Source organism: Spongiimicrobium salis (genome assembly GCF_043678055.1).
Classification (GTDB): Bacteria; Bacteroidota; Bacteroidia; order Flavobacteriales; family Flavobacteriaceae; genus Spongiimicrobium; species Spongiimicrobium salis.
This window is the reverse complement of sequence record NZ_JBHEQA010000001.1, coordinates 1,701,970-1,817,312: the sequence shown is the minus strand read 5'-3', so window position 1 is coordinate 1,817,312 and position 115,343 is coordinate 1,701,970. Positions and strand designations below refer to the sequence as shown.

Here is a 115,343-nt window from a genome sequence, read left to right as displayed (position 1 = left end):
TTCCCAATCTGATGCCCTTGATCACCAAGGCGAAAAGTGTGGAAGCACAAACGCAACTCAAGTTTATTTACAATGCGCAGACCACCCATCGCTATATGTATAGCAAATTCAGTCCAAATATCAATGAGTTGGATTTTGAAGCCCCTAAAACAGTCAAAGAAAATGGATCGGCCAATTATCGATATCAAATCATCAGTGCGGACAATGCAACGTTTAAAGCACGTGCCGAGGCTGTTACAGATTTTAACGGGAATGGGGTTTTTAATGTTTGGGAAATCGATGAGACCGGAAACCCTAAACAAATTGTAAAAGATTGATTTTAACCGTAAAACTATTGATTATAATGTGCTGTATATCTATTGGTTTCCAAGATTTTAAGGAAAGAGCCGTTTATTGGTTTCTTTTTCCAATTTTGGGGATCTTTTTAGGTTTTCTTCACTATAAGCATGTACTTCAAGTGCTTTTTTTCAGCCATATTCTCGTTAACCTGGTCTTAATTACCGCAATTCTTCTCATCTTGTTGGTGTACAGCAAATTCATTGTCAAGAAGAAGTTTCTCAATCATAGCTTTGGACTGGGAGATGTATTGCTTTTTTATGCTTTTGCCCTAGGTTTTCCTTCGGTGACCTTTATTGTATTGTTTTCTTGTAGTATCCTATTCTCGGCCATCGTATTTTTCGCCCTCAGAAAAAGCCTACATTTAAAGACCGTTCCCCTGGCAGGGCTTATGGCATTGTTTTTAGTTTTTATTTTTTCCTATAGCCTTATTCGTCATACCCCATCCTTATATCTTCTCTAATCATGGACAATGGGAACTTTCATATCACAACGGCTCTCAGGCAACGCATCAGTGCGGAGCAAGCCTTTCATTATAGGATTATTCCCGTTTCAGATCAGGATGGCACTTTAATCTTCAAAACGGATACCAGCAAGGTTTCCGATTTGTTGTCCGAGTTAAAGATCATATTGGATATTCCACTTTCCTTGGAACAGTGTGGAAGTGACGAACTACAAAACTATCTAACGGCCAATTATAGGCAAACTCAAGGCGTTTCCACCAGTAATCTGAACTACAGCCCGGATTTCCTGGAAAAAATACTACATACGGCCAAAGAAATCGGCAGTAGCGATATTCACTTTGAGCCCTACGAAACACGATGTCGTATCCGTTTTCGTCTAGACGGAAAACTTGTGGAACAATACAGCATTCCCATCAACGAATATCCCACTATTATCAATAAAATTAAAATCAGGGCCGATCTGGATATTGCGGAGAAGCGCCTGCCTCAAGATGGACGGATCACCGTAAAATCTTCTGGAACGGAGTTCGATATCCGGGTGTCTTCCTTACCTACTTTGTTTGGGGAAAAAATAGTATTACGAATCTTAAGTAGGGATACAGAAGCCATTAACATCACAGATCTTGGCTTTAGCGAAAGGGAGCTACGCACCTACCGTGAAGGGATAAAAAAACCCAATGGCATGGTCTTAATTTCCGGACCCACAGGTTCTGGAAAGACCACTACGCTATATGCCACCTTAAAACTCCTAAACGATAGCAAAACCAATATTCTCACCATAGAAGATCCCATTGAATATACTTTGGAAGGGGTTAACCAGGTGCAGTTACGGGAAAACATAGGAATGGACTTTGCCAGTGCCCTACGCACTTTTCTGCGACAGGATCCAGATATTATTATGGTCGGAGAAATACGAGATGTAAAAACAGCCAATATGGCCATTAGAGCTGCACTCACAGGGCATCTTGTACTTTCTACCATACATACCAATTCTGCCTGGGCCACGATTTCCCGCCTCATCGATATGGGGGTCCCCCCTTTTTTGATTGCAAGTACTTTAAATCTCAGTGTTGCCCAACGCCTAGTGCGCAAACTGTGTGAATATTGCAAGCATAAGGATATAATAACACAAGGGCTTTTTCCAGAGAATTTTGTGATTCCCAAGGATTTTTCCCATCACTATAAAGCTGTGGGCTGTACCAAATGCCACCATACCGGATATCGGGGGCGAAAAGCTATTTATGAAATTATTCCCATTACCACGGAATTGTTGACCCATATTAAGAACAATGCTCTGGAAATCGATGATTACTTAGAAAAAAACAATACCATAACCTTACATCAAAATGCCATACAAATGATCAAAGCTGGAGTTACTTCCGTCGACGAGGTGTATGCGCTGCTAACTCAATAACGCATGAAAAAAAGTCTCTTACTTCTATTTTGTTTTATCACCATATGCTCCCATGCACAGGAACAAGATGGAAGATTGCAGAACATTAAAAATAATCTGGAACTACTGGCCGTAGACAATCCTGGCCTCACAGAAAACTTAAAGGTAGATATTAATATTACCAACGTCACCTTGCCCAATTTTATTCTGGCCGTATCTAAACTCCATCGCCTAAATATTACCGTAGATCCCAGTTTACAAAATATCAATTTTGTAAAAAACTTCTCTAATGTTACGGTGGCAGATCTTCTGATTTTTATTTGTAAAACCTATGATCTTGATATTGATTTTACCGGCAATATTATGTCGATACGAAAATATAATGCTCCTCCTCCCCCCATTATAGAAAAGGAACTTCTCGTCAATTTTGATGCGATAAACAATTATTTGTCCCTTGATCTCAATAATGATCCTCTGGATAAGGTATTTCGTAAAATCATTGATGTATCGGGGCAAAACCTACTCTACAATAATGGGATGGAAAATTTGCCCTTAAATCTTTATGTAAATAACGTGCCTTTTGAGATCGCCATAGAAAAACTGGCCGAACTCAATGGGTTGATTTTTTCGAAATCGCGTGATGGTTTCTACCTTTTTAGCACGAACAATCCCGATGGAAATGCATCTTCTCCGGGTGGTGGTTCTGGCTTTTCCAGGGGAGGAAACTATAATTATCAGGTAGTGGATACGATCAATAGGGTATTGAACGTTGATTTTGAAAATGTCCCTGTAGTGGATATCATTAACGAAATAAGTCATGATCTCAATTTAAATATCTATGTGGCCACGCCTTTGGAAGAGGCGGGCAATGTCACCTTTAAGGCAAAACAAATCTATTATGATACCCTCTTGGAACGCATTTTTGAAAATGCCACTCCTGTTGGCATTGGTTTTTCAGATGCAAACAATACTGCTAGTGGCACGCGGATCGGTCGTACACAAGGGCAAAACGCAGCGCAAAACCCTCCAATAGCGGCACAGGCCATTACCAGTTTCACTTTTAAAAAAGAAAATGACATTTATTTTTTTGGTACTGGAGATCAGCTCAGTGTTCGCAAGGTTGAAGTGATTCAAATGATGCATCGATCTATAGAATTACTCAGCGATCCAACGCCCTATTCAGGAGGAGCACGATCCGCCGGTAGAACTTCCAATAGCAATATTAATTTTGTAGGAGGTGGGGGTCTTAACAATCAAGGGTTCAATAATAACCAAGGATTGAACAATGGAGGTTTAAGAAACAATAATGGTTCTAGACGGATCGATACACGTTCTACATCCTTTCAATCTTTTGATACCAACGTGGATGCTTTGGTCAATATTCTGCCGGATGATGTTAAAACTGATCTCGATATTAAAATAGACCTGGAGTTGAACAGTTTTTTGGTTTCTGGCCCTACTGCAAATATCAATCGTTTTAAAACCTTCATTAAAGAAATTGATAAGCCTGTTCCCATGGTGCTTATTGAAGTAATGATTTTGGAAGTCCGCAAATCTTCCACGGTAGAAACTGGAATCAGCTGGGGAATAGGAGATGCTCCTGTAGAGACTAGAGGAGGTATTTTTCCTGAAACCAATATCACCCTTGGCGCCAATACCGTAAACAAAATTATTGGCGGTTTCGATGGTTTTGGTTCTTTTAATATTGGAAGGGTAGTCCCTAACTTTTTTGCTACGATCCAGGCCATGGAAACCAATGGGAATTTAAAAATCCGGTCTTCTCCCAAATTGTCTACTATGAATGGGCATCGCGCCAACCTTTCTATTGGAGAAACGCAGTATTATGTAGTCACCAGTCAAAACTTTTTTGGTTCTCAAATCCCCACAACTTCAGAGATTCGGAATTTTCAGCCTATTGATGCCGAATTGGGCATTAGCATAAAACCATTGGTCTCCGGTAATGGACAGGTGACCTTGGATATCAATGTGGTGCAATCTGATTTTAATGGGGAACGTATTGAAGAGGATGCGCCCCCGGGACTTACTTCCCGCGAATTTAGCTCCATTATCCGTATGCAAAATCAGGATATTGCTATCTTAGGAGGTTTAGAGGAAAAAGTAAAAAACGATGCAGGAAGTGGTGTTCCCTTTCTTGCGAGAATACCGGTAATCAAATGGCTTTTCAGCAAGAAAAGACGAGAGGATCGCAAACAAAAATTAACGATTCTTATTAAACCTACGGTGATCTACCAATGATCGAAAAAATACGTACATATTTTAACGAAGGTGCTATTTACTATGGTATAGAAGCCTGTGAGCAAGAGGGGAATCTTATTTTTCATTTGCTTGAATTACAGCGGAAAAAGGGCACATTTTTTATCACCAATACGCAATCCTTAAGTGCATTGGAAGAAATCAGCACCCATATTAAGAAGAACACTCCCTTGTTTCTTGCCATTAACACTTCTCATGTTCTTACTAAAATAAGTACGCAATCAGGAACTCCGAACGAAGCCCTGGTACATCAAACATTTCCGAATCTGGATTTTGAAAATTTCTATTATGAAGTAGCTCCCATGGGAGGAAAAACGATGGTTTCCATTGCGAAAAAAACCCAAGTACAAAAGATTCTCGACCAATTCAAAGCGCAAAAGCTATCCTTGATCGATTTTTCATTGGGCATTTCTGCAGTAAAAACCCTTAACAGTTATTTGGCCAATAACACCCTTTATCTCTCCAATACTAAAATTGTGATACAAGAGGGAACCATTGAAAATACCCTTTCTTTTTCAGATCAAGAACAGCACAGTTCTTTTTCCAATGACATTAATGGACTTCAGGTTCCTCAAAATGGGGTTCTGGGCTTCGCCAATATCCTTAAACACCTATCCAAGGATCAACGCAACTTTATTAATTTTCAGGATGAGGTCAGCACACAGGAAAGAGAATTTAAAGACAAACGGCATTTTGAAATTTTGCTAAAAGCCTCCCTTGCTGCCATTCTGGGCCTATTACTGATCAATTTTTTGTTTTTCAATCATTATTATGGGAAAGTAGAGACGCTAAAAACATCTTCCGAGGTAAACAGTACCAATAAAGCACGCTTAAATGAACTTAAAACCATTGTAGAACAAAAAGAGGAGCGTGTAAACACCATACTGGCAACATCGAATTCCAAAGTTTCCTTTTATCTGGATGCCTTGGCACAAAGTATTCCCCATACCATTCTTTTAAATGTTATACAGTACCAACCTTTAAAAAAACCTCCGCGTCCTTCCAAACCAATTGAATATGATGAAAATACCATTACGGTTTCCGGTTCCACTACAGATGGTGCCGTATTCTCTTCTTGGCTGGAAACTTTGGAAGCATTGGACTGGATACATAGTGCGGAAACCACAGATTACGATTACGGTACTAACAATAGCTCTAATTTCTCGATCAAAATAGTAATGAATGACCAGTAAAACCAAAAAAAATAGCCTGATATTCGTCATTGTACTCGTGTTTTTTGCGTGCTACCAATTTGCGATATCCAATACGTTGGATTTGCGAAAAGAGTATATTGCCTTAAGCAAAGAAGAAACGCGTTTTAAGGATATTCCCAAGCAACTTTCTATTTTATCCGGAAAACAACAGCATTACGATTCCTTATTAACGAAAATGAATCTTGGGAATACGTCTATGGAAAATAACTTGATCAAAGCGATCAATACTACAGCACAAACCAATTCATTAAAAGTAATAGATTTCAATAGGCCTCATATTTATGAGGATAAAGGTGGAGCTTTACATACCTTTGATTTTACATTGGAAGGAAGCTTTACCCAAATTTTAAAGGGGGTTTATCATTTGGAGCAAGAAGGTAATTTTGGCGAAATCGTGCATCTTAATTTTGAGAAAAAAAGGAATTACAATACCCGAAAAGATTTCTTGAACGCCACCTTTTTTTTACAACACATAAAATAGCTTCTCCAAGGCAACAGATTTTTACTCATCGATTTCAATGATCATTGGAGTCATAGCTTTTAAGGTTATTTTTCCATCGATCTCCAGCCTTTTCCCGGACAAGACTTCCTCTCCAGAAAACCTTTCAGCTATAATTTCATTGAAACGAGTCACATCCAAGGTATAGGGTTTTCTATTTTTATTCAGGATAACCATGACTTTCTTTTCTTCGGTATACCTAAAAAACACATAAACCTCATCCTGATTGCCCGGTGCAAAATGCATTAACTTTCCATGATGGATAGCAGTATTGGATTTCCTCCAATTCAATAGTTTTTTCACAAATTGTTGAGCTTCCCTTTGTTCTGCTCCCAATCCTTTCCCTGTGAATGCATTGCTACGATCTCCTTCCCAACCCCCAGGAAAATCCGAGCGTATAATACCATGATCTTCTGTTCCGGGATTCTTCATGAGCACTTCTGTACCATAATAAAACTGGGGGATGCCTCGAATGGTTGCAAAATAGGCCAAAGCCAATTTATACTTGTCAAAATCCTCTCCAAGCTGAGAGAAAATCCGACTCATATCATGATTGTCCGGGAAAACAACCAAGTCATTGGGATTTGGATAAAGGTAATCCTGTCCCAATTCCTCATAGACGTCGTTCCAGCCACTTCCATTCAAAGATTTCACCAAGGCATTCTGTAAGGGAAAATCCATAAGACTCTTCAAATCGGATGTATAGCCATTGGCATTTTCCTTTCCTTTTTGCCAATAGGATACAATAGTGGGCCGGAGCACCCATTCTTCCCCAACAATATTAAAATTGGGATATTCTGTCATAACTGCCTTGGTCCAGTCTCGCATAAAATACATATCCGGATAGGGATAGGTATCCATTCGGATTCCCGAAATTCCTGCATATTCGATCCACCAAAGACTGTTTTGAATCAGGTATTTTGCCATAGAGGCATTCCGTTGGTTTAAATCGGGCATGGTAGGTACAAACCAGCCATCGAAAAACTGTTTGGTGTCCGTTTGCGAAGCGTATGGATCCAAGACCACGGTTTTTTTATGATTGGTTCCTGTGTATTCGGGCCATTGATTGATCCAATCCTCAGAAGGCAAGTCTTTCATCCACCAATGCTCCAATCCGCAATGATTGGCAATGATATCCATGATTACCTTCATTCCCTTCTTCTTTGCATCCGCACACAATTTTTTAAAGCTTTCATTACTGCCATAGCGCTCATCGACCTTGTAAAAATCGGTAATCGCATAGCCGTGGTAACTGTAATTGGGCATGTTGTTTTCCAACATTGGATTGATCCATATAGCGGTGAAGCCCAAATCTTGAATATAGTCCAAGCTCTTGTCAAGACCTGCAATATCCCCTCCATGACGCCCACCTTTAAAGCTTCTATTCGGTTGTTCCAAAAACCCCTTTCGGGCATCATTATTGGGGTCCCCATTGACAAAACGATCCGGGGTAATCAAATAAATAGCATCCGAATTGTTGAACCCTTCCAGCGTTGCTCTCCCAGCCTCACGCTCTAGTAAAGGGTATTCATACATGATTTCGGACGCCTTTTGTTTCGAAAACTTCAATACTATGTTTCCAGGCTTCGCTTCGGGAGTAATATTTAAGCTAATAAAATAGTAGTTCTTATTGGAAGTGCGTTTAATTTCTTTCAGCATTACACCTTCATATGGCATCAACACAAAATCGTAGCTGGCAATATTGTTCCCATACACCAACAATTCTATTTCATTGTGGGTCATTCCTACCCACCAATTTGGCGGCTCTACTCTTTGAATAGGGTTTTGCGCACTTAAAGAGTGTATCCCGGTTAACACGACATATACAAATACAACAACAAAAATTCTCATAGATACGTAAACGGGTTGGGGTGCGTATTGTCATCGAAATTTTGACAACGCACTATTATTAGATTGGTTTTAGAAAAGAATAGTTTAAGATAGAAGCGTATCTCTGGCTCCCAAAATCATTTTAAGGTCACTGTTTCCGATTAAAAATTTAGCTTTAAAAGGTACCGTAATGGGTAAAACTGGGATTTTATGGTCTTGGTATTGAATAATGCGATGCCACCAATATAAAAACTTTTCATCGGCATACTTTCGAACTTCCTTGCTTTCTTTTTCCGATGGTGTTGGTGCCACTACATGCCATTTTCCTTTAATATGATACGACCTCTTAATGGCTACCGAAACCGCTTCCTGTTGATCTTCAAGATAAGAACCGGCCACAGCACACCATTCCGAAAAGTTGGCCGCTATTTTAAGATCGGGCAACAAGGATAGGTATCGTTCCATCATATGAGCGGCAAAAGAAAAATGACCACGATGCATTTCGTGGGTTATCTGAACCCCATGTTTTCTTTCCAAGGACATGGCTTCATTCAACAACTGCACGTTTTCGCCGAAGCTAAAATAGTCTTTCCCTGTCAGGGCATTAATAAGGAGAGGCTTCAGTTCGGCACTTTGCTCAAATTGTTCTCTAAGACTGTTGAGATGTTCTCCCACATCCTTTCCCGATGTCTGTATTTGTGCAATGCATCCTAGTTCAAATGCCTGTAGTAATTCTTGAAAAGAGGTTCCCTCTATGGTCTTGTCCATATTGATCTGGATACCGTCATACCCCGACTCTTTCACTTTCTGGAATTGGGTTTCCAAAGGCAAATGATCTAGTGCGCTAACGTCTGCAAAAAACTTGATTTCCATAGCTTCTCCAATTTTAAATTCACTGAAGCTAAACTATCGAATCAAGTAAAACCATTCGACCCATTTTATAAACTGACCTATATTTAAGGGGAATTCTATGCTTTTTTAGGGCTAAGGCTTAAGATCGATAATTTTATGTCCCTTGAAAAAATTCGCGGGGCGAAGTGCCTTTTATTTTTTTAAAAGAACGATTGAAAGAAGATTTGGAATTGAATCCAGAGTCCAGGGCAATGGCCAAATAGGTTTTACTTTTATCTTCCTGAGCCTTGACTTTCTCTATAAAATGAGCAATGCGGTAGGAATTGACAAAATCCCTAAAATTTTTATCAAAACCTTCATTGATCACTTTGGATAATTCATGAACATTAGAACCCAAAGTAGTTGCCAATTCGGGTAGGCTCAATGTAGGTTGAAGGAACAGTTTTTCGCCTTGCATCACCTTTTCCAAGGCCGCCTTCAGGTCTTTTAAATCTTCTTTATCCAAACTCGATTTATCAATCACCTCCTCGATCAATTTTTCTATTTTAAATATTTCTGGTTGTCTTATGGCAAAATACCCCAGCAAAAAGACCGTAAAAGAAAAGACCACCCAGACAATATCTACTAGAAAATCGGTAACCATGGTTAAATCATGATCGAGTATCAGACCGATCGCGCCAACCAGATAGGTCCCCAACCATAAGGCTAGACAGATTCCCTTTAAAAAAAGAATTTTATTGAAATACCGAATATAAGGGTCATTGGATTCTATTGCTTCTGCATTTTTTAAATAGCGCCTTACCGTATTCCTTATTTTAAACCAAACCCATACATTAAACAAGAGTGCTACTCCACCTATAACAATATACCACACTGAGGAATACAATGGGGAAAGGTTTCTGCCCACAAAAAGATGCACCGGTTCAAAGAAAAATACACCCATGGCAATCAAATGGATCCCAAAAGGAATAAAGTACATCCAAAAAGGCAGTTTCCGAAGTACTTTGGTTTTTAGCAATCGCTCAATATATACGGCAAAGAGAGGAGCGTACAGAAAATAGACAAAATCGGGCAAAAGGGATATTTTGGGATAAGCATTGTACACATCCCTATCATATATGGCTACACTTGTTAATAATGCAATGGAAATCAACCCTATGAGGAGGCTAAGTACTTTGTTCGCTTTCTTATTTCTATTCTCATAGGTATTAACGATGATCAATATCAAAATTCCCTGAAAAGCGGCCAATAAAAGAATCAATGTATACGGATTGAACAGTCCGGAAGATTGATCTTCCCAGTAGGATACTGTACACACTATCGTATGTTGACCTTCTATTTTTTCCAGTTTTGTAATCCTATCCAAGATGGGCCTGCCATAGGCCTTTCCTTCTACCGTATGCCAATTACCCCTGGTAAACTTGTATTCCAAGGTAGACCAATAGGCAGGGATGTCTACTCCATAAACTCCATCCGCATCCCTATTAAATCGATATCGGGTATCCCCTGGAATCCAACCATTAAAATTCCCCGTAATATATATTGGGGCATCCGGAGGCGTACTTCTAGGCAGGTTTTCAAGAACGATTTTCACTTTGGGTATATCTACCGCCGGACTGTCCAAATCGCTCCAAGCCAATACCGACAGGAACACCGTGTCCTTTTTAGCAGGGACATATGAAAGTCGTCGCGTTATTCTTGGCCACCCTTCAATCTCACTTTCCACAGTTTCCCAACTTCCCCTTGTAATTAAAAAAGAAAGTATCCTATCATTCAGCTGCAATTGCCCCACTTCTGCGTAATATTTACCATTTCTTCCTTTATGAAACTGGTATTTGGCATCGGAAGCATTCCATTTATTAAAGGAACCTGAAAGGAAAAAGTGATTATTTTCCGGGGTGTTTTCAGGAAGTTTTTCCAGAACAAAGGTGGTTTGTGCACCTAGGGATGTCACATAAAAGAAGCATAAAATACCAAGAATAATAGGTAGAATACCTTGACTTTCCTTAGCCAAAAAAGGAGGAAAAACTAAATGAAAAGACAACGTACGAATCAAAGTATTTTTTTCAATAGTGACACAAAAATCTGGCTATTATTTTCGCAAAAAACCGAATCGTTTATCCTTCTAATTTTATCTTAAAAAAAGGAAAAATTAGGGCTTCAATACAGCTAGATCAAATTCTAATGTAAAGTTATTTTTAAAAATTCAATGTTTAAAGCTTAATTGGATAAATAATTCCTCAAATTAACTTCATTTTTTCTGTCAAATTCATTTTTATTGACTTTTTATCAACAGGAAAACGTTTTACTTAATACCCTGTTAAGTACCCCCCTTTGCTTTCCTCTAAATTTCCTTTTACTTGTCCTCCCTGAGAGCATTTCTCGAATAAAAACGTAACCAAAATAATTAGGTATTAGATGAAAAAAATACACAAAATGATCCTCTTGTTAGCACTGTGGATTCCGTTGGGAATTTGTGCTCAAACGGTCAGCGGTGTGGTGACCGACAAAAATCTAGGTGACCCCCTTGCCGGTGTCAACGTGCTTGTTAAGGGAACAACAACAGGAACAACGACAGGATTTGATGGCGATTATGAAATTAATGCTTCCTCTGGGGATGTCTTGATTTTCTCTTATCTGGGGTTTAAAACCGTGGAAGTCGTCGTTAACGGAAGTACGCTTAATGTAGCCATGGAAGAAGATACGGCAGCTCTGGATGAAGTTATTGTTGTAGGCTATGGTACTACCACAGTAAAAAGTTCTACCGGAGCCTTAACAGCTGTCACTACTGAAGATTTTAATAAAGGAAACATTGCAACACCAGAAAATCTATTGAATGGAAGGGTGGCAGGACTTTCCATCAATACCAGTGGTGCCCCGGGATCTGGATCGGAAATACGAATCCGGGGAGGTGCCTCCTTAAACGCCTCTAACTCGCCATTAATTGTTATTGATGGTCTCCCCATTGAAAACAATGCCGTTGGGGGATCTCGTTCCATACTTTCTACTATCAATCCGGCCGATATTGAATCTTTTACTGTTTTAAAAGATGCTGCTTCAACAGCTGTATATGGAAGTAGGGCTTCTAATGGGGTAATCATTATCACCACTAAAAAGGGGGGTAGACAATTGCAGGTCGACTTTAATTCCCAAGTGGGCTACCAGACTTTGGCAGATACCATTGATGTTTTCTCGGGTGACGAATTCAGAGCTTTGATTCAAGAAAGACGCCCACAAGATGTAGGACTCTTGGGAAATGCCAACACCAATTTCCAAGAAGAAATCTATCAGGAGCAATTCATCTCTGACAATAACTTTTCTATCAAAGGCTCTCTTTTTAAAGGAAATTTACCGGCACGATTCTCTGCAAGATATACCAACAGACCAGGCCTTAGAAGAACTTCAGAGTTTGAAAGTACGGCCCTCTCCTTACGATTAAACCCACGCCTGTTCGATGATCATCTGAAAATAAATCTAAACACTAACCTTACTTTTGAAAACAACAGGTTTAGTCCGGGAGTGGAAGGAAGCGCGTTTCGCTTTGATCCCACGCAGCCGGTCTTCCAGGAAGGTTCCAGATTTGGAGGTTTCTTTGAATTTACTGACGCCAACGGACTTCCTACGGCCAATGTAGCACGAAACCCTGTAGCGCAGTTGTTGCAGACCACAAATGTCAGTGATGTTTTCCGTTTATATGGAAATCTGGAATTGGATTACAAATTTCACTTTTATCCAGAACTACGTGCCATCGTAAACTTGGGCTATGACCGAAGTGAAGGAAGCGGATCCTTTTCAAGGCCGGTAGAAAGTGCTTTGGGCGTACAAGAGGTTATTGATGGCGAAACCCAATTGTTGGGGAATTTCAGTGAATTCGACAATGAGCGCGTCAATCAGCAGTTCAATGCACAGTTACGCTGGGATAAAACTTTTGGAGATTTCACCCTTGGGGCCCAAGCCATTTACAACTATCAGAAATTCCAATCCGAAAGCTTTTCTACAGGAGAACAAAATGATCCTACCACTACCGTGGTTCCCGAGCTTAATATAGCACCGGATGTTGTTTTGCTCACCTATATTGGACGTGCAGAAGCCTCTTATAAAGACCGTTATTATCTGTCGGCCTCCATTACAAGGGATGCCACTTCCAGGTTTAGTCCTTCAGAGCGTTTTGGAAACTTCCCAAGTGTCTCTGCCGCTTGGACCTTAAGTGAAGATTTCTTCCCAGAATCTACTGTCGTGGATAACCTAAAGCTGCGCGCCAGCTATGGGGTGACCGGACAGCAAGATATTGGACAATCCCTACTGTTCTTGAGTAGATTTGTACTGGGGGAACCCAATTCCCAATTCCAATTTGGAGGGAATACCGTACCCATTGCACAACCACAATTTAGAAATGAATTGCTGCGTTGGGAAGAGACCACACAAATTAACCTAGGGGTAGATTTTAGCTTCTTTGAAGGTAGATTGAGCGGTTCTTTGGAGGCTTATCGTAATGAATCCGATGATCTATTGTCTTTTGTCCCTATTGCAGGAGGTTCCAATTTCAGCAATGCAGGGTTTCAAAATATAGGAACCTTTAGTACCGAAGGTTTTGAGTTTACCATCAATGCCGATTTGGTGAAAACCGAGGATTTCAATTGGAACGTCAATTTCAATGGTTCTTTTTTTAATCGTGAAATCGATGATTTGGCCTTTGATCAAGATATTCGAGTTGGAGGGATCAGCGGAGGAATCGGAAATACCATTCAAATTCAACGTGAAGGTTTTGCACCCAATTCTTTCTTTGTACAACGCCAACTTTTTGACAATCAGGGAAGACCTATAGAAGGGGCTTTCGCAGATTTGAATGGGGATAACGTCATTAACGATAGTGATCGTTTTATCTCTGGAAATCCTGACCCTGATGCTTTATTAGGGTTCTCCTCCAATATCAATTATAAACGTTGGGATTTGGCTTTTTTCCTAAGGGCAAGTATTGGGAACGATGTGTATAACAATGTTAGTTCTGCCAATGCACAGTTTGATCTTTTGAACAGCAATGGCGCATTAGGAAATATCCCCAGATCCGTATTGGATACCAACTTCAATACGACCTCAGAAGTCATACTCTCCGATATCTATCTAGAAGATGCTTCCTTTCTGCGTTTAGACAATGTTGTCCTTGGCTATACTTTTCCACTAAACAACAGCAAATTTGGCAGTAGTCTTCGGGTATGGGGCGGTGTGCAAAATGTCTTTGTCATCACAGATTATAGTGGACTGGACCCTGAACTTACCGGAGGTATTGACAATACCATTTTTCCACGTGCAAGAACATTTCAAGCCGGTGTGAACTATACATTTTAATATACTATACAATGAAAAAATATTTTAAAACCATATACTTTGCAGTTGCTTTAATAGCATTCAACACTTCTTGTGAAGGTGATCTTGATGTGCTTCCACAAGATTCCGATCTCTTATTGGAAGATGACTTCTTTAGCAATACGGATAGTTATCGTCAATTGTTGGCTGGCGTATACGCCAATCTTTCCCTAAGTGGCCTTAATGGTGGAGGCTCCAGTAATATTAGCGGATTGGATGCAGGAACGGGGCAATACATCAGAGGCCTTTGGAACCTTCAGAACCTTTCTACTGATGAAGCCATTTTTACTTTTGAAAACGACCCTGGTATCCGAGGCTTACAACGTACCTCTTGGGAAGCTTCGAACCCCCTGATTTTGGGCATGTTCGATAGGGCAGTATTCTCCGTAACCCTGGCCAATGAGTTTTTGCGTCAAACCACGGATGACGCCCTAAATTCTAGAGGAGTTAGCGAAGCTTTACGTGCAGACATTGCCATTTTTAGGGCAGAAGCCCGAGCCTTACGGGCATTATCCAACTATCATTTATTGGATATGTTTGGAAGAGCCCCTTTCATTACGGAAAACGATATCATAGGTGACACCAATCCTCCCGAGGAAATTGTGGGTGAAGCACTTTTTAATCTTATTGAATCGGAATTACTGGCTATTGATGATCTTTTGGTTCCGGCAAGGCAGAATGAATACGGACGTATGGACCAAGGTGCGGCAAGAATGATACTGGCCAAACTATACCTCAATGCAGAGGTCTATACGGGTACCGAAAGATATGCAGATTGCTTAACGGTCTGTGACCAAATTATAGCAAGTGGATATAGTTTAACTCCAAATTATTTATTCAATTTCCTAGCGGATAACGACACTAATGGCGCCCAAAACGAAATTATTTTCCCTGTAATAAACGATGGACAAGTAGTTCAAAATTTTGGCGGGACCACGATTTTGATCCAAGGTCAGGTAGGAAGTTTTGAAGACAACGGAGAATCACTAGGTGTCAGTGCAGGAGGCTTTGGAGGGCTGTTCCGCCTTCGCAGGGAATTCTCCGAACGTTTTGAAGATGCTCTCTTTGTGAACGATCAAAGAAACACGATTATCTCCGAAGATCGCCCCATAAGCATTGAAACCTTATCTGATCCCGCTACGGGCTACATCTTGGCTAAATACTCCAACCGTACTTCTACAGGAGCCCCTGGATCCGATCTTACGTTCACCGATACAGATTTCCCCTTATTTAGATTGGCCGATGTATACTTGATGTATGCGGAAGCCCATTTAAGAGGGGGAGGTGGAAATGCCGGAACAGCACTTGGTTTTGTGAACCAATTGCGGGAAAGAGCTTTTGGCGATACTTCGGGAAATATTGCGGCCAATGCATTGACTTTGGATTTTATCATTGACGAACGATCAAGGGAGCTACATTGGGAAGCACATAGAAGACAAGACCTAAGAAGATTTGGCTTGTTTACCGGTAGTGCATTCTTATGGGAATTTAAGGGAGACAATCCGAACGGCGCTCCCGTTCCAGAAAATTTAAACCTTTTCCCGATACCCGATGCCGATTTGGCCACAAATCCCAATTTAACCCAGAACCCTGGATACTAATCAACAAAAATTATACTAAAACATGTCAATAATGAAAAAAATAATAACCTTATCCTTTGCCTTTATGTTCATCTTGGGCTTGGTCATTTCTTGTGATGATGATGAAAGCTTTGAATTTACGCTACAACCGGACGCCGAAGGAATTGTATTTCTGAACGACTTCTCAGCCCAGTATTTGGTGTCTTCTGCAACTGCCGCCAATGTGGCCGAACGTCTTGTATATTCTCCTGTGGATTTTGGTGTTCCCACTGCGGTAAGCTATGAATTGCAAAGCGCTACGGACGAAACTTTTTCCGGAGATTTTAATATTGTAAATACCACTCCTGAAACCAATGTGGCCATTACCGTAAGAAACCTTTTGGATTTGGCAGAAACTTTAGGTCTTGACCAAGATCCTGCCACCACAACAGCAGAAGGGGAACCCAATAATACAGGGACGGTGTTTTTTAGGATCCGGGCGTTCGCCGGGAACAATAATGCTGATACCAATACCGAAAATATCTCTGAGGTGCTTTCTTTTAATATCACTTTGCTAGAAGACACAGGAGATGTTGGTATCGCTGCTGCCATGGCCTCCACTTTCGGAATCATTTATTTTGATGGAGTGGATCGCCCTGATGCTGCCTTATTGACCAATGAAGATGGCATTCACTTTGGATCCGTAAACATTCCTCCTGGAGGGGATGGGAATGTGAATGTCCTAGGAAAGTTTAGGGAAAACATGGATTTTGCCGTTAATTTTGGTACCAGCGATAGCGGTGTTGAAGGGGAATTGATGATGGGCGGTTTTGGAAATGACATCCCATTTGGAGCCCCCGGAATTGCCTTTATCCGTGCCGACTTCAATGCGTTGACCTTTACTATCGATAGAACAGTGGACAGCTGGGGTATGGTAGGAAACACCATTAATGATTTTGGTGCGGCAGGACCTGATATCCGTTTAACGGAAGATCCCGCAAACCCAGGAGTATGGGTTGCCTTTAACGTTACCATAGCTGCTGATGGTGTATTTAAATTCCGTTTGAACGATGACTTTGCACAGAATTTTGGAACACGTGACGGAGGCGCTCCCAATGAGTTGATGATGGGTGGTTTTGGCAATGACATTCCTATTACTGCCGGAACGTTTAACGTTACTTTAGACCTCACGAATCCAGGTAATGAGACCTTTACTTTGGAAGCACAATAAACAAGGGGCAGTACCTTCTCTTGATGATAAGTTTGAGTCCGTTTAATTAGATGAAAAGGCTGTAATGGTAAGTTAAAACAGCCTTTTCTTTTTTGCTTTAGTATCTCTTTTATCCCTTTTCCGATTTTTGCTATGAAATCTATTGCCACCCTTCTTTTTCTATTCTTCCTAACAGCTATAGGCTATGCCCAGGACATTAGCATTTCCCCTACCACTTTCAATGAAGATGAGGAAATAACGATCACCGTTTCCAATTTCGATCCCCAAAGTGCTTTGGGAAGCAATGCTATTTACCTTTGGGCCTGGTATTTTGATAGGGAAGGCAACTTTGGTGCAAATTCCCCACAAACGGGAAACGATTTCAACAACTCTCCGGATACCGCACTTTTTACAGATAATGGTGATGGCACCTATTCGTATACCTTTACTCCTACTACATTCTATAATACTACGGGTATTGGAACCATTGGTTTTTTATTGAAAAATCAGGATGGTTCACAACAGACCGCAGATAATTTAGTAGCGGTTGGACGGTTTCAGGCAATGCTCAGCAATCCCACTCAGGAACAGACCATCCTAGATGCCGGGGAAATACTTATAGTAAGCGCAACGGCATCTGAAACAGCAGACTTTATTTTATCTTCCAATGGAACGATCATTGACCGTCTTAATGCCCAAACAAGCTATACCACAAATGTGACCATTACCGAAAGTGCAGAATTTACCCTTGAAGTTTCCAATGGTACCGATACACAGACATTTCGTTTTAATGTACTGGTACCTCCTACGGTTACCGAAGCTCCACTTCCCGCAGGTCTGAAAGATGGGTTGAACAGAGATCCTCTTGATCCCACCAGAGCAACCTTGGTTTTATTTGCTCCGGAAAAAGAATTTATTCATATTATTGGGGATTTTACCAATTGGGAGATCGATGAGGCTTTCTTAATGAACAAAGACAGCAGTCAAGATCGATTTTGGTTGGAATTGACAGGATTGACCCCTCAATTTGATCATCTCTATCAGTATCTGGTGGAAGGAGTTATCCGTGTTCCCGATCCCTATTCTGAAGTGGTTTTGGATGAATTCAACGATTCTTTTATCAATGAAGGAGGAAATACCGTCTTCCCAGACTTAACGCCTTATCCCGTTGGTCTCACCAATCAATTGGTGACCCTTATGCGTTTGGGAGATTCCGAATTTGTGTGGACCACACCAAATTTTGAACGCCCGGCCATGACCGATCTGGTCATTTACGAATTATTGGTTCGGGATTTTGATGCTTTGCATTCCTTTGATGCGGTAGTTAATCGGCTGGATTATTTAGAAAACCTGGGCGTCAATGCTATTGAGTTAATGCCGGTCTCGGAATTCGATGGTAATCTTAGCTGGGGTTATAATACCGCCTTGCATTCTGCTTTGGACAAATATTACGGAAACCCTGAGGCCTTTAAACGTTTTGTGGATGCTTGTCACGCTCGAGGTATCGCGGTAATACTAGACGTAGTATACAATCATGCCACGGGGCAGCACCCCTATTTTAGAATGTATAATGAATGTGGGGGCGATTTTAATTGTGCCCCTTCCGAAAACAATCCTTTTTTCAATGCGGTAGATCCTAATACGGTATTGCGTTTTTTTAACGATATGGATCACGAATCGGAGGCCACACAGGATTATTTAGATCGTCTAAATCGGTATTGGATCGAAGAATTTCATATTGATGGATATCGCTTTGATTTTACCAAAGGTTTTACCAATACGGTAGGCAATGGCGACCCTTTTGATCAGTCCAGAATCGATATCCTCACCAGGATGTATGACGAAATTAGAGCCTTTGATTCCGATGCTTATGTTATCCTAGAGCACTTTGCACCCAATGAGGAGTTGACCGCTCTAGTGAATCACAGAACAACGAATGACCCAGACGAAGAAGGCATGTTGGTTTGGAGCAATCATAATTTTAATTACAATGAAGCTACCTTGGGCTTCCATGCCAATGGCGGTTCCGATTTCTCCTTTATTTCTTATCTCAACAGAAATTGGGATACCCCTTCCAATGTGAGCTATATGGAGAGCCATGATGAAGAGCGCCTTATGTATAAGAATCTTCAATTTGGAAATGCTGCTGCCAATTACAACGTCCAGGATTTTTCCACAGCGCTGGAGCGGCAACAACAAGCCGGGGCATTTTTCTTTACGGTTCCCGGGCCTAAACTGCTGTGGCAATTTGGGGAATTGGGTTATGAGATTCCTATCAATCGTTGTGAAGATGGGAGCACCCAAGAAGCCTGTAGAACCAACCCCAAACCCATTCCCTTTAGTTTAGGTTATGATACGGATGCCGAACGCTTGGCATTATACGATACTTGGGCCGACCTCATACACTTGAAGCTGGAAGAACCCATTTTCCGGACCAATGACTTTAGTATCGATGCAAGGGCGCCCAGTGGATTAAAAAGAATTCAACTTACGGACAATACTGCCATTGGAGATGCCATTCAATACGTCACCATCATCGGAAACTTCGGGGTGACCCCCCAAAGCATTGACCCCCAATTTCAAACTACCGGTACTTGGTATGATTTGTTACAAGGCAATCGGCCTATGGAGGTCACCAATAGAAATGCCCCGATTCAACTGGCACCTGGGGCATTCATGATCCTTGCCGACCAACCTAGCGAAGCCTTGATCGACCCTTTGGATCTTGATGGGGATGGGGTGCCCAATGTATCCGATATTTGTCCGGATACCCCTTTCGGAGCTACTGTGGATGTAGAGGGCTGTGAAATTTTTACTTTGCCCATTTCAAATTTTGCCATCCGTACTTTAAGCGAAACCTGCAGGTCTAGTGATAATGGGAGTATTGAGATTACCGCTGCAACTCCCTTAAATTATACGGCTATATTGAATGGGGAAGCAGCCACTGCATTCAATTTCACGGAAACCCTTAGCATCCCCGATCTCGTGGCGGGAAGCTATGAATTATGTATTCGGGTAGAAAATCAAACCGATTACGAACAATGCTTTTCTCTTGTGATTTCGCAACCAGAGTTACTTTCTGTTAGCACTTCCAAAGACACACAGGCCAAAACGGTAACACTTCGTTTAGAAGGGGGTCGTAACTATCTCGTAAGATTAAATGACAATCTCATTCGTACAAGCGCTTCCACGATAACCTTGGATCTCAAGCAAAAAGAAAACGTGTTAGAGGTGCGTACCGATCTGGATTGTCAAGGCGTTTATTCCGAGACTTTATTTGTTCTGGATGAACCTATTATTTATCCAAATCCCGTAGGCAACGAACCGCTCATTGTACAATTGGATGTCCTTCAGAGCCCTAAAGTAAGGGTGGTTTTACATGATATTTCTGGACGTGTTGTCCGGGAGCAAGTGTACGAAGCACTTAATAATGCCTTAAAAATCGATATGCGGGAACAACCCAGCGGACAGTACATTTTACGCATTGTAGCCGATAAAAAAACAATGAATTACAGTATTCTTAAAAGATGAAAAATTCCATTTTAATTTGTGTTTTGGTCCTTTTAGTTTTTATAGGATTATCTTGTTCGGGAGATTCCGAAGAAACTCCTTCCTTACCACCAACCACACCTACAATCCCAGCCGCAGCAAGCTTGGTTTTTCCTGAAAATAATACGGAATGCAATGAAGGTATTATTCGGTCAGCTACAGAGAGTACCGTTAATTTTAGATGGGAAGCCGCAGAAAATGCAGATAGCTATCAAGTAAATTTACGAGATTTACGTACGGAGGAAGTACGCCTATTGAATAGCACTACTACCAATTTGGATATTACGATTCTAAGAGGAAATCCCTATGCTTGGTCTGTAATTTCGCGCTCCAATTCCAATTCGGCAACCACAGAAAGTGAGGTCTTTCAATTTTACAATGCTGGCGAACCTTTAGCCAATTTCACGCCATTTCCTGCAGAGGCGATTCATCCGCGAATAGGAAGTTCACTTCCTCAAGGTTCCATAGGTTTGGAATGGAACGCATCGGATATTGACAATGATATCAGTTCTTATCGGGTATTTTTATCCACCGAAAATCCACCAACTACACAGATTGCAGAAACCACAGCCTCAACGACATCCATCACCATCAATACCCCAGGGGTGTATTTTTGGACTATTACTACAATGGATAGTCAAGGAAACGCCTCCCAATCCCAAAGCTTTCAATTTCGCATAAATTGAAAATTCGTACCCTTGATGCCCAACATATATTTTGAGGTAGGAAAGGTACCGTATAAGTGTAGCACCCTTTAATATGGTATTCCCATGTGCTTCCTTTCATTCTCTTTAATATAATTACCTTTGTATTGGGTGATGTATCTCCCCGAAAAATGGTTTTTATCCTGCTATAGCAGCAGCATGATATTAGCACCCTTATAAAATTTGGCCATCATGAAAATGACGTTAAAAAAAATAGCACGTGAGCTGGATGTGTCTATTTCAACAGTATCAAAGGCACTTAACGATGATCGAAGTATCAGCATTGAGACCAGAAATAGAATCAAAGCCTTTGCTAAATTTTATAACTATACCCCCAATAGTATTGCCCAGAGTCTTAAAAGCAGAAGCACCAAAACCATTGGCGTTATTATTCCCGAAATTATCCATGATTTTTTTGCCAAAGTCATCGACGGTATTGAAAAAGCGGCCTTAGATCGTGGATATAGTGTCATCATTGGGATGTCCAATGAATCCTATGAAAAAGAAGTGATGAGCATAGAGATGTTGGTCAAAGGTAAAATAGATGGTATTCTGCTCTCCGTTTCAAAGGGTACGCTCTTGAAAAAGGACTACGAACATCTGAAGAACATCCAAAATATGGATCTCCCCCTGATCTTATTTGATCGGGTAATTGAAGATATCAGTTGCGACAAGGTCATCATTGATGATTTTGAAGGGGCCAAAAATGGGGTAAATCAGCTTATCGCCTCGGGCTGTAAAAAGATTTTGTTATTGACCACACAAGATTATCTTGAGGTGGGAAAATTACGTACCCAAGGATATATTGAAGCTCATAAGGAAAATAACTTGCCTGTACATGAAGCCCTTATCCTAAAAAACAAGGATATCATGTACAATGAAATTGAAAGTAGTAAACTCACCAAAAAAATACATGCCATTTTTGATGCACATCCGGATATTGATGGGATTTTTGCGGTAAACGAAGTGTATGCACTCAATGCTACCAAAATAGCTATGGAACGAGGCCTTAAAATTCCAGAAGAAATTAGTGTGGTCAGTTTTTCAGGAGGCATTCTTTCTCGATACTCCAGACCAGCCATGTCATCCGTAATGCAAGACGGAAAGACCATGGGTGAATTCGCCGCCAACCTTTTGATCGATAAGCTGGAAAAAAAGGAAGAGAAAGACTATTATGTAACCAAGGTTATCCCAACCACTTTTACAAAAAGAGATTCTACCAAATAAAATCTTTTCCCCTAAAAGATACCTTATCTTTGCGCATAAAAAAGTTGAATTAATTATTTAGAATCCGCTATGACAATACCTTCAAAAATCATTGGTTTATTACTATTGGTTTTCTTTGCATTCTCTGCCTGTAAAGAAGAGAAAGCCACTCCTTCAAAAGATGCAAAAGAAATGACTATGGCAGCTGATTTGGCAAAAGTTCCAGATTCCTGGATCGATAAAAGAGTGGCAAAAGCGAAAACCCGCTTAGGACAAAGCGAGGCTGGAAAAATTGTTTGGAACGCCATGGAAGCCCATGGTGGCCTAGGGCAATGGTATAAAAACGGCCCTGTATCCTTCCAATTTTATTACAAACCTTTAGACGGAGGTACACCGCGCAACACCCATCAAATTGTAGAAACCTGGAGCAGTAGGGCACGGCATAAAAAAGTCAACGATTCCATTTCCCAATATGGTTGGGATGGAAAAAATGCTTGGGTACAGGCCAAAGACAGCACGGTCTTTCCGTATAATACTCGTTTTTGGTCCCTAACGCCTTATTTCTTTATGGCACAGCCTTTTGTACTTGATGGACAAGGCACCAATTTGGAGCTACTTCCCCAGGAAAATTATAAAGACACTACCTATGATGTAATCCGCGTAACTTTTGATGCAGGTACGGGAGACGCTCCGGATGACTATTATGTGCTGTATTTTAATGCAGAGAATCATCAATTAGGCGTTATTCGTTACGTAGTATCTTATCCCAAATACTTCAAAAAAGGGGAGCATACTCCTGAGAAATTCATGGAGCTGTACGGACAACAAACCGTTAATGGTATTGTTCTTCCAGAACGTTATCAAACCCATTGGTTGGTCTCCAACAATCAACCAGGGGAATATATTACCGATATTAGACTCTCCAATGTATCTTTCGTTCCCGAATTAGAGGATCATTATTTTACAGTACCAGAAGGGGCTGAAGTCCTGGAAGGATTATAGACGGCAACAAATATAAATCACTAAAAAGGCAGTACCGATCAGAGTACTGCCTTTTTATATTCTCCCAATAGCATGGAAGAAATAGGTTATGTGTCGCTACTACGAACTGGCCAATTCAGGTTTGTGCATACTTACAACAAGTAATACGGCAATCCCATTGATCCAATAGTAATAGGCATCTAAACCTGTAAAGGAAAACACAAAAGGAACTAAAATAAAGACGATAGCCACTGCAAAGTCAACTATCAAATGAAATTTATAGGGAACTACACGGAAGGCTCCCAACTGATGATCCGTTAATAAGGTTAGGACAAAAGCTGCCACACCTACAATAACTGAAATTTGAAGGGCAAGCGGATTAGAATTCCCCAAGCTTAGTAAAAACGGAAGTCCAATTAATGCAAGGGCTACCGGATAGTCTAGAAATGCGTGTATTTTTTTTGTGATAAATCGCATAATGTTTTATTTAAGGTTAATACTGTTAGTTTTACTCGATAATCGAGATTTGAATGCTCCGACGCCAGCGCCGAAATAAAAAGTTGAATTTCTGTTTAATACCTCCAGGACCTGCCCCGAGGTAATTTATTTCAAAGGTGCGTTTATTTACAAAGGAGCAAAATGTCCGTTTTTCCCTAAAAGATGTCGATTTTTCCTTTTTTGTGAATAGTACTTTCTTTTTGACATAAATTAGGAGAAGTTATTTCGAAATCATCCCGTTTACCACAAAATAAGCTCTATGTAGATTATGGGTCAAAAAATCAATAACACATTCATATATTACCTTAGCACAGGAGGAACGGTTCTTAAGTCTGAATATTTATTTTAACGCTGACCATAGCTTTTCAGTTTCAATTTTAGATAAAATCCAAGACCGTTGTTGAATAACTATCTACTTCGGTCATCATAATCATTTTTATAATTTATCAAAATTTTAAAACATACTTTGAATTATTCGGTTTATGTTTATTCCATAAAAACCAAGCTTTTTGAACCCAATCAATCTTTTTTTACTTATAGCTGCTTCTCAGGGTTTTGTACTAGCTTTTATCATTCTTTTCTCTCCTTTTTTTAAAACAAAGGCCAATAATTACTTAGGGTACGCCATAGGCATACTATCGCTATTAATGTTTAATATCTTTCTGAGCAATATCAGATTTTTTAGTACCTATTATAAGTTGAGTTTTATGAATACCATTGAATGGGTCTTTCTTTTCTCAGCCTTTTTCTTCACCTACATTTTAAAAGTTGTTGATCACGGTCTATTAAAAAGCAAAAAGTATATCTGGATATATTTCCCTATTGTAGTCTCTATAATTATTCACACAATTGCGCATTTAGAATACAATTTTTCTCTTATTAAGATTGAGTTTGACGGTAAAGTTGAGTTATACGATCTAATTTTTGGGCTAGAGGAAATAGGCAGTTACATTTTTACAATAACGCTATTGGTATGGTCGTATATTCTCATTAAAAAATCGACAAAAAAAACCGGCATAAGTCTAACATGGGTTAAAAAGTTATGGTTATTTATTTGTGTTTTAACCAGTACTTGGGTCCTTTTATTTCTAGTTGATCTGTTTCTCGTTGATCGCTACCCTCAATTGGATCATTACTTTCTCTATGATCTTTACCTATTGGCCATTGAACTCTCTCTATTTGTATATTGGGTAGCTTACACAGGGCTTTACAAATTAAAAATTGTCAGTGAACGTAAAGAGATTTTAGATATCCTACGTAGAATGTCCAATGAAAGTTTGAAGGGGGATGCTTCCAAAGAAAGCAAAAAAACAGTTGGAGCGTCAAATGACTTCGTAGAAAACAATATTTATTTTGTACAGTTAGAACGGTTGCTTAAGGAACAATTTATCTACCGCGACCCTGATTTAAGTAGAGAGGTAGTGGCCGAAAAACTTGGTATTAGCACGGGTTACCTATCACAGATCGTGAATAAGGTAACGCAAAAAAAATTCACTTCCTATGTCAACTCGTTTAGAGTAGAAGAAGCGAAACGATTAATGCTGGATGCGCAATTTGATAAATACAGTTTGTTATCCATTGGATTGGAATCAGGCTTTAAATCTAAAACTACCTTTTACAAATCCTTCAAAAAAGAAACTGGTTTCACCCCAAACGAGTTTAAAAAACAGCATAAATAAGTTCCGTTTTATTAATTCTTAACAAAACAGAACACCTGCCTGCACCACTCCGCATAGATTTGGAGCTATCAATTTATACATACCACCAACTTGTATTTACATATACCAACATACAGATAGCAATTTTCCTTTTATTCTAAATGCCTAGATTTCATATGAAAATAAGATTCTTAGTTCTTTGTATTGTAGCCCTTAGTTGCAGCCCGACATATGCGCAGGAGGTGAACAAAAAAGAAACCACCTCTACTGTACTCTCCTCATCTTTCTTAGATCGTACTGAATTTAAGGTGGGCCTGACAGGTACTATTTTCTGGAGAAATGGTGTATCGGTAGGGATTGAATATTTATGGAAAGAATATAAAAAAAACAAATTTAAGAGAGGTAGTGCACGTACAAACACGCATCAGTTTTTATGGAATGGCAATCTAGGTTTCACTACGAATTTAGCTAGCAAAACAGAAACGGGTGCATTTATGAACTATGGGATAACGTGGAGACGAACAAACAAAAAAGGGAAACAATTTAGTATTGAACTGAATCCTTTGGGATATTACCGTTCTTTTCTTCCTGAGACCTATGAAGTACGGGGGGATCAGGTGGACAAGGTATTTTTACCTGGTCGCGGATACTATTCTCCCTCCCTATCCGTGGGTTTGGGGAAACAACGAAAAGGAAAGGTACATTCCGGCAGTTATTTTAATGTGGTTTTTAGTCCGCGATTCAATTACAATGCAGGCACTTTGCCCACATTTTCTTTGCAATACGGATGGCGTTTTAACTTTAAAAAGAAGAAAAAATGAAACACTTTACATTCCGATCTTTGGTCCTTGTAATCATTTCTCTCGCAATTTTTGCATGTGCAAAAGAAGGTAGTTTAAACAATATAGATGACACCATTTTTGTACGTCATAAAAATGCCGATATGCCTGCATATATTATTGGCAATGGGGACGAAAAAGTGTTTTTAATCACTCTTCATGGCGGACCCGGAGATTTAGGGTTGGGCTTTAGAGGTACTGCATTTTCAGAAATAGAAGATCATTATGCTGTAGTATATTTTGATCAGCGAGGATCGGGGATGTCCCAAGGGAGTTACTCTGAGGCAGAATTAACCTTGGATATTATGGCCGAAGATGTGCTCGCATTGGTCAAGGTGCTTCGACGCAAATACGGCACGGACTCCCGTTTCTTTCTATTGGGGCATAGTTGGGGAGGAACCTTGGGTACGGCGGCCCTACTCAAAGATCAAAGTGATTTTAAAGGCTGGATAGAAGTAGATGGTGCGAATAACCCCGCAGGACTATACGATCAATATATAACGACATTTACAACAACGGCAAATACACAAATCGCCTTAGGCAATAGTGTTACTTTTTGGGAATCTATTTTGGAGTTTGTTGCTCAGGTAGATCCAGTTTCGAATAAGAATGATATGCTGGAACTCAATAACAAAGCTTTTGATTTAGAGGCAAAATTAGAGGAAGATGGTTTCTTAAACAGTCCAGAAGAAGGAGATAATATTATATCCCATTATAATCTTCTCACTGCAATATGGAATAGCGGCCAAATAGCCCATATACTAGTAGATGAACAATGTCTATTTGAAACGACCGACTTTACGAATAGACTTCATGAAATAGAGATACCTTCATTATTCATATCGGGACAATTTGATATGATCGTACCTATAGTTTCCGCCCAGATAGCCTTTGAAAATATAGGGTCTACAAAGAAAGAATTATTCATTTTTGAAAGGTCTGGACATGCTCCTTTGGCCAGTGAACCCAAGCGGTTTGCCACAGAAGTACTGCGGTTTATAGCTGCCAATAAATGATGCTCAAGATACACGGGGTTTTTTTAAAAATACTCCATTAAAAAAGCCTTAGAGCGTTTTTCGCTTCCAAGGCTTGTTTATTGGTGGAGAATACCGGAGTCGAACCGGTGACCTCTTGCCTGCCAGGCAAGCGCTCTAGCCAGCTGAGCTAATCCCCCTTTTTTCAGAACGTCAAAGGAACTACTTTTTACGAACCTATCAAAATTCAGGACGGAAAAAAATCAATTCTATTTTGTACAAAGTACCAAAACAGGGATAGGGGCATAGAATTCCGATTTCGGAATGGTGTTTTTCTCCCATAAGATTTTAAAAAAGCCTCTTTTTCTACGAAACACACATAGTAAATCCGGTTTTTGGGATTGAAAATGTTCCAAAACACCTAAATAGGTGGTTGCATTTTCCGTTAAGGTCATTTGAGAACTAATATCCATTAGCGCCGTATCTACTTTTAAATCATCGTCGGAATAGCCCGGTGTTTTAACGAGCAGTAAACTGACATTGGAACGAAATTTATTTTTCATCTGAATCAAGGAACTAATAATTCGTTTTCTTTTTAATGTCCCTGATTTAAAGGCGGTCAAAATAGAGGTAAACGGTTTAAAACTAACCTCCTTAGGTACAATGAGTACAGGAATGTTGGTTCTTTTAACAATTTTTCCCGAGGTCTTTCCTAAATACAATTCTTCCTTTATGGCATTGCTCCGAGGGGCTATAATAATCAAATCAATCCCTAAACTTGCATCAATTTCCTTTAAGCCATCGGTTAATTCCCCATTATAGGTCGCTACTTTAATATCAATATTCTTGGAATCTACTTTATCAATAACCTCCTTTAATCGATCTTTGCTACTCTGCGCCAATTTATCGGTCACATTGGCCAAATTACCCGCACCGGTTTTCACATTGAACACATCCATTACAAAAATCTTTGCTTTAAATTCCGTTGCAAAATCCACCGCATACTGTAATGTATGGTGCGAAGTTGGAGAAGTACCGATAGGAACCAATATATTTTTCATAAGGTTTGTTATTTATAGCATAAATTTACAACAAAATTGAAAATCGAAACATGATTCGACGTGCAAAGATATCGGAAATAACCGATATACTCACCATTACAAAAGCTTGTTCGGCCCATATGATCAAAAAAGGAATCTATCAATGGAACGAGCATTACCCCGATGCCCAAACCTTTGAAAAAGATCTGCAACGCAAAGAACTTTACGTTTTGGAAAGGGAAGGAATTATTGTGGGAACTATTGTCCTCTCTACCTTTATGGATGAGGAATATAAAGCAGTGAACTGGAATACCCCTACGGGAAAAAACTTATATATTCATCGTCTTTCCGTAATTCCTGAGCTCCAGGGAAAAGGATATGCGCAAAAACTCATGGATTTTGGAGAGCAGTATGCCCGAGAACAGCAGTTTGTATCGGTGCGTTTGGATACCTTTAGTCAAAATCCCAGAAATCAAAAATTTTACGAGACAAGGGGATATTCCAAGCTGGGAAGCATTGCCTTTCCCCTACAAAGTGAGCATCCCTTTTATTGTTATGAACTGATTCTTTAAGTATTTTTTTCCTTGGCCACAGCAATCAACTTAAAAAGCATTAATAATCTGGCCATTCCGGCAACAATAGCGGGGATAGCAGAGCCATTATTATCCATAACCGATACGGCCATTGTGGGGAATATTCCCGAATACGGGCTGGAATCATTGGCTGCAGCAGGCATTGTAGGCTCCTTTTTATCAATGCTGATCTGGATCTTGGGGCAAACACGAAGCGCTATCTCTGCCTTGATCTCGCAATATTTGGGAGCAGGAAAACTAGAGGAAATCAAAGCTTTGCCGGCCCAAGCCATCTTTTTCAATATTCTCCTGAGTGTGATTATTCTATTATCCACAATTTTTATTGCTGAAGACATCTTCCGGTTGTTGGAAGCCAGTGGAAAAATATTGGAATTCTGTATTTCATATTACGGTATTCGGGTCTGGGGCTTTCCATTAACCCTGTTTACCTTTGCCGTCTTTGGCATTTTCCGAGGGCTGCAAAACACCGTTTGGCCTATGTGGATCGCCATTATCGGGGCGGTGTTGAATGTTGTTCTGGATCTTATTTTGGTGTATGGCATAAAAGGTATAATTTCCCCAATGCATTTAGAAGGAGCGGCATGGGCTAGCCTTATCTCTCAAGGAATTATGGCCTTGTTATCCTTTATTCTGTTGCTTCGGAAAACGGATATTACGCTGCATTTAAAATTTCCGGTACATCATGAATTAGGGCGATTGGCAATTATGAGCCTCAATTTATTTGGTCGGGCCCTGGCCTTAAATACGGCCCTACTCCTAGCCGTCAGGGAAGCAACTGCCTTGGGAGATCGCTTTATTGGGGCACACACCATTGCTGTCAATATTTGGCTTTTCGCAGCATTTTTTATAGATGGGTATGGCGCCGCAGGGAATATCATGGGAGGGAAATTACTGGGAGCCAAAGATTATAAAGGCTTATGGCAATTGGCTAAAAAAATAACACAGTACGGTATGGTGGTCAGTGCCATTTTGATACTCCTTGGCTTCGTTTTCTATGCTCCCATAGGACGTTTATTCTCTTCCGATCAGATTGTTTTGGATACTTTTTACTCCATCTTCTTTATTCTTATCCTGTCCATGCCCATCAATACGGTGGCCTTTGTGCTCGATGGTCTGTTCAAAGGTTTGGGAGAGATGAAGTACTTGAGAAATGTGCTTCTTTCGGCCACCTTTCTAGGTTTTGTCCCTACCATTGTTCTCAGTCGCTTTTTCAATCTTGGATTTTATGGTATTTGGATAGCCTTTGTCGTCTGGATGCTCATTCGTGGAGGGGCTTTGGTATGGAAGTTTCGAAAGAAATTCAGGCCTTTACTGTCACCTTGACGATGTCTTCCTGAATGCTTACTTTTAAGGCAAATAATTTATATGTCTACCACAAGACCCCAAGGAAGTTTATATACCAAAGTAAGAAATGGCGTCGCCGTAATGACTTTTGCCCACCCCAATAACAATGCATTGGGCATAGAATTGCTATCGCGCCTTCAGCAAGAATTCCAAAATTGTGCGGCGGATGACGCAGTAAAGGTTATTCTTCTCCTTTCCGAGGATGATGGTGCCTTTTGTACAGGAATAGCTTTAGATGAACTTACAGGCATTGACCCTAAAGCATCTCAAACACTTTATACCTCCCTTGCAGAATTGTATGTTGCCATGTGCACCTCTAAAAAAATTGTTATTGGTCGTGTACAAGGAAAAACCAAGGGAGAAGGTTTAGGTCTGCTTGCAGCATGTGATTATGTTTTTGCCACAGATGCGGCATCACTTCAGCTTCCCGAACTGCATTGGAGCATGCTTCCAATTTTGGGGGCGCCCTTACTGCTAGATAAGATTGGAAAAACAGGATTTCATGCATTGGCCCTAACGCCTACACGTTGGAAAAATGCCTACTGGGCCCAAGATAGAGGACTATATACCAAAGTTTTTGAGCGCATTTCCGAAATGGATAAGGAGCTCGACTTTTTCACGACCAAATTGGCAACCTATAGGGAGGATGCCCTCTACGCTATTAAAGGAGTAGGTTCGGATGCCATGGAAAATATGCGACCGCATTTTGAAAAAAGAGTGGAAATGCTGAAAAAACAGCTGCTGACCAATAGCGTACAGGAAACCCTATCAAAAATTAAAAAGCCTTAAAACAATATGTGATCCTTGTTTCCGTTTTGTTTTTTTAAGTTACGTATATGGACATTCTAAATTTTTTAAACAGCGATATCATTTTCCCCATATTGGCCCTTTTCGTGGTCTTCATGTACCTTTTTAACAGAGTTCGTAATCGTCGTCGTTATAGGCGCTAGATCATTAGTCTATATAAAAATCTTGCGGGCACGGCTACTTCCCAAAATAGCAAAAAACATTCAAGCTGGTTTTCCAAATCATTTTAAAGATTGTCTACCTTTGTAGTGCAAACAGAACTTATGAGTACTATTCGGATTACCAAACAATTTACTTTTGAAACCGGTCATGCGCTATACGGGTATGATGGTAAGTGTAAAAATGTACATGGACATAGTTATAAACTTTCCGTAACGGTCATTGGAGCCCCCATTACCGATACCACCAATGTAAAGTGGGGGATGGTCATTGATTTTGGGGATTTAAAAAAGATTGTGAAAGAAGAAATTATCAATCCTTTTGATCATGCAACCGTTTTTAATAAAAATACACCGCATGTAGAGTTGGCACAGGAATTAATAAATCGTGGGCATAAAGTTATACTGGCAGATTACCAGCCTACCAGTGAAAATATGGTTATTGATTTTGCAGCGAAGATCCGGGCAAGACTTCCCGAAAATATTGAACTACATTCCATTAAGCTCCGAGAAACCGAAACGGCCTTTGCCGAATGGTATGCCAGTGATAACTGATGAAATCATCTGGCTCTAGGAAGTGTATATATTCAATACCCTCACCTAAGTTTCTTGGATATCCCGCAAAAACGACTTTCTGTATCTTTACATTCAAATGAAGCAAATCCATATCTCCCCAGGTAAAAAAATATACTTTTCCAGTGATAATCATTTGGGTGCTCCCACTATTGAGGCAAGTGCGCCCCGAGAAAAGAAGTTTGTAGCCTGGTTGGATATCATCAAGGAGGATGCCGAAGCTATTTTTTTATTGGGAGATCTTTTTGATTTTTGGATGGAATATAAAACCGTGGTTCCCAAAGGTTTTGTGCGGACTTTGGGCAAGTTGGCCGAACTTTCGGATGCTGGGATTCCTATCTACTATTTTGTGGGCAATCACGATTTATGGATGAACGGCTATTTTGAGGAAGAATTACAAATCCCTGTTTTTCATAAACCACAACAGTTTAGATTTAACGACACCTCTTTTTTTATTGGTCATGGTGATGGCCTTGGGCCTGGGGACAAAGGGTATAAACGCATGAAGAAAGTGTTTACCAATCCTCTAGCAAAATGGCTGTATCGTTGGGTGCACCCGGATTGGGGCGTACGGTTGGCCCAGTATTTATCGGTGAAAAATAAAATGATCTCCGGAGATGAAGACGTTACTTTTCTAGGCGAGGATAAAGAGTGGCTGGTGCAATACGCCAAGCGAAAACTGGAACAACAACATTATGATTATTTTGTTTTTGGGCATCGGCATCTTCCTTTGGAAATTGATCTGAATGGGAAGTCTACCTATATGAACTTGGGCGACTGGATACACTACTATACCTATGCCGTTTTTGATGGCAACACGCTTTCTTTGGAAAAATTTGAGGGAACTACAGAAGCTTCCCCAACATAGCATTCAAACCCAATTGAAATAAGGTTCCTTCTACCAAATCTTCAATGGCATCCAATTCCTTGGCATTCATGGCCAAAGTGATCTGTGCGGCCGGGGTATTGACCAACCAGGAACGACAGTTTTCATTCATAGGGCAATTTTCACAGGCGGTTCCTTCTTTTCTAGCCTGTAGAATCAATTGGGCAAAGATGTTCAATTCTCTCGGAGTAATCAATAGACCCGTATCTCTAAAAATAATCTGAATCCTTTTCGTAAGCGGAACTTCATTTCTCTTCCAGTAAAAAGCGACTCCAAAAGCATTGTGGTATAGCGTAACAATATCATTCATAAGGATGTTCTAAGCGATAGTACTATCAAATATATCAATTATTTTTATTTAGACTTATTAAAAATAATATAATATTTAAAAACAATACTCACCATGCTTTGTTGCTCAAGCAATATCCTCATCGTGGGCATCCACATCTTTTTGAAGATCCAATCTTCTAAAGGTCGGAGAAGCTATAGCGGTTATTCCCACCGTAAGCAAGGTCATACATCCACCAAAAACCACTGCAGTCACCGTTCCCATCAACTTTGCCGTAAGTCCACTCTCAAAAGCGCCCAATTCATTGGAAGAACCTACGAACATAGAATTTACAGAAGCTACTCTTCCACGCATATGATCCGGGGTCTTCAGTTGCAATATGGTTTGCCTAATGATCATGGATACGCCATCTACAGCGCCACTACAGAAAAGGGCAATCACGGATATCCAGAAAGAAGTGGAAAGTCCAAAAACAATAATACAGATTCCAAAAGCAAAAACAGCCAACAATAATTTCTTCCCAGCAAATTTATGTAAAGGAAAATGTGTGGACCCCAACATGGTAATAGCCGCTCCCACGGCTGGGGCTGCTCTTAAGATACCAAAGCCTTCCGATCCTACCTGTAAAATATCTTGGGCATAAACTGGCAATAGGGCAACAGCACCCCCAAATAGTACTGCGATCATATCTAAAGTTAAGGCTCCAAAGACCGCTTTTGTTCCAAAAACAAAACGCAAACCTTCCTTTAAACTCTGCATTACCGGCTCTCCAATTTTCGGATTTAAAATGGGTTTTTTTGAAATTTGCAAAAGGCTCATTAGGGCCATAATAGAGAATCCAAAAATAAGGCACATGGACCAATGCACGCCAATCCATCCAATAGAAAAGCCCGCCAGTGCAGGCCCCATTACAGAAGCCATTTGCCAAACAGAACTGCTCCAGGTAGCTGCATTGGGATAGATTTTCTTGGGAACAATTAAAGCCACTAAGGAAAAGATCGTGGGTCCTAAAAAAGCACGCACAATTCCTCCTAGAAAAACAAGGCCGTAAATGCTGTAGAGTATTGTGCTATCGCTAAGCCTCTCGGTTGCCGATGGCATACTAATTAGAAACAGTCCTAAACTTATTACAGAAAAACCCAAAATACACTGTACCAATAAATTCCTTTTTTCACGCTGATCCACAATATGCCCTGCAAACAATGCCATGGAAACGGCTGGAATAATTTCCATAAGTCCAATAATACCCAAGGACAAAGGGTCTTTGGTCATTGAATATACTTGCCATTCAATAACAATAAACTGCATGGACCAAGCAAACACCATAGCAAAACGTACCACTAAAAAAATATTGAACTCTTTAAAACGTAAGGCTGCGTATGGATCCATAAGAAAAAATAGTGGGCTAAAATACTATTCAAAGATATCATTATTCGCTTTCTCTTATTCCTTCTTTTTATAATTTTGCGTAGAAACGAATACACAACATTGTTAAGGAACTTTGCTGTTGCGCGACTATTTGGTTGCATACATCGCCAACAACTTTTTAAATACAAAACATAACATGACAAATATTAAGACTGTCTTTGCTCTTATAGCAACGCTATCCATGAGTATCACCTCCTTTGCCCAAGAAACCCAATGGAATGTAGATCATGTACACTCCTCTATCGGATTTAGCATCGATCATTTGGTGGTTTCTGAAACTACAGGAAGATTTAATGATTATTCCGCTATAATTAAATCTGATAAGACCGATTTTTCTGATGCTACTTTTGAAGTTACCATACAGGCAAAGAGCGTAGATACCAAAGATAAAAAAAGAGATGCGCATTTGAGAAATGCAGATTTCTTTGATGTTACCAAATACCCTACCATTACGTTTAAAAGTTCCAAATTTACCAAAGTCTCGGACAAGAAGTATAAAATTACAGGACTCTTTACCATGCATGGGGTTTCCAAAGAAGTTACCCTAGATGCAAAATTTGGAGGCATCATTACCGATAGCCGTTTTGGAACACGTGCGGGCTTAAAAATATCTGGAGCGGTAGATCGCTATGACTTTGACCTAAAGTATAATGCCGCTATGGAAGCCGGAGGGTTAATTTTAGGGAAGGAAGTGCGTATTGATTGTCGCATTGAATTGATTAAGCCTAAAAAGTAATATGCTTCATTTGAAGAGGTAAAAGGATATTTTGCCTTATTTTGGGGATACCCAATTGGCCTTTTACCGCCAATCTTTTTCATAAATTTCCAGAATTTCTGCCCATAACTCCGGCATTTGGGTTTTGAGGACATCCAATTGCTCTTCCGTAACTGTATTTAATTCTGGATTTTCATGTTCTTTAAAGTGCTTTTTCACCCATTTGTCCAAAAGAAAGGGTTGCAGTTCTTTTTCCCACTTTCGCTTAAATTTGGTGATGCCGTCCGCTACATTCATTGTAATTGCTTGATGACCCACCTCGTCTTTGGATAGGATGAATTTTCTACTTATCAAAAGACCCAATACCGAATGTTGCACCTCTTGTTGATTGAGGTCCAGTTCCAGTATTATTGTCTTTTTCGCAGGAAAAGCCATGATAATATCCAATCTTGAAGCCCTTTTATGAAACATAAAGGATACGGGCAATCTTTCAAATTCTTTTCCTTCGTAATCTGCAAACATTGCCTCCAATATTTCTGGTTTCTTGACCATTTTTAATATGAACAAAGGATATTTACTGCCGTTTACAAAGGCCATTCCACAATAGGAGGGTTTTGCATACATCATTTTTTTAAAGAACATATCGTAAAGTATGTTTTAGATGGTTCCATAAGCCGTTATTATTTCGTCGCTCTAATATCCTTAACGCGCAATTGGAGACTTACGTTGCCCTGCCATTCATTTTCCTCTAAAGAAAAAACGGCGCTGAATGGTTTTCTTTGCATAACCAGAGGTAGTTTTTGCCCCAAATTAAACCCAATCCCTCCCATGGCTTTTGTGTTATTTTGGGATGCCGCTAGTTTCAGGTGTTTTCCATGTTCACCAACTCCCTTGGCATAGCCACTATCCTTAAGGTTATCTGTCATAAAAACAGGAGACATATTCCCCGGCCCAAAAGGAGCCATTTGCTTTAAGACACGCATCAACTTAGGTGTCATATCCTCTAGGTTTACTTGGGCATCGATGAGAATTTCCGGAGTCAACAAACTGGTATCTATAGTTTCCGAAACTACTTTTTCAAATCGCGCTTTAAAAGCAGGATATTGATCTTCTTGCAAGGTTAGCCCTGCCGCATATTTATGTCCTCCAAATTGCTCGATACAATCAGCACATTGCTGTAAGGCATTATACACATCAAAGCCCTTTACCGACCGGGCCGAAGCCGCTAGTTTATGGCCACTTTTTGTAAATACCAAGGTAGGTCTATAATAGGTTTCTATAAGTCGAGAGGCTACAATACCGATGACTCCTTTGTGCCAATTCTTGTTGTACACTACCGAGGTATAGTCCTCTTCCTCTTTATTTTCCTTAATCTGTTCCAGGGCTTCTTCGGTAATCTCCTGATCTAGACTCCTTCGATGGGTATTATACGCATCAATTTCCTCGGCAAATTGTCTCGCTTGGGCATCATCGGTCTCCGTTAACAAGTTTACCGCATGTTGGCCATGTTTCATGCGTCCTGCCGCATTGATCCTAGGAGCTATGGTAAAAACCACATCGGTAATGGTCAGCGTCTTTTTCTTCAGCTGTTCAATGATAGCCTTAAAGCCTGTTCTAGGGCAAGAGTTTATGACTTGAAGTCCATAATGCGCTAATACGCGGTTTTCCCCTGTAATGGGGACAATATCTGCCCCTATGGCTGTAGCTACTAGATCTAGATATGATAGTAAATCCTGTATATCTTTATCTCTTCTTGAGCCCAGGGCCTGAATCAGTTTAAACCCAACACCGCAACCACAAAGTTCATCATAAGGATAGTCACAATCCTCCCTTTTGGGATCCAATACCGCCACCGCAATGGGAAGTTGATCTCCTGGCCTATGATGATCGCAAATGATAAAATCAATCTCCTTTTCCGCAGCATACTGTACTTTGTCAATTGCCTTTATTCCGCAATCCAAAGCTATGATTAAAGAAAACCCATTATCCTCCGCAAAATCAATTCCCTGGTAGGAAACCCCATAACCTTCTTCATACCGATCTGGGATGTAGGTGGCCACATTGGGGTAATAGGTCATTAAATAGGAAGAAACCAAAGCCACTGCTGTTGTACCATCTACATCGTAGTCTCCATAAATCAAAATATTCTCTTCCCGGGCAATAGCACTTTCAATGCGCGTAACGGCCAAATCCATATCCTTCATCAAAAAGGGATCATGGAGATCGGAAAGTTTTGGGCGAAAGAATTTCTTGGCCTCCTCATAAGAGGAAATACCACGTTGCACCAGTAACTGCGCTATCAAATCATCGACCTTTAAGGCATGGGCCAGGGCTTTGATCTGTTTTGGTTCCGGTTTTGGCTTTAGCGTCCAGCGCATGGTTTTTTTACATTTTAAGTGTAAGTTCAATTTTCAAGTTCAAGTAGAATTTTCAAGTGCAAGTGCAATTCTCAAATTCAAGTTCAAGTTCAAATGTACAGGAATTGCTTCCCTTAGCCCCTTTTATTTTTAATTATGGTTGCCATTATCTTTATCAATTGATCAGTCTCATCTAACAGCATCTTTCTTTTGGATGCATCCCCATAGTTTACTTTACCAAGGATTTTCAAATTCACTCTTGATTCTTTCAATTCCTTCAGGCATAAACTTGCCTTATACACATAATCTTTGCCGGTAATAGTTCCTTGGGCCTCTCCAAAATTTAAGGCGGAACTTCCTGAAGATCGCAATATTTGATTCCCATAATACTGCCCTGTCATATCTTCTGGTAAATCTGTAAAAAACAATACAATGTCGGAGGCAAAATCTACTAATCTATCCTCTAAATTAAATTTTTTGCTAGTTGCACTTTCTAAGGATTTCATTTTTTGCACTTGCGCTTGAACTCCTATTCAAAGCATGCTGTCAAGAATAAAAGCCCTTTATTTATGATGGAAAATAGTCTTGATGTCCAATGTAGCAAATTTTCTAAACATTTCCATGACACCACAGTACTTTTCTACGGATAGATCTACGGTTTTTTGCAACTTATCTTCTTTTAGATTGCTTCCATAAAAATGATATTCCAGCGTTACTGCATCATAAAAACGGGGATGTTCGTCTGTTAGATTCGCAATAGTTTCAATGGAAAAATCATCTACTTCCAATTTCATTTTCTTGATCAAGGAAGCTACATCCAATCCGGAACACCCGGCTAAGGAAGATAACATCAAGGCTTTGGGTCTAAATCCTGCTCCTTCTCCGCCATTCTCTGGGCCTGCATCAATTTTAAAAGTTAAACCGGAAGGGTTATTGCTTTCAAAGGCCATATTGCCCAACCATTTCGTGCTGATATGATTTGTAGTACTCATAATTTTTTGTTTCTTGTTACCGAATTCAATTGGACGTTTTTTTTGTGCTTTTTTTACAAAGAAGCCCCATTAAATTCCAAACAAAAATACGATAAAGAACCCAAATGGTGACATCGTGCCCATGTGCGTTGTGACTACAAAATTTAAATTATGCCACTAGTAAATCCTTTAGATCCGAGTCATGATGAAGAGACTCGCAAACTTGCAGAATTCTTTAATGAAACCCTGGGCTTTTGTCCCAATTCGGTCTTGACCATGCAGCATAGACCGGCCATTTCCAAAGCATTTATCAATCTTAACAAAGCTGTAATGGCCAATGAAGGCCGTGTTACTTCGGCCCTAAAGCGAATGATTGCATGGGTAAGCAGCAATGCTACAGGTTGTCGCTATTGCCAGGCACATGCTATCCGAGCTGCGGAACGCTATGGTGCGGAACAGGAACAGTTGGACAATATTTGGGAATACCGTACGCATCCTGCTTTCTCCGAAGCCGAACGTGCTGCTTTGGACTTTTCACTTTTGGCTTCCCAAGTGCCCAATGGGGTGAATGCGGAAATCAAGGCACGTTTGTACGAGCACTGGAACGAAGGCGAAGTGGTTGAAATGTTAGGCGTAATTTCCCTCTTTGGTTACCTAAATCGCTGGAATGATTCTATGGGTACTTCTATAGAAGATGGCGCTGTTGAAAGTGGCGACCAATATCTAGGAAAACACGGCTGGGAACGTGGCAAGCATGATGGGAGTCAATATTAAGGTTCCTTAAGACAGCTTGTTTTTCAATACAAAAATTTTCAAGTCTCATCGAGTGCAGTCGAGAAGCACACATACTTCTTGTAGTGAATCTGGACTGCGCTGGATTTGATTTCATTACGAAAACGAGATGAATTTGAACATTCATGCATATTCTACCGCCTTATTCGCTACTTGGATCAATATTGAGGAGCTAGGGGTATTATTCGATGCGGGAGATGGAGTTACTTCTGGACTTTTACAAAAGGCTGGCAAAGTAAAGTATGTTTTTATCACCCACCCGGACCGAGACCATATTACCGGGCTTTTTCAATTCAATCAATTAAACTCCAGAAAGGGTTTTCCAAAGATATATTTTCCCAAAGATTGTGGTAGCTTTCCTGCCATGCGCGATTTTCAACTTCAGTTTGACCCTCATATTAAAGAAGCTACTTGGCAGGCATTGGTTCATGGAGACCGCGTTCGTATTCAAAATAATATTTATGTGGAAGCCATTCGAAACGAGCATATTAAGGTTGCTCCCGAGTTCTCCAAAAGTTTGAGTTTCAAAATCATGGAATCAAAACAAAAACTAAAGCGGGAATTTCTTCATTTGAAGGGAGATGAAATTAAAAATCTTATTGCCGTGCGTGGAAAAGAAGCACTAATGGATAAGGTGCATACCAATATCCTATCCTACTCCGGAGACACCCCTGTGGACGATTATTCCAAATGGGACTATAGCAATATTCTAATCCACGAGGCAACTTTCCTTCAAGATGAAGAAGGCACCACCGTGACCTCTAAAGGAAATAAACACAGCACTTTGGAGGAAGTATTGAAAATGGCTTCGGAAATTACGCTAAACCGACTGATCTTAAGTCATTTTTCTTCGCGCTATGATAGGGAAACCATCACGAATCGCGTTCAAAAATTATGTGCCTTTTATGGCCTTAAAATTCCCGTCAATGTTATTTATCCCGGGCAAATCCATCGGGATATTCTGAATAGCAATCCTGTTTACGAACCCTAATAATATTCTTATTTTGCCTGCAATGCTTCTCTTTGAAAATGCAGGCCTTCAAATCCTGTTTTCATAAAATTTCGGATGTTCTGATGTCCTGTGCCTTGAGGATCGTTCAAGACCTCATCAAAATAAAATTTTCCAAAGCAAGCCAAGGTCTCTTCTTGGGTAAAACCTTGTTTCTGAGCAAAAGCCAAGAGTTTACAGGAACCCAAATTTTGATCGGCTCCATTTTCCAATTCCCCATTCCTAAAAGCTGTAGGGTTAAACTCATAGTTGGCTTCAATTACAGCCATAGTCTCTGAAAACTCCAGTGTTTCGGGTTTGTTTTTTACTTTGTTGATAAATTCGTTCAATGTCATTTTAGATTTCTTTTTCCTTCTACAATAATTACAATTTCTCCTTTGGGCGGTTTTTTGGTATAGTATTCCAAGACCTCTGTGGTGGTCCCTCGGATGGTTTCTTCGTACATTTTGGTCAGCTCACGGGATACGGACACCTTTCGGTCTTCCCCAAAATATTCCTTGAAGTGGCCCAAGGTTTTTACCAATTTATGGGGTGACTCGTAGAAAATCATGGTTCTCGCCTCATCCGCCAATATTTTTAACCGGGTTTGCCGTCCTTTCTTCACCGGTAAAAATCCTTCAAATACAAACTTATCATTGGGAAGGCCACTATTGACCAAAGCAGGGACAAATGCCGTTGCGCCTGGCAAACATTCTACATGGATATCCTGATCTACACAAGCTCTTGTCAATAAAAATCCAGGATCGGAAATCGCAGGTGTGCCCGCATCGGAAATCAACGCAATGGTAGCTCCAGATAATAGTCGGTTAACCACTCCTTGCACTGTTTTATGCTCATTATGCATATGATGGGATTGCATGGGGGTAGCAATGTCAAAGTGTTGTAGTAGTTTTCCACTGGTCCTTGTGTCTTCGGCCAAAATCAAATCGACATCTTTTAATACTTGAATCGCCCTAATGGTGATGTCCTCTAGATTTCCAATGGGCGTAGGAACAATATATAGTTTCCCCATAAATGATTAAGGTCTTACGGTTTTACCGGCAATATAGGATAAGGCCAACCCGATAAAGGCAATTACGGAGAAGAGTTCCCCTCCATCTTTGGCTACGATATGTGCTGTAAATGCCAGAACAATATCAAAAAAGAAACCTGCATAAGCCCACTCTTTTAAGGATTTGGAGAAATTTCCCCAAATAGCGACCAATCCCAAAATTTTTGCGATAGCCAAGGGGTATACCAAATAGGTGGGATAATCCAATTTATCGAAAAAGCCCTGTACCATCTCGTAATTCCTCAAATACATTTGTATGGAAAATAACATGACTCCCGTTAAAAGCGTCATTCCAACCCAGTAGATTATCTTTTTAGCCATCGGTATCTCTTTTTTGTGGTCCAATACAAAATTACGCTATTCAAACTAAGGATTTTATAGAAATACGTTCCAGCCATAAAAAAAGACCCGAATTACATTACGGGTCTATCTTTTTTAGGGTAGCTATGGAATTTAGGAAAACTTACGTTGAATCAAAGCCATAAAGCGGGATTCATACTCTTCCTTCCCCGTCCAATTATTGTAATCGGGCTTTATCATATTGGTGATAAAAGCAACGGAGCGTTCTTCCGTATCAATGGTACTCAATTGGGAAATCACTCTGTTATAGTCTTCCGTACTGTTATTAAAAAGATGTTTTACAAAGGCAAGACGATCATTGAGATCCACCTTTATTTCTTTGGAGGTCAACCGATCGTTAAGTGACTGGGGTTGCTCTTGCTTTTCCGAAATTTCTGGAGTAACCACTTCTTTATCCTCTTTAATAACACTAGGTTTTGCCATAAACTCGGCAAATACATTTCCGGCCTCGTTACTCAAAGGCATTTCAGAAACCATATCCTTAATGGTATCTATTCCCGGAGTTATAATGTCTTCTTCATGTGGGTTGGTCTCCGGAACAGAAGTATTTTCATTCATTACGGCGTTCGCCAATTTTTCAAACTTGGACGCAATGGCATTCTTGGACACATCGATTTCAATATCCTTCAAATTTTTATCAATAAATCTGAGTACTGCCAATTTCTCGTACAATCCCTTTGCCTTTTCGTATAAATCGTCTATATCGTTCAGCTCTCTGGAGGTGATAATGTCCGTACACAAACGGATCAATTCATCCTGTAATTTAATCTTCATTATTTTTTATCCTTTATTGCCCTACAAAAAATGTTTGCCGCAATCGCACCCTTCAAAAATACGATAATTCTGCGGTCTTATAAGTTCGGTAAAATTAGGCAGATTTGTATATCTTTTAGGAATACTTTAGTACTTCCTATGTATAAGAACGAAAAAGACATTATTTTCGTCTAAAATTACAAAATGTTTCTCGAAAATACCGTTAACCCACAAGAACAGTTTGGCTGGATAGAAGTTATCTGCGGTTCTATGTTCTCCGGTAAGACCGAAGAACTTATCCGCAGGCTAAAGCGAGCGCAATTTGCCAAACAGAAAGTGGAGATCTTTAAGCCTATTGTAGATACCCGGTATCATGAAGAAATGGTGGTATCGCACGATGCCAATGAGATCCGTTCCACTCCGGTACCGGCAGCGGCCAACATTCGCTTATTGGCCGATGATTGTGATGTTGTGGGCATTGATGAGGCACAATTTTTTGATGATGAGATCATTTCTGTCTGCAATGACCTGGCCAATAGAGGGATTCGTGTGGTGGTTGCCGGTCTGGATATGGACTTTAAGGGAAACCCCTTTGGGCCAATGCCCGCATTGATGGCTACCGCCGAATACGTTACTAAAGTACATGCGATCTGTACGCGCACTGGAAATCTTGCCAGTTATAGTTATCGGAAATCCAATGATGATAATCTTGTGCTCTTGGGGGAGACAGAGGAATACGAGCCTTTGAGCAGAGCGGCCTTTTACAAGGCACGCTTAAAAGAAAAAGTGAACAAAATGGATGTAGAATCCGAAGAGGTATCCAAAGATAAAGAGCTTCCCGATGCATAAGGCCCAAGAGACCGTTTTAGTCATTGATATGGATGCCTTAGCGCACAATTATCGCTATTTGAAATCGAAATTAAAAGAAGGCACCAAGTTCTTAGGAGTGGTAAAGGCCTTCGCCTATGGTAGTGATATGGCAAGAATTGCCAAAGAATTACAGGAACTGGGCGTAGATTACCTTGCTGTTGCCTATGTGCGTGAAGGCGTTCTGTTACGTAAAGCCGGGATTACACTTCCTATTCTGGTATTGCATCCGCAACCTACAAATTTTGAGTTGCTCATTGCACATCGATTGGAGCCCAGTCTCTATTCGCCAAAAATTTTAAAATTGTTTCTGCAAAAAGCCAAGGCATTTCAATTAGAAGCCTATCCCGTTCATTTGAAATTCAATACCGGTTTAAATCGACTGGGATTTTGGGAAAATGATGTAGATTATATTGTTTCACAACTGGAAGGAGATACTTCTCTTGATATTCGATCCATATTCTCCCACTTAGCTGCTTCCGAAGATGCTAATGAAGAGGCGTTTACAAAAACACAGCTACGGAACTTCCATAAGATCAGCGCCGAAGTGGATGCCAAAATAACTTCGGATTGCTTTAAACATTTATTGAATACCTCTGGAATCTTGAATTATCCGGAAGCCCAATGGGATATGGTGCGCAGTGGAATAGGCTTATATGGTTTTGGAAATTCTCCCATGGAAGATGCTCAGCTGAAACCCGTTGTTGCCCTAAAAACCGTTATCTCACAGATACATATGATCGAACCTGGTGAAACCGTGGGGTATAACCGCGCTTTTGTTTCGGAAGGATATCGCAAGACGGCCACGCTACCCTTAGGGCACGCGGATGGTATAGGGAGGCATTTTGGCAACGGAAAAGCATTTGTCAGCGTGCAGGGAACGCTGGCTCCTATAATAGGAAACGTATGCATGGATATGATCATGATCGATATCACGAGCCTCCAATGTAAGGAAGGAGATGAAGTTATTGTTTTTGGAACACATCCTACCGCCGATCAGTTTGCTGCTTATGGCGGTACCATTTCCTATGAACTCCTCACGGGTATTTCCCAGCGCATACAACGTGTTTTTATTGGTGGAACAGCAGAAAATTAACATTTTTTTAGGGATCTATTTTTTTGACTATCTTGCGTACACTATAAATAATTAACTAAAAAACACTAAAAGATGTTAAAAGAATTCAAGAATTTTATCATGACAGGCAATGTGATTGATTTTGCCGTTGCCGTAATTATGGCAGGAGCCCTTGGTGCGGTTATCAAAGGGTTTGTGGATAATATTGCGATGCCTTTTGTAGGTTACTTTACGGGAGGAATAGATTTTGCCGACCTTCATGTTGCCATGGACGGTAATAGTTATGAGACTTTGGCCGCAGCTAAAGAGGCCGGTGGAGCTGTAATTGCGTATGGTCTTTGGATAAACACCATTATTAATTTGATTATTGTAGGTTTTGTCATGTTTATGATTGTCAAGGCCTATAACAAGACGAAAAAGCCTGTAGAAGAAGCGCCAGCAGAACCTGCAGGTCCTACTCAAGAGGAATTATTGGCAGAAATAAGAGATTTATTGAGTAAAAAATAATACGCTTAGGTCTTTGAGATCTACCGCTACATTACACGAATAACCAACTAAAAGCCGTTGGTGCTATTACGCGAATAGCATTGACGGTTTTTTCTTTAGTATTTTTATTTGTTACAAATAAAACATTTTGTTATATTTTAATTATTCTTTTTAAAACTTCTTGTACCCTTCCCTAGATTGCCTAAATTTGTGCTCTAAAATTAAAATAAAATGAAAGTTGCAGTTGTTGGTGCCACAGGCATGGTAGGTGAAGTAATGCTGAAAGTATTGGCTGAACGAAATTTTCCGATTACGGAATTATTATTAGTAGCCTCAGAACGATCTGTAGGAAAGAAATTAGCGTACAAAGGAGAGGAACATACCATTATTGGTTTGGAAACGGCCGTAGCCGAAAGACCGGATATTGCCATTTTTTCTGCTGGAGGCAGTGCCTCTTTGGAGTGGGCACCAAAATTTGCAGAAGTAGGGACTACCGTTGTAGACAACTCTTCGGCCTGGCGTATGGATCCCACAAAAAAATTAGTGGTTCCTGAAATCAATGCTTCTTCCTTATCCAAAGAAGATAAAATTATAGCCAATCCCAATTGTTCTACGATTCAATTGGTTATGGTACTGGCACCCTTGCACGAAAAATATCAGATGAAACGTGTAGTCATCTCTACCTATCAATCGGTTTCCGGGACCGGTGTAAAGGCGGTACGTCAATTGGAGAATGAAATTGCAGGAGTCCAAGGAGAAATGGCATATCCTTATCCCATTAGTCGAAATGCATTACCGCATTGTGATGTTTTTATGGAAAATGGGTACACCAAAGAAGAAATGAAATTGGCCAGGGAACCTCAAAAAATATTGGATGACAGAACCTTTGCCGTAAGCGCCACTGCAGTTCGAATTCCTACGGCCGGAGGGCACTCTGAGGCTGTAAATATTGAATTTGAGAACGATTTTGATCTAGCCGAGGTTCGAAAAATATTAAATGAAACCCCAGGAGTCGTTGTGCAGGATAATCCGGATACCAATACCTATCCTATGCCCATTTACGCACACGATAAAGATGATGTGTTTGTTGGACGTATCCGTAGGGACGAATCCCAACGAAACACCTTAAACCTCTGGATCGTTTCCGATAATCTGAGAAAAGGTGCCGCTACCAATGCCGTTCAAATTGCAGAATACCTGGTTGCAAACAGTTTAGTGGCTTCATAACCTATTCACTTCACAAGTATAATGAAGTGTTAAAACCTTCAAAACAAGTTTGTTTTGAAGGTTTTTTGGTATTTTTAGGGTCGACTAATTATATCAAAAAATGAAAAAAATAACCCTAATGCCACTGGCCGCTCTATTCATAGTTGCCTGTGAGCAAGCACCAAAAAAAGAAACGATTGCAGTGAACTACCCTACGACGCAAAAGGTGGATACCGTGGACACCTATTTCGGAACCGAAGTGAAAGACCCTTATAGATGGTTGGAAGACGATATGAGCGACGAAACCGGAGAATGGGTAAAAACTCAAAACAAAACCACTTTTGGGTATTTGGATAACATTCCTTATCGGGAAGATTTAAAAAATCGTCTAGAAAAGTTATTGAATTATGAGAAATTAGGTTCTCCTTTTGAAGAAGGAGATTATACTTATTTTTATAAGAATGATGGGCTACAAAATCAATATGTCGTTTATCGTAGAAAAGGAGACGAAGAAGCTGCCGTATTCTTAGATCCCAATACATTTTCTGATGACGGTACCACTTCATTAGCTGGGCTTAGTTTTTCCAAAAATGGCAATCTAGTAGCTTATTCTATTTCTGAAGGAGGAAGCGATTGGCGTAAAGTCATTGTGAAGAATGCCGAGACAATGGAAATCGTTGAAGATACTTTGGTTGATGTAAAATTCAGTGGTGTTTCTTGGAAAGGAAATGAAGGCTTTTACTATTCCAGTTATGACAAACCTAAAGGAAGTGAGCTTTCTGCAAAGACGGATCAGCACAAATTGTACTATCATAAATTAGGGACCGCTCAAAAAGATGATGCTCTTATCTTTGGTGGTATTCCTGCGGAAAAACATCGTTATGTGGGTGGTCGTGTTACCGAAGATGATCGTTATTTAATGATATCAGCATCTGTTTCCACTTCTGGAAACAAGCTTTTCTTAAAAGACCTTACGAAGCCCAATAGTAAATTGATCACTGTTTTAGACCATACTGATTCCGATAGCTATATTATTGAGAATGTAGGTTCCAAACTCTATATTGTGACCAATATGAATGCACCTAACCAAAAAATCGTAACGGTAGATGCAGCGAACCCTACTCCTGAAAATTGGGTGGATTTTATTCCTGAAACCGAAAATGTCCTTACGACAGGTACAGGTGGAGGCTATTTCTTCACGGAATATATGGTGGATGCCATTTCCAAAGTATTGCAATATGATTATGATGGAAATTTGATACGCGAAGTAAAACTTCCCGGAGTTGGAAGTGCTGGAGGTTTTGGCGGTAAAAAAGAGAAAAAAGAGTTCTATTTCTCTTTTACGAATTACAATACTCCCGGAACTACCTACAAATATAATGTGGAAACTGGAGACTATGAGGAATACTGGAAGCCAGAAATCGACTTCAATCCAGAAGAGTATGAATCCAATCAAGTATTCTATACCTCAAAAGATGGCACAAAAGTTCCTATGATCATTACGCATAAAAAAGGATTGAAAATGGATGGTACCAATCCCACAATTCTATATGGATATGGTGGTTTTGATATTAGTTTAACGCCTTCTTTTAGTACCATCAATGCGGTATGGATGGAACAGGGCGGTATTTATGCCGTAGCCAATCTTAGAGGTGGTGGCGAATATGGGAAAAAATGGCATGACGCTGGAACAAAAATGAACAAGCAAAATGTTTTTGACGATTTTATTGCAGCAGGAGAATATTTGATTAAAAAGAACTATACTTCATCAGATTATTTGGCCATTCGCGGAGGATCTAATGGAGGACTGCTTGTAGGAGCAACCATGACACAGCGTCCTGATCTAATGAAAGTGGCACTTCCTGCCGTAGGTGTTTTGGATATGTTGCGTTATCATACTTTTACCGCAGGTGCCGGATGGGCCTATGACTATGGAACGTCGGAAGAAAGCAAGGAAATGTTTGAGTACATCAAAGGATATTCTCCTGTACATAATGTCAAAGAAGGCGTTGAATATCCCGCTACGCTGGTCACTACTGGAGATCATGACGATCGGGTGGTACCCGCACATAGCTTTAAATTTGCTGCAGAGCTTCAGGCAAAGCAGGCTGGGGACAATCCTACCTTGATCCGTATAGAAACCAATGCGGGACATGGTGCTGGTACACCTATCAGCAAAACTATTGAGCAAGCTGCCGATATTTATGGCTTTACCCTATATAACATGGGCTTTACAGACTTGCCCAATAAAGCAGTATTAAAAGAATTTAAAGAGTAAAAATCAATATTTAGTTCAAAAATCCGTTTCTATCTAGAGACGGATTTTTTTATGCCCCATTTCATTTAATTAGAACGTTATGCTCATAGTTTCGGATCTTACCTTTGCTTATGATAAGAAAATCATCCTGGAAGAAATTAATTTCCAAGTAAAGCAAGGAGAGCACGTCTCCCTTCTAGGAGAAAGTGGTTGCGGCAAAAGTACCTTGCTAAAGATTGTTTATGGCCTTTTACAGCTCAAAGTGGGTACAGTTTTCTGGAAAGACACCCAAGTTCTGGGTCCCTTGTACAATTTAGTTCCCGGAGAGCCTTATATGAAATACCTTAGTCAGGACTTTGATTTAATGCCGTTCACTACGGTAGCGGAAAATATCAGTCAGTACCTTTCTGTTTTTGAACCAGAAGAATTAAAGGAACGCACCAACGAGCTTTTGGAGATGATCGAGATGAAAGAGTATGCCAAGCGAAAGGTAAAAAAACTGAGCGGAGGACAACAACAACGGGTTGCCTTGGCCAGAGTATTGGCCCAAGAACCAGAAGTTCTGCTTTTGGACGAACCCTTCAGTCATATTGATAATTTTCAAAAAAACAGTTTGCGCAGAAAATTGTTTGATTATCTAAAAAAACAAAAAATTACTTGTTTAACCGCAACGCATGACCACAATGATGTTCTTCCCTTTGCCGACCGGGTGATTGTACTTAAAGGAAAGCAAATTATTGCCAATGAGGCTACATTAACGCTCTACAAAAACCCCAAAAGCCTCTATATTGCCTCCTTATTTGGTGATGCCAACAAAATTCCAGTGAATATCATTAAGTCCTATGCCGATACCAAAAGAAACATTATTGTATATGCGCATGAGTTTAAGGTCTCTCAGAATTCCGGACTCCCGGTAAAAATACATCAGTGCTATCCCATGGGCAGTCATTATATGGGTGTTGGCATTGCAGAGGATGGGCTCGAAGTGTATTTTCATACCGAAAAACCCTTGGAATCCGAGAAAGAAGTATTTCTGAATATCGCTATCGAAACCTTAAATCAACGGTTGCTGCACAACTGACATTGGAAACCGCACCCTTTTCCCAACCTTAGTTTCTACTCCTTTATCCTAAAATAAACCGCTTTCAACCTTTTTTGCTTTTTCGGTATGCTTTTTTGATGGATTTTGACCTTTCAAACATCAAAAATCATACAGTCATGATAACCTTAGTCAGAAAAACCATGCTTCTTATCATTGTTTTAATTGGGGTGTTCTTTCCCCACCAAAACAGTGCACAACAACTAAAAAAGAAAACTGCACTTAAAAATCTTGTTGGAAATGAAATCCATATAGATTCCATAAATGCATATCTGGAACGGCAGATGAAGACGCATAATGTTCCTGGAGTCTCAATTGCTATTATAAATGATGGACAGCCGGTATTCCATACCGTCAAGGGCTATGCCAATCTTGAAAACAAAAAGCCGATAACGGCCCATAGTATCTTTGAAGGAGCCTCTCTTTCCAAACCTTTGTTTGCCTATTTTGTGATGGGGTTTGTGGAAGACGGTCTACTAAATTTAGATACTCCTTTGCATACCTATATGCCCTACCCCGCTATTGCCCATGACGAACGCTATAAAAAAATAACGGCCAGAATGGTACTCTCCCATACCACAGGCTTTCCTAACTGGAGATCTGATTATAAGGAAAATAAATTGTTTATTGCCTTTGAACCTGGAAGTTCGTATCAATATTCGGGTGAAGGCTATCAATATTTGGCAAAGGTATTGGCCCACCTCCTTAAAACCGATGATCAAGGTTTGGAAAGAATCTACCAAAAAAAAGTAGCGAACCCCTTGAAGTTGGCTATTACTAAATTTGTACAAGATCAAAGCAATCTTCAGAACAAGGTTAAGGGCTATAAGGACAGTAAACATGTCTCGGGCAATGATGACCCCAAGGTTTTTGGGGCCGCATTTTCCATTCATTCCGAGGCCTTGGATTTTTCCAAATGGATTATTGCACTAATGGAACAAAAAGGCTTATCCCAAAAGAGTTTTGAGCAATTATTTGAAACCCAAGTAGTGCTTCCCGAAGACCATCCTCAACGGCAAACTGGCATTACGGATTGGACTTTGGGATTCGCCAAAGCCACGCTTCCTTTTGGTACCGCGTATGGTCATGGGGGCAACAATTATGGGTATACCAGTCTTTTTGTAGTACAGCCAGAAAGCAAGTGGGGTTTTGTTATTTTTACCAATGCCGATCAATCGTCCTTACCTTTAGAATTGCTGCAATATCTTATGCAGTAGGGGAAATATAATCGGAAGGAGTGCATATATGGTTTAAATTAGAGCAATGAGAAGCTTTACATTCAATAAATCCGATTACAAATTTATAGGGGCATTCGTCTTGGCGGCGACCATTTGGCTCTTTATAAAGTTCTACCTCCAAGGATACAATGTTAGGGGTTTTCTTATCGATATTCCCGCTGCCCTGATCAAAAGCCTATCCCTTCTTTTTATCTTTCGATGGTTGATCGACAAGTACATTATTCGCAAGAAAAATTATTGGGCGTTTTTTATTTTGGGTTTCCTTATCATGGAACTTATTGGATTTTTGGACTTTTTAAGGGATTTCGGCTGGCAACAGCAAATTCCTCTCAGCCAATTTCCAAAAGTTTCCTTCATCATTGTTCATAGTTTTTACTTCTCGGGAACCGAACTTGCCTTTCCGCTGATTCTTCTTATTGGAAAAAAATACTTTGAATATATCCTAAAAAGCGAACAAATAGCACGGACCCAGAGAGATCTTGAACTTAAGGTGTTACGATCACAATACGACCCCCACTTTTTATACAATAGTTTAAATACCATAGATGCTCTTGTGGAGTATTCCCCAAAAGAAAAGGTAAAAGAATATATTGCTCACTTAGCCGGACTCTACCGACATTTGATCCATACCAAAGATGAGGATATTGTTCCTCTTGAAAACGAAATGGAATTGGCTCACAATTATTTTTACCTCATAGAAACACGCTTTGAAAGGGATTATAGTTTCCATATTATCGAAAAGGAAGTGCCGCAAGCCAATTACCTTCCCAATGGTGCACTACTAACGGTATTGGAGAATGTCGTAAAACACAATAGTGCCAAAGAAGGAAAAACCATTGAAACACAAATTTTTATTGAAAAAGAACAAATAACCGTACGTAACACAAAAAATAGAATCAAACAAAAGGGTGCTTCCTCTGGCACTGGCCTCAACAATCTCCGAAAACGCTATGAATTACTGAGTAGTCGGGAAATCAGGATAGAGGATAACAGCCAAAGCTTTGCCATTCACTTGCCTTTATTAAAGTTAATTTCCTAACCTCAAAAGCATGCATATCCTTATACTTGAAGATGAAATTCCCGCCTACAAGAAATTAGTTGCCCAACTCCGTACATTTTTTGGTCCTTCCATCACTTGGGATAATGTCAGAACAGTTAAAGAGGGGGTTGAAAAATTGACACATGGTGTCAAATACGATTTAATCTTATCTGACATCAAGTTATTGGATGGTCTTGCCTTTGAAGTTTTTCAAAAAGTAACGATACAGGCCCCCATCATATTCTGTACGGCCTATGATGAGCATTTGCTTGAAGCCTTCCGAACCAATGGCATTGCTTATATTTTAAAGCCTTATTCCCAAAGCGACTTGTATGCCGCTCTAGAAAAATACACCAAGCTCTTCGGCCCAATTTCTTATGAAAAAGAACTCTTTTTTCAGTTGAAAGAAGTGCTGGAAGGTCAAGAAAAAAATTATAAAAAAAGGTTTGCCATCAAGAAGCCCGATGGGATAAAACTATTGGATGCACTGGACATTTCCATTATCAACGCCAAAGGAGATTTTTGCACGGCCTATGATGTCCATGGAAAGCTACACACCCTATCTAAACCTATGAGTGCATTACAAGAAGTTTTGGACCCCCAGCATTTTTTTAGAATCAATCGGAGTCAAATGGTGAACATCAAACATCTTCAGAAAATTGAACCCTATTCCAAGAACAGGCTATCACTGCGTCTTTTAGGACTGACCGATACCGTTATTACCAGCTCTTCGGTAACCAGTGCGTTTCGAAAATGGTTGGAACAATAAGTTTTACTGAATATCCAGAATCCGAATCTCTTTTCCCCTAAAAACAATGGTATCTCCAATAGCTTTTCCCAGAAGCAATTTTCCTATAGGGGTTTGGGCAGATATGCAGTAGACCCTTTCCGCTCCATACGTATATTCCCCTGCTGAAATAGCCAAAAAATAAAATCCTTCCGAGCACTTTACCAAACTGCCCAGTCCTATGCTTTCTGCGGAGCGTTCCTTTGGAACTTTCGCTAAAAGAGATTTCATTTTTTCTGCTTCGGCCAATTGCTGCCCTGCCTTTTCACGTTCCAACTGCAGCATTGCCCTACCTGTTTCATGTTTATCCCCAGCACTACTCTTGGTTTCTGAGGTCAAAGCAGTTGCCACATCGGCAATAGTCTGCTGAATGCGTGTTATCCTAGCGTTTACAAAGTCCTGACAAAATGCATAGAGCAGTTCTTTTTCCATGTTTCCTTCCTATTCGAATACCAAACTGAAGACCGTGACTTTATGCGGTACCGACATCACTTTTAAATTTCCGCCATGCAATCGTAAAATTTGTTTGGAAAGGCTCAATCCAATCCCTGTACCGGTGTTCTTCGTTGTAAAAAATGGCACAAAGACCTCATCGATCAGTTCTTCCGGTATTCCCGGGCCGTTATCCCAAACCTCAATATATTTTTTGCCTTTCTTGCTAATTCCCGCTGAAATTTTTATGGTACCTTCTCCTTTTTCCAACAGGGATTGCAATGCATTTTTTGTGAGGTTTAAAAGTACTTGTGCAATTTGTTTTTCATCGATATACACTTCCAAATCCTCAGGGTAAACGTCTACTTCAAAACTAATCTTATCCATGGTGGTATCCTGTACCATCAAGACCTTAACCCTGTCCAAAAGCTTTTGGGCAGAAACCAAGGTTTTATCTGGTGCGGGCACACTGAGAAAACTACGATACGATTCTACAAAACTCATCAAGTCGTTCCCCTGTTCTTTGATCACTTCCATTCCTTTGGTCGCATTGATCATTTGTTCCTCGGTAAGTTGCTCTATGGAAATAGGAGCTTCCCCTTGTTTAAAAAACTTAAGAATAGATTCGGAAATAGAGGTTATTGGAGCCACGGTATTCATAATTTCATGGGTCAAAACTCGAATTAAACGCACCCAGGAATCCGTTTCCTTTTCGTCCAATTCTTTATGGATATCCTGAATTACCACAAGCATCAGTGCTTGCTTTTCAAAGTTTATGGCCGTAGACTTTATGGCCAATTGAATTTTATCCCTTTCGTTGACCAATTCAAATAATTTTTGATCAAAAGGTTTCAATTCCTCAAACAAATCATACAGTTTCTCATCTATTTGAGCCAACTGCTTAATATGATTTAAAGGTCTATGGTTAAGCAAGCGTTCTACCGTAGGATTGGCAAAAAGAATATGTCCTTTGTCATTATAGGTAAGGATTCCAATATTGGCCTGCTTTAAGATTTCCTGATAATATTGCTCTTGGGTTTGCAGCTTTAAGTGTACTTCCTGAATCAATCCATTGACCCTATTTAAACTTTGATTCAATTCCTTAAAAGACTTTATGGAAACCTTTTCGGGAAATCGCAATGTAAAATCCTCATTCCGGATGGCATTAAAGAAATACGCAATTTTACGATTGGTACTGTTTATGTACAGGATTAAAGCATAGGTTTGAGCTACAAGCAAAAAGCTTAAAAAAGCAAAGAGAAAATAGGAAGTGTCTACATAAGCAAAGGCCAACCCAATGGCTGTAAAACTCATAAAAAGTACCCTAACAATAAGTTGTACATAAAAATCCCTACTGGCCATTCCTGTTATTTTTTGATAAGGTCAATGCGCTCTGAGTTTGCCTTCCCTTGTACAATAATACATTTAATCCATTAAAAGTCCAGTATTCACTTTTTGCTTTTTTTCATCTTATTGTATAATGTTTGCCTGGAAATTCCCAATTGGTTTGCCGCTGCACTATAATTGCCATCGTGTTTCTGCAAAGCTTCATTGATCATCTTTTGCTCCATTTCATCCAAAGTGGCCGTACTATTTTCAAAAGAAGGCATGGATTTGGAGTTCAATAGAAAATCTTGTGGTTTTAAAATAGATCCTTCACTCAGGATTACTGTTCGTTCCAGCGTATGTTGCAACTCCCTTACGTTACCCGGCCAATGATAGGCCATTAATTTTTCCTGGGCCGCCTGATTGATTCGCAGACCAGGTTTATCATATTTATGGGCAAACTTCTTGAGGAAGAAATCGGATAAAACAAGAACATCCCCATCACGTTCCCGCAATGGAGGCACTTCTATATGTATGGTATTGATACGATAAAGCAAATCTTCCCGAAACAACCCGTCTGCAACCATTTTTTCTAAATTGCAATTGGTAGCACAGACCAAGCGTATGTCTATGGGAATATTCTTGTTAGAGCCCACGCGGACAATAGTTCTGTTTTGAATGGCAGAGAGCAATTTTGCCTGAGTCTGAAGGGATAAGTTCCCGATCTCATCTAAAAACAAAGTTCCTTCATTGGCCGCTTCAAATTTTCCCGCCCGGTCTTCTTTGGCATCTGTAAATGCTCCTTTCAAATGACCAAACAGTTCGCTTTCAAACAAACTCTCGGCAATAGACCCCATATCTACATCAATGAATACTTCATCTTTGCGTTTGGACATTCTGTGCACTTCCCTAGCAATAAGTTCTTTTCCGGTACCATTCTCTCCTGTGATCAATACATTAACATCGGTCTTAGCCACTTTTCTAGTGAGATTTAGTACCGATAAAAGGGCTTTTGAATTTCCAATAATATAGTTCTTATCTTGATTGATGTGCTGCTTTAAATTGCTTTTGGTCTGTTTTAATTGATGGACTTCTTTCTGGGATTTTCGCAGACTATAGGCCGATTTCACCGTGGCCAACAATTTTTCATTATTCCAAGGCTTCAGAATGAAATCTGTAGCTCCTTCCTTAAGGGCCCTGACGGCCAAATCGATAGCCCCATAGGCCGTCATCATAATAACGGCAACATCTGGCGCCTTTTTCTTAATCTCTTTAAGCCAAAACAAGCCTTCGTTTCCGGTATTGACTCCTGCAGAAAAGTTCATGTCCAATAAGACCACATCGAAACTGGACAAATCTGGAAAAGAGGAGATTTGGTTTGGATTCTTAATGGTCTGAATGACTTTGTATTCAAATTGCAAGAGAATTTCCAAGGCACTCAAAACACTCTTATTATCATCTATCAGTAATAGCTTTCCATCGATCATATTCCTGGCATTTTGTGTTATGGTGATTAAAGCTACAAATCTTGTTTGGAGTTTTAAAACGAGTGTCAAATTTTTGGACAATGTTTGTATAACTATTTTACAACTCGAAACTTTTATTTTTATTTTAAAAATTTAAATACCTGATTATCAGTATTTTAAATTTATGGCATGCGTTTGGACTATAGTTTGGCATACTTATATTATCATGCCATTAAAAAATTACATTATAGTACTATTCTTTCTGATGATCTCCAAACCGATATTGGCACAGGAGCAGTGGTCCTTGGAAGAATGTGTTGCTTATGCCATTGCGCATAATCTTCAGGTTAAAGACCTTTCCTATACTACCCAATCCAACAAAGAAACCTATAAGCAGTCTATCCGAGATGTATTACCTAGGGTGAGTGCAGATTCGGATTATCTCATTCGTTTTGGACGATCGGTGGATCCCAATGACAATAGTATTGTCAATACCGATTTTTTCTCTAACAATTACTCCTTGGGAGCCTCCTTGGATATTTTTCAGGGCTTTCAAAAAATAAATAGCATCAAAGCTTCTAAATTTCTATACAAAGCCACCAAAGAAGAAGCTTTGCAGGAAAAATATTTACTGGCTTTTAGGGTCATGCAAGCTTTTTACGACATACAGTTTGCCGAAGGTCTGTTGGCCATTTCCAAAGAACAACAGCAAGTTTCACAAGCTAACTATGATCTTGTTAAAAAGCAGATCGACCTTGGTGTAAAGGCCGGAGCAGATCTATATGAGGCCGAATCACTTTTGTTAAGCGATAAATTAACGGTAACCCAAAGCAAAAACCAGTTGATCGCTGCCAAGCTTTCTTTAATTCAAGAAATGAATCTAGAAAACGCCACTGATATTTCCATTAGGGCCTCGCTTCCTGAAAAAACAGACGATAACATCGCTGTGGAATCGGGAGCCATTTTTTCTAAAGCCCAAGAATTTTTGCCTATCTTAAAAGCAAGGGAACTTCAAGTCAAAGCTGCCAAAAAACAGGTGGCCGTAGCTAGGGGAGCTTTATATCCTTCTTTATCTTTAGGCGGTGACATTGGAACAGGTTTTTTTGAAACTACCGTAGATGAAAGTGGGGAAACCATCCCTTTTAGAGATCAATTTCGGGACAACACCTTTCGGCGTATAGGCTTTTTCTTATCTGTTCCTATAAGCAACGGTTGGTCCAGACGCTCTGCCGTAAAACAACAGAAGATTGCCTATTTACGGGCGAAAAATAACTTGGAACAGCAACGACAGGAACTGTTTCAGACGATAGAACAATTGGTTCAGGAACACAATGCCCTGCAAATCGAATACGCCCAAAGTTTACAGAAAGTAGAAGCACAACAATTGTCATTTACCATAGCTCAAAAGCGCTATGAAAAAGGATTGATCAATGCTTTAGATCTTTTTACGGCAAAAAATTTATTTGCCAGTGCCCAGAACGAAAATCTCTTGGTCCGTTTACGGTCCGAAGTCAATAAGAGTACTTTGGATTTTTACAACGGCCTACCTATTTTTAACATAAATGCAAAATAATTAGAATGGATATTCAACTCGAAAAGAAAAAAGGAATACGACCAAAACATATAGGGTATATTGCGCTTGGACTACTCGTGGCCTTTGCCGTCTACCAATTTATTTTTACGACTTCCGTAGCCACCTTCCGTACGGATAAGGATAAATTGTCCATCAACCAGACCCTACAAGGAAAGTTTGATGACTATATTACTATCAATGGCAACGTAGCTCCAATTTCCACCATTTATATGGATGCCTATGAAGGGGGTCGCGTCAGCGAAAAACTGATCGAAGAAGGTGCCATGATCAAAAAGGGGGATATTATCCTAAAGCTGGAAAACAGTGGTCTTTACGAACAAATTTTAGCCAGTGAGAGCAACTTGGCCCTAAAACAGAATGATCTACGGTCCACAAAACTCACCTTTGATTCTAGGCAGGTAGAAGGCAGAAAGGATTTGGTGAATTCGCAATACGAAGTGCAAAGACTGAAAAGAAATTACCAGCAGAACGAGGCCTTGTACAATGATGAGTTGATCTCTAAGGAGGAATACCTCCTGTCTAAAGAAAACTACGAGTTGGCCCAAAAGCAATATGAGATCATTAAGCTCCAAACCGAGCAAGACAATGCCCTTCGCGGTACTTCCCTCGCAGGATTGGATACCGACCTGAATAGAATGCAGAAAACCTTGTCCATGGTCTATGAACGTTTGGACCACCTCAATGTACGGGCCCCGGCCGATGGGCAATTGGGATTCCTGGATGCCGAAATTGGTCAAAATATCTCACAAGGACAGCGGATAGGACAGGTCAATGTGTTGACCGATTACAAGATCGAAGCAGATATCGATGAGCACTATATTGATCGGGTAAAACGCGATTTGATCGCCAATCTGGAACGAAACGGCACCGAATACGCCCTGCGTTTGCGAAAAGTGTATCCAGAAGTGAGAAACGGAAGATTTCAGGTAGATCTTGTCTTCTCGGAGGAAAAGCCCGAAACTATACGAACAGGCCAAAGTTATAACATAAAATTACAGCTCGGGGCTTCTAGCGAGGCGCTCTTATTACCCAAGGGCAGTTTTTTTAGCAGTACTGGTGGGCAATGGGTCTTTGTTGTTGAGCCCAATGGAGGCTATGCCACCAAACGAAACATACGGATCGGAAAACAGAACTCTAAATACTTTGAAGTCTTAGAAGGCTTGGAACCTGGAGAACAGGTCATCACTTCGGGATACGACAGTTTTGGGGATGCCGAGAAAATTGTATTAAAATAGTTTCAGCTAACACCACTGCCCGTTAGGGTATTAGAAAGGAAGTTCCTAGTAAAAACAATTAAAATAACCATGAAGAAATGATACAGATAGCAAATTTAAAGAAGAGTTTTAAAACCGAAGAGGTAGAAACCTTAGCGTTGAACAATGTAAATTTAAATGTGGCCCAAGGAGAATTTGCGGCTATTATGGGACCATCGGGTTGTGGTAAATCTACTTTGTTGAATATTATTGGAATGTTAGATAATCCTACCGAAGGCAGCTATCAATTTGGGGGTCATGAGGTAGGTGGTTTAAAAGAAAGTCAACGCACGCAGTTGCGAAAGGGCAACCTTGGTTTTGTATTTCAAAGTTTTAACCTTATTGATGAGCTTACCGTTTTTGAAAATGTGGAACTTCCATTGATCTATCTCAAAATGAACAAAACGGAACGCAGGGATAAAGTCCGCAAAGTTTTGGAACGAATGAAAATTGCCCATCGGGAAAAGCACTTTCCACAACAGTTATCTGGAGGTCAGCAACAAAGGGTAGCCATTTCCAGGGCGGTGGTTACAGAGCCAAAATTAATTCTTGCCGATGAGCCAACTGGGAACTTGGATTCCAAAAATGGTATTGAAGTCATGAATTTATTAACCGAACTCAATCAAGAAGGAACTACCATTGTCATGGTAACACACTCCGATCGCGATTCCCATTATGCACATAGAGTCATCAACTTATTTGATGGGCAAATCGTTACGGAGAGTCAAAACAGGGCTTTAGGAGCCATGATCTAAAAATTAATCAGAGTTTATTCATCAATCAAAATCAACATCAAAAGAGAACAGTTATGTTTAAAAATTATCTAAAAATCGCTTGGCGCAACCTCCTAAAAAATAAAGGATACACGGCAATAAACATTGTGGGGCTGTCCGTAGGGGTTTGCTGTTTTCTATTGATATCGCTCTTCGTGAAAAACGAATTTAGTTATGACAAGTTCCATTCAAAAGCAGATAGGATTTATAGAGTTTGGCAATACGAAAATTATGGTCCAAAGGAAGATTTTCTAAATACTACCACTCCTGTGTCCATGATGAAGGTGCTCAAAAGCAACTTTCCTGAAATAGAAGAAGGAAGTAGGGTATACCAATTCAACAGCCTTGTAAAACGGAATACCCTTGAATTTAATGAGTCCGTAAGGGCAGTGGATCCTTCATTCTTTCAAATGTTCGATTTTGAATTGCTGGAAGGGAATCAGGATGCTCCTTTAACCGACGTCAATTCTATTATACTGAGTACATCTGCGGCCAAAAAATACTTTGGATCGGAAAACCCTATTGGACAAAGCTTAGAACTTCAGTTCGACGAGGAATCAAGATTGCTGAAAGTTTCGGCAATTATGGCCGATCCCCCGGAAGAATCCAGTATTCAATTTAACATGTTGGTCTCTTTAGAAAATGAAACACTCTTCTTTGGGGAACGTTCATTACAAAGTTGGTTCAGTGTTGCCGTGGAATCCTATGTTTTGTTGGACTCTGAAGCATCCGCTTCTCGATTAGAAGCCAAATTCTCTACAGTTATTGAGCAGCATTTGGGCAGTAATTACCAAGAAGATACTTTTTTCCTGCATTTACAGCCCCTTACCGATATCCATCTGGATACCTCTTTGCCAGCGGGCATAGAACCCATTTCCAATCCGGTATATTCCTATGTATTGGCTTCTATTGGATTTTTGGTGCTGCTTTTGGCCTGTATCAATTTCGTGACCTTGTCCTTAGGGCGTTCTTTTTCCAGAGCTGTGGAAGTAGGGGTCCGAAAAGCGCTTGGTGCCTTCCGCAAACAGATTTTATATCAATTTTGGGGAGAGGCTTTGTTGGTTACTTTGTTGGCAGTAGTGTTGGGAATTGGATTAAGTTATTTAAGTTTAGGGGCTTTTAATCAACTTAGTGGAAAAAATCTACATCTTTCCTTAGATCTTAACTTTTTAGGAGTTACGCTTGGATTGATCATTTTCATTGCCATGATAGCCGGTATCTATCCTTCCCTTATTCTATCGAGATTTAACCCTATTGAAGTACTGGTGCGAAAAAAACTAAAGGGAGCCTCCATGGGTTTATTTGGAAAAGGCTTGATCATCACCCAATTTGCGGCATCTATAGTAATGATTATCAGTACTTTTATTATTAGTCAGCAAATTGACTTTCTTGTCAATAAGGATCTTGGGTATCAAAAGGAGGCCATTGTAGTGGTTCCCACAAATACCTCGGGAGAAGATGCCAGTACCCTTTCAAGGCTGTATCTCGCCGAGTTGGAAAAACAACCGAAAGTATTGGCTGCCTCTTCCTCTACTTTTAGTTTTATTGAAAACTCCTGGGCATGGTTAGGGTATACGGACAACCAAAATGTATACCGGGAATTTGCTTTCAATAGTGTGGATGCCGAATTTCTGAATACCCATAATATTGCAGTATCCAGCGGTAGGGGTTTTCAACAGAACAATATCAGTGATGCAGAAAATGGAGTACTGGTCAATGAGACCTTTGTACGGGAATTTGGTCTTAAAAATCCTGTTGGGACCGTACTTGAAACATTGGACGTGACCATTTTAGGCGTAGTGAAAGATTTTAATTTTCAATCCTTGAACTTTCCTATTGAACCCCTTTTGCTTGCTATGAATCTAAGGCCTGTTTTAAGCAATGTTGAAAATGCCGAATCCCAATATAGCACCCTCCCCAGAATATCTGTTCGACTGGATGCTGCAAATGTATCCAGCAGTATTGCTATGCTCAAGAAAAGCTGGGAGAATGTAAATCCTTCCCAAGAGTTCGAATATGCCTTTTTGGATGAATCCTTGACCGCGCAATACCGGACAGAGCAACGTTCCAAAACCATTGTGAATATTGCATCCATTCTTTCTATTTTCATTGCCTGTATGGGTCTCTTTGGTCTTGCTACCTTAACCGTAGCCCGAAGAACAGCGGAAATTGGGATTCGTAAGGTATTGGGGGCGGGAGTTTTGGATATTGTTGCCATGATTACCAGAGACTTTGTGAAATTGGTCTTGATCGCGGCGCTAATAGCCTTTCCTATTGCCTGGTGGGCCATGGAGCAATGGCTTCAGGACTTTGCCTATAGCATCAGCATTAGTTGGTGGATTTTTGCCTTGGCAGGAATTATTGTAGTTGGTATAACCTTATGTACCGTAGGGTTTCAATCCATCAAAGCCTCCTTGACCAATCCTGTGGATAGTTTGCGCGCAGAGTAAATAGTAACGCATATAAAATTTCCCCATGTTCGGGGAACCTAAAACATAAGAATCATGTTAAAACTAAAAAATACAAGTTTATTATTTGTCTTTGTTCTCTCCGTATTAGGATGGAACCAAAGCACCGCCCAATCCAAAACTTTTTCCGTAGACTCTTTTGAAAAAGTCATCGTAAGTCCACATATCCAAGTTACATTTCGACAAGGGGATACGGAAAAAGTAGTTATTGAAAACGCTAGTGTTTCCTTAGATAAGATCAATGTGGAAGTAGAAGGGAACACACTACGCTTGTACCTTGATGGAGCCAAGGTAATCACCAAATCCGAAAAAGTGAATAACGATCACTGGAAGGGGAAACGCTCCATATATGAGGGAACCAAAGTGAGCGCGGTGGTTACCTATAAAAAGCTAGAATCCCTATCGCTTCGCGGGGAAGAATCTTTCCTTTGCGAAAGCCCTTTGGAAGCTGAAAAATTTCGCTTAAAAATCTATGGGGAGTCCCAAGTTTACTTTAACGAAGTGGATTTTACATCTTTAACCACCACAATTTATGGGGAAAGCTATTTGGAAATTAAAAAGGGACGTATTGACCACCATAAAATTAAGGCTTATGGGGAAAGCACTATAAATACCTTGGGAGTCAACAATAAAAACACAAAGGTAACGGCTTTTGGAGAGGGAAGTTACCGTGTTAAAACCTCGAATCGTCTAAAGGTTACCGCATTTGGGGAAGCTACTGTAGCCTATGAAGGAAATCCCCAAATCAATCGGGGAATTATTCTTGGAGAGGCTACTATTCGCAAAATGCAGTAAAGTCGTGTATTTCTACTAAACCAAACAAAAAACCAATCGCCATGTTTACCAACTATTTAAAAATTGCTTGGAGAAATTTACTAAAAAACAAGGGGCATTCCACCATAAATATCGGTGGTTTGGCCCTGGGAATGGCGGTTACTATTACTATCGCTTTATGGATCAATGAGGAGCTTAGTTACAATGATTACTTTAAAAACAAGAGCAAAATAGCCCAGGTAGTACAATCCCAAACTTTCAATGGACAAACCTATACGAACGATGCTATCCCAAGGCCTTTGGAAAAGGCATTAAGGAACGATTACAATGATAATTTTGAGCATTTGATGATGGCTTCATGGACCAATGAACTTTATCTCAAATATGAGGAGACCGCTATTTCCAGACCCGGTAATTATATGCAGGAGAATGCTCCGGAACTGCTCAACCTCAACATGCTTCAGGGCGAAAAAAATGCACTGACCGAAGTTAATGTAATCATGCTTTCCAAATCTACTGCAAACGCCTTATTTGGTGAAGAAAATCCCTTGGGTAAAATTGTGCAGGTTGCCAATGAGCATCGGTTAATGGTTAGCGGTATTTATGAGGATATTCCTTCAAACAATACCTTTCACGACACCGAATACATTATCCCATGGAAGAATTACATAAAGACGTGGGAATGGGTACAAAAAAGTGCTGATGATTGGGGAAACAACTCTTTTCAGTTATTTGTTCAAATTGCCGATCATACGGGCATGCAAGGTGTTAGTGATGCCATAAAGGATGTAAAAAAACTAAGAAATGAATCCACGGTGGAATTTAACCCCCAAATGCTCTTACTTCCCATGGAAGATTGGCATTTACGCCGAAACTTCGAAAATGGAAAACAAGTAGGTGGTCGCATAAAATACGTGTGGTTATTTGGTATTATTGGTGCCTTTGTGCTCCTTTTGGCCTGTATTAATTTTATGAATCTAAGTACCGCCCGATCCGAAAAGCGCGGAAAAGAAGTAGGTATACGCAAATCCATAGGCTCACACCGATCTCAATTGATCTATCAATTTTTGAGCGAGTCTTTTCTTGTGGTACTCTTGGCCTATGGAGTTGCGCTTTTAATTGTATTCTTATCCTTGAACGGTTTTAATGCCCTAGCCCGAAAAGAAATTGTATTTCCTTGGCACAACGTCTATTTTTGGGGAGCTTCTTTGGTATTTATCCTATTTACCGCGCTATTGGCAGGGAGTTACCCTGCACTGTATTTATCCTCATTTAAGCCCATTCACGTTTTAAAAGGAACCTTCAAAGCCGGCAGGTATTCCGGTTTGCCCAGAAAAGTATTGGTAGTCGTTCAATTTACCGTCTCCGTGGCATTTATTATCGGAACCTTAATCGTATTACAACAAATTAATCACGCTAAAAATCGTCCTGTAGGTTATGATAAGGAAGGTTTGATCCAGATTCCGACATTTAGCGCGGATTTTGAAGGCAAGTACGAATTGATGCGTCAAGAGTTCATGAATTCCAATGCGATCGTTGAAATGTCTTCTTCCAGCAGTCCCGTCACCAGTATCTGGAGCAATAGAAGCGGTTACGATTGGGAAGGCAAACCAGAAGGTTTTCAGGAGGATCTGGCCTGGACCTATGTCTCTGTGGATTATGCCAAATCCCTGAATTTAAAAATTGTCCAGGGAAGGGATTTTTCACGAGAATTCCCTTCGGATTCCGGTGCTATTTTAATCAATCAAACCGCTGTAAAATATCTAGGGCTTAGTGATCCCATTGGTCTTGTTCTCAGGGATACGGACAAGGATGATCCGGCACCTCCATTGACCATTATCGGCGTCGTGGAGGATATGGTCACCCAGTCTCCCTACGAGCCTATTAAACAGGGGATTTATGCCTTTGACAGCTATGGAAATTCCAGTTACTATAATTTAAGGTTAAACCCCGATCAAAGTACCAGTAAAAGCATTGCCCAAATAGAGCGGGTGTTTAAAACACATTTTCCGGACATCCCCTTTCAATACAACTTTATTGATGAGGAATATGGTGCAAAGTTCGCTTCTGAGGAGCGAATCGGGCATTTGGCCGGAATTTTTACGGCATTGGCTATTTTAATCAGCTGTTTAGGGCTTTTTGGACTGACTTCTTTTGTTGCCGAACAACGTACCAAAGAAATTGGTGTCCGTAAGGTTTTGGGCGCAACCATATTCAATGTTTGGAATATGTTGTCCAAAGATTTTTTAAAGTTGATCATCATTTCCTGTTTTATGGCGGTACCCATTGCCTATTATGTCATGAACGGTTGGCTTCAGGAATATCCTTATCGGGTAATTTTGAAATGGTGGATTTTTGCATTGGCCCTATTGGGTGCCATGCTGGTTACCCTAATTACGGTAAGTTTTCAAGCCATTAAAGCCGCAAGGGCGAATCCTATAAAGAGTTTACGGACAGAGTGAAACCCTTGGGTATTAAACCAATAGCGCTATCCATTATTGGAACTGTATAGCAATTGGACATTTATTGTAAAATTATTTTACACTATAAACATTCTTTTTTAAAGATATTTTTTTAAATACTTGAAAATCAGATATTTAAAATTGTGGCATAAGATTAGACATTATTTTTATGTACGGGTTAATTTAAAATCCTGTCCACGATACTTATGGTAGGAATCCTGCCATGCTAACCACCAAAAATTGAACATCATGTTGAAAAATCATTTCAAAATTGCTTGGAGAAACCTTCTCAAGAACAAGGGGTATTCTATAATCAATATTGGCGGTTTGGCCATTGGCTTAGCTTGCTTTTTAATGATTGTCATGTTTATTCAAAATGAGCTCTCCTATGATCGCTATCATGAAAATAGCAATCGGGTATATCGTGTATTGCACCACTTGAATGAAAACGATTATAAAGAGGCTTGGGTTTGGGGAAATGCCCCGGTAGGGCCAGCGTTAAAGGAAGATTTTTCGGAAGTCCTTGAAACCGTACAATTCTCCGGTAGGGAAGATGTGCTGCTCACCAACGGAGACCTTACTTTTCAAGAAGGGAATTGTTTTTATGTAACCCCATCTGTTTTTGATGTTTTTACTTGGAATATGATTTCGGGCGATCCTAAAACTGCCTTGGAAGCTCCTTATTCCATTGTGCTTACGGAAAGTACTGCAAAAAAATATTTTGGAGATGAAGACCCTATGGGAAAAACTTTATCGGGCACTAGTGTCAGGGCAGACGACGGGGATTATACCGTTACCGGGATTATCAAAGATATTCCCTCCAATTCCCATTTTGGTTTCGATGTTTTGGTTTCCATGAGCACCTTTTACCAGGCAAGACCTTCTATTTTTGACTCTTGGGGCTATGTAGATTTCTATACCTATTTTTTGGTTCCCGAAAATTTTGACCCTATAGCATTTCAGGCAAAAATACCGGCGTTCTTAGAAAAACGTCTTCCGGAAGAAAACAAACAATTTCACTACGATGTCTCCTTTGAAGCTCTGGAAGATGCGTATTTAAATTCTACCGCAGCCCGACAACCGGGGGTAACGGGCAATGCCTCCAATATTTACATTTTTGGTATCATAGGCCTTTTCATTTTAGTCATTGCCAGTATTAATTTTATGAACCTCGCCACAGCACGTTCCATGGAAAGGGCAAAAGAAGTGGGTGTTAGAAAAGTGATAGGAGCTCAAAAAAGAGGGTTGATCTCACAATTTTTGGGAGAGTCATTGACCATGGTCCTCATCGCTGCCATTTTGGGTGTCGCCGTGGTTGTGATCTGTCTTCCCTGGATGCGGGAAATCACAGGGAAAACCTTCCAATTAGAACATATTTTTACCACTTCCAATCTTCTTTTATATTTGGGAACGGCTCTTATTACTGCTTTTTTATCCGGTAGTTATCCAGCCATGGTCTTATCTAATTTTAGGCCAGCCACTGTTTTAAAGGGGGTCTTTAAAACTTCAAAAAATGGGGTAACCCTTCGGAAAGCCTTAGTGATTTTTCAATTCAGTCTTTCCATTGCTTTGATCGCTGGTACGGCTATTGTCTATTTTCAAATGGATTATATGCTCAATAGAGATCTTGGTTTTGATCGTGAGCAACAATTGGTCATTGATTTCAATTATGATTTTCAGGTACGCAATAGGTTGGAAACCATTAAGAGCGAGTTTGAAAAAAACGGTAGCATAAGCTCCGTATCTGCATCACGAACGGTTCCCGGTGCGCACTTCCCCGGTGCAGGAACCCAAATTCAAATTCCTAATGGAGAAATGGACTTCTTTGATATTTCCTTATACGAGGTTGATGTGGACTTTATCCCACATTTTAAAATGGAAATGGTTGCCGGACGTCCTTATTCCAGGGATTTTGCCATTGATACCATTGGGTCTTTGGTGGTTAACGAAGCCGCAGTTAAACATTTCGGTTACGCTTCCCCAGAAGAAATTATTGGCAAGCGCTTTGAACAATGGGGCAAAGAAGGTACCATTATTGGCGTAGTGAAAGACTTTAATTTTCTATCCCTTCACCAAGAAGTAGAGCCGCTCAGTTTGCGTCTGGAACCTTCAAGCAGTCGTTATCTTTCATTGCGCATCCAATCGGATAATCTTCCTGCAACCATTTCGGAAATCCGTGAAAAATGGGCAACGCTTGCTCCTCATCGTCCTTTCCTGTATAGCTTTTTGGACGATTCTTTCAATACGCAATACGAAGCCGATTTCAGATTTAAAAAACTATTCACCTTATTTTCCTTTTTAGCTATTTTCATCGCCTGTCTTGGGCTTCTAGGACTTGCTACGTATAGTGCCATGCAACGAACAAAGGAAATAGGAATACGTAAAGTGCTAGGCGCCGAAGCTGGAAGCATCGTTCGCCTATTGTCCAAAGATTTTATCAAACTTGTACTCATTGCCATGTTTATCGCAACACCTTTATCCTGGTATGCCATGAACAATTGGTTGGAAGTATACGCCTATAAAGTAACCATAAGTTGGTGGATTTTTGCCTTAGCCAGCATCATCGCCATTACCATAGCCATCCTTACAGTAAGCTTCCATGCCATCAAGGCCGCCGTTGCCAATCCTGTAAAAAGTTTACGAACCGAATAACCACTGGAAATCATGATTAAGAACTATTTTAAAATAGCCTGGAGAAGCCTTCTAAAGCGTAAAGGTTTTACCTTTATCAATATTGCCGGTCTTGCCATGGGCTTTGGGTGTAGTATTCTAATTTTTCTTTTTGTAAGTCATCATTTGCAATTTGACAATTTCCATACGGATACTGATCGCATGTATCGTTTTGTCACAGAAGAGCATCGAGATTTTATTGATTATGAAGCGAGCGTTCCGCCCGGTTTTGCCAATGCTTTCAAAGAGGATTATGGATATACCGAAGAAATTGCCAAAATTGTCTCTTGGGAAGAGGAAATCCTTAAAGTAAAGGAAACCAATTTTCAGCAACGGATCGATGAAGGCATCCACTTTACAGAACCTTCTTTGTTTAAAATATTTAACTTTCCTTTGATCAATGGTTCTAGGGAAGTCCCTATCTCAGATCCAAATACCGCAGTGATTACCGAACGGATGGCTTATCAAATTTTTGGTACTAAAAATCCTGTAAATCGGACTTTTGAACTCGGAAATAAAGAATTGATTACCATCACTGGAGTTCTGAAGGACTTGCCTAAAAATAGTATTATTCAGGGAGATATCTTTGTTTCTTTTCCCACACTTAAAGCTTACGACCAATTCCTAAGTGGGGAATTTTGGGGCGGTATCAGTTCCAATTTGCAATGCTACGGTCTATTGCACCCCAATCAAAATATCGCGGAAATTGAGGAAAATATCCTAAGTTACCCCGCAAAATTTCGTCCAAAATCCAAAAATGTACATCGTTACAAATTACAGCCGGTTTCAGAGATTCACTTCAATGCTGAATACAGTGGAGGCATTAATGTAAAAGTACTTTGGATTTTTTCTTTAATCGGTTTCTTTATCCTTTTTATGGCCTGTGTCAATTTTATCAATATCTCTACGGGACAATCGGTTTACCGTTCCAAAGAGGTCGGCATTCGCAAGGTACTGGGCAGTTTCAGAAGTCAACTTTTTTGGCAATTCATGACGGAGACTTTTTTAATCAGCTTTTTTGCGTTGGCCATTGGATTTCTTTTAAGCGTTATCTCCTTGCCTACATTCAACACTATTTTTGACCTGGAGCTTTCTTTATCAGGGCTTCTAACCCTCCCATTTGCTGCATTTATCAGTGGTTTACTGCTTATTATCACCTTACTTTCCGGCAGTTATCCTGGGGTGTTGTTAGCTAGAATAGCTCCTATTTTAGCCTTAAAAAGAAAATTGAGTCAAAAAGATGCCGGGGGTTTCCTTACTCGTAAAGTTCTGGTCACCTCTCAATTTGCCATTGCTATCGTCTTAATCATTGGCACCATAGTCATGAACAAACAATTGCGGTATGCCTTGGATTCCGATTTAGGTTTTGACAAATCGGCCATGCTCATGGTAGCGCTGCCCGATCAATTGGAACCTGCCCGTCTTAAAGGCCTTAAAGAGCGTATCTCTAAAATTTCGGGTGTAGAAAAAATCAGTAGTTGTTTTACATCTCCAGGAGGTAGTGATACGGCTTGGGGTACCAATGTTCGTTATGACAATAGGCCCGAGGATGAGGAATTCTCTATTCAAGTGAAAATTGCCGATCAGGATTACGCCAATACCTTTGATCTGCAATTCGTATCGGGCAGGAATTTCTATGAAAAGGATTCCTTGGATGAAATTGTAGTGAACGAAGCTTTTGCCAAGAAATTGGGCATCGTGAATACAGAGGAGCTTCTAGGCAAAACCATAGCCGTAAATGGGGGAACGATAAAGGCTAATATTGTGGGTGTCCTGGCCAATTTCCACAATCAAGATTTTAGCGGGGATATCAGTCCCATATTTATCGGGCCTAGAGCAGCGAATTATCGAGAGTTTGCGATAAAAATAAATATGAGCGCTAGTGGAAACCTTATTCAATCTATTGAAGAAGAGTGGAGTGCTGTTTTTCCCGATTATATTTTTGGGTACGACTTTTTAGATCAGCGGGTAGCCGAATCGTATGCATCGGAACAGCAATACCTCTCATTGGCCAAGCTATTTTCTGCATTGGCTATCCTAATCGGTTGTTTAGGAATTTATGGATTGATCTCTTTCTTTATCGCTCAAAAAATGAAAGAAATCGGAATTCGTAAAGTCTTGGGGAGTACTGTTAGTAGTATTTTAATCTTATTGACGACCGACTTTTTAAAACTGGTTGTAATTGCCGGAATAGTGGCCTCTCCTTTAGCTTGGTATTTTATGAACAATTGGCTGGATAGTTTTGCCTATCACACAGAGATTTCCTGGTGGGTGTTTGGGCTTGCTATTGGGAGTGTATTGTTCATCACCATACTGACCATGGGGTACCAAACCCTCAAGGCCGCCAACGCAAACCCTATAAAGAGCTTGCGAACAGAATAGACTATCATCAAAAAACGAATAATCATGCTAAAAAATCATCTTAAAATAGCTTGGCGGAATCTTAAAAAAAGGCCCTTCTTCACCTTCTTGAACACTTTTGGCTTGGCTATTGGTATTGCAGGAGGAATTCTCATTTCCCTATATATTTATGAAGAACTGAATTTTGACACCATGTTCGCAGATGCGGATCGTATCCATCGTATCAATTTGGACGTTAAATTTGGAGGGGATGCCGTAATTTCCGCAGAAGCTTCAGCACCTATGGCCGCAGCTCTGGAACAGGACTTCCCACAAGTTGAAAAAACGGTGCGCTTTCGAAATTTAGGAAGTATGCTGCTCAAAAAGGTGGATGCTCAAGAAAATGTAAAAGAGCTACAGGTAACGTATGCCGATTCTACGATGTTCGATATGTTTGGAATCGATCTACTCTACGGAGATGTTAAAAGTGCCTTGACCCAACCCAATACATTGGTATTGACCAAAACGGCCGCTGAAAAACATTTTGGATTAAACCGAGCCATTGGACAACAGTTGGTACTAGACAATTCGGATACGTATACTGTTGCTGGCATTATCGATGATTTCCCAAGAAACTCATTCCTAAGGGACCGGACAGTTTTCTTATCTATGGTCGGGTATCAAGATGCACAAGAAGCTGACTGGGGGAGTCATAATTACTTCACCTTTATTAAAGTGGTGGAAGGCACCAATATGAAGGAGTTTCAAGCACCCCTGCAGGGCATGTTTGGCAAATACGTCATTCCCTATGCACAGGCCTTTTACCCGGGTATTACGGAAGAACAGTTTCTGGCCTCCGGCAACTACCTCAACTATTTTACAATGCCCTTAACGGATATCCATTTACATTCCAATATGCAAACGGAACTCAGTGCAAATAGTAGTGTTCAGAACGTGTATATCCTCTCTTTTATTGGTCTCTTTTTAATCGTATTGGCCAGTGTGAATTTCATGAACCTCTCTACAGCACATTCCCTGAAAAGGGCAAAGGAAGTCGGGGTTCGCAAAACCTTGGGGTCCGACAAATCAGAGCTCATCCGACAGTTCTTGACCGAATCGGGTTTAATTACCTTTATTTCTTTATTGCTTGCTATAATCATAGCAACCTTAGCCTTACCTTATTTTAATGAACTTGCCGGAAAAAGTATCTCCTTGCCTTTTAACAACCCATTTGCTTGGTTGATCTTGATAGCCGCCACATTGATTCTTGGATTCTTTTCAGGAAGTTACCCTGCCTTTTTTATGTCCAAGTTTAGACCTGCCCAAGTCCTAAAGGGAGGTGGAAAAGCCAGTATTGGAGGAGCTAAAACACGGAACTCGCTAGTGGTTTTTCAATTTGCCATTTCTGTTTTCTTAATGATAAGTACCTTGGTAGTATACCAGCAACTCAATTATATTCAAAGTAAGGATTTAGGTTTTGGAAAAGATCAGGTACTGATCATTAATGACGCCTACGCTGCAGGAAATCAATTGGATTCCTTTAAGGAGCAGGTACAACAATTGGGACAGGTGAAAAGCGTAAGCCTTTCCAGCTTTCTACCAACCCCATCCTCGCGTAGCAACCATTCTTTTTTTAAGGAAGGCGCTAAAGATCAGGAGAACACCCTTAATATGCAGCGATGGGCCATAGACCACGATTATATTTCTACAATGAATATGGAACTTATTGCGGGAAGGGATTTCAACCGGGAATTCAGTGCGGATTCTACGGCGATTATCTTGAATGAATCTGCTTTAAAAGTAATGGGAGTATCGCCTCAAGAGGCTATTGGAATGCGCATAACCGATGGACTGAATGAGGATACCCCAACATTTTTTACCATCATAGGCATTGTCAAAAACTTTCATTTTGAATCGCTCCGAGAAGATATCGGAGCCCTTTCCATGCTCATAGATCGTTCGCCCGAATCCTTGGCCATAAAACTAGAAGCGGGCAATTTTCCAGAAGCTATTGCACAAATAGAATCGCTATGGGAAGAGATGGCACCTGGGCAGCTTTTTGATTACTACTTCATGGAAGAATCCTTTAACAATACCTATCAGGCAGAACAACAATTGGGGCGCATTTTTGTTGCCTTTACCATTCTTTCCATTCTCATTGCCTGTCTTGGCCTATTTGGCCTTGCTGCCTTTAACGCAGAAAGGCGTACCAAAGAAATTGGCATTCATAAAATCATGGGGGCAACGGTCTCCCAAGTAACCTATAAACTTACGGTTGACTTCCTAAAATTGGTAGGGATAGCCATATTGATCTCTATTCCTTTAGGGTGGTATGCCATGAGCAAATGGCTGGAGGATTTTTCATATCGCATAGCTATTGGTTGGAATGTCTTTGTATGGGCTTCGCTCCTGGTCATTGTAATATCTATAGTAACCGTGGGATATCAGAGCATTAAAGCAGCCATTGTAAATCCCGTAAAAAGTTTACGCACCGAATAAAAGATGATATCTATGTTGAAAAACCACCTAAAAATGTCCTTTCGGAATCTGTGGAAAAACAGATTGCTTTCTGCGTTGAACCTCCTTGGTTTGAGTATTGGTATAGGAAGTGTTCTTACTTTGATTTTTGCCATCTACGCCTATTATAGTGCAGATGACAGTCTTCAAGATCAGGAAAATATTGTGTATTTACGAACGGAAACCCGCGAAGGTGCCATTTATTCCGAAACCCCATATCTTTTATTGGACGAAATCCTTAAATCCTCTCCAGATGTTGTTGCGGGCTCACATTTACAGGGGTGGTTGGATCCCTGGTTAACCTATAAGGATGTGGAGCTTCAGGAATATACGAGTTATGTAGATCCGGAATTCTTTGAGGTTTTTTCCATGCCTTTAAAGTATGGGGATTCCAAAACGGCATTGCAAGAAAAGTATGCCGTGATACTGACGGAACCCGTGAGTCAACGCATCTTTGGGGACACAAACCCTGTAGGCGAAACCCTCATGGCCAATGATACCTTAAGTCTCACCGTTACAGGAGTTCTTGAACCCATAAGTCCGTATTCTGCCTTTCGTTTAAAAGTGGTGATGTCTACCGAATTATTGGAAGAATATCCCGGTTTTGAACAAACCGCCGATTGGCAAAATAGTTCTACCATGAATTATTTAAGATTAAGGCCCGGTGCCGATCGTGCGCAATTGGAAAGGCAGATCGATGACATCGTGCAAAAAAACTATACCAACCCTTCTAGCATCGCAGCTGTTCGGATAGAACCTTTTGAAAATGTTAGGACCAATAGTATTCCTGTGGTCGAGATCATTATAGGAGGAGCTATAGCAGCATCTATTTTTGTACTCCTTATTGTTATGGTCAACCTGCTCAACCTTAACACCTCAACCATGTTCAGGAGGACCAAGGACATTGCCGTTCGAAAAATATTGGGCGGCAGCAAGAAAAGTGTAATATTTCAATTTTGTATAGAAAATGCCATTTTGGTCTGTATTTCTATTTTAATTTCGGCGGTTATATTCCTAAGCTTCTTACTGCCACGTCTAAACGAAGTTTTTGGATCTGACTTTGGGGAAATTTCATTCACCTTACAAAATGACTATCCCGTTGTACTCTATGCTATTGGTATTGGGGTATTGGTCACCTTGGTCGTTGGGATACTCCCTACTTTGCGATTCATTTCCATTCCTGTGGTTCTCGGAATCAAGGGAAAAATGGAAACCATCAAGAAAAGTTTCCTGCTTCGGAATTCTTTTATCATCCTCCAGTTCACCATTGCCATACTCTTCATTTGCGTAGCCGTTATCTTAAATCATCAAATAGGTTTTATGAAAGATGCTCCCTTAGGCTTTACCAAGGAGAACATCATTGTAGGAAATATTGATTTGGAATATAAAAATGAGGAAAAGGCTATTTCCAAATTTGGAGTTTTATTAAACAAGCTGGAAGCAAACCCTTATGTGGAGCACTTTAGTGCAAGCGAAGCCGTGCCTTCGGACTACTATTCCAACTATACACGATTTTATGAGCCAAATTTAGATAGAGAAATTCGCACACGCTATAGTAGGGCAGATGATGGTTATTTAAAAACTATGGAGATTCCTTTAATACTTGGAAGGGATTTCGATAAAAATATCGATCGTGCGGAGAACCTTCCCGTAATCATCAATGAAACGACCATGAAATTGTTAGGGTGGACTTCCATAGACGGGAAACGATTGCAGAGCAAAGGAGTTGAAGGTGCAGGCTATCCGGTAGTGGGGGTTATGAAAGACTTCCACTTTCAGGACATGCAGGAAGCCGTAGAGCCCTTAGTACATTTTTACCGGGGTGAAAAAGCACTACTAAGACATCGTTTTCTAAGTGTCCGTGTGGTGCCGGGACATGAGAAGGAGATTCAAGAAATGATTGCTCAAGACTTTGGCAATATATCCACGCGTAGGTTGTTTGAATCCAACTATTTAACCGACAAGGTGAGCGCCCAATACAGTCTGATCGATGGCATACTCAAAACAGTCAATGTGGTCGCTTTATTGACCATTTTCATTTCATGTTTAGGAATGTTTGGTCTCATCTCTTTTATGGCCAAAAGGCGAATCAAAGAAATAGGAGTGCGCAAGGTACTTGGCGCTGGTGTACTCAAAATAGTGGTGCTCCTGTCCAAAGACTATATCATTCTTGTAAGCATAGCTTCTGCCATTGCCTTCCCCATTGCGGGATATGTAATGAATGCATGGCTTGCAGATTTTGCCTATAGTATTCAATTGCAATGGTGGATGTTTGCCCTTAGTGGGTTCATTGCCTTGATCATTACCAGTCTCACTTTGAGCATTCAAGCAATAAAGTCTGCCTCGGTGAACCCTATAAAAAGCTTGAGAACGGAATAACACCATAAAAACAACACTATGTTCGGTTTATATGTTAAAATAGCAGTACGATACCTTCTTAAGAATAGGTTATATTCCTTTATCAATATTACCGGACTTGCCATTGGCATTGCCTCTTTTGTTCTGATCATGTTGTACGTGAACTATGAGCATAGCTATGATACCTTTGAAGGTTCCGAAAAAGTATACCGTGCCTATTTGGATTATAAGGAAGGGGATTCCTTTGTGCCCGGAGATACCCAAACCTCAAACCGTAGCGGGCCAAGCATCAAAAATATTTTTCCGGAAGTTGAAGAACAAGTTCGTTTCTTCTGGTTGGATCAGGTCGTCTTTGTCCATGAAAACAAACTTGTAGAAGCCCACAAGGGTGCCATGGCAGATGCTTCCTATTTTAACGTATTTTCCTATCCTTTGCTAAAAGGGGATCCCAAAACTGCTTTGGAAGATCCCAATACCGTTGTCCTCTCCCAATCGGTCGCACAAAAAATATTTGGTAGTGAAAACCCCATTGGAAAATCTATAAAAATGTTATGGTCCGGTACGGAGCTTCCGCTTAGAATAACTGGAGTTCGGGATGATATTCCAGGGAATACCCATTTTGAAAATACCTTTTTGGTTTCCTTCAATACCTATAAAACCTGGAGTGTTTTTAAAGGACAGGCAAGGGAACTCAATTGGAACCTGAACATGTACTATACCTATCTCAAAGTTGCCGAAAACACCAATTTTGAAGCCCTACAACAAAAAATTACCAACCATAATTTGGGGAACGAAGATGCAGATACGGAACGGCATAATATTGAACCTATCCAAGACATCCATCTCTATTCCAATAAACCCTATGAAATAGCCGCTAACGGAAGTATTACCCGCGTAAAATTCTTGTCGGCCATTGCCTTTATTATTCTCCTGCTTTCCTGGTTGAACTACATTAATCTTTCTACCACCAAATCCCTGGAACGCGCCAAAGAAATCGGTATTCGCAAAGTTTCAGGGGCAAAAAAAACACAGCTTATTCTTCAAAGCGTCGTAGAATCCATATCCTTAAATGCCGTATCCCTTCTTTTGGCCTTTGGTCTTATTCTCTTGGTGATGCCTTTATACAATACTCTTACTGGAAAAGCACTGTCATTTCAATTTATTGATGTCACTGGGCTATTCCTCACCCTAGGTATTGTTCTCTTGGGTATGATTCTCGCGGGACTCTACCCTGCCTTTTTGCTAAGCGGCTATGAGCCCTCAAAGGCATTGAAGGGAAAAATACAGACTTCTCCTACCGGTCTCGGTATTCGCAAAGGCTTGGTGGCCCTACAATTTCTAGCAACCATAGTGCTTTTGATTGGTACGCTTACCGTGGGCAAGCAAATCAACTTTATGGATACACAATCCTCAGGAGTTGCTCTAGATCAGGTAATTTCAGTGCAAGGAGAGATTCTAAGTCAAAAACCCGATTCATTATTAAAGAAAGATTATGCGGCCTTGGAAATAGAATTGGGCAAATACCCTTTTATTGAGAATATTTCTGGCGCCCAAACCTATCCTGGAGATGGGTATGATAGCCTAGGTTCTTTTGTGGGCATAACCTATCCTGATGGCACCGAAGAAGAAAAAATCAACTACTATAATTACAAAGCCAATCCGGAATATTTCGATGTGGTAGGAATCAATTTTGTAGCGGGAAATACGTTCACCCCGACAGCCAGCGGAAATAGCAATCAAATTGTGATCAATGAAAAGTTGGCCCGCTTAATGGGCTATTCCAATATGGAGGATACTTTAGGGCAATCCTTAAAATTTTGGGGAGAAACATGGATAATATCCGGAGTCATAGAGAACTACCACCATTTTGGTCTTAAAAATTCCATTCAACCGATGATTGTTTTGCACAGTAATACCAAATACAATCTCTTGGTAAAACTGCATGATGAAACTATGGCCTATGGGGACATTACGCAAGCTATTGCACAAATTAGGGATACTTGGAATACTGTTTTCCCGGAAAGCACCTTCAACCATACCTTTTTAGATCAAAAATTTGAAGCCCAATATAGGGAAGACAAGGCTTTTGGCGATGCTTTTCAGACATTTACCATTTTAGCTATTATAATAGCCTCTTTAGGGCTTTTTGGCCTTACCTCGTATACGTGCATCCAACGAAAAAAAGAAATCGGTATCCGTAAAGTAAACGGCGCAACTATTGGACAGATCCTTCAACTTTTAAATCAAGACTTTATAAAATTAATAGGCTTTGCCTTCCTGCTTTCTATTCCAACGGCATGGTATGCCATGAGTAAATGGTTAGAAGGTTTCGCCTATAAAACAAGCTTAAGCTGGTGGATATTTGCCTTAGCAGGTGCAGTAGCACTGGTCATTGCTTTAGTCACGGTAAGTTGGCAGAGTTTTAAGGCGGCCATATCGAATCCCGTAGATGCACTAAGAGATGAATAAGAATTTTGAGCCATAACTTTAAAATATGAAGACATGTTTAAAAACTATTTCAAAATAGCCTGGAGAAGTATTCTCAAAAACAAAGTAATGTTTTCTATCAATACCCTTGGCCTAGCCATAGGTATTGCCTCTTGCCTTTTCATTATGTTGTTTGTTATTGACGAACTCAGCTATGATCGTTTTCACGATAAGGCAGATGAAATGGTACGCGTAGTGTTTCGCGCTAAAATCAACAATGAAGAAATTAAGGAAGGGGTGGTTATGGCTCCGGTTGCCGAAACCTTAAAAAGAGAATTTCCCGAGGTCTTGGACGCCACCCGTATACGAGATAGAGGCCTTCAGAAAATACGTTTGGACAATTTAAAGACACAGAAAGGGAACTTTGCTTATGTTGATCCCAATTTTTTCAATGTCTTTAGTTTTCCCCTCTTGGAAGGCAATACGACTTCCCCTTTGCAAAATCCTTATAGTGTTGTACTCTCCAAAAAAGAGGCTATAAAATATTTTGGGTCTATGGGCGCTGCAATTGGTAAGCAAATCTATATTCAAGACCAGAAGGAACCACATACCATTACTGCCATCGTTGAGGATATTCCTAGAAATTCCCACTTTCATTTTGACCTATTTGCTTCTACGGTTTCCCATGAACCGGCAAAATCGACCTCTTGGCTAGATTCTGGGTTTCACACGTATTTAGTTCTGGAAAAAGGCTATGCCCCTGCACTTTTGGAATCCAAACTGCCGAGGGTTCTGGAACAGCATATGGGATCACAACTGCAAGAAGCCATGGGCATATCCTATACCCAATTTACCACAGAAAACCGTTTGGGCCTCTTTCTTCAACCCATTACAGAAATTCATTTGAACTCCGATTTTTCAGCAGCTTCACAGATAGAACAAGGAGGTGATGTAAAATACATCTATATTTTTAGTGCCGTAGCTGTCTTTATGTTGCTCATTGCCTGCATTAATTTTATGAACCTATCCACAGTTACTGCAGCAAAAAGGGCAAAAGAAGTGGGCATCAAAAAAGTTCTTGGGTCCGCAAAACAACAATTGATCGCTCAATTTTTGGCAGAGGCCTTCTTGGCCACCACCATTGCAATGTGCCTTGCCGGAGTGCTTTTGGTACTCTCCCTTCCATTATTCAATCAAATTTCTGGAAAAGAATTGCAAATTTCAAGCCTTTACAGCCCAACTGTTGGTATTGCTTTTGGTTTATTGACCGTAGTCATCAGTATGCTCGCTGGAGGGTACCCTGCTTTTTTTCTAGCTTCTTTTAAGCCCATTACGGCCTTGAAGAGCAAGTTCTATAGTACTGGAAATAGTAAAGGTATCCGTAGCGCCTTGGTGGTATTTCAGTTTGTCATTGCCACAGGATTGATCTTCGCCATCTTAATTGTGAACCAACAGATGTCCTTTATGCAACATAAAGAACTTGGATATGACAAAGATCAGATCCTTGTAATTCGGGATACGCCATCTTTAGGAATCAATGAAGCTGCCTATGCCGCCAACATTGTCAAAGACCCCAGAATTGTAAATCTCAGTAAATCTTCATATGTCCCAGCGGGACCATCGGATAACAGTATGTCCGGGGTCTTTTTAAACAATGAATTTCAACGGCGAATGTTCGTATACAACATCGATGAGAACTACCTTCCCACAATGGGCATGGAGCTCCTTGCCGGAAGAAATTTCTCCAAAACATTTGGTGCAGATTCTACCAAGGTTATTATTAATGAAAGTGCGGCCAAGGCCCTAGGTTTTCAAGAAAATGCCTTAGGGAAAATATTCCATTTAGACACTAAAGACAAACGAAAAGCAGTAACCATTATAGGCGTGGTAAAAGACTTTCATTATCGTTCCCTACATCGCCCTATTGAGCCTCTCTTTATGCAATATAAGCCATCAGGAGGTCTTGTGGTTCGCGCAGATGTTGCAGAGATGAGTGGGTTGATAGAACACATGGAAGCCGAATGGAATAAGATGGGTTCGGATGAGCCTTTTCAATACGGTCTTCTGGATGAAGCGTATCAACAAACGTATGTCGCCGAACAGAAAATGGGTACTGTACTCAACATATTTGCGGTACTGACCATTTTTGTGGCTTGTTTGGGGCTATTCGGACTTGTCACCTTTAGCGCTCAACAGCGTTTTAAAGAAATCGGAGTGCGCAAAGTCTTGGGGTCTAGTGTTTCCCAAGTAGTTAGCCTCCTTTCAAAGGACTTCTTAAAATTAGTCTTGATCTCTTTCCTACTTGCCTTCCCTTTGGGATCTTATGTCATGGGTATTTGGCTGGAAAGTTTTGCCTATAGAATTCAGATCGGATGGCCCTTGTATCTATTGGCCGCAGGTATTACGCTCTTCGTAGCCTTCCTTACCATTAGTTGGAAGAGTTACCGCGCTGCTGCAGAAGCTCCGGTCAAAAGCTTGCGAACCGAATAAGAAGGAATAGCCATTAATCATAAAAACACCACATCATGATCAAAAATTATATCAAAGTTACTTGGAGGAATTTATGGAAGCACAAGGTTTTTTCCGCCATCAATATTTTTGGCTTGGCCATGGGGTTGGCAACTTGTTTTCTATTGACTTTATATATTTTCGATGAGATCAGCTACGACAAACATCATTCGGAAGCTAATCAAGTGTACCGTTTACATATGGATTCTGCAGGGGAGCAATTGGCTACTTCAGCAGGGCCTATGGCCGAGGAGTTGAAGAATGAATTTCCCGAAATCATCGAAACTGCCCGGGTTTTAAAGTTTCCCAATATTGATAAGTTCTTATTGAGAAATGAAGAAAAGGATGTAGAGTTTTATGAAAATAACGGTTATTATGTGGATGCCCGTTTTTTTGAGGTGTTGACCTATGACTTCAAATACGGAAATGCGGTTACCGCCTTAAATGCCCCTAACACTACCGTTCTTTCCGAAGCGGTTGCCACCAAACTATTTGGTGAAAGCAATCCTATTGACAGGAGTATCGCCATAGAAACCCCATTTGGCATAGAGCAATATACAATTACCGGGGTGTATAGGAGCACGTATAAATCACATATCAATGCCAATTTTGTCCTTTCCATGGAAAATTCAGGTGTGGGCCAATGGGTTAATGCACAAGAAGGTTTATTGGGAAACAATCTCTTTCATACCTATTTAAAACTGGATAAAAACAGCAGCAAAAATCAATTTGAAGAAAAGTTGCCTGCCTTTGTAGATCGTCATTTGGGAGAACAACTGTCCGAATTGGGCTTTGAGCGATCTTACCATCTTCAGGCCATAGCCGATATCTATCTGAAATCGAATATGATGTGGGAATTAAGTCAGAACGGAAGTATGACCTATATCTATATTTTCAGTGCCATTGCCCTATTTTTACTACTCATTGCTTGCATCAATTTCATGAATCTTTCTACCGCCCGATCAGAAAAAAGGGCCAAGGAAGTAGGTATGCGAAAAGTTCTTGGTGCCCATAAAAAAGCTTTGGTATTTCAATTCCTGAGTGAATCTTTGATGTTGAGTTTCATCGCGCTTCTAGTGGCCATTTTCCTTGTTATTGCTTTCCTTCCATTATTTAATAGTATTGTTCAAAAACAGCTTACCCCCTTTGAGCATCCCAATATTGCACTGATCATTGTGGGCCTAACCTTGTTCACGGGAATTGTTTCTGGTCTATATCCGGCATTCTACCTGTCTTCCTTTAAACCCATTACGGTACTGAAAGGCAAGTTAGTCAATTCCATTTCCGCAAAAAACATCCGCAAAGGCCTTGTGGTATTTCAATTTACCGTCTCGGCCGCACTCATTTTGGTTGCGGGTATTGTATGGCAACAAATGGATTTTTTACAAGAAAAGGATATGGGGTTTCAAAAAGAAAGGCAATTGATCATTCCGTATCGTTCCGCAGCTACCGCTCAAAATTATGCTGCCCTTAAATCAGAACTACTAAAAAATCCCCGTATTCTCTCGGCAACGGCAGGGGATGCCTATCCGGGAATACAGATCTTGAGTGACAATTCTTTTTATGCCGAAGGAAAAGGTGTAGAAGATGGTATATGGACCCGGTATGCACAGGTGTTTGATGACTACACAGAAACATTGGGATATCAATTATTAAGTGGCAGGGATTTTTCCAGAAACAGCAGTGTCGATTCTTTGTCGATCATCTTAAATGAAACCGCTGTTTCCAAATTAGGGTATACGACAGAAAATGCCGTAGGTAGAAAGGTATTTTATGACTTCAATGCACAAAAGCACGAACTTACCATTATTGGTGTGGTGGGGGATTTTAATTTCAAGAGTTTACATGAACCCATTGCTCCTTATGCTTTGCGTTCTTTGGGACAAAATCAAGCCAGTTATTTTGTTGCCACTTTAGAAGGTACCGGTCTTAATGCCACCCTTGATCATATAGAAACTGTTTGGAATAGCATAAATCCGGACACTCCTTTGGAATATACTTTTTTAGATCAGGATTTCAACAAAAACTATAGGTCCGAAATACAAACCTCCACGGTGGTATATGGCTTTATGTTCATTGCCATTTTTATCGCCTGTATCGGCCTGTTTGGCCTGGCTTCCTTTACTACGGAGCAAAGGCGAAAAGAAGTAGGTATACGCAGGGTTTTAGGTGCTTCTGTACTTAGTATTACTTCCATGCAACTCAAAGATTTCCTGAAACTTGTGGGTACCGCGGTTCTCATAGCAAGCCCCCTAGCCTATTTCTTGGGCATTCAATGGCTTCAAAACTTTGCCTACAAGGTCACTATTGGCTGGCAATTGTTTGTAGGAGCAGCCATTGTAGCATTATCCATAGCCTTTTTGACCATAGGTTTTCAAGTCATCAAAGCAGCTATTGCAAACCCCGTAAAAAGTTTACGAACAGAATAAAAAGTATAACTATTGTATAAAGATTTTGAGCCATAATTAAAGACAACATCATACTATGTTAAAACATAATATTGTAATTTTTTTAAGGAACATTAAAAAACACAAGAGTACATTTTTCATCAATGTGTTAGGCTTGTCTTCCGGGATTGTCTGTGTACTTCTCATTGCACTTTGGGTCATGGATGAACAGGAGGTAGATCGCTTTCATGAAAATGATGAACGCCTCTATCAGGTGATGTTAAATTTTGAAAACGATGCCGACATCATGACGGTAGATTGGACTCCTGCTCCTCTTGCCAAAGCATTAGTGAGTGAAATTCCAGAAGTAGAAAAGGCCATCACTGTGTTCTCTCCAGGGGACAAAGGTATTCTGTCTAAAGTAAATGATGCCGGTGTTCGCACCAAAGAACTATTTGCGAGTAATGATTTTTTCAAAGTGTTTTCCTTTGATTTAATACAAGGCACTCCGGATAAGGTATTGGAAAACGAAAATGCTATTGTTATTTCTGAAGATATGGCGGTAAAGCTTTTCGGTTCGGTAGCAAATAGCATGGGGAAAACACTATCATGGAAACAAGGCAAGCTCAGCGGTTTGTATCAGGTGTCGGGAGTCTTCAAAAAACCTTCTTCCCAGAGTTCCCTAGAATTTGATGCCGTCTTCTCTTTTGATCATTTTTTACGCAAAAACCCAGATTTTAATCAATGGGTCTATAACGATCCCAGCACTTTTGTGCTCCTAAAAGAAGATACGGACATCTCCCTGCTCAATGCTAAAATGACACAATTACTCCAAGAAAAACCAAATGTTCAAATAGCCTCGGCATTTTTATATCAGTTTTCTAAAAGGCATTTGCACGGAAAATTTGTTCATGGCATTCCGTCCGGAGGAAGGATAACCTACATTCGACTTTTTTCCTTGGTGGCCTTTTTTATTCTCTTAATCGCCGCTATTAATTTTGTGAACTTGTCCACTGCCCAAGCTTCCCGCAGGGTTAAAGAAATTGGTGTAAAAAAAGCGATGGGAGCTTTTCGCAAAACCTTGATGCTACAATACCTTTTAGAAGCTTTCTTTCTAAGCTTTCTTTCGGTATGTACTGCTTTAATTTTTGTCATCATGTTCTTGCCCCAATTCAACATAATTATTGGGAAACCTCTTATTCTAAGCTTCAATACTAATCTCGTTTTCTTACTTCTTGGGATTGTCTTTCTAACGGCCCTAATAGCTGGAAGCTACCCTGCTCTGTATTTATCGGGTTTTCAGCCCTTATCATTGTTAAAGGGAAAATTGCAAACCAAAGCAAAAGACCTATGGGTGAGGCAAGGCCTTGTTGTTTTTCAATTTACAGTATCTATTGTGTTGATTGTCGCTGTTATTACCGTGACAAAGCAAATCAACTATGTACAGCACAAAAATCTAGGATATGATAAAGAACATGTGATTCTTTTTGAAAGGGATGGCAACATTACTGAAAGCTTGGAAAGCTTTCTACTTGAAGTTCAAAATATTCCCGGAGTGGTAGATGCTACGAGTGCGTATCATGAAATTATGAATAATGATACCAGTACCAAAGGCATATCATGGGAAGGCCTAAATACCGATAACCAAATTCCTTTCAAATATATTAATGCGAATTACAACTTCATTGAAGTACTGGATATAAAACTAAAAGAAGGACGGACCTTCTCAAGGAAGTTCTCCTCCGAAAACGAAAAAGTAATTCTAAATGAAACCGCCATTGCCCAGATAGGCTTGCAAGACCCTATTGGAAAAACCATAGATATTTGGGGGCAGAAAAGAGAAATTATTGGTGTGGTGGCCGATTTCCATTTTGAATCGCTTTATGAAGAAGTACAACCCCTTTTCTTTAATCTACACCTTGGAGGAAATGATATCATGGTGCGCCTTGAAGCCGGTTCACAACAAGAAACTCTAGCCCGATTACAGGAGTTTTATGGCAAATTCAATGATAGTCTCACCTTTAATTTTAGATTCCTAGATCAAGACTACCAGGAACTTTATGCCTCGGAAAAACGGATCTCTGTTTTATCTAAATATTTTGGTGGCCTAGCCATTTTGATTTCCTGCCTAGGTTTATTTGGTCTTGCCGCTTTTACTGCGGAACGAAAAAGAAAGGAAATTGGTATTCGAAAAGTTTTGGGTCAGAGCGCAACACAAATAACGCTCATGTTATCCAATGAATTCCTAAAACTAGTACTGATTTCTGCATGTATTGGTCTCCCCATTGCCTATTATTATTCCAATGAATGGTTATCCAATTTCGCTTACAATGTTCCTTTGTCGGTCTGGTATTTCCTAGGCACAGGAATATTGTCCTTATTCATAGCGCTCTTCACTGTTGGTAGTCAGGCCATTACTGCTGCCAATAGAAATCCAATACACGTAATACGGGAAGAATAATCAAAAAAACTATCATGATCAAAAATTATATCAAAATCGCGTGGAGAAACCTCTGGAAGAACACCACATTTACCTTATTGAATGTCATTGGCCTTTCGGTTGCCTTTGGGGTATCCATCCTTTTGGCCATGGCGGCCTTCTTTGATCTTTCCTATGATCAATTTCATGAGAATGGCGATAATGTCTATCAAGTGTACACGATCCAACAGACCGCTAAAGGTCCTGAAGTGAGCACCTCTAATCCGGCGCCCTTTGCCCATGCTTTACAAGAGGAGGTTCCGGGGATAGACAAGGTTACACGTCAATTGCAAGATGATGCCCTAGTGATCTACGGGGAAAAAGAACTGAATTTTGATGGTGTTTGGGTAGATAATGCTTTTTTTTCCATGTTTTCATTTCCTATAGAAAAAGGCGCTGAAACAACTCCCTTAAAAGACAATTCTTCTGTGGTAATTACTCAGAAAACAGCGGAAATTTTGTTTGGGGAAGCCAATCCAATAAATAAGGTTGTACATCTGCTTGTAAATGGAAAAGAACAACCTTTTTCCATATCGGCAGTAGTCCAAGATATGCCAAGACAAAGTTCCCTATCCTTTGACATTGCCATTCCTTTTGAAAGTCATGGGGAGTATGAGCGGTTAAAGGATGTTTGGGATGCGCAAAATCACGATGTTTATGTACAACTACAGCAGGGCGTTGCCGTAGCTCAATTTGAAAAAGCCACAGCCTCTTTTTCAAATCTTCATTTTCAGGGCAGCATTGAAAATGCCAAACGCGATGGGGTAACGGTGGGCGAAAATGGGCAATACCGTCAATTAAAGTTGCTTCCTCTGGTAGACCGCCATTTTACCAGCTTTCGTAATGGCGCAGCTCATGTGAGTAGAAGTTATTCATATTTGATTTTATTTATCGCTTTTCTAATTCTTTTTATTGCTTCGGTAAACTTCATCAATATGGGGATTGCCCGAAGTGCGCAACGCCTCAAGGAAATAGGGATGCGCAAAACCTTGGGAGCCCAGAAAAAACAACTCTTCCTTCAGTTTTGGAGCGAAAGCTTTTTGGTGTTTATGACCGCCGTGGGGATAGGGATTCTCCTAAGTACACTATTGTTAAACCAGTTCAAGACCCTTTTCCGCACGGGAGTCACCTTTGAAGCCATCATTACCCCTTTTTCTGTTCTCTGCTTTATAGGAGCACTACTACTAATTACACTATTCGTAGGTGGATACCCTGCCTTTATGCTGAGTAAGTTGGGTACGGTGCAAGCACTCAAGGGAAAATTGGAAAACACAGGGAAAAACCGTGTTCGCGATGCTCTAATGGTAATCCAATTCAGCATTGCCATTGCCCTCATATCCGGCACTTTGGTTTTACAAGGGCAATTGGATTATATGCGTAATAAGGAATTGGGATTTAACAAAGAACAGGTTATTGCTTTTCCCTTAAACGGTAAAAAGGATACCTACGAAGCGGTACAGTTGCTACGCGAAGAATTAAAAGGGAATCCAGATATATTGAGCGTCTCGGGTTCAGATAATATTTTGGGAATGGGGAAAGATGGTAGTGCCTATACCAGTAGGTTCGGTTTTGACTATAAGGGTCGAGGTGTAAAGACCAATATGTTAATCGTAGATCATGATTATGCCAAAACTTTGGACCTAGAGATTGTTCAAGGCAGGGATTTCAGTAGGGAATATGCTACAGATAGTCTTTCTTTAGTTATCAATGAGACCATGGCATTGGAATTGGGAGAGGAAAATCCCTTAAACGCAAAAATTATGATGGATTCCACCTTATATTCGGTCATAGGTGTCATTAAAGATTATAATTTTCAGCGCTTAAATAGAAAAATAGAACCCATCACTTTTTTTATGAACAACGATTGGGAGCTCTATTATGCCTATGTAAAGACTGCTCCCGGAGCAACGGCACAATCGATAAAAGCGGTGGAAGAAGCTTGGGCCGCCATTGAACCCAATGCCCCTTTTTTAGGATCTTTTTTAGATGAAAACGTCGATCGCACCTTTCGCCGGGAAAAGGTAATGACCACCATGATTTCCAGTGGGTCTATTCTTGCCATTGCATTAAGTTGTATTGGTTTATTTGCCATCTCTCTTTTAGTGGTAACGCAACGCACAAAAGAAATAGGTGTTCGCAAAGTGGTTGGGGCTAGTGTAGCTTCCATTACGTTTATGTTGACCAAAGACTTTCTAAAACTTGTAGCTATCGCTTTTCTTATCGCCTCTCCAATTGCCTGGTGGTTTATGCAACAATGGTTACAAGATTACCCCTATCGTATATCGCTTAGCATTTGGTTTTTTATTGGAGCTGGATTGCTGACCGTTGTAGTGGCCTTACTCACCGTTGGAGCACGGACCATAAAAGCGGCATTGCAAAACCCGGTTAAAAGTTTACGAACGGAATAATTCATCATTCAAAAACAAATACGTTATGTTTAAAAATTATCTCAAAGCCGCTTGGCGAAACTTGACTCAAAGAAAAGGGCATTCCCTTCTAAATATCGGTGGTCTTGCCATAGGTATGGCAGCCACATTATTGATAAGCATTTGGATCTATGATGAACTTTCCTTTAATAAAGGATTTGAAAATTACGAAAGCATTGCCCAGGTAATGCAAACCCAGACCTTCAGTGAAGAAATCCGCACGAGTTCCAATCAGCCCCTACAACTAGCTCCGGTACTGCGAACCCAATACGGTAATCACTTTAAACATGTAGTGACCAGTACTTTTTCTTTTAATCTCCTCATGACCGTAGGCGAAAACAAAGTATCCCGTCCAGGGTACTTTATGGAACCTGGAATCACGGAAATGTTATCCCTAAAAATGCTCCAAGGTACTAGGGCTGCCTTAGAGGATCCTTCCTCCATATTCCTTTCCAAATCCACCGCCGAAGCGCTTTTTGGAACCGAAGATCCTATGGGCAAAAACGTGCAATTAGGGTCTAGGACAAATCTTTCCGTAGCAGGAGTCTATGAAGATATCCCTAAGAATAGTGATTTTTCCGATTTGCAATTTATTGCCCCTTGGGAATTTTTAAAGGACGCCCAGGGATACGAAGAACGTCTTGGTTGGGGAAATAATTGGTTTCAAATCTTTGTGCAAATGCGTGAAGGTGTGGATATGGAAGCAGCGTCAACGGCCATTTTGGATGCCAAATTGGACCATCTAGGTGAAGAAGATGCCGATTCTGCCCGCTTCAACCCACAAATTCACCTCCACCCACTAAAAAAATGGCACTTATACTCCCGCTTTGAAAACGGCATAAACACAGGAGGTGCTATTGATCGTGTATGGTTATTGGGCATTATTGGTGCTTTTATTCTTTTATTGGCCTGTATTAATTTTATGAACCTCAGTACAGCACAATCTGTAAAACGCGCCAAAGAAGTTGGGATTAGAAAGACTATTGGATCTATCAAATATCAGCTTATCTCTCAATTTCTAATGGAATCCTTTTTAGTGGTATCCATTGCCTTTCTAATTTCTTTGGTATTGGTACTCCTTGGCCAAACGGCTTTTAACGAAATTACCAATAAATCCATCGGTATTCCTTGGACTTCCCCTGTTTTTTGGTTGGTTTCTCTGCTCTTCATTGTCATTACGGGAATCATATCGGGCAGTTACCCTGCCTTTTATCTGTCTTCTTTTGAACCCATTAAAGTACTAAAGGGCACCTTTGCACGGAAACAAGGCGCGGTGCCTTTACGAAAGGTATTGGTGGTTTTTCAGTTTGTCATTTCTACCGTGCTTATCATAGGGACCATTACCATTTTTAGACAGATTCAATTTGCTAAAGATAGGCCCTTAGGCTACGATAAGGCAGGGGTTGTATATGTTCCCATAACCACCTCGGATATCCGTGAACGTTTTGACACGGTACGGGAAGAACTGCTGCAGAATTCCGATATTGAAGATGTTGCGGCATCCGATGTGTTGGTCACAGGTACCTTTACCACAAATAGTGGCTTCGATTGGAAAGGGAAAGAAGCTGATTTTGCCGATGAATTCTACACCTTAAGAGCGACACACGGTTTTGGGGAAATGATTGATTGGGAATTAAAAGAAGGCCGTGGTTTCTCTAGAGACTTTAAAAGTGATTCCCTTGCCTTCGTGATCAATGAGACCGCAGCACGCTATATGGGCTTGGAAAATCCTTTGGGAGAATATATGCAATGGGGCGATAATGGCCGCTATAAAATCATAGGTGTAGCAAAAGATATGGTCACTCGATCCCCCTATGATGCCGTAAAGCCCACTATCTTCATCTTGCACTATGGCAACTTTTTAAGCTTCGTCAATGTGAAGATCAAAGCAGGGCGAAGTCCAAAGGAAGCACTGGCGCATATGGAAAGTACCTTTAAAAAATATGATCCCAATCGTCCGTTTTCCTATACTTTTTTGGATGACGAATACGAAGAATACTTTGCCGGTGAAAGGCGCATGGCCAAATTGATCAGCTTTTTCACCATTCTGGCCATTATCATCAGCTGTCTGGGCATTTTTGGTTTATCTGCCTTCATCGCGGAACAACGCACAAAAGAAATAGGTGTCCGAAAAGTATTGGGCGCATCGGTCTATAGTATCTGGAAAATGTTATCTAAAGATTTTCTGTTTTTGGTCTTCATCTCTTGTGTCATTGCCATCCCCATAGGATATTACTATATGAACAATTGGGTTCAAGATTTTACGTACAGCGCTACCTTAAGTTGGTGGATTTTTGCGGCTGCCATTCTGGGAGCACTATTGATTACACTTTTAACCATTAGTTTCCAAGCGATAAAGGCAGCAATAGCGAATCCTGTAAAAAGCTTGCGAACGGAATAATTCATTTTCAAAATTCAAGATTATGATCAAAAACTATTTAAAAATCGCCTTACGGAACTTATGGAAAAATAAAATGAGTTCCATGATTAACATTATTGGCCTTTCCTTAGGAATCAGTATATGTATTGTGCTATTGATTTTTGTGCAATACGAGTCTTCCTTTGATGCGTATCATAAGAACGCTGCACAAACCTATCGCGTAGTTCAGCACAATACCTTGCCCGATCAGGTACAATATTGGAATACCACAGCCTATCCTCTGGCAGCGGCACTGCGCAACGATTTCCCTGAAATTGACCTCGTAACCCAAACAGCGGGCCCAGTAAGCCGCGAATTTCGCGTGGATAATACCATTACTGGAATACAACGTTTTGAAGTGCCACAGGTTTTATTTGTAGATCCGTTCTATCCAAAAACTTTTGATGTGGATTGGTTGGCCGGCAATCCTAGTTCGGCACTATCCGATGTAAATGCAGTAGTGCTCACCGAAGACTTGGCACAACGTTTTTTTGGAGTAGATCCCTCCAACTATGCCTCGATCTTGGGGAAAACCATATTCTTACAAAGCAAAGATCCTTTAACCGTTACGGGCGTCATTAAAAGCCCTCCCGGGAATTCCAGCCAGCAATATAACATGTTAATTCCCTATGAATTCTTTAAAATCAACAATCCTTATTTTACTTCCAATTGGTCCGGAAATTATCAAGGGACTACTTTTTTGGTTTTACAAAACGAAGGATACAAAGAGGCTTTGGAGGCAAAAATAGTCCAATGGAAGAAAAAGTACCTAAAGCCTTCAGACGATAAACGCATCTCCTATTTTTTACAGCCTTTACGGGAAATGCATAATGAGAGCCGTTATGGCAATAGTATCAGTAGTTATACGGTGCCCTCATCCCTTTTAATCACCATTACCATCATTGCGTTGTTCATTCTGATCATTGCGATCATCAACTTTGTAAACCTCCTTACGGCACAATCCAATGCCCGAGCCAAGGAAGTGGGCATTCGCAAAGTAATGGGCAGTAAAAAGAAAGATATCATCTTTCAGTTTTTATTTGAAAATACGATTATTATCCTGCTTACATTAACACTTTCCCTGCTCTTGGTGCAGGTATTGGTCTATCAGTTGAATCAGAGTCTATCCATAATACAGCTGCAATTGCAATTTGGATGGGAACATATCGGTATTCTGGTATCTATAGGTTGCTTTACCGTTCTTTTGGGGGCTATTTATCCAGCCCTAGTGCTTTCTAGGTTCAAACCGATACAAGCTCTAAAAAATGGTCTTTCCAACCTAAAGCCCAAGGGAGGACGTTTTCGAAAATCCCTTGTTATTTTCCAATTTGTTATTGTACAACTTTTTGTCATTGCGGCCATTATCCTAACCGCACAAATGAAGCTTTTCAAGGAAGGGTCATTGGGTTTTGAATCTACTGATATTGTAATGAACGAAGTACCAAGCTTTGATAAAATGGACGTGTTCAAAAAGTCATTGCTGGAGCATAAGAATATTGAAGAAGTGGCCTTTGGTTCGGGTCCCCCAATGGCGGTAAATGGCTTCCAATTGGGCACAAGTTACCGCTTGCCCCAACAGACACCCGAAGAAGCTTTGGATGCCGAAATGAAAATAGCAGATTTAAATTATTTGGATTTTTATGATCTGGAACTTATCGCTGGACGAAACTTCCGCGCCAACAAACCGATATTTGACGAATTTATTGTCAACGAAACTTTCCTAAAACCCTATGGATGGTCCCCGGACGAGGCCATAGGCAAACGCATTCAAATTAACGAAGGGCAAGCCACTATTGTAGGCGTCGTTAAAGACTTCCATAACAATTCCCTGCAATATCAAATTAGTCCCTGTATCCTTTTAAACTGGAATGCGTATTTACAACAGGGTTTTATAAAAATGAAAAGGCCGGACGCAGCGTCCTTGGGAGCCATTGAAGACATCTGGAAGGGCATATTTCCCACTGCCGTATATCGTTATAGCTTTCTGGAAGATGCCATTGCCAAAGAATATACTGTGGAACAACTCCTGTTCAATGGAGCACAAATTTTTTCCATTATTGCTATTTGTATTGGTTGTTTGGGCTTGTTTGGATTAATGTCCTTTATTATTGCACGCAAGACCAAAGAAATTGGAATCCGCAAAGTTCTTGGAGCTGGAACCTTGGAGAATGTTAGTTTCCTAACCCGCAGATTTATTGGCTTGGTCATCATTGCATTTATTATCGCTACACCCATTGTATATTATGTTATGAATCTATGGCTGCAAAGTTTCACCTATCGTATTAGTCCATCACTGTGGATGTTTGTCAGTGGTGGTTTAATTACAATGTTCATTGCTCTGATCAGTTGTAGTTTTCAATCGGTAAGGGCCTCTTTGGCAAATCCGATTAAGGCATTACAAGAAAATTAAATGATATTCGTCCTATGAAAAACCATACACTACATTCCAAGTTAAGCAGGGGCATGTCCTTTTTGACAATGATGACATTCCTAGTGGCCTGCTCCCTTTCTGCAGCTGCCCAGAATTATATTGGAGATAAAAATGACATTGAGCGCATATTGGACAACATTTCCAAATTCTCTTCCTATGTCATGGATTCCAATTATGGGGAAATTGCGGCTTGCTATACCAAAGATGCCAAAATTTTCCCCGAAAACAGCGATATTATTGAAGGTCAAGAACCTATACGCAAGTATTGGGTATTGCCTGAAAATGTGAAGATAACGCATCATAAGATTCGTCCGAAAGAAATTAAAATTATCGGAAATGAAGCCTATGATTATGGATATTATGAAGGCACTACGCAAACTGCAGATGGTAAAAAAAGATCCTGGGAAGGAAAATATGTCATTGTATGGCGAAAAGAAGGTGCTGATTGGAAAATATATCTGGACATTTGGAACCGATTAGGGCGCTGAAAATACAACTGAAGTTTCAAAAATTCAATACTTTTAATCCTCAGGTTTACTCCTGACACAATAAATACACGAATACTATGCTTTTACAACTAAAAAATATTTTTAAATGGGTCAATTCCGGAGGACAGCGAATCTTCCTTTTAAAAGATATCAATCTTGATATTGAAGAAGGGGAATTCATTTCTGTCATGGGCCCCTCGGGTTCAGGAAAATCTACCTTGCTCAATGTTCTGGGCATGTTGGATGGGTTTGACGAAGGAGAATATAATTTTCTGCACGAATCTGTACATACGCTAAAAGAAAAACACCGTGCTACGCTATACAAACAATATATTGGTTTTGTGTTCCAGGCCTACCATCTTATTGATGAGCTTACTGTCTATGAAAATTTAGAAATGCCCTTGCTTTACAAAAAGCATAGCGGGTCTGAGCGGAAGGCTATGGTTGCCGATATGTTGGATCGTTTTAACATTGTGGGAAAACAGAAGTTGTTCCCTACGCAATTGAGTGGCGGACAACAACAATTGGTAGGTATCGCGAGAGCTTTGATTACGAACCCTAAACTTATCCTTGCCGACGAGCCCACAGGGAATCTAAATTCCAAACAAGGAGAAGAAATCATGGACCTCTTTAAAAAATTGAACGAAGAAGGGGTTACGATCATACAAGTGACACATTCCGAGAAAAACGCTGCCTACGGTTCCCGAATCATCAATTTATTGGATGGTCGGATGGTTTAAAAACTATACAACACTTCCTGTCCGGTGGTTGCATCGGGCAGGATTAATGTAGAGCGGCCAGTTGTTCTCCAACAGCGTTACCAATGGCAATCCCCATACCTCCCATTCGAATACCACAGGCAATATTAGGAGATAGTTGTTTGATGATCGGTTTTTTTTGCGGCCCTACGCCCATAATACCACTCCATCGCATGGCAATCTCATGTGGTGTATTGGGTAAAATCACCTCCTTTAGGAGCTGTTCCAGAGCATCTTGTACCAATGGCGTAGCTCCAAATTCCATGGTTTCCTCTGTTTTCAGATCCAAATTTCGCCCGCCTCCCAATAGTATGCGATCATCGATATTCCTAAAGTAGTAATATCCTTCGTCCAAATGGAAGGTGCCCTTGATATGCAAATTGGGGATCGGTTGGGTCAAAACTACTTGGGCTCGGGCGGGTACACAGTCTTGCTCTAGGAGTTGCTTGGCAAAGCCGTTGGTGGTAATCAATAATTTTTTAGTTTTTAGTTCAAACTGATTTGTTTTTAAGAGTACCTGATCCTGTCCTTCCGCAAAATCTTCTACGAGCACTGAATTTAACACCTGGACTCCCTGCTGTTGTGCCAAACGCAAAAGGCCCAACATCATTTTTCCGGTATCAATTTGCGCCTCGTGCAAATTGCTGATATAGGTTGTATTTACCTCTTCAAATCCAAAAGTATTGGCGCGTAAGCTAAAAGCATTTCTACCAAAAACAGGCATCAACAAGGCATTGAGCATGGGCATATTCTCCCAACAATGTTCATATTTCTCAAGATCCGTTTCTCGGAACACTTCATGACCGCCATAGCGTTTATAGCCCAATTGTTCATCTCCTAATAGCTCGCGTAATCCTTCGATCCCATGATATCGTTTTTTTACCAATTCAAGCACCTCCACCTCGGAATGTCGCTTGAGGTCCGATAACAATTCCGAAACACTTCCAAAACAGGCGAAACCTGCATTTTTTGTGCTAGCGCCTTGGGGCAATATTCCTTTTTCCAAAATCAATATTTTTGCCTTCGGAAAACGCTTTTTAAGATGTATTGCCGTAGTCAACCCTACGATACCGCTGCCCACAATAGTGAAATCTAGGTGAGACAACCATGTTTTATATTCCCAATAACTCAGGTTCATAACACTAAAATAAGCACAAATACCCTAAGGACATCGCTCCTGTTTCCTACTCTTGGGTATTGAGGCCAAAAAATACTTGACTGATAATGTTGATGTCTTCCTTATCCCCACTCAGATTTCCTTTGATCACAATGGTATTTCCATCCATTTGATGGGCCTTCAAGGTGAATTTCTCCAAAAGCGCAAATGCCTTGGAAGTCTGTGGAATATGAAGGTCTTCTTGTAGTCTTTTAAAATCTATAGTACATTCCATGAAATTGGATCGTAGCTGTTTTTGGGCAGGGAGCTCTTCTTTAAAGGTACTCAGGGTGGTGTTTAGGTCATTTTCTTTTAGGTAAAACTGATAAAAAGGCAAGGCCTTAAACACTGCTTGATCGGTTACCGTCCCTTGAGCCTCTAAATAGGCCTTTAAGCTCTTTTCTTTACTTCCCAGGTTCAATTGTATGCGCGGTACCTCTCTAGTGGATAGCGTACGTTGCTCTTGCTTCTCAAAATTATCGTCATAAGTATAGGTTACGATAGTATCTGTTTGGGAAGTGCTCCCTTGTACGGCCAAATTGAAAAAGCCATCGGTGCGATCTACAATGGCTGCAACTTCAATATTGTTCTTTTCAAAAAAAGAAAGTCCACGCAATGCCCCAATAACCTTCTTTTTATGTTCGTCATCGCTCAAATTATAATCCCAATACCATTGCAGCGAGGCTTCCGAAAAAGTTTCCACCTTTCGTTTCTTTGGAAAAGATGCCGCTTGATCAACCATTAAAGTTCCTCCAATTTCTATACTCTTGTCCTTAAAATTGAATGTCAATTTATCCTTGCCCTTGACATAGGCAATATGATCGGACATCTTTTTGAGTTTGACAATAAGAGGGTGTTTTCGGTCTTTGATCACTTCATGGGCTACGAGTACCTCTTTAAAAACAGCAGTGCATTTTTTCAGATCGATCGATGGAGAAAGTGCAAGCATAATGTCTTCCCCATTCCAGGCCAAAGCTACTTTTCCCTTTTCGAGCAATGTATAGGTATAGGTTTCATCCTCACTCTTTTCCATAGAAGCCGATTTCTCCTCCAAGTAGGCAGCAATATACCTTTCAAAAGCAATAGGGTCTTCAATGGGCAGCGTTGTAAACAGAGTTTGCTCTGCGTTTTCCATAGTAAAGAATACCATGGAATAGGGCATAAGATCAATTCCTTTGTCGATTTTCTCTTTTGAGAGGCTGTCTTTTTCCCGCTTGCCACCTATATAATCGTAATAGAAGCCAGGGGAGCCCAAAGCATCCAAAATAAGCGTTTCCCGAATATCGTGGATGCCAATTTTTATTACACTTTCAGCATTGACAGGAATACGACCCAAGAGCGAAGCGGTATTGTTTATATACCGATACCCCCAATAGATAATAGCCCCCAATACCAAGAAACCCAATACTAGTTTCAGTATTTTTTTCATGGATCTATACAGCTTTCCCTATTGCATAAAGGCATCGACCATATTGAAGAAATAGGCCAAGCTATTCTTATGATCAGCATTTTTTGGTGTATTTAGGATGACTTCCGAAAAAATGGTATTCCCTTTTATCTTTCCAGCAGTAAGCGTCATATCTTCTGTATTTTTAGTAATAAAGGCTATTTTGTCCCGTAATTCCCGAGGATAGGCCTCCGCCGGAATTTGGGAAACAATACGCTTTCCATTTACATACATGCTTGTGGCGTTTTTACTAATCCTCTTTTTGTGCTCTGAAGAAACTTTGCCTGCATAGGTGTTGTTTCTGATGGCCATCATTTGTGTTTTAGCGCTTCCTATTACCACCGCATTATCTTTGAATGTAAGGTATACATCAAAAGGAACATCTCTAGGAGTAGCTACGCGATACAGCCCATTTTCAAAAGTCAAGCCTTTTTGTTTTACGCCTAATTTCACCAATTTATTAAAGAGGTTTTTTTCCGTAGAAGTAAACATGAACAAAAAGCCTGGAAGCGTTTCCGTTTTTGTTTTTACTACTTCCTTGCTGTTGTATTCTTCATCATATTCATAGGTGGTATAGGTTACCTCCCTTTCAGCGATATCATTGAGTACAAGGAGCATATCTCCTCTTAAAATGCCTGCTATGGCCTCTTCATCGAGCATAATGGACAGCAATTCCGCTGCAATAGGAACAACATCCGTAAATTCCTCACGAGGAAATCTAGTGAATACATCCTCCATCAATTTGGGGTATTCTTTGAGGATGCCTTCAGTACTCATATTCACGGCCATATACCCCAATACTTCATCTTCATTAAAATACTTGAAAAAATTGGGATTCATTGTTCCGTTGTACATGGCTTTGGTATGTTTGGCCATCTTGGCATTCATGGTATATGAAATATCCATTTTTGCCCGATCTTCCTCAAAATTCAATCTAGAGGTAATGGATGTTCCCCCATACAGGTCATCAAAGTTGTAGAATCCTGCCAGACCGTTGCCAAAGCCCGGATATTCCGGAATGGCATGCTGATATATTTTTCCTAAATCCTTCACCCAAGCGGTAGCTTCATCTTTACTTTTTCCCATGGCCTTCACATAAGCCGGATTAGATAAGATATTGCGTTTCCCGTAGCCTTTGAGGATCGTCTTTGCCTTAATTAGCGTACTTGTACTTAATCGTTCCCTGCGTAGCTTTCTTCTTTCTTCTCTGGCTTTGCGTCGTTGTTCCTGTTTTTTATAGTATTCACTGTTATAGTAGTCATTGGAATCGCTTTCATCGGTCTCTTCGATTTCAATAACCGTTTCTTCAATAACTTCCTCCTCCTCGATGACTACTTCCGGGACCTCCACAGCCTCTTCTACTTCTAAAATCACCTCTTCATCGGCTTCCACAGCAGGAACCTCAGCTTCATTGAAGTACGTATAATCGTGTATACTATCGGTATCATAAGGAATAACCACCATAAGTATTTTATTGGTCCAAAGCACTACAGTTCCGTCGCGTTCCTGAACATAGGAAGTATCGCCTTCCGTAATCATTTTTCTTTTCTTGCTCTTCGGCATCAAACGTTCAAAACCTTCCGAACCATTCAGAGGTATCAAAAAGCAATTGTACAGGGTCTTATCTGCTACATCCAGGAAGTAATAGAAACTGGCATCCAGATCAAAGCCCATTCCGTCCAAACTTGTAATGGCACCGTCTGTTTCTCTTTTTAATTCTTTGATCAGCATGGCGCCCATCTTGGAATTTTCAAATTCTGGGATACTGACCAAATCCGTGACATTTTTTCCTTTAATGGTAACGACCACATCGGCGGTTGCAGGAATTTTTGTAATAAGGTCTTGGGCCTTTATGCCAACCGTAGTGGCCATAAGACAGATTGCCAACAATAATTTTTTCATGGTTATGGTTTGTTATTTGCTTAGTTGAATATTGTTTTTTAGATTTTTTTGGCCTAAAATAAGGTCCATTGCAGCTACCCGCAGAAATACCGCTTTTTTATTCGGCGAAATTTTTGCATTGGTATTGGAGACACTTTGTACCTCATTTTTAAAACGATAAATTGCGGTATAACTAGCATCTTCAAAAATGGCCTTATCCTCTTTCTTTAAACGATCAAAAGATTTTTTAACCGCCGTATCATAGGAAAAATGCCGCTTAAATACTTTAGATGCGTCATTATAACTAAAATTCGTTGTACTAAAATTGGTGCTTTCCTTTTTATTTTGTTTCCTAATGGCATCCTTGAAAATAGCATCTATATTTTCAATTTTTTCAAAATCGCAGGAAATGGTAAAAATATAATTGTCAAAATCGGCCGTTTTTTTGATGTTGGAAACCCCCTTGGTCTCTTTCAAATGCGCTACGGCTTGTTTTAGGGATTCGTTGATATCATCTTTGCTCGGTACTTTATGTCCATTTACACTATCCAAAAGCATCACAGAAGCCAATTTTGTTCGACTCTTACTCAAATTTACCGTTACCAGCATATGTCCACTTCCATCCGCATTAAAATTGATTTCTTCCAAAATCTCAAAACAGCTGCTCAGAAGGGTCATTGAGAAACATAATCCTAAAAGTGTCAAGTATCGTTTTATCATTCCTATCTATGAAAAATTTATATTCCTAACTCTGTTTTGTAGCTAAAATTGTAAGGCTACGCTATTTTTAGTGCTATTTAGTGAACAAAAGTAATACCATAGTTTTTCTGTGGACTCCCTGTAAACCGTGAAAAATAAAAAGCCCCGACTCAAGACCGGGGCTTTTCTTATGCTATTTATTCTTCTACTGGGGGATCCATTTCAAAATCCTCCATAAATTTTGTCGTGTAATTTCCGGCCAGATAATCCGGATGATCCATGAGTTGGCGATGAAAAGGAATCGTTGTTTTGATTCCTTCAATGACAAATTCATCCAGAGCCCGTTTCATTTTATTGATCGCTTCTTCCCTAGTTTGGGCCGTAGTAATCAATTTAGCGATCATGGAGTCGTAATTTGGAGGAATACTATACCCACTGTATACATGGGTATCCAAACGTATTCCATGGCCTCCTGGCGTATGCAAGGTAGTTATCTTTCCTGGAGAAGGTCTAAAGCCGTTATAAGGATCTTCCGCATTGATCCTACATTCAATGGAGTGCAATTTTGGAATATAGTTCTTTCCGGATATAGGAACGCCACCCGCAACCAATATTTGTTCACGAATCAAATCGTAATCAATTACTTGTTCCGTAATGGGGTGCTCCACCTGAATACGGGTATTCATTTCCATGAAATAAAAATTCCTGTGTTTATCCACAAGGAATTCCACAGTTCCCGCACCTTCATATTTAATAAACTCTGCTGCCTTAACCGCAGCTTTCCCCATATCTTCCCGTAATTTATCGGTCATGAAGGGAGAAGGTGTTTCCTCTGTTAATTTTTGGTGACGTCTTTGTACCGAGCAATCTCTTTCAGATAAGTGACACGCCTTTCCATATTGATCACCAACTACTTGGATTTCAATATGACGTGGTTCTTCGATCAGCTTTTCCATATACATTCCTCCATTTCCGAAGGCCGCAGTGGCTTCTTGTACCGCACTGTTGTAGAGATCTTCCATTTGATCTTCACTCCATACGGCACGCATCCCTTTTCCTCCACCACCGGCAGTGGCTTTGATCATTACCGGATAGCCCATTTCCTTTGCAACATTCTTTGCATCATCAACGGAATCCAATAATCCGTCAGAACCTGGAATGGTAGGCACGCCCGCCTCTTTCATCGTTGCTTTTGCCGTAGCCTTATCGCCCATTTTGTCGATATGCTCCCCAGAAGCTCCGATAAACTTAATATCGTGTTCCGCACATATTTTGGAAAATTTGGAGTTTTCGGATAGAAAACCATAGCCCGGATGTATGGCATCGGCATTGGTAATCTCGGCAGCTGCAATAATATTTGGAATCTTTAAATACGATTGATTACTTGGTGCCGGACCAATACAAACTGCTTCATCGGCAAATCTAACATGTAAACTTTCTTCATCTGCCTTGGAGTAAACCGCAACGGTCTTGATCCCCATTTCTTTACAGGTTCTGATGATGCGTAAAGCAATCTCACCTCTATTGGCAATTAATATTTTTTTAAACATAAGCGTTCAAAATTTCAAACTCCAAGGCATCGATTCTCCGATTGGAGAACGTTTTTTGGAATTTGTGATTTAATTTTTATGATGGATCTACCAAGAATAGAGGTTGATCAAACTCAACAGGAGAAGAGTCTTCAACCAATACTTTTACAATTTTTCCAGAAACTTCGGACTCAATATCGTTAAAAAGTTTCATGGCTTCAATAACACAAAGAACATCTCCTGTGTTAATGCTATCTCCAACCTCTACAAATGCCGGTTTGTCCGGAGAAGGTTTCCTGTAAAAAGTTCCTATGATCGGAGATTTTATCGTAATGTATTTTGAATCATCCTCAGCAGGAGCTGCAGGAGTACTTATAGTAGTCTCTACCTGAGCTGGAGCAGCTGGAGGTGGAGCAATTGGTGCAGCGGCCACAGGCACCTGTTGTACAAATGTCGTCTCGGGGGTAGATGACCCCAAAGATCCCGTACGAATGGTGATCTTAATGTCTTCCATTTCTAGCTTTACTTCGCTCGCGCCAGATTTTGCAACAAACTTGATTAAGCTCTGAATTTCTTTAATATCCATTGAATTCGATTTAGATTAGTTGAGTTGAGTATGTTATGCGTTGTATGCCCATTTTAAGTAGATCGATCCCCAGGTAAATCCGCCACCAAAAGCAGCAAAGACCAAGTTATCTCCCTTCTTTAATTGTTTTTCATAATCCCATAACAGCAAAGGCAAAGTTGCTGAGGTGGTATTGCCATATTTCTGGATATTGACCATTACTTTTTCCTGGTCCAGTCCCATACGATTGGCAGTTGCATCTATTATTCTTTTATTGGCTTGATGTGGCACCAACCAGTTCACATCATCGTGGGACAAGGCATTGCGCCGCATTATCCTGTCGGCTACATCGGCCATATTGGATACGGCAAACTTAAATACAGATTTCCCATCTTGCTGCACGTAGTGCTGCCTGTTTTTTACCGTTTCTTCCGAAGCAGGTAAAATGGATCCTCCCGCATCTATCTTCAAAAAGTTTCTTCCAATACCATCAGATCGCAGGTATTCGTCTTGAAACCCTAGGTTTTCTTCATTGGGTTCAAACAATACTGCTCCTGCACCATCTCCAAAAATGATACAAGTAACTCGATCGGTATAGTCAATGATGGAAGACATTTTATCGGCTCCTATCAATAGTACTTTTTTGTATCGTCCAGATTCAATATAACTCGTGGCGGTAGACATGCCGTATAAAAAGCTTGAACAGGCCGCCTGCAAATCATAAGCAAATGCATTTTTAGCTCCTATTTCCGAAGCAACGTAGGCCGCCGTTGCCGCAACCATCATATCTGGAGTAGCTGTGGCTACTAGTATGAGGTCGATCTCTTCGGGATCCAGATTTTTTTTCCTTAGGATTTCTTCAGCAGCTTTGATGGCCATATAGGAAGTTCCCTTGCCTTCTTCTTTTAAAATTCTGCGTTCTTTTATACCCGTTCTGGTAGTGATCCATTCATCGTTGGTCTCTACCATGGTTTCCAATATTTCATTGGTCAACACATAGTCAGGAACATAGCCCCCTACAGCTGTAATAGCTGCTGTTAATTTGCTCATGCTAAAACTGGTTTTTTACCAAAAACATTCAAAAATTCCTCAAAATCGGTGAAAATTAGTGATTTTTTGGGAACTAGCACCTAAAAAACATTTTTTTAGGAATTTTCGGTGGAATATACAAATTGCCTCCAATCCCTAAGACCTCAATACTATAGTCGTTCCAAGGTCAGGAAATGGATCCATTGTACAAAAAAACTTTAACAAAAAACTCCCGCTCTTTGGAAGTGGGAGTCTACTAATATGTTTATCTGTTACCGTTATGCAACAGCATCTTCTGTTTGGTCGATCAACACTTGGCCACGGTAGTACAGTTTTCCTTCGTGCCAGTGTGCTCTGTGATACAAGTGCATTTCACCTGTTGTTGGATCTTTTGCAATTGTTGGCGCTACAGCCTTATAATGTGTTCTTCTTTTATCTCTCCTTGTTTTGGAAATTTTACGCTTTGGATGTGCCATTATGAAACTTATTTATCCGTTATTAACTTTTTTAATGCATCCCATCGGGGATCTGTATCTTCTCCTTTTTTTTCTTTACGCTCTTTTGGTTGTAATTCCTCGAGTCTTTTTAGGGCATCGGATTCCAATGTCCCATCTAAAACTCCCGGATGTACTCTTTTCGAAGGAATCGCCAAGACCAACATTTCATACACATATTGTGCAATATTGATTTGATGTTCTCCATGGGGAATAATCAACAATTCATCATCATCATTGTTAAATTCTTCTCCAAACTTGATTACCAATTCCAAGGTTCCTGCAATCTCTTGGTGATAGGGCTCATTAGTGACGTCACAATTCACATTAATACTGCCTTTTGCCTCCATCTCCAATTCCATCATTGTACTCATTTTGTTTAATGTGACCTGCAACGCTATTTTGGCACTATTAAACTCATCATACTCAAAAGATTCAAAGAACGTATTTTCAATCTGATACTCAAAACTATGCTTTCCTTGCTTCAATCCAGAGAAAGGAACTTCAAACTCCTTATACTTTCTCATTTTCAACACTAGTTTAGAGCGTGCGAAGATACAAAAAATTAATTACCTCAAAAGCTATTAAAAGAAAAATAACATTTAAAATAATTCCTTGAAGGATAGGAAGATACCCTTCCGAAAAAACCATGTATTCTTAATCACGCTTATTTTTTGATTTTGGTTTGGGCCTTGGCATCTTTTTTAACGGATTTTTGCTGAGTTCTTTAAACTCGCTCCGCTGCTTAAAAACTTTTAGCCCTGTAAATACTGCTTCCTTAAAAGAACTGTGATCCGCTTCTCCTTTCCCTGCAATCTCATACGCTGTACCATGGTCTGGGGAGGTTCGTACCCGATCAAGACCGGCCGTATAGTTTACTCCCTTTCCGAAGGATAATGTTTTAAAGGGAATTAAGCCTTGGTCGTGGTAGGCTGCAAGGATGGCATCAAAATTTTCAAAAGTCTTGGACCCAAAAAAGCTGTCTGCAGAATAGGGACCATAAACCAGATGTCCGTCATTGAACAACTCTTGGATTACGGGTTTCATGGTTTCGTCATCTTCCTTTCCAATAATGCCATTATCACCGCTATGGGGATTAATGCCCAAAAGGGCAATCTTGGGTTTCCGAATTCCGAAATCCATTTTCAAGGAATTTTCAATCACTGCTACCTTATTCTTAATCAGTTCCGGAGTAATGGCTTCCGAGACCTCCTTCACGGCCACATGATCCGTAAGCAAGCCAACCTTCAAGCTATCGGTCACCATAAACATAAGGCTTTTTCCTTCCAATTCCTGAGCCAGATAATCGGTATGTCCGGGGAACTTAAAGTCTTCCGCCTGAATGTTATTCTTGTTGATGGGCGCCGTGACCAGCAGATCGATTTCTTCCTTCTTTAACGCCTCAACGGCTGCTTTTAAGGATTTAATGGCATAGGTTCCTCCTTCTTTAGTGGCCTCCCCAAATTTTAATTGGGGTACCTCTTTCCATACATTCACGACATTGATTTTACCATCAATGGCTTTGGAGGCATTCTGGACCCCGTGATAGTTGATTTTTAAATCCAAGGCATTTTTCTGGGCGGCTATCGTTTTATTGGAAGCAAATAATACTGGAGTACAAAAATCCAACATTCTTTGGTCTTCAAATGTTTTAAGGGCTACCTCGCAGCCAATTCCATTTAAATCCCCAATGGAAATCCCCAATTTTATTTTTCCGTTTTCCTGCATGATATCTATGCCTTTATCTCTAAATTTACAACACAAAACTACTTAATTTAAACGACACATGTTTACGGGAATAATTGAAACTTTAGGAAGTGTACGACAATTGGAAAAAGATGGGGGAAATCTCCATATTACCGTACAATCTTCTTTGACTTCGGAACTGAAAATAGATCAAAGTGTGGCCCATAATGGCGTATGCCTTACGGTTGTTGCTTTAGATGGAGATTTGTATACCGTAACAGCAATCGAAGAAACCCTTGAAAAGACCAGTTTGAACGACTTAAAAGTAGGCGATGTGGTGAACTTGGAACGCGCCATGGTCATGGGCGCCCGATTGGATGGCCATATTGTACAAGGACATGTAGATCAAACGGGGCAGTGTACAGGTATTTCGGAAAAGGATGGAAGTTGGTTTTTTTCTTTTGAGTATGATTCCAGTTTGAACAATGTCACCATAGAAAAAGGATCCATTACTATTGATGGTACCAGTTTAACAGTGGTAGATTCTGGGCGAAATAGTTTTAGCGTGGCCATTATTCCATACACCTATGAACACACACGTTTTAATACCTATGAGGTGGGCACTCGTGTGAACTTGGAGTTCGATGTGATCGGGAAATATGTTTCCAAGTTGATGTCACAGCGGTAGGGTTCTCGATACCATTTCTTTTTTCATAGAAATCAAACGGACATTGTAGTACAAGCCTAGTGCTTCATTCCTAATCCCTCAAAAAACACCCCTAAAGTCCCCTCAAGGGGACAATACCCTATATACAAAATCTCACGTCACTTGGACAAGCGCAGCAGAACTATCAAGAAGCCAATCAATGCCATAAGCGAAACAGCGTTCTGGCTGCTTTTAATTTCCAGCCTGTTCTCGTACCGGCCATAAGGCCTCGGATCGCTTTTTGGTTGATCCTTGTAGCCACAGGATAGGGATAGACCCTGCTCTCCAATGTACGTGCTGGGATTTTGGCGTGTTTGGCCAGCTCCATTTCCTGCATCAACTCCCCAGCTTGGGGAGCGATCATACTCCCGGATAACAATCGCTTTCGTCCAATGTTCTTGTTTCCATCGAACCAGAGCGATACATGTCCGTAGGTATAGTCCTGTAATATGGCTCGATCGTCGTGCTCAAAATTTTGATCCTGTCTGTAATGGGCGACCCCTTGATCCTGCAATTGTTTTTCTACCAAACCAAAATGCGCCACTTGGGGGTCCGTAAAGGTGACCCAACTTAAATTGGCCCAACTGTTCTTTTTCCGGAATAGGGGAATCAACAAATTTCTCCAAAGTTGTATCACCATTTTCTCTGCCCCATGCGAAAACATATAAGAGCCGGCAGCATCACCTACGACATATACTTTTTTATTGGTGCTCTGTAAGTAATCGTTCACCTGTATTTTCCCTCTTTCGGTCAAGGCGACACCCCCCTTTTCCAAATCCATTCCCTTGGTGTTCACCACACGACCAATAGATACCAATGTGGCATCACAGGGAACTTCTATCTGCTCTCCCGTTTTGGCTTGCACTAGGGCCTTTCCATCTTTGAAGGCCATAACCTGGGCATTATTTAGGGTGGTAATGCCTTCTTTTTCAAACACCTCTTCCAGAATACGAGAAACCTTCTCAGGTTCGTTTTTTAAGAGTCGATCCCCCCTGTTGACTATAGTTACTTTAGACCCAAACCGACTGAAAGCCTGCCCCAATTCGCATCCTATAGGGCCTCCTCCTATGACTACAAAATGCTCCGGCAATTCCCTACAGTCAAAAAAAACGGTCTCATTGGTATATACGGCCACCGTATCCATACCTTCTATCTGTATTTTCCTCGGAGAAGACCCTGTACAAAGTAAAATGAGCTTTGCGCTAAACCTAGCATCCCCAACCTGTATGACTTCCTTAGAAATAAATCGCGCCTCCCCAATGACGACATCAATGCCCTTTGCTCTAAGGGCTGCTGCATCTTCCGTAGCTTTGATATGGTCTTGAAGGCTATGGATATGATCTAGGATTTTCCCCATATCTGCCTTTCCATCCACTTTAAGTCCAAAAGGTTGGGCTAATTTTGCTTGATGGAATTGATGTGCCAAATGAATCAGGGCCTTGCTGGGAACACATCCAAAATTGGTGCAATCGCCACCAAAGTTGTTTTCGTTTTTTTCAATCATAAGGGTTTTTAGTCCCAGCATATTGGCCACACCGGAGTTACCGAGTCCGGCACTACCAGCTCCAATAACAATCACATCATATTTTTCCATAGCTTTTCTTTGAATTAATTCTCGCTACTAATTTGAATTCATTTCATTCATCAAAATTCCCTTGAACTGATAAATGGTATTCAAAATCTAAAAACGGATTAAAAATAGTACTTTTAGGCTCCTTCTGTTAGAACTACCCTTAAATAGATGCTATGACGTTAAACTGGAGCCATAAAACACTTTTATTTGGACTATTACTGCTGGGATCATTACTATCCTGTAAAAACCCAACGGCCAAAAAAGATACCCTAGAAAATGCGAAGGTGACACTTCCTTCCTACGGTCATTTTAAAGGTGCAGATGATCTGGATATCTTTTATCAAATCAAGGGAAAAGGGAAAGATACTCTGGTTATTGTACACGGGGGCCCCGGAATGGATAGTGAATATATGGTGGCCGACTTTGAACCTTTGGCCCAAAAGCATACCTTAATCTATTATGATCAACGTGGTGGAGGTCGTTCCAGTTTACCCGAAAATACCGATTTATTACATATTGATCGCCATGTGGAAGACCTTGAAGCTCTTCGTTCCTATTTTAAACTCGATCGGTTAAAGATCATTGGGCACTCCTTTGGACCTATGGTTGTAGCAAAGTACGCTATAGCATACCCCCAACAACTCGAAAAAATGGTGTTTTTAGGGCCTGTTCCACCCATGCAAGGCGACTTTTTTGCCCAATATGGCGCAAATCTGGCCAAACGCCTATCTCCAGAACAATTGGAAGAAATGGGTGCACTCAATAATGCAATGCTCACCGGGGATGACCCTAAAAAGGCTTGTCAAGAATTTTGGAAGATCGGTTTAATTCCACGATTGGCCAAAGGATTGCCCATTTCCGTGGTGAAGGGCGATTGCTGTGCCGCTCCTGCCGAAGCCATTCGCTATGGTATGGGAACCACGAATGCAACCACATTCGGTTCTTTGGGAAATTGGGATTTGCGCCCGGATTTAGCCAAAGTCAATACCAAAACATTGATTTTGCACGGGGAAGAAGAAGCCATTCCGATGGATATGGTCACCACTTGGACAACAGCTTTGCCCAATGCAACTTTGATCAAGGTTCCCAATGCCGGGCATTTCTCTTATGTGGAGCGACCAGATATCGTATGGCCGGCTATTGAAGCGTTTCTGAAATAGCCTACTTTTCCCAACCCAGTTAGATAGGAGAGATCAACTCTTCTTGAACTTACTTTAGGTTTCTTACTGTAAAATGCCGTTGTACTTCCCTTCATTGGCCAACAATGCCGTTGCCGTAAGGATGGCATCGTCATGCTTTAGATAATGATCATATAGGCCTTCCCGATAGAAATAGCGCTTTACAATCTCATCTTCCAAGTTTTTTTGGATCTCTTTCTGATGGGTATCCAGCGCAGTAATCTTACTCTTATTGATTTCGGACAATAGGGATCGATAGCTTTCGGTTACCTTATCTCCAAAAACAAGCTCATCTTTTCCATTCATTGCCTTTTTCAATGCCTTTTCTGTACTTGTTTCAAAGTTGAAATCGCTTTGGGATACAAATTTTTTGAAATTGCTAAAATCCTTGTCCGTAAAACTAAAATCGCTGAGCTTACCAACACTGTTGTTATAATGATACTTTGTAGCATAATCAAAAATGACATTATTGCTCAGAAGGGCAGTAGTCAGGGAATTGGTCTGTAAGGTATTGATTTCGATATCGGGCAATACTCCGCCCCCATCTTGTACTTTGCGGCCATTGCGTGTAGTAAAGTCATTGAATTTAGAAGTGCGTACGGCATCTCCATTTTCGTCCCTGTTCCAATAATCCAGTGCCTGGATACATCTTCCAGAGGAGGTATAATAGCGTGAGATAGTCACTTTTAATTGTGTTCCGTAGGTTAATCTCAAAGGGCGCTGTACCAGTCCTTTTCCAAAACTACGGGCGCCTATGATAACGGCACGATCCAAATCTTGAAGGCTTCCCGATACGATCTCACTGGCAGATGCACTTCTACCATTCACCAAAACCACAAGTGGAATATTCTCATCTATCGCCTTATTTTTTGTTCTATAGGATCTATTGAATTTTTTAACCTTGGATTTTGTGGTTACGATCAATTCTCCTTTGGGAACAAAGAGATTGGTCACATTGATTGCTTCGGACAATAGTCCTCCCGGATTTCCACGTAAATCTAAAATAATCTTTTCGGCACCTTCATTTTTTAAATTGACCAACGCTTCTTTGGTCTGTGCAGAAGCTTTTCGGTTAAACTTTGCCAGTACAATATATCCCGTTTTGTCGTCCACCATTTTATAATACGGCACGGCATCTACTTCAATGGCCTCTCTTTTTATGGTAGTTTTTTTAGTTTCCCCTTGTCTTCTGTAGGTCACCTCAACACTAGTATTGTTTGCGCCTTTTAGCAATTCTCCGGCATCATCTTTAAAGTCGATAATATTGATATCGCCAATTTTCACGATTTCGTCTCCGGCCTTAAGTCCGGCCTTATCCGCGGGATAGTCCTTATAGGGCTCAATAATCAGTAGTTTATCCTGATAGGAACGTACCGAAGCCCCTATCCCGGAATATTCCCCCGCATTATTGATTCGATATTCCTCTACATCTTGTTCATTGAGAAATTTAGTATAGGGATCTAAATCCTCTAACATGTTCTTTATTGCCGTGTCCATCAACTCTCCGGGATTCGTTTCATCCACATAGTTCATGTTCAGCTCCTTGAATAAAGTGGTGAAGATTTCGATCTGTTTGGCAATTTCAAAAAAATCACTTTTAAAACTACTCCCTACTACCAAAAAAGTAAGGGCTAAAACAGGAACCAAAACCCTTTTCTTAACTATTTTTCCCATCGTTGATTTGTATTATAAATTTTTGAAGAATATCGATCATATTTCTTTCTACCTTCTCGTAAGGAGGTATATCTTTCCCAAGATATAAAAATAGAAACGCAAAGTTTCCCTCTATGTTGTTAAAAAGAAGTGGTTTCTGCAATCGATAACTTTCCCGCAGCAAACGCTTGATCCGATTTCTGTCCACTGCTTTCTTAAATTTTCTTTTGGGAACCGTCACACCTGCCTGTATGCTAATGCCTTCGGGTAGTTTCGTCTCTAGATAAATGAGCTTTAGGGGATATTTGGAAATGCTCTTCCCCTCTTCGAATAACTTTCCGATAAGTTTTCGACTCTTTAATTTTTCTTCTTTGGGAAAGGTATGGTCTTCCTTCTTCATGGGCATTTCATTCTTCAATACGTTGAAATACAATCAAAAATAAGCTTTCTTTTTTAAGATGTGGCCGCCTTCTTGGGCCCAGTTGCAACTCCCCCATTATAACTTAGTTTTGATGGTACAGGAACCTTTCTATCTGATTCATAGCACAGATTATTCTAGAAAGAACACCAATTCTAGGGATGGCATTATGCTATTAAAAAAACTGCCCAAAATCATCTCGTATATGATTTTGGGCAGTTTGCAACACTATGTTTTATCGTTTACTTCTGGTAAACGTTGTTCTCCTGATTGACATCGGCCATCAATTGCGATGGATCTATGACAATAGCTTTGATGCTACTTTTAGGTTTGTTGATCGTAAAATCGTACGTAGGATATGCCCAAGCCCAATCCGGCAACACCGTTCTTGAGATATTGGGGTACGGATTGTCTTTTTCACCTCTCATAATCTGCAATGGGGCATAAAAAGTTTCCCGGGTATCGTCTTCATAAATCACCAAAACATCTATAGGCATTGGCATAAGGCCTTTACGTTCCAACTGTACTTTTGTTTTCCCATCTTCCTCAGAAACCCCTTTAATACCATAGTCTATGGTATTCGTAGTCTGCGTCCAATCAATAAGGTACCAATCCAATTCCATTCCAGAGACTTTTTCCGCTGTTCTTTTGATATCATTGGGGACAGGGTGCTTAAATTTAAAGTCGTTGAAATACTTCTGTACCGTCTGTATCAATTTATCTTGACCGATGACATAGCCTAATTGGGACAAAAATATAGACCCTTTACCATAGGCAGAAGTGCCATAGGCCGAATTTAAGTGATACCGGTCTGCATGTGTGGTCTGCGGCTGTTCCGTACCAGAATTGGCTAAGTTTATATAACCTCTATACGACCCTTGAAAAGGATTGTCTCTTTTTTGATTCATGACCTCATTCATGCATAGGCTGGAAATAAATGACGTAAAGCCTTCGTCCATCCATTCATGCTTTCCTTCGTTGGTGGCCAAAATATGCTGGAACCAAGAATGCGCCATTTCGTGTACCGTCACACCTACCAGGCTTCCAAAGGAGCGTTCTCCTGTAATGAGCGTACTCATGGCATACTCCATTCCTCCATCTCCTCCTTGGATTACGGAATACTGTTTGTAAGGGTATTTCCCCACATTTTTGCTGAAAAACTGCATGGTTTCCGCAGTTTTTGGTTGTAATTTTTTCCAGTTATCCTTGATTTTCGGATTGTCCTTGTACAAGAAATGAAGCATAGGTCCATTTTCTACTTGCAGGGTATCATGAAGATATTCCGGATCGGCTGCCCACATAAAGTCGTGCACCATGGGGGCTTTAAAGTGCCAAGTCAAGGTCTTTCCTTTTTGCTTTTTTACCTTAGTTCCCGGCGCCTCATATCCATGTCCTATTTCCTGTGGGTTCTGTAGATATCCACTTCCACCTACAACATACTTCTTATCTATGGTCAATTTTACATCAAAATCTCCCCAAACCCCATGAAATTCCCTAGCGATATAGGGTGTAGCATGCCAGCCTTCAAAATCGTATTCTACCATTTTTGGATACCACTGACTCATAGAAAGCGCTACACCTTCTTTACTATTGCGTCCTGAACGACGAATTTGTAAAGGTACCTGCCCTTTAAAAGTCATATCCAAGGTAGTTTTTCCACCAGCCGGAATAGGTTTCGCCAAATCTACCACAAGAATAGTCCCTTCTTCATTGATCTGTGCTGTTTGCCCATCTTGTTTCAAAGATGTCACATGCAAGTATCCTATTTCAGCAGGGGATAAGCTTGCTATTCTACTTTTTCCATTGGACATCATTCTAGGATCTGGATCTTTAATGCTTTGCAAGCGCACATCCATTTCGCTTCCTGGTTGAAAAGCGTTGAAATACAGATGATAATACACCCTGCTCAATTCATCTGGAGAGTTATTGGTATAGACCAGCTTTTGAGTTCCTGTATATTGGTAATTCTCCACGTTCATATCCACTTCCATGGTATAATCTACATGTTGCTGCCAATAATTGGTCCTGTTCTGTGCCCAAATTGTGGTAGTACAGGTAACGATAATCGCTAAAAAACTTGTGATACCCTTCATTTTATTTTGCATTCTTTTGTAGTTTAATTTTTCCCTTTGCCACATTGTCCGCCATAATCAAAGCATTGTAGGCATTGGCCATTTTACCTGATTTTGAAGCTCCATCAAAAGACATGGATTTCGATGGATCTCCCCCTAAAATCACAGCGGATTTTGAAGAAAGTCCCGATTCCATAATAATATGTTTTACCTGGGAGGCCGTTAACTTTGGATATTGAGATCGCACCAAGGCAGCAATTCCCGCCACTCCAGGAGCGGCCATAGAAGTTCCTCCTATGGTTTCATACGTATCTTCCGGGAAGGTAGAATAAATCTGGGCCCCAGGCGCAAAAGTATCTACGTTAATGGCACCATAGTTGGAGAAGGTAGCTACCATTTCCGATCCATATTTATGTGCCAAAGCCCCTACAGTAATGACGTTATCTGCAATCTCAGCACCATTGTTTACCTGATCATTAAAAAAATTGGGGTTTTTGGGATCGTCTAGATTTACACCATCATTACCCGCAGCATGTACGATCAGTACATCTTTGGAGGCAGCATATTTTATAGCATCATACACCCAATCCGCATTGGGAGAAAAGGATTTTCCAAAGCTACAGTTAATAATTTTTGCTCCATTATCAACCGCATAGCGAATCCCTAGTGCCACATCTTTATCGTATTCATCCCCATTGGGAACACAGCGAACACTCATAATGGCCACATTATTGGCCACGCCATTGGCACCTTTCCCATTATTGCGTTCTGCTGCGATAATTCCGGCAACGTGTGTTCCATGGCTTTCATCGGCATATCTACTTTGTGGATTTCCATTCCCATAATTGGTATCTGTAATATCATAAGGATTATCCCCCACTACCGTTCTTCCTTTGAAATCTACATTATAATTGTAGTTTAGCCGCTCCGCAATACTTTTTAGGTCCCCATCGATCAATTTGATTACTTCAGGAATACTTTCGCCAAAATTGAACATCTGCGTAAGGATACCAACATTCTGTTGCATGGCCTGATCTTTGGGCTTAATTCCGGCAACATCTTCTTTGGTATATTCTTTTTTTCCTAAATGTTCTTGTACTGCTTTATCGGCATTCTTTACGGCTTGGGAAATCTGCTCCAATTGTTGTTTGTTCTGGAGCAATGGTGCCCTTCCTTCATCAAAGGCCTTCTTAGCCGCAGCTTGCATGCTGGCATCTCCTAGCTTTAATTGAAGAATTCTCGCCAGTTCCAACTGCTCATTGTAGGATTCGCCTAAAAAATTATAGCCATGGATATCATCGATATAACCGTTGTTATCATCATCTTTATTATTCCCTGGAATTTCTTTTTTGTTGGTCCAGATCACATCATCCAAATCTTCATGCTCTAAATCTATTCCCGAATCCAATACAGCAACAATAACCTTTGTCCCTTTCTTATTCCCAATAATTTCTTTGTAGGCTTTATCTACACTCATTCCCGGAATCGTGTCCGTAAGCAAATCGGCATGTCCCCAATTCTTTTTTTCTGACTCTGTCAATTCAGAAATTTTCAAAGGAATGGCATCAATATTTTTAACTGGAGTTGATACTAAGGTAGGGCTACCTCCACAGCCAACAAGGCTTATTGCAGTAGCGCAAATTCCTAAAACAAATCGGTAAGATTTCATATTCATCATCATTATATATTAAGTAAAAAGTTCATTAAAGGTATGTATTTCCTTATAGCGTACTCCTTTCTCCGTATGCTGTAGGGTACAAATTTCGTTATGGGCATCGTGCTCAAAGAACAGATAGTATTCTTCTTTCACCGCTTTCTCCAAGAAAATCCCTTTCTCTGATACTGTAAGCAAAGGCCTTGTATCATATCCCATGACATAGGGCAGGGGAATATGCCCAACCGTTGCGATCAAATCCGCCATAAAAACCAAGGTCTTTCCCTGGTATTGGATATGGGGCAACATTTGCTTTTCCGTATGACCATCTACAAATAGGATACCAAAATCCAATTCCGAATTTTCAAGAAAAGCATTTTCCCCTCGGGAAACAAAGCTCAACTGACCACTTTCTTCCATGGGCAATAAGTTCTCTTTAAGGAAAGAGGCTTTTTCTCTTGGATTGGGATTTATGGCCCATTCCCAATGGGATTTATTGGTCCAATAGGTCGCATTTTTAAAGGCAGGCTCGTAACCTGTGCGATCCTTATTCCATTGTACACTTCCGCCACAATGATCAAAATGCAGATGTGTCATAAATACATCGGTGATGTCATCGGGGTGAAACCTTGCTTTTTTTAGCGAATTCTCCAGTGTAAAATCTCCCCAACGATAATAATACCCAAAAAATTTATCGGATTGCTTATTTCCTAATCCCGTATCGATAAGAATTAAACGGTTGCCTTCTTCGATCAAGAGACTACGTGCTGCAATATCGATCATATTATTGGCATCCGCAGGATTGGTTCTATTCCAAATAGATCGGGGAACCACTCCAAACATTGCCCCTCCATCTAGTTTAAAATTACCAGTTTCAATAGGATATAATTTCATTCTTTCTAATAAAAGTTTCGCAAAATAAGAAAAGTGTAATGGATATGAGACAGATATTGCCTTTATTCCTACTTTTTTAACACCTCTTTCACCATTTTTGGTGGTAATGGGCCATGCAATTGTTGTCCAAAATAAATCATGGACATGATTTTCCGGACAAGTAGGAGGCCTTCCTCTCTATGAATGAAACTGTAATATTATCGGGATAAGAAAGGATACGTTAGCCCTTAAAGGGTTCCGTTTGGACGATTTCTACAGCAATATCATCCGCTGCGACAGGGTAATTTTCTCCTGCCAATAGTTTAAAAAAGTGAATGGAAGATTCTCGAATAATTTTCCCTTTTACCATATCCATATCTATTTCTCCACTTTCCTGTCTCCATGTAAAACAAGAATGTTGTTCGATCTGAATAATTTTATGGGTCGTTCGGAATTCGGCAATGTATGTCGTCATAAATTGGGGGATTGGATGTACGAATAAACGTTGCAAAACTAAATATATTCTATCTGTTTTACAATAGTCCTATTTCTCCTCTTTTTAGTCTTCTTTTGGAAAGCACCCTTACCCCGTAACTATTCCTTTTTAAAATAAAAAGCAGTATTTTTCCTAAAAATTCGTAGCATGGTAGAACTTGCAGGTATCATTATCCTTGGAATAATTGCACAATGGGTAGCTTGGCGATTAAAATTACCTGCCATTTTACCCCTTATACTCATTGGCCTGCTTGTGGGTCCCATAGCTACCTTGTTCACGGAGGATGGCGCTAAAATTATTGCACCCATTTGGAATGGCGAAAAGGGCTTGTTCCCTGGGGAGAGCCTCTATTATTTTGTTTCATTGGCCATAAGTATTATTCTTTTTGAAGGAGGACTCACTTTAAAACGTTCCGAAATTGCGAATGTAGGCCCCGCCATCACAAAATTGATTACGCTGGGATCACTGGTCACTTTTCTAGGGGGAGGTTTGGCCGCACATTATGTTTTTGATCTAAGTTGGCAAATCTCTTTTCTTTTTTCTGGATTAATTATAGTCACAGGTCCCACGGTGATCACCCCTATTTTGAGAAATATTCCTTTAAAAAAGGATATTTCGGCCGTCTTAAAATGGGAAGGCATTCTTATAGACCCTATCGGAGCTTTGGTAGCGGTTCTGGTGTTTGAGTTTATCAGTGTGGGAGAAGGACATGCTTTTACCAAAACAGCCTTTGTGGAGTTTGGTAAAATTCTCCTTTTCGGCGCTACTTTTGGTTTTACTTTTGCCCATGCCTTGGCTTTTGCCATAAAAAAAAGACTTATTCCCCATTATTTACTCAATGTAGTCTCGCTCTCCACCGTACTTTTGGTTTTTGTGCTCTCCGATAGCTTTGCA

90 protein-coding genes and 1 tRNA gene (2 of these 91 only partly in view) are annotated in these 115,343 nt (G+C 40.4%); 55 read left to right on the top strand and 36 right to left on the bottom strand.

The genetic code is table 11. The features are described 5' to 3' along the window. The 6 genes in view from ACEXOE_RS07995 to ACEXOE_RS07970 are tightly spaced (at most 26 nt apart) and all read left to right on the top strand, a layout consistent with a single transcriptional unit that may run on beyond the window. Positions 1 to 317, top strand: the 3' portion of a protein-coding gene (locus ACEXOE_RS07995) for a prepilin-type N-terminal cleavage/methylation domain-containing protein (RefSeq protein ID WP_394748217.1). It extends 88 nt beyond the left edge of the window; the window shows 317 of its 405 coding nt (coding positions 89-405); its start codon lies off the left edge, out of view; the stop codon is at positions 315 to 317. Between the two features lie 26 nt (positions 318 to 343). After that, positions 344 to 799, top strand: a complete 456-nt coding sequence (locus tag ACEXOE_RS07990) for a hypothetical protein (protein WP_394748216.1) — start codon at positions 344 to 346, stop codon at positions 797 to 799. 2 nt (positions 800 to 801) lie between these two features. After that, positions 802 to 2,214 (top strand): GspE/PulE family protein, encoded by a 1,413-nt coding sequence (locus ACEXOE_RS07985; RefSeq protein ID WP_394748215.1) that lies wholly within the window; start codon positions 802 to 804, stop codon positions 2,212 to 2,214. Positions 2,215 to 2,217: 3 nt separating this feature from the next. Then, positions 2,218 to 4,449 carry a type II secretion system protein GspD gene (locus ACEXOE_RS07980; RefSeq protein WP_394748214.1) on the top strand — a complete coding sequence of 744 codons (2,232 nt, stop codon included), beginning with the start codon at positions 2,218 to 2,220 and terminating at the stop codon, positions 4,447 to 4,449. Beyond that, positions 4,446 to 5,660, top strand: a complete 1,215-nt coding sequence (locus tag ACEXOE_RS07975; RefSeq protein WP_394748213.1) for a hypothetical protein — start codon at positions 4,446 to 4,448, stop codon at positions 5,658 to 5,660. The genes ACEXOE_RS07980 and ACEXOE_RS07975 overlap by 4 nt, the downstream gene beginning before the upstream one ends. Continuing rightward, on the top strand, positions 5,650 to 6,162 hold the full coding sequence (locus ACEXOE_RS07970) for a hypothetical protein (protein ID WP_394748212.1): 513 nt from the start codon (positions 5,650 to 5,652) through the stop codon (positions 6,160 to 6,162). The genes ACEXOE_RS07975 and ACEXOE_RS07970 overlap by 11 nt, the downstream gene beginning before the upstream one ends. Positions 6,163 to 6,183: 21 nt before the next feature. On the opposite strand, the gene ACEXOE_RS07965 is transcribed toward ACEXOE_RS07970, so the two are convergent. The 3 genes from ACEXOE_RS07965 to ACEXOE_RS07955 form a co-directional block, all read right to left on the bottom strand. Further along, positions 6,184 to 8,031 (bottom strand): glycoside hydrolase family 13 protein, encoded by a 1,848-nt coding sequence (locus ACEXOE_RS07965; RefSeq protein ID WP_394748211.1) that lies wholly within the window; start codon positions 8,029 to 8,031, stop codon positions 6,184 to 6,186. A gap of 84 nt (positions 8,032 to 8,115) precedes the next feature. Beyond that, positions 8,116 to 8,883, bottom strand: coding sequence for a hypothetical protein (locus ACEXOE_RS07960; protein WP_394748210.1), 768 nt, complete (start codon positions 8,881 to 8,883; stop codon positions 8,116 to 8,118). 133 nt (positions 8,884 to 9,016) lie between these two features. Continuing rightward, positions 9,017 to 10,816 (bottom strand): helix-turn-helix domain-containing protein, encoded by a 1,800-nt coding sequence (locus ACEXOE_RS07955; protein WP_394748209.1) that lies wholly within the window; start codon positions 10,814 to 10,816, stop codon positions 9,017 to 9,019. A gap of 464 nt (positions 10,817 to 11,280) precedes the next feature. Here ACEXOE_RS07955 and ACEXOE_RS07950 point away from each other — a divergent pair, with 464 nt between their 5' ends. From ACEXOE_RS07950 to ACEXOE_RS07920, 7 genes are all read left to right on the top strand, one after another. Continuing rightward, a complete protein-coding gene (locus tag ACEXOE_RS07950; RefSeq protein ID WP_394748208.1) occupies positions 11,281 to 14,208 on the top strand; it encodes a SusC/RagA family TonB-linked outer membrane protein in 2,928 nt (975 codons plus the stop codon). Between the two features lie 11 nt (positions 14,209 to 14,219). After that, entirely contained in the window at positions 14,220 to 15,827 is a 1,608-nt protein-coding gene (locus ACEXOE_RS07945; RefSeq protein ID WP_394748207.1) for a RagB/SusD family nutrient uptake outer membrane protein, read from the top strand. A 31-nt stretch (positions 15,828 to 15,858) separates the two neighbouring features. Continuing rightward, the gene (locus ACEXOE_RS07940) at positions 15,859 to 17,016 is read left to right on the top strand and encodes a SusE domain-containing protein (RefSeq protein WP_394748206.1); all 1,158 of its coding nucleotides are present in this window, start codon (positions 15,859 to 15,861) and stop codon (positions 17,014 to 17,016) included. 132 nt (positions 17,017 to 17,148) lie between these two features. Next, complete coding sequence (locus ACEXOE_RS07935) at positions 17,149 to 20,526, top strand: alpha-amylase family glycosyl hydrolase (RefSeq protein WP_394748205.1); 3,378 nt, start codon at positions 17,149 to 17,151, stop codon at positions 20,524 to 20,526. Next, positions 20,523 to 21,230 (top strand): hypothetical protein, encoded by a 708-nt coding sequence (locus ACEXOE_RS07930; protein WP_394748204.1) that lies wholly within the window; start codon positions 20,523 to 20,525, stop codon positions 21,228 to 21,230. The genes ACEXOE_RS07935 and ACEXOE_RS07930 overlap by 4 nt, the downstream gene beginning before the upstream one ends. A gap of 210 nt (positions 21,231 to 21,440) precedes the next feature. Further along, a complete protein-coding gene (locus ACEXOE_RS07925; protein WP_394748203.1) occupies positions 21,441 to 22,475 on the top strand; it encodes a LacI family DNA-binding transcriptional regulator in 1,035 nt (344 codons plus the stop codon). Positions 22,476 to 22,544: 69 nt separating this feature from the next. Further along, positions 22,545 to 23,456, top strand: coding sequence for a hypothetical protein (locus ACEXOE_RS07920; RefSeq protein ID WP_394748202.1), 912 nt, complete (start codon positions 22,545 to 22,547; stop codon positions 23,454 to 23,456). A gap of 99 nt (positions 23,457 to 23,555) precedes the next feature. Here ACEXOE_RS07920 and ACEXOE_RS07915 read toward each other — a convergent pair whose 3' ends face one another. After that, on the bottom strand, positions 23,556 to 23,912 hold the full coding sequence (locus ACEXOE_RS07915; RefSeq protein ID WP_394748201.1) for a hypothetical protein: 357 nt from the start codon (positions 23,910 to 23,912) through the stop codon (positions 23,556 to 23,558). Positions 23,913 to 24,442: 530 nt separating this feature from the next. Here ACEXOE_RS07915 and ACEXOE_RS07910 point away from each other — a divergent pair. From ACEXOE_RS07910 to ACEXOE_RS07900, 3 genes are all read left to right on the top strand, one after another. Continuing rightward, positions 24,443 to 25,612: a helix-turn-helix domain-containing protein gene (locus ACEXOE_RS07910; protein WP_394748200.1), complete on the top strand. Its 1,170-nt coding sequence runs from the start codon at positions 24,443 to 24,445 to the stop codon at positions 25,610 to 25,612. Positions 25,613 to 25,767: 155 nt separating this feature from the next. Beyond that, a complete protein-coding gene (locus ACEXOE_RS07905; RefSeq protein ID WP_394748199.1) occupies positions 25,768 to 26,412 on the top strand; it encodes a hypothetical protein in 645 nt (214 codons plus the stop codon). Then, complete coding sequence (locus ACEXOE_RS07900) at positions 26,409 to 27,446, top strand: alpha/beta fold hydrolase (RefSeq protein ID WP_394748198.1); 1,038 nt, start codon at positions 26,409 to 26,411, stop codon at positions 27,444 to 27,446. Before ACEXOE_RS07905 ends, ACEXOE_RS07900 begins: the two co-directional genes overlap by 4 nt. A gap of 81 nt (positions 27,447 to 27,527) precedes the next feature. Here ACEXOE_RS07900 and ACEXOE_RS07895 read toward each other — a convergent pair. Next, positions 27,528 to 27,604: transfer RNA gene (locus ACEXOE_RS07895), tRNA-Ala, on the bottom strand. A gap of 69 nt (positions 27,605 to 27,673) precedes the next feature. Beyond that, on the bottom strand, positions 27,674 to 28,465 hold the full coding sequence (locus ACEXOE_RS07890; RefSeq protein ID WP_394748197.1) for a universal stress protein: 792 nt from the start codon (positions 28,463 to 28,465) through the stop codon (positions 27,674 to 27,676). A gap of 50 nt (positions 28,466 to 28,515) precedes the next feature. Here ACEXOE_RS07890 and ACEXOE_RS07885 point away from each other — a divergent pair, with 50 nt between their 5' ends. From ACEXOE_RS07885 to ACEXOE_RS07865, 5 genes are all read left to right on the top strand, one after another. Beyond that, on the top strand, positions 28,516 to 29,016 hold the full coding sequence (locus ACEXOE_RS07885; protein ID WP_394748196.1) for a GNAT family N-acetyltransferase: 501 nt from the start codon (positions 28,516 to 28,518) through the stop codon (positions 29,014 to 29,016). Between the two features lie 12 nt (positions 29,017 to 29,028). After that, complete coding sequence (locus ACEXOE_RS07880; protein WP_394748195.1) at positions 29,029 to 30,360, top strand: MATE family efflux transporter; 1,332 nt, start codon at positions 29,029 to 29,031, stop codon at positions 30,358 to 30,360. A 42-nt stretch (positions 30,361 to 30,402) separates the two neighbouring features. Continuing rightward, a complete protein-coding gene (locus tag ACEXOE_RS07875; protein ID WP_394748194.1) occupies positions 30,403 to 31,170 on the top strand; it encodes an enoyl-CoA hydratase/isomerase family protein in 768 nt (255 codons plus the stop codon). A gap of 281 nt (positions 31,171 to 31,451) precedes the next feature. Further along, positions 31,452 to 31,901: a 6-pyruvoyl trahydropterin synthase family protein gene (locus ACEXOE_RS07870; RefSeq protein WP_394748193.1), complete on the top strand. Its 450-nt coding sequence runs from the start codon at positions 31,452 to 31,454 to the stop codon at positions 31,899 to 31,901. Positions 31,902 to 31,998: 97 nt separating this feature from the next. After that, positions 31,999 to 32,787 carry a UDP-2,3-diacylglucosamine diphosphatase gene (locus ACEXOE_RS07865; protein WP_394748192.1) on the top strand — a complete coding sequence of 263 codons (789 nt, stop codon included), beginning with the start codon at positions 31,999 to 32,001 and terminating at the stop codon, positions 32,785 to 32,787. Here ACEXOE_RS07865 and ACEXOE_RS07860 read toward each other — a convergent pair. Both ACEXOE_RS07860 and ACEXOE_RS07855 read right to left on the bottom strand, forming a co-directional pair. Continuing rightward, entirely contained in the window at positions 32,765 to 33,115 is a 351-nt protein-coding gene (locus tag ACEXOE_RS07860; RefSeq protein WP_394748191.1) for a hypothetical protein, read from the bottom strand. The two genes, ACEXOE_RS07865 and ACEXOE_RS07860, sit on opposite strands and share 23 nt — an antisense overlap. Before the next feature lie 105 nt (positions 33,116 to 33,220). Next, complete coding sequence (locus ACEXOE_RS07855) at positions 33,221 to 34,483, bottom strand: MFS transporter (protein WP_394748190.1); 1,263 nt, start codon at positions 34,481 to 34,483, stop codon at positions 33,221 to 33,223. 175 nt (positions 34,484 to 34,658) lie between these two features. On the opposite strand from ACEXOE_RS07855, the gene ACEXOE_RS07850 reads away from it, so the two are divergent. Beyond that, positions 34,659 to 35,258 (top strand): YceI family protein, encoded by a 600-nt coding sequence (locus ACEXOE_RS07850; RefSeq protein WP_394748189.1) that lies wholly within the window; start codon positions 34,659 to 34,661, stop codon positions 35,256 to 35,258. A gap of 63 nt (positions 35,259 to 35,321) precedes the next feature. Here the strand turns inward: ACEXOE_RS07850 and ACEXOE_RS07845 are convergent, their stop codons facing one another. From ACEXOE_RS07845 to ACEXOE_RS07830, 4 genes are all read right to left on the bottom strand, one after another. After that, positions 35,322 to 35,879 (bottom strand): hypothetical protein, encoded by a 558-nt coding sequence (locus ACEXOE_RS07845; protein ID WP_394748188.1) that lies wholly within the window; start codon positions 35,877 to 35,879, stop codon positions 35,322 to 35,324. A gap of 38 nt (positions 35,880 to 35,917) precedes the next feature. Continuing rightward, positions 35,918 to 37,615 (bottom strand): single-stranded-DNA-specific exonuclease RecJ, encoded by a 1,698-nt coding sequence (gene recJ, locus ACEXOE_RS07840; protein ID WP_394748186.1) that lies wholly within the window; start codon positions 37,613 to 37,615, stop codon positions 35,918 to 35,920. A 113-nt stretch (positions 37,616 to 37,728) separates the two neighbouring features. Beyond that, complete coding sequence (locus ACEXOE_RS07835; RefSeq protein ID WP_394748185.1) at positions 37,729 to 38,100, bottom strand: four helix bundle protein; 372 nt, start codon at positions 38,098 to 38,100, stop codon at positions 37,729 to 37,731. A gap of 57 nt (positions 38,101 to 38,157) precedes the next feature. Continuing rightward, positions 38,158 to 38,586 carry an OsmC family protein gene (locus ACEXOE_RS07830; protein WP_394748184.1) on the bottom strand — a complete coding sequence of 143 codons (429 nt, stop codon included), beginning with the start codon at positions 38,584 to 38,586 and terminating at the stop codon, positions 38,158 to 38,160. 150 nt (positions 38,587 to 38,736) lie between these two features. On the opposite strand from ACEXOE_RS07830, the gene ACEXOE_RS07825 reads away from it, so the two are divergent. Both ACEXOE_RS07825 and ACEXOE_RS07820 read left to right on the top strand, forming a co-directional pair. After that, positions 38,737 to 39,339 carry a carboxymuconolactone decarboxylase family protein gene (locus ACEXOE_RS07825; RefSeq protein ID WP_394748183.1) on the top strand — a complete coding sequence of 201 codons (603 nt, stop codon included), beginning with the start codon at positions 38,737 to 38,739 and terminating at the stop codon, positions 39,337 to 39,339. A 127-nt stretch (positions 39,340 to 39,466) separates the two neighbouring features. Further along, positions 39,467 to 40,348, top strand: coding sequence for an MBL fold metallo-hydrolase (locus ACEXOE_RS07820; protein ID WP_394748182.1), 882 nt, complete (start codon positions 39,467 to 39,469; stop codon positions 40,346 to 40,348). Positions 40,349 to 40,356: 8 nt separating this feature from the next. On the opposite strand, the gene ACEXOE_RS07815 is transcribed toward ACEXOE_RS07820, so the two are convergent. From ACEXOE_RS07815 to ACEXOE_RS07800, 4 genes are all read right to left on the bottom strand, one after another. Beyond that, entirely contained in the window at positions 40,357 to 40,701 is a 345-nt protein-coding gene (locus tag ACEXOE_RS07815; RefSeq protein ID WP_394748181.1) for a HopJ type III effector protein, read from the bottom strand. Further along, on the bottom strand, positions 40,698 to 41,378 hold the full coding sequence (gene rsmI / locus ACEXOE_RS07810; protein WP_394748180.1) for a 16S rRNA (cytidine(1402)-2'-O)-methyltransferase: 681 nt from the start codon (positions 41,376 to 41,378) through the stop codon (positions 40,698 to 40,700). The genes ACEXOE_RS07815 and rsmI overlap by 4 nt, the downstream gene beginning before the upstream one ends. A 6-nt stretch (positions 41,379 to 41,384) precedes the next feature. Beyond that, entirely contained in the window at positions 41,385 to 41,738 is a 354-nt protein-coding gene (locus tag ACEXOE_RS07805) for a DoxX family protein (RefSeq protein WP_394748179.1), read from the bottom strand. Between the two features lie 132 nt (positions 41,739 to 41,870). Beyond that, entirely contained in the window at positions 41,871 to 42,551 is a 681-nt protein-coding gene (locus ACEXOE_RS07800) for a hypothetical protein (RefSeq protein WP_394748178.1), read from the bottom strand. Positions 42,552 to 42,734: 183 nt separating this feature from the next. Between ACEXOE_RS07800 and ACEXOE_RS07795 the strand changes: the two genes are divergently transcribed. The 9 genes from ACEXOE_RS07795 to ACEXOE_RS07755 all read left to right on the top strand — a co-directional run bounded on the left by ACEXOE_RS07795 (position 42,735) and on the right by ACEXOE_RS07755 (position 52,566). Next, positions 42,735 to 43,379, top strand: a complete 645-nt coding sequence (locus ACEXOE_RS07795) for a thymidine kinase (RefSeq protein ID WP_394748177.1) — start codon at positions 42,735 to 42,737, stop codon at positions 43,377 to 43,379. Beyond that, on the top strand, positions 43,372 to 44,493 hold the full coding sequence (alr, locus tag ACEXOE_RS07790; RefSeq protein ID WP_394748176.1) for an alanine racemase: 1,122 nt from the start codon (positions 43,372 to 43,374) through the stop codon (positions 44,491 to 44,493). Before ACEXOE_RS07795 ends, alr begins: the two co-directional genes overlap by 8 nt. Before the next feature lie 72 nt (positions 44,494 to 44,565). Continuing rightward, positions 44,566 to 44,979, top strand: coding sequence for a large conductance mechanosensitive channel protein MscL (gene mscL, locus ACEXOE_RS07785; protein WP_394748175.1), 414 nt, complete (start codon positions 44,566 to 44,568; stop codon positions 44,977 to 44,979). A gap of 210 nt (positions 44,980 to 45,189) precedes the next feature. Then, positions 45,190 to 46,185 (top strand): aspartate-semialdehyde dehydrogenase, encoded by a 996-nt coding sequence (locus tag ACEXOE_RS07780; RefSeq protein WP_394748174.1) that lies wholly within the window; start codon positions 45,190 to 45,192, stop codon positions 46,183 to 46,185. A gap of 100 nt (positions 46,186 to 46,285) precedes the next feature. Beyond that, on the top strand, positions 46,286 to 48,442 hold the full coding sequence (locus tag ACEXOE_RS07775) for a prolyl oligopeptidase family serine peptidase (protein WP_394748173.1): 2,157 nt from the start codon (positions 46,286 to 46,288) through the stop codon (positions 48,440 to 48,442). 79 nt (positions 48,443 to 48,521) lie between these two features. After that, positions 48,522 to 49,502: an ABC transporter ATP-binding protein gene (locus ACEXOE_RS07770; RefSeq protein ID WP_394748172.1), complete on the top strand. Its 981-nt coding sequence runs from the start codon at positions 48,522 to 48,524 to the stop codon at positions 49,500 to 49,502. Positions 49,503 to 49,639: 137 nt separating this feature from the next. After that, the gene (locus ACEXOE_RS07765; protein ID WP_394748171.1) at positions 49,640 to 50,737 is read left to right on the top strand and encodes a serine hydrolase domain-containing protein; all 1,098 of its coding nucleotides are present in this window, start codon (positions 49,640 to 49,642) and stop codon (positions 50,735 to 50,737) included. A gap of 46 nt (positions 50,738 to 50,783) precedes the next feature. Then, a complete protein-coding gene (locus ACEXOE_RS07760) occupies positions 50,784 to 51,797 on the top strand; it encodes a sensor histidine kinase (protein ID WP_394748170.1) in 1,014 nt (337 codons plus the stop codon). Positions 51,798 to 51,807: 10 nt separating this feature from the next. Beyond that, positions 51,808 to 52,566, top strand: a complete 759-nt coding sequence (locus tag ACEXOE_RS07755) for a LytR/AlgR family response regulator transcription factor (RefSeq protein ID WP_394748169.1) — start codon at positions 51,808 to 51,810, stop codon at positions 52,564 to 52,566. A gap of 3 nt (positions 52,567 to 52,569) precedes the next feature. On the opposite strand, the gene ACEXOE_RS07750 is transcribed toward ACEXOE_RS07755, so the two are convergent. The 3 genes from ACEXOE_RS07750 to ACEXOE_RS07740 all read right to left on the bottom strand — a co-directional run bounded on the left by ACEXOE_RS07750 (position 52,570) and on the right by ACEXOE_RS07740 (position 55,829). Beyond that, positions 52,570 to 53,016 carry a 3-oxoacyl-ACP synthase gene (locus ACEXOE_RS07750; RefSeq protein WP_394748168.1) on the bottom strand — a complete coding sequence of 149 codons (447 nt, stop codon included), beginning with the start codon at positions 53,014 to 53,016 and terminating at the stop codon, positions 52,570 to 52,572. A gap of 9 nt (positions 53,017 to 53,025) precedes the next feature. After that, a complete protein-coding gene (locus tag ACEXOE_RS07745; protein WP_394748167.1) occupies positions 53,026 to 54,378 on the bottom strand; it encodes a sensor histidine kinase in 1,353 nt (450 codons plus the stop codon). Between the two features lie 86 nt (positions 54,379 to 54,464). After that, positions 54,465 to 55,829, bottom strand: coding sequence for a sigma-54-dependent transcriptional regulator (locus ACEXOE_RS07740; protein WP_394748166.1), 1,365 nt, complete (start codon positions 55,827 to 55,829; stop codon positions 54,465 to 54,467). A gap of 205 nt (positions 55,830 to 56,034) precedes the next feature. On the opposite strand from ACEXOE_RS07740, the gene ACEXOE_RS07735 reads away from it, so the two are divergent. From ACEXOE_RS07735 to ACEXOE_RS07645, 19 genes are all read left to right on the top strand, one after another. After that, entirely contained in the window at positions 56,035 to 57,381 is a 1,347-nt protein-coding gene (locus tag ACEXOE_RS07735) for a TolC family protein (protein WP_394748165.1), read from the top strand. Between the two features lie 5 nt (positions 57,382 to 57,386). Then, positions 57,387 to 58,637: an efflux RND transporter periplasmic adaptor subunit gene (locus tag ACEXOE_RS07730; protein ID WP_394748164.1), complete on the top strand. Its 1,251-nt coding sequence runs from the start codon at positions 57,387 to 57,389 to the stop codon at positions 58,635 to 58,637. A gap of 77 nt (positions 58,638 to 58,714) precedes the next feature. Next, positions 58,715 to 59,410 (top strand): ABC transporter ATP-binding protein, encoded by a 696-nt coding sequence (locus ACEXOE_RS07725; RefSeq protein WP_394748163.1) that lies wholly within the window; start codon positions 58,715 to 58,717, stop codon positions 59,408 to 59,410. A 53-nt stretch (positions 59,411 to 59,463) separates the two neighbouring features. Continuing rightward, positions 59,464 to 61,878, top strand: coding sequence for an ABC transporter permease (locus ACEXOE_RS07720; RefSeq protein ID WP_394748162.1), 2,415 nt, complete (start codon positions 59,464 to 59,466; stop codon positions 61,876 to 61,878). 54 nt (positions 61,879 to 61,932) lie between these two features. Continuing rightward, positions 61,933 to 62,691, top strand: coding sequence for a head GIN domain-containing protein (locus ACEXOE_RS07715; protein ID WP_394748161.1), 759 nt, complete (start codon positions 61,933 to 61,935; stop codon positions 62,689 to 62,691). 41 nt (positions 62,692 to 62,732) lie between these two features. Then, a complete protein-coding gene (locus tag ACEXOE_RS07710; RefSeq protein ID WP_394748160.1) occupies positions 62,733 to 65,132 on the top strand; it encodes an ABC transporter permease in 2,400 nt (799 codons plus the stop codon). A 249-nt stretch (positions 65,133 to 65,381) separates the two neighbouring features. After that, a complete protein-coding gene (locus tag ACEXOE_RS07705) occupies positions 65,382 to 67,784 on the top strand; it encodes an FtsX-like permease family protein (RefSeq protein ID WP_394748159.1) in 2,403 nt (800 codons plus the stop codon). A gap of 12 nt (positions 67,785 to 67,796) precedes the next feature. Then, positions 67,797 to 70,184 (top strand): ABC transporter permease, encoded by a 2,388-nt coding sequence (locus ACEXOE_RS07700; protein WP_394748158.1) that lies wholly within the window; start codon positions 67,797 to 67,799, stop codon positions 70,182 to 70,184. A 24-nt stretch (positions 70,185 to 70,208) separates the two neighbouring features. Further along, complete coding sequence (locus ACEXOE_RS07695) at positions 70,209 to 72,641, top strand: ABC transporter permease (RefSeq protein ID WP_394748157.1); 2,433 nt, start codon at positions 70,209 to 70,211, stop codon at positions 72,639 to 72,641. Positions 72,642 to 72,653: 12 nt separating this feature from the next. Continuing rightward, positions 72,654 to 75,038, top strand: a complete 2,385-nt coding sequence (locus tag ACEXOE_RS07690) for an ABC transporter permease (protein ID WP_394748156.1) — start codon at positions 72,654 to 72,656, stop codon at positions 75,036 to 75,038. Positions 75,039 to 75,056: 18 nt separating this feature from the next. Beyond that, a complete protein-coding gene (locus tag ACEXOE_RS07685) occupies positions 75,057 to 77,486 on the top strand; it encodes an ABC transporter permease (RefSeq protein WP_394748155.1) in 2,430 nt (809 codons plus the stop codon). 33 nt (positions 77,487 to 77,519) lie between these two features. Next, positions 77,520 to 79,934, top strand: a complete 2,415-nt coding sequence (locus tag ACEXOE_RS07680) for an ABC transporter permease (protein ID WP_394748154.1) — start codon at positions 77,520 to 77,522, stop codon at positions 79,932 to 79,934. A 35-nt stretch (positions 79,935 to 79,969) separates the two neighbouring features. Beyond that, the gene (locus tag ACEXOE_RS07675; protein WP_394748153.1) at positions 79,970 to 82,381 is read left to right on the top strand and encodes an ABC transporter permease; all 2,412 of its coding nucleotides are present in this window, start codon (positions 79,970 to 79,972) and stop codon (positions 82,379 to 82,381) included. A gap of 55 nt (positions 82,382 to 82,436) precedes the next feature. Next, positions 82,437 to 84,800 carry an ABC transporter permease gene (locus tag ACEXOE_RS07670; RefSeq protein WP_394748152.1) on the top strand — a complete coding sequence of 788 codons (2,364 nt, stop codon included), beginning with the start codon at positions 82,437 to 82,439 and terminating at the stop codon, positions 84,798 to 84,800. A 14-nt stretch (positions 84,801 to 84,814) separates the two neighbouring features. Further along, positions 84,815 to 87,226 (top strand): ABC transporter permease, encoded by a 2,412-nt coding sequence (locus ACEXOE_RS07665; RefSeq protein ID WP_394748151.1) that lies wholly within the window; start codon positions 84,815 to 84,817, stop codon positions 87,224 to 87,226. 25 nt (positions 87,227 to 87,251) lie between these two features. Further along, a complete protein-coding gene (locus ACEXOE_RS07660; RefSeq protein ID WP_394748150.1) occupies positions 87,252 to 89,645 on the top strand; it encodes an ABC transporter permease in 2,394 nt (797 codons plus the stop codon). 22 nt (positions 89,646 to 89,667) lie between these two features. Then, positions 89,668 to 92,073 carry an ABC transporter permease gene (locus ACEXOE_RS07655; RefSeq protein WP_394748149.1) on the top strand — a complete coding sequence of 802 codons (2,406 nt, stop codon included), beginning with the start codon at positions 89,668 to 89,670 and terminating at the stop codon, positions 92,071 to 92,073. A gap of 14 nt (positions 92,074 to 92,087) precedes the next feature. After that, on the top strand, positions 92,088 to 92,582 hold the full coding sequence (locus ACEXOE_RS07650) for a YybH family protein (protein ID WP_394748148.1): 495 nt from the start codon (positions 92,088 to 92,090) through the stop codon (positions 92,580 to 92,582). Positions 92,583 to 92,659: 77 nt separating this feature from the next. Continuing rightward, complete coding sequence (locus ACEXOE_RS07645; protein ID WP_394748147.1) at positions 92,660 to 93,322, top strand: ABC transporter ATP-binding protein; 663 nt, start codon at positions 92,660 to 92,662, stop codon at positions 93,320 to 93,322. A gap of 43 nt (positions 93,323 to 93,365) precedes the next feature. Here ACEXOE_RS07645 and ACEXOE_RS07640 read toward each other — a convergent pair whose 3' ends face one another. From ACEXOE_RS07640 to pdxA, 10 genes are all read right to left on the bottom strand, one after another. Next, positions 93,366 to 94,478: an NAD(P)/FAD-dependent oxidoreductase gene (locus tag ACEXOE_RS07640; protein WP_394748146.1), complete on the bottom strand. Its 1,113-nt coding sequence runs from the start codon at positions 94,476 to 94,478 to the stop codon at positions 93,366 to 93,368. 46 nt (positions 94,479 to 94,524) lie between these two features. Then, a complete protein-coding gene (locus ACEXOE_RS07635; protein WP_394748145.1) occupies positions 94,525 to 95,925 on the bottom strand; it encodes a hypothetical protein in 1,401 nt (466 codons plus the stop codon). A gap of 18 nt (positions 95,926 to 95,943) precedes the next feature. Next, a complete protein-coding gene (locus ACEXOE_RS07630) occupies positions 95,944 to 97,845 on the bottom strand; it encodes a hypothetical protein (protein WP_394748144.1) in 1,902 nt (633 codons plus the stop codon). 12 nt (positions 97,846 to 97,857) lie between these two features. Then, positions 97,858 to 98,544 (bottom strand): hypothetical protein, encoded by a 687-nt coding sequence (locus tag ACEXOE_RS07625; RefSeq protein WP_394748143.1) that lies wholly within the window; start codon positions 98,542 to 98,544, stop codon positions 97,858 to 97,860. Between the two features lie 176 nt (positions 98,545 to 98,720). After that, on the bottom strand, positions 98,721 to 100,073 hold the full coding sequence (gene accC / locus ACEXOE_RS07620) for an acetyl-CoA carboxylase biotin carboxylase subunit (protein WP_394748142.1): 1,353 nt from the start codon (positions 100,071 to 100,073) through the stop codon (positions 98,721 to 98,723). Between the two features lie 76 nt (positions 100,074 to 100,149). Then, positions 100,150 to 100,638, bottom strand: coding sequence for an acetyl-CoA carboxylase biotin carboxyl carrier protein (gene accB, locus ACEXOE_RS07615; protein ID WP_394748141.1), 489 nt, complete (start codon positions 100,636 to 100,638; stop codon positions 100,150 to 100,152). A gap of 33 nt (positions 100,639 to 100,671) precedes the next feature. Continuing rightward, on the bottom strand, positions 100,672 to 101,667 hold the full coding sequence (locus ACEXOE_RS07610; protein WP_394748140.1) for a beta-ketoacyl-ACP synthase III: 996 nt from the start codon (positions 101,665 to 101,667) through the stop codon (positions 100,672 to 100,674). 257 nt (positions 101,668 to 101,924) lie between these two features. Beyond that, on the bottom strand, positions 101,925 to 102,122 hold the full coding sequence (rpmF, locus tag ACEXOE_RS07605) for a 50S ribosomal protein L32 (RefSeq protein ID WP_394748139.1): 198 nt from the start codon (positions 102,120 to 102,122) through the stop codon (positions 101,925 to 101,927). Between the two features lie 8 nt (positions 102,123 to 102,130). Beyond that, positions 102,131 to 102,667, bottom strand: coding sequence for a YceD family protein (locus ACEXOE_RS07600; protein WP_394748138.1), 537 nt, complete (start codon positions 102,665 to 102,667; stop codon positions 102,131 to 102,133). A 130-nt stretch (positions 102,668 to 102,797) separates the two neighbouring features. Then, positions 102,798 to 103,868: a 4-hydroxythreonine-4-phosphate dehydrogenase PdxA gene (gene pdxA, locus ACEXOE_RS07595; protein WP_394748137.1), complete on the bottom strand. Its 1,071-nt coding sequence runs from the start codon at positions 103,866 to 103,868 to the stop codon at positions 102,798 to 102,800. 58 nt (positions 103,869 to 103,926) lie between these two features. On the opposite strand from pdxA, the gene ACEXOE_RS07590 reads away from it, so the two are divergent. Then, positions 103,927 to 104,514: a riboflavin synthase gene (locus ACEXOE_RS07590; protein WP_394748136.1), complete on the top strand. Its 588-nt coding sequence runs from the start codon at positions 103,927 to 103,929 to the stop codon at positions 104,512 to 104,514. Between the two features lie 175 nt (positions 104,515 to 104,689). Here ACEXOE_RS07590 and ACEXOE_RS07585 read toward each other — a convergent pair whose 3' ends face one another. Then, positions 104,690 to 106,126, bottom strand: a complete 1,437-nt coding sequence (locus ACEXOE_RS07585) for a dihydrolipoyl dehydrogenase family protein (RefSeq protein ID WP_394748135.1) — start codon at positions 106,124 to 106,126, stop codon at positions 104,690 to 104,692. Positions 106,127 to 106,278: 152 nt separating this feature from the next. On the opposite strand from ACEXOE_RS07585, the gene ACEXOE_RS07580 reads away from it, so the two are divergent. After that, positions 106,279 to 107,265, top strand: a complete 987-nt coding sequence (locus ACEXOE_RS07580) for an alpha/beta fold hydrolase (protein WP_394748134.1) — start codon at positions 106,279 to 106,281, stop codon at positions 107,263 to 107,265. A 63-nt stretch (positions 107,266 to 107,328) separates the two neighbouring features. On the opposite strand, the gene ACEXOE_RS07575 is transcribed toward ACEXOE_RS07580, so the two are convergent. The 6 genes from ACEXOE_RS07575 to ACEXOE_RS07550 all read right to left on the bottom strand — a co-directional run bounded on the left by ACEXOE_RS07575 (position 107,329) and on the right by ACEXOE_RS07550 (position 114,428). Next, positions 107,329 to 108,957 carry a S41 family peptidase gene (locus ACEXOE_RS07575; protein ID WP_394748133.1) on the bottom strand — a complete coding sequence of 543 codons (1,629 nt, stop codon included), beginning with the start codon at positions 108,955 to 108,957 and terminating at the stop codon, positions 107,329 to 107,331. Then, positions 108,941 to 109,336, bottom strand: coding sequence for a ribonuclease P protein component (gene rnpA / locus ACEXOE_RS07570; protein ID WP_394748132.1), 396 nt, complete (start codon positions 109,334 to 109,336; stop codon positions 108,941 to 108,943). Before rnpA ends, ACEXOE_RS07575 begins: the two co-directional genes overlap by 17 nt. A gap of 260 nt (positions 109,337 to 109,596) precedes the next feature. Next, a complete protein-coding gene (locus ACEXOE_RS07565; protein ID WP_394748504.1) occupies positions 109,597 to 111,447 on the bottom strand; it encodes a M1 family metallopeptidase in 1,851 nt (616 codons plus the stop codon). A 1-nt stretch (position 111,448) separates the two neighbouring features. Further along, positions 111,449 to 113,101, bottom strand: a complete 1,653-nt coding sequence (locus tag ACEXOE_RS07560; protein WP_394748503.1) for a S8 family peptidase — start codon at positions 113,099 to 113,101, stop codon at positions 111,449 to 111,451. A 12-nt stretch (positions 113,102 to 113,113) separates the two neighbouring features. Further along, positions 113,114 to 113,974, bottom strand: coding sequence for an MBL fold metallo-hydrolase (locus tag ACEXOE_RS07555; RefSeq protein ID WP_394748131.1), 861 nt, complete (start codon positions 113,972 to 113,974; stop codon positions 113,114 to 113,116). Between the two features lie 220 nt (positions 113,975 to 114,194). After that, positions 114,195 to 114,428, bottom strand: coding sequence for a GTP-binding protein LepA (locus ACEXOE_RS07550; RefSeq protein ID WP_394748130.1), 234 nt, complete (start codon positions 114,426 to 114,428; stop codon positions 114,195 to 114,197). Between the two features lie 168 nt (positions 114,429 to 114,596). Between ACEXOE_RS07550 and ACEXOE_RS07545 the strand changes: the two genes are divergently transcribed. Continuing rightward, positions 114,597 to 115,343, top strand: partial view of a cation:proton antiporter gene (locus ACEXOE_RS07545; protein ID WP_394748129.1) — the beginning only. It continues 1,119 nt past the right edge of the window; only the first 747 of its 1,866 coding nucleotides appear in the window; its start codon is at positions 114,597 to 114,599; its stop codon lies off the right edge, out of view.

Excerpts from the sequence above, each read along its gene's own strand:
- ACEXOE_RS07990 (WP_394748216.1), top strand. The coding sequence starts at position 344 with ATGTGCTGTATATCTATTGGTTTCCAAGATTTTAAGGAAAGAGCCGTT.
- ACEXOE_RS07985 (WP_394748215.1), top strand. The coding sequence starts at position 802 with ATGGACAATGGGAACTTTCATATCACAACGGCTCTCAGGCAACGCATC.
- ACEXOE_RS07980 (WP_394748214.1), top strand. The coding sequence starts at position 2,218 with ATGAAAAAAAGTCTCTTACTTCTATTTTGTTTTATCACCATATGCTCC.
- ACEXOE_RS07975 (WP_394748213.1), top strand. The coding sequence starts at position 4,446 with ATGATCGAAAAAATACGTACATATTTTAACGAAGGTGCTATTTACTAT.
- ACEXOE_RS07970 (WP_394748212.1), top strand. The coding sequence starts at position 5,650 with ATGACCAGTAAAACCAAAAAAAATAGCCTGATATTCGTCATTGTACTC.
- ACEXOE_RS07965 (WP_394748211.1), bottom strand. The coding sequence starts at position 8,031 with ATGAGAATTTTTGTTGTTGTATTTGTATATGTCGTGTTAACCGGGATA.
- ACEXOE_RS07960 (WP_394748210.1), bottom strand. The coding sequence starts at position 8,883 with ATGGAAATCAAGTTTTTTGCAGACGTTAGCGCACTAGATCATTTGCCT.
- ACEXOE_RS07950 (WP_394748208.1), top strand. The coding sequence starts at position 11,281 with ATGAAAAAAATACACAAAATGATCCTCTTGTTAGCACTGTGGATTCCG.
- ACEXOE_RS07945 (WP_394748207.1), top strand. The coding sequence starts at position 14,220 with ATGAAAAAATATTTTAAAACCATATACTTTGCAGTTGCTTTAATAGCA.
- ACEXOE_RS07940 (WP_394748206.1), top strand. The coding sequence starts at position 15,859 with ATGAAAAAAATAATAACCTTATCCTTTGCCTTTATGTTCATCTTGGGC.
- ACEXOE_RS07935 (WP_394748205.1), top strand. The coding sequence starts at position 17,149 with ATGAAATCTATTGCCACCCTTCTTTTTCTATTCTTCCTAACAGCTATA.
- ACEXOE_RS07930 (WP_394748204.1), top strand. The coding sequence starts at position 20,523 with ATGAAAAATTCCATTTTAATTTGTGTTTTGGTCCTTTTAGTTTTTATA.
- ACEXOE_RS07925 (WP_394748203.1), top strand. The coding sequence starts at position 21,441 with ATGAAAATGACGTTAAAAAAAATAGCACGTGAGCTGGATGTGTCTATT.
- ACEXOE_RS07920 (WP_394748202.1), top strand. The coding sequence starts at position 22,545 with ATGACAATACCTTCAAAAATCATTGGTTTATTACTATTGGTTTTCTTT.
- ACEXOE_RS07915 (WP_394748201.1), bottom strand. The coding sequence starts at position 23,912 with ATGCGATTTATCACAAAAAAAATACACGCATTTCTAGACTATCCGGTA.
- ACEXOE_RS07905 (WP_394748199.1), top strand. The coding sequence starts at position 25,768 with ATGAAAATAAGATTCTTAGTTCTTTGTATTGTAGCCCTTAGTTGCAGC.
- ACEXOE_RS07900 (WP_394748198.1), top strand. The coding sequence starts at position 26,409 with ATGAAACACTTTACATTCCGATCTTTGGTCCTTGTAATCATTTCTCTC.
- ACEXOE_RS07890 (WP_394748197.1), bottom strand. The coding sequence starts at position 28,465 with ATGAAAAATATATTGGTTCCTATCGGTACTTCTCCAACTTCGCACCAT.
- ACEXOE_RS07885 (WP_394748196.1), top strand. The coding sequence starts at position 28,516 with ATGATTCGACGTGCAAAGATATCGGAAATAACCGATATACTCACCATT.
- ACEXOE_RS07875 (WP_394748194.1), top strand. The coding sequence starts at position 30,403 with ATGTCTACCACAAGACCCCAAGGAAGTTTATATACCAAAGTAAGAAAT.
- ACEXOE_RS07870 (WP_394748193.1), top strand. The coding sequence starts at position 31,452 with ATGAGTACTATTCGGATTACCAAACAATTTACTTTTGAAACCGGTCAT.
- ACEXOE_RS07865 (WP_394748192.1), top strand. The coding sequence starts at position 31,999 with ATGAAGCAAATCCATATCTCCCCAGGTAAAAAAATATACTTTTCCAGT.
- ACEXOE_RS07860 (WP_394748191.1), bottom strand. The coding sequence starts at position 33,115 with ATGAATGATATTGTTACGCTATACCACAATGCTTTTGGAGTCGCTTTT.
- ACEXOE_RS07855 (WP_394748190.1), bottom strand. The coding sequence starts at position 34,483 with ATGGATCCATACGCAGCCTTACGTTTTAAAGAGTTCAATATTTTTTTA.
- ACEXOE_RS07850 (WP_394748189.1), top strand. The coding sequence starts at position 34,659 with ATGACAAATATTAAGACTGTCTTTGCTCTTATAGCAACGCTATCCATG.
- ACEXOE_RS07845 (WP_394748188.1), bottom strand. The coding sequence starts at position 35,879 with ATGTTCTTTAAAAAAATGATGTATGCAAAACCCTCCTATTGTGGAATG.
- recJ (WP_394748186.1), bottom strand. The coding sequence starts at position 37,615 with ATGCGCTGGACGCTAAAGCCAAAACCGGAACCAAAACAGATCAAAGCC.
- ACEXOE_RS07835 (WP_394748185.1), bottom strand. The coding sequence starts at position 38,100 with ATGAAATCCTTAGAAAGTGCAACTAGCAAAAAATTTAATTTAGAGGAT.
- ACEXOE_RS07830 (WP_394748184.1), bottom strand. The coding sequence starts at position 38,586 with ATGAGTACTACAAATCATATCAGCACGAAATGGTTGGGCAATATGGCC.
- ACEXOE_RS07825 (WP_394748183.1), top strand. The coding sequence starts at position 38,737 with ATGCCACTAGTAAATCCTTTAGATCCGAGTCATGATGAAGAGACTCGC.
- ACEXOE_RS07820 (WP_394748182.1), top strand. The coding sequence starts at position 39,467 with ATGAATTTGAACATTCATGCATATTCTACCGCCTTATTCGCTACTTGG.
- ACEXOE_RS07815 (WP_394748181.1), bottom strand. The coding sequence starts at position 40,701 with ATGACATTGAACGAATTTATCAACAAAGTAAAAAACAAACCCGAAACA.
- rsmI (WP_394748180.1), bottom strand. The coding sequence starts at position 41,378 with ATGGGGAAACTATATATTGTTCCTACGCCCATTGGAAATCTAGAGGAC.
- ACEXOE_RS07805 (WP_394748179.1), bottom strand. The coding sequence starts at position 41,738 with ATGGCTAAAAAGATAATCTACTGGGTTGGAATGACGCTTTTAACGGGA.
- ACEXOE_RS07800 (WP_394748178.1), bottom strand. The coding sequence starts at position 42,551 with ATGAAGATTAAATTACAGGATGAATTGATCCGTTTGTGTACGGACATT.
- ACEXOE_RS07795 (WP_394748177.1), top strand. The coding sequence starts at position 42,735 with ATGTTTCTCGAAAATACCGTTAACCCACAAGAACAGTTTGGCTGGATA.
- alr (WP_394748176.1), top strand. The coding sequence starts at position 43,372 with ATGCATAAGGCCCAAGAGACCGTTTTAGTCATTGATATGGATGCCTTA.
- mscL (WP_394748175.1), top strand. The coding sequence starts at position 44,566 with ATGTTAAAAGAATTCAAGAATTTTATCATGACAGGCAATGTGATTGAT.
- ACEXOE_RS07780 (WP_394748174.1), top strand. The coding sequence starts at position 45,190 with ATGAAAGTTGCAGTTGTTGGTGCCACAGGCATGGTAGGTGAAGTAATG.
- ACEXOE_RS07775 (WP_394748173.1), top strand. The coding sequence starts at position 46,286 with ATGAAAAAAATAACCCTAATGCCACTGGCCGCTCTATTCATAGTTGCC.
- ACEXOE_RS07770 (WP_394748172.1), top strand. The coding sequence starts at position 48,522 with ATGCTCATAGTTTCGGATCTTACCTTTGCTTATGATAAGAAAATCATC.
- ACEXOE_RS07765 (WP_394748171.1), top strand. The coding sequence starts at position 49,640 with ATGATAACCTTAGTCAGAAAAACCATGCTTCTTATCATTGTTTTAATT.
- ACEXOE_RS07760 (WP_394748170.1), top strand. The coding sequence starts at position 50,784 with ATGAGAAGCTTTACATTCAATAAATCCGATTACAAATTTATAGGGGCA.
- ACEXOE_RS07755 (WP_394748169.1), top strand. The coding sequence starts at position 51,808 with ATGCATATCCTTATACTTGAAGATGAAATTCCCGCCTACAAGAAATTA.
- ACEXOE_RS07750 (WP_394748168.1), bottom strand. The coding sequence starts at position 53,016 with ATGGAAAAAGAACTGCTCTATGCATTTTGTCAGGACTTTGTAAACGCT.
- ACEXOE_RS07745 (WP_394748167.1), bottom strand. The coding sequence starts at position 54,378 with ATGGCCAGTAGGGATTTTTATGTACAACTTATTGTTAGGGTACTTTTT.
- ACEXOE_RS07740 (WP_394748166.1), bottom strand. The coding sequence starts at position 55,829 with ATGATCGATGGAAAGCTATTACTGATAGATGATAATAAGAGTGTTTTG.
- ACEXOE_RS07735 (WP_394748165.1), top strand. The coding sequence starts at position 56,035 with ATGCCATTAAAAAATTACATTATAGTACTATTCTTTCTGATGATCTCC.
- ACEXOE_RS07730 (WP_394748164.1), top strand. The coding sequence starts at position 57,387 with ATGGATATTCAACTCGAAAAGAAAAAAGGAATACGACCAAAACATATA.
- ACEXOE_RS07725 (WP_394748163.1), top strand. The coding sequence starts at position 58,715 with ATGATACAGATAGCAAATTTAAAGAAGAGTTTTAAAACCGAAGAGGTA.
- ACEXOE_RS07720 (WP_394748162.1), top strand. The coding sequence starts at position 59,464 with ATGTTTAAAAATTATCTAAAAATCGCTTGGCGCAACCTCCTAAAAAAT.
- ACEXOE_RS07715 (WP_394748161.1), top strand. The coding sequence starts at position 61,933 with ATGTTAAAACTAAAAAATACAAGTTTATTATTTGTCTTTGTTCTCTCC.
- ACEXOE_RS07710 (WP_394748160.1), top strand. The coding sequence starts at position 62,733 with ATGTTTACCAACTATTTAAAAATTGCTTGGAGAAATTTACTAAAAAAC.
- ACEXOE_RS07705 (WP_394748159.1), top strand. The coding sequence starts at position 65,382 with ATGTTGAAAAATCATTTCAAAATTGCTTGGAGAAACCTTCTCAAGAAC.
- ACEXOE_RS07700 (WP_394748158.1), top strand. The coding sequence starts at position 67,797 with ATGATTAAGAACTATTTTAAAATAGCCTGGAGAAGCCTTCTAAAGCGT.
- ACEXOE_RS07695 (WP_394748157.1), top strand. The coding sequence starts at position 70,209 with ATGCTAAAAAATCATCTTAAAATAGCTTGGCGGAATCTTAAAAAAAGG.
- ACEXOE_RS07690 (WP_394748156.1), top strand. The coding sequence starts at position 72,654 with ATGTTGAAAAACCACCTAAAAATGTCCTTTCGGAATCTGTGGAAAAAC.
- ACEXOE_RS07685 (WP_394748155.1), top strand. The coding sequence starts at position 75,057 with ATGTTCGGTTTATATGTTAAAATAGCAGTACGATACCTTCTTAAGAAT.
- ACEXOE_RS07680 (WP_394748154.1), top strand. The coding sequence starts at position 77,520 with ATGTTTAAAAACTATTTCAAAATAGCCTGGAGAAGTATTCTCAAAAAC.
- ACEXOE_RS07675 (WP_394748153.1), top strand. The coding sequence starts at position 79,970 with ATGATCAAAAATTATATCAAAGTTACTTGGAGGAATTTATGGAAGCAC.
- ACEXOE_RS07670 (WP_394748152.1), top strand. The coding sequence starts at position 82,437 with ATGTTAAAACATAATATTGTAATTTTTTTAAGGAACATTAAAAAACAC.
- ACEXOE_RS07665 (WP_394748151.1), top strand. The coding sequence starts at position 84,815 with ATGATCAAAAATTATATCAAAATCGCGTGGAGAAACCTCTGGAAGAAC.
- ACEXOE_RS07660 (WP_394748150.1), top strand. The coding sequence starts at position 87,252 with ATGTTTAAAAATTATCTCAAAGCCGCTTGGCGAAACTTGACTCAAAGA.
- ACEXOE_RS07655 (WP_394748149.1), top strand. The coding sequence starts at position 89,668 with ATGATCAAAAACTATTTAAAAATCGCCTTACGGAACTTATGGAAAAAT.
- ACEXOE_RS07650 (WP_394748148.1), top strand. The coding sequence starts at position 92,088 with ATGAAAAACCATACACTACATTCCAAGTTAAGCAGGGGCATGTCCTTT.
- ACEXOE_RS07645 (WP_394748147.1), top strand. The coding sequence starts at position 92,660 with ATGCTTTTACAACTAAAAAATATTTTTAAATGGGTCAATTCCGGAGGA.
- ACEXOE_RS07640 (WP_394748146.1), bottom strand. The coding sequence starts at position 94,478 with ATGAACCTGAGTTATTGGGAATATAAAACATGGTTGTCTCACCTAGAT.
- ACEXOE_RS07635 (WP_394748145.1), bottom strand. The coding sequence starts at position 95,925 with ATGAAAAAAATACTGAAACTAGTATTGGGTTTCTTGGTATTGGGGGCT.
- ACEXOE_RS07630 (WP_394748144.1), bottom strand. The coding sequence starts at position 97,845 with ATGAAAAAATTATTGTTGGCAATCTGTCTTATGGCCACTACGGTTGGC.
- ACEXOE_RS07625 (WP_394748143.1), bottom strand. The coding sequence starts at position 98,544 with ATGATAAAACGATACTTGACACTTTTAGGATTATGTTTCTCAATGACC.
- accC (WP_394748142.1), bottom strand. The coding sequence starts at position 100,073 with ATGTTTAAAAAAATATTAATTGCCAATAGAGGTGAGATTGCTTTACGC.
- accB (WP_394748141.1), bottom strand. The coding sequence starts at position 100,638 with ATGGATATTAAAGAAATTCAGAGCTTAATCAAGTTTGTTGCAAAATCT.
- ACEXOE_RS07610 (WP_394748140.1), bottom strand. The coding sequence starts at position 101,667 with ATGAGCAAATTAACAGCAGCTATTACAGCTGTAGGGGGCTATGTTCCT.
- rpmF (WP_394748139.1), bottom strand. The coding sequence starts at position 102,122 with ATGGCACATCCAAAGCGTAAAATTTCCAAAACAAGGAGAGATAAAAGA.
- ACEXOE_RS07600 (WP_394748138.1), bottom strand. The coding sequence starts at position 102,667 with ATGAGAAAGTATAAGGAGTTTGAAGTTCCTTTCTCTGGATTGAAGCAA.
- pdxA (WP_394748137.1), bottom strand. The coding sequence starts at position 103,868 with ATGCAGGAAAACGGAAAAATAAAATTGGGGATTTCCATTGGGGATTTA.
- ACEXOE_RS07590 (WP_394748136.1), top strand. The coding sequence starts at position 103,927 with ATGTTTACGGGAATAATTGAAACTTTAGGAAGTGTACGACAATTGGAA.
- ACEXOE_RS07585 (WP_394748135.1), bottom strand. The coding sequence starts at position 106,126 with ATGGAAAAATATGATGTGATTGTTATTGGAGCTGGTAGTGCCGGACTC.
- ACEXOE_RS07580 (WP_394748134.1), top strand. The coding sequence starts at position 106,279 with ATGACGTTAAACTGGAGCCATAAAACACTTTTATTTGGACTATTACTG.
- ACEXOE_RS07575 (WP_394748133.1), bottom strand. The coding sequence starts at position 108,957 with ATGGGAAAAATAGTTAAGAAAAGGGTTTTGGTTCCTGTTTTAGCCCTT.
- rnpA (WP_394748132.1), bottom strand. The coding sequence starts at position 109,336 with ATGAAGAAGGAAGACCATACCTTTCCCAAAGAAGAAAAATTAAAGAGT.
- ACEXOE_RS07565 (WP_394748504.1), bottom strand. The coding sequence starts at position 111,447 with ATGAAGGGTATCACAAGTTTTTTAGCGATTATCGTTACCTGTACTACC.
- ACEXOE_RS07560 (WP_394748503.1), bottom strand. The coding sequence starts at position 113,101 with ATGAATATGAAATCTTACCGATTTGTTTTAGGAATTTGCGCTACTGCA.
- ACEXOE_RS07555 (WP_394748131.1), bottom strand. The coding sequence starts at position 113,974 with ATGAAATTATATCCTATTGAAACTGGTAATTTTAAACTAGATGGAGGG.
- ACEXOE_RS07550 (WP_394748130.1), bottom strand. The coding sequence starts at position 114,428 with ATGACGACATACATTGCCGAATTCCGAACGACCCATAAAATTATTCAG.